Annotated in this window: 107 protein-coding genes, 1 other RNA gene, 2 pseudogenes, 1 riboswitch and 3 other annotated features; of the genes and pseudogenes, 22 read left to right on the plus strand and 88 right to left on the minus strand. The window is 37.0% G+C overall.

Translation table 11 applies throughout. The features are described from left to right. Positions 1-222: hypothetical protein (locus ACQKNC_RS02240; protein ID WP_427423260.1), on the minus strand; the 222-nt coding region annotated here is incomplete at its 3' end. Positions 223-250: 28 nt separating this feature from the next. Next, the gene (locus ACQKNC_RS02245) at positions 251-1,441 is read right to left on the minus strand and encodes a DHH family phosphoesterase (RefSeq protein ID WP_427423261.1); all 1,191 of its coding nucleotides are present in this window, start codon (positions 1,439-1,441) and stop codon (positions 251-253) included. Positions 1,442-2,015: 574 nt separating this feature from the next. Between ACQKNC_RS02245 and ACQKNC_RS02250 the strand changes: the two genes are divergently transcribed. Together ACQKNC_RS02250 and ACQKNC_RS02255 are read left to right on the plus strand one after the other, a co-directional pair. After that, on the plus strand, positions 2,016-3,665 hold the full coding sequence (locus ACQKNC_RS02250; protein WP_427423262.1) for a pyridoxal phosphate-dependent decarboxylase family protein: 1,650 nt from the start codon (positions 2,016-2,018) through the stop codon (positions 3,663-3,665). Beyond that, a complete protein-coding gene (locus tag ACQKNC_RS02255; protein ID WP_427423263.1) occupies positions 3,634-5,340 on the plus strand; it encodes a methyl-accepting chemotaxis protein in 1,707 nt (568 codons plus the stop codon). Before ACQKNC_RS02250 ends, ACQKNC_RS02255 begins: the two co-directional genes overlap by 32 nt. Positions 5,341-5,436: 96 nt before the next feature. Here ACQKNC_RS02255 and ACQKNC_RS02260 read toward each other — a convergent pair whose 3' ends face one another. The 6 genes from ACQKNC_RS02260 to ACQKNC_RS02285 form a co-directional block, all read right to left on the minus strand. Continuing rightward, positions 5,437-6,378 (minus strand): SDR family NAD(P)-dependent oxidoreductase, encoded by a 942-nt coding sequence (locus tag ACQKNC_RS02260; RefSeq protein WP_427423264.1) that lies wholly within the window; start codon positions 6,376-6,378, stop codon positions 5,437-5,439. Between the two features lie 81 nt (positions 6,379-6,459). Beyond that, the gene (locus ACQKNC_RS02265; RefSeq protein ID WP_427423265.1) at positions 6,460-7,032 is read right to left on the minus strand and encodes a TetR/AcrR family transcriptional regulator; all 573 of its coding nucleotides are present in this window, start codon (positions 7,030-7,032) and stop codon (positions 6,460-6,462) included. Positions 7,033-7,182: 150 nt separating this feature from the next. Continuing rightward, positions 7,183-7,608 (minus strand): GatB/YqeY domain-containing protein, encoded by a 426-nt coding sequence (locus ACQKNC_RS02270; RefSeq protein WP_427423266.1) that lies wholly within the window; start codon positions 7,606-7,608, stop codon positions 7,183-7,185. Positions 7,609-7,756: 148 nt separating this feature from the next. Next, positions 7,757-8,080: a hypothetical protein gene (locus ACQKNC_RS02275; RefSeq protein WP_427423267.1), complete on the minus strand. Its 324-nt coding sequence runs from the start codon at positions 8,078-8,080 to the stop codon at positions 7,757-7,759. 139 nt (positions 8,081-8,219) lie between these two features. After that, positions 8,220-8,546 carry a DUF3658 domain-containing protein gene (locus ACQKNC_RS02280; protein ID WP_427423268.1) on the minus strand — a complete coding sequence of 109 codons (327 nt, stop codon included), beginning with the start codon at positions 8,544-8,546 and terminating at the stop codon, positions 8,220-8,222. Between the two features lie 110 nt (positions 8,547-8,656). Further along, positions 8,657-9,415: a formate/nitrite transporter family protein gene (locus ACQKNC_RS02285; protein ID WP_427423269.1), complete on the minus strand. Its 759-nt coding sequence runs from the start codon at positions 9,413-9,415 to the stop codon at positions 8,657-8,659. 386 nt (positions 9,416-9,801) lie between these two features. On the opposite strand from ACQKNC_RS02285, the pseudogene ACQKNC_RS02290 reads away from it, so the two are divergent. Further along, positions 9,802-9,903 (plus strand): annotated as a pseudogene (locus tag ACQKNC_RS02290) (cysteine synthase A); the annotation flags it as partial. A gap of 228 nt (positions 9,904-10,131) precedes the next feature. Here the strand turns inward: ACQKNC_RS02290 and ACQKNC_RS02295 are convergent. Next, complete coding sequence (locus tag ACQKNC_RS02295) at positions 10,132-11,124, minus strand: zinc-dependent alcohol dehydrogenase family protein (RefSeq protein ID WP_427423270.1); 993 nt, start codon at positions 11,122-11,124, stop codon at positions 10,132-10,134. A 144-nt stretch (positions 11,125-11,268) separates the two neighbouring features. Further along, a complete protein-coding gene (locus tag ACQKNC_RS02300; RefSeq protein WP_427423271.1) occupies positions 11,269-11,607 on the minus strand; it encodes a cupin domain-containing protein in 339 nt (112 codons plus the stop codon). 260 nt (positions 11,608-11,867) lie between these two features. On the opposite strand from ACQKNC_RS02300, the gene ACQKNC_RS02305 reads away from it, so the two are divergent. Beyond that, the gene (locus ACQKNC_RS02305) at positions 11,868-12,029 is read left to right on the plus strand and encodes a hypothetical protein (RefSeq protein WP_427423272.1); all 162 of its coding nucleotides are present in this window, start codon (positions 11,868-11,870) and stop codon (positions 12,027-12,029) included. Here ACQKNC_RS02305 and ACQKNC_RS02310 read toward each other — a convergent pair. Then, positions 12,006-12,794, minus strand: a complete 789-nt coding sequence (locus ACQKNC_RS02310) for a GNAT family N-acetyltransferase (RefSeq protein WP_427423273.1) — start codon at positions 12,792-12,794, stop codon at positions 12,006-12,008. The two genes, ACQKNC_RS02305 and ACQKNC_RS02310, sit on opposite strands and share 24 nt — an antisense overlap. A gap of 642 nt (positions 12,795-13,436) precedes the next feature. Here ACQKNC_RS02310 and ACQKNC_RS02315 point away from each other — a divergent pair. The 3 genes from ACQKNC_RS02315 (at position 13,437) to ACQKNC_RS02325 (ending at position 15,183) form a co-directional block, all read left to right on the plus strand. Beyond that, positions 13,437-14,306: a cation diffusion facilitator family transporter gene (locus ACQKNC_RS02315; RefSeq protein ID WP_427423274.1), complete on the plus strand. Its 870-nt coding sequence runs from the start codon at positions 13,437-13,439 to the stop codon at positions 14,304-14,306. 227 nt (positions 14,307-14,533) lie between these two features. Beyond that, positions 14,534-14,644 carry a GNAT family N-acetyltransferase gene (locus ACQKNC_RS02320; RefSeq protein ID WP_427423504.1) on the plus strand — a complete coding sequence of 37 codons (111 nt, stop codon included), beginning with the start codon at positions 14,534-14,536 and terminating at the stop codon, positions 14,642-14,644. Between the two features lie 113 nt (positions 14,645-14,757). Then, positions 14,758-15,183 (plus strand): GNAT family N-acetyltransferase, encoded by a 426-nt coding sequence (locus ACQKNC_RS02325; protein WP_427423275.1) that lies wholly within the window; start codon positions 14,758-14,760, stop codon positions 15,181-15,183. 150 nt (positions 15,184-15,333) lie between these two features. Here ACQKNC_RS02325 and ACQKNC_RS02330 read toward each other — a convergent pair whose 3' ends face one another. Continuing rightward, positions 15,334-15,852: a GNAT family N-acetyltransferase gene (locus tag ACQKNC_RS02330; protein WP_427423276.1), complete on the minus strand. Its 519-nt coding sequence runs from the start codon at positions 15,850-15,852 to the stop codon at positions 15,334-15,336. A 505-nt stretch (positions 15,853-16,357) separates the two neighbouring features. Here ACQKNC_RS02330 and ACQKNC_RS02335 point away from each other — a divergent pair. Both ACQKNC_RS02335 and ACQKNC_RS02340 read left to right on the plus strand, forming a co-directional pair. Then, complete coding sequence (locus tag ACQKNC_RS02335; RefSeq protein WP_427423505.1) at positions 16,358-17,392, plus strand: YdcF family protein; 1,035 nt, start codon at positions 16,358-16,360, stop codon at positions 17,390-17,392. 524 nt (positions 17,393-17,916) lie between these two features. Further along, on the plus strand, positions 17,917-18,441 hold the full coding sequence (locus ACQKNC_RS02340; protein ID WP_427423277.1) for a SpoIIIAH-like family protein: 525 nt from the start codon (positions 17,917-17,919) through the stop codon (positions 18,439-18,441). A gap of 261 nt (positions 18,442-18,702) precedes the next feature. On the opposite strand, the gene ACQKNC_RS02345 is transcribed toward ACQKNC_RS02340, so the two are convergent. Together ACQKNC_RS02345 and ACQKNC_RS02350 are read right to left on the minus strand one after the other, a co-directional pair. After that, positions 18,703-18,885, minus strand: coding sequence for a hypothetical protein (locus ACQKNC_RS02345; protein ID WP_427423278.1), 183 nt, complete (start codon positions 18,883-18,885; stop codon positions 18,703-18,705). Positions 18,886-19,241: 356 nt separating this feature from the next. Beyond that, positions 19,242-19,787, minus strand: a complete 546-nt coding sequence (locus tag ACQKNC_RS02350) for a GNAT family N-acetyltransferase (RefSeq protein ID WP_427423279.1) — start codon at positions 19,785-19,787, stop codon at positions 19,242-19,244. Positions 19,788-19,955: 168 nt separating this feature from the next. On the opposite strand from ACQKNC_RS02350, the gene ACQKNC_RS02355 reads away from it, so the two are divergent. After that, positions 19,956-20,543 (plus strand): site-specific integrase, encoded by a 588-nt coding sequence (locus tag ACQKNC_RS02355; protein ID WP_427423280.1) that lies wholly within the window; start codon positions 19,956-19,958, stop codon positions 20,541-20,543. A 103-nt stretch (positions 20,544-20,646) separates the two neighbouring features. On the opposite strand, the gene lepA is transcribed toward ACQKNC_RS02355, so the two are convergent. The 4 genes from lepA to gpr all read right to left on the minus strand — a co-directional run bounded on the left by lepA (position 20,647) and on the right by gpr (position 27,323). Next, the gene (gene lepA, locus ACQKNC_RS02360; RefSeq protein ID WP_427423281.1) at positions 20,647-22,473 is read right to left on the minus strand and encodes a translation elongation factor 4; all 1,827 of its coding nucleotides are present in this window, start codon (positions 22,471-22,473) and stop codon (positions 20,647-20,649) included. Between the two features lie 407 nt (positions 22,474-22,880). Further along, on the minus strand, positions 22,881-24,776 hold the full coding sequence (locus ACQKNC_RS02365) for an acyltransferase family protein (RefSeq protein ID WP_427423282.1): 1,896 nt from the start codon (positions 24,774-24,776) through the stop codon (positions 22,881-22,883). A gap of 569 nt (positions 24,777-25,345) precedes the next feature. Beyond that, complete coding sequence (gene spoIIP / locus ACQKNC_RS02370; RefSeq protein ID WP_427423283.1) at positions 25,346-26,254, minus strand: stage II sporulation protein P; 909 nt, start codon at positions 26,252-26,254, stop codon at positions 25,346-25,348. Positions 26,255-26,306: 52 nt separating this feature from the next. Further along, positions 26,307-27,323 (minus strand): GPR endopeptidase, encoded by a 1,017-nt coding sequence (gene gpr / locus ACQKNC_RS02375; RefSeq protein ID WP_427423284.1) that lies wholly within the window; start codon positions 27,321-27,323, stop codon positions 26,307-26,309. 162 nt (positions 27,324-27,485) lie between these two features. Between gpr and rpsT the strand changes: the two genes are divergently transcribed. Next, entirely contained in the window at positions 27,486-27,734 is a 249-nt protein-coding gene (rpsT, locus tag ACQKNC_RS02380) for a 30S ribosomal protein S20 (protein ID WP_427423285.1), read from the plus strand. Positions 27,735-27,919: 185 nt separating this feature from the next. Here the strand turns inward: rpsT and holA are convergent, their stop codons facing one another. Beyond that, positions 27,920-28,930 (minus strand): DNA polymerase III subunit delta, encoded by a 1,011-nt coding sequence (holA, locus tag ACQKNC_RS02385; protein ID WP_427423506.1) that lies wholly within the window; start codon positions 28,928-28,930, stop codon positions 27,920-27,922. A 164-nt stretch (positions 28,931-29,094) separates the two neighbouring features. Between holA and ACQKNC_RS02390 the strand changes: the two genes are divergently transcribed. Further along, positions 29,095-29,232: a YqzM family protein gene (locus ACQKNC_RS02390; RefSeq protein WP_427423286.1), complete on the plus strand. Its 138-nt coding sequence runs from the start codon at positions 29,095-29,097 to the stop codon at positions 29,230-29,232. A gap of 25 nt (positions 29,233-29,257) precedes the next feature. Here ACQKNC_RS02390 and ACQKNC_RS02395 read toward each other — a convergent pair whose 3' ends face one another. The 3 genes from ACQKNC_RS02395 to ACQKNC_RS02405 all read right to left on the minus strand — a co-directional run bounded on the left by ACQKNC_RS02395 (position 29,258) and on the right by ACQKNC_RS02405 (position 32,869). Beyond that, positions 29,258-31,528, minus strand: coding sequence for a DNA internalization-related competence protein ComEC/Rec2 (locus ACQKNC_RS02395; RefSeq protein WP_427423287.1), 2,271 nt, complete (start codon positions 31,526-31,528; stop codon positions 29,258-29,260). Between the two features lie 17 nt (positions 31,529-31,545). Further along, complete coding sequence (locus ACQKNC_RS02400) at positions 31,546-32,115, minus strand: ComE operon protein 2 (RefSeq protein WP_427423288.1); 570 nt, start codon at positions 32,113-32,115, stop codon at positions 31,546-31,548. Positions 32,116-32,221: 106 nt separating this feature from the next. Continuing rightward, positions 32,222-32,869 carry a helix-hairpin-helix domain-containing protein gene (locus tag ACQKNC_RS02405; protein WP_427423289.1) on the minus strand — a complete coding sequence of 216 codons (648 nt, stop codon included), beginning with the start codon at positions 32,867-32,869 and terminating at the stop codon, positions 32,222-32,224. A gap of 380 nt (positions 32,870-33,249) precedes the next feature. Between ACQKNC_RS02405 and ACQKNC_RS02410 the strand changes: the two genes are divergently transcribed. Then, complete coding sequence (locus ACQKNC_RS02410) at positions 33,250-33,705, plus strand: DUF3997 domain-containing protein (RefSeq protein ID WP_427423290.1); 456 nt, start codon at positions 33,250-33,252, stop codon at positions 33,703-33,705. Positions 33,706-33,749: 44 nt separating this feature from the next. On the opposite strand, the gene ACQKNC_RS02415 is transcribed toward ACQKNC_RS02410, so the two are convergent. Genes ACQKNC_RS02415 through ACQKNC_RS02455 form a run of 9 tightly spaced genes read right to left on the minus strand, consistent with a single transcriptional unit; the run spans position 33,750 to position 39,584 of the window. Beyond that, the gene (locus ACQKNC_RS02415; protein WP_427423291.1) at positions 33,750-34,490 is read right to left on the minus strand and encodes a class I SAM-dependent DNA methyltransferase; all 741 of its coding nucleotides are present in this window, start codon (positions 34,488-34,490) and stop codon (positions 33,750-33,752) included. A 2-nt stretch (positions 34,491-34,492) separates the two neighbouring features. Beyond that, on the minus strand, positions 34,493-34,837 hold the full coding sequence (gene rsfS / locus ACQKNC_RS02420; RefSeq protein WP_427423292.1) for a ribosome silencing factor: 345 nt from the start codon (positions 34,835-34,837) through the stop codon (positions 34,493-34,495). Continuing rightward, positions 34,834-35,406, minus strand: coding sequence for a bis(5'-nucleosyl)-tetraphosphatase (symmetrical) YqeK (gene yqeK, locus ACQKNC_RS02425; protein ID WP_427423293.1), 573 nt, complete (start codon positions 35,404-35,406; stop codon positions 34,834-34,836). Before yqeK ends, rsfS begins: the two co-directional genes overlap by 4 nt. Further along, on the minus strand, positions 35,375-35,965 hold the full coding sequence (locus ACQKNC_RS02430; RefSeq protein WP_427423294.1) for a nicotinate-nucleotide adenylyltransferase: 591 nt from the start codon (positions 35,963-35,965) through the stop codon (positions 35,375-35,377). Before ACQKNC_RS02430 ends, yqeK begins: the two co-directional genes overlap by 32 nt. A gap of 9 nt (positions 35,966-35,974) precedes the next feature. Then, positions 35,975-36,277 carry a ribosome assembly RNA-binding protein YhbY gene (gene yhbY / locus ACQKNC_RS02435; RefSeq protein ID WP_155591690.1) on the minus strand — a complete coding sequence of 101 codons (303 nt, stop codon included), beginning with the start codon at positions 36,275-36,277 and terminating at the stop codon, positions 35,975-35,977. Positions 36,278-36,282: 5 nt separating this feature from the next. Beyond that, positions 36,283-37,113 carry a shikimate dehydrogenase gene (gene aroE, locus ACQKNC_RS02440; protein ID WP_427423295.1) on the minus strand — a complete coding sequence of 277 codons (831 nt, stop codon included), beginning with the start codon at positions 37,111-37,113 and terminating at the stop codon, positions 36,283-36,285. Between the two features lie 30 nt (positions 37,114-37,143). Then, positions 37,144-38,247, minus strand: coding sequence for a ribosome biogenesis GTPase YqeH (gene yqeH, locus ACQKNC_RS02445; protein ID WP_427423296.1), 1,104 nt, complete (start codon positions 38,245-38,247; stop codon positions 37,144-37,146). After that, positions 38,244-38,768, minus strand: coding sequence for a YqeG family HAD IIIA-type phosphatase (locus tag ACQKNC_RS02450; RefSeq protein ID WP_427423507.1), 525 nt, complete (start codon positions 38,766-38,768; stop codon positions 38,244-38,246). Before ACQKNC_RS02450 ends, yqeH begins: the two co-directional genes overlap by 4 nt. Before the next feature lie 33 nt (positions 38,769-38,801). Beyond that, on the minus strand, positions 38,802-39,584 hold the full coding sequence (locus tag ACQKNC_RS02455; RefSeq protein WP_427423297.1) for a phosphatidylserine decarboxylase: 783 nt from the start codon (positions 39,582-39,584) through the stop codon (positions 38,802-38,804). 136 nt (positions 39,585-39,720) lie between these two features. Here ACQKNC_RS02455 and pssA point away from each other — a divergent pair, with 136 nt between their 5' ends. Together pssA and sigK are read left to right on the plus strand one after the other, a co-directional pair. Further along, positions 39,721-40,221: a CDP-diacylglycerol--serine O-phosphatidyltransferase gene (gene pssA / locus ACQKNC_RS02460; protein WP_100546109.1), complete on the plus strand. Its 501-nt coding sequence runs from the start codon at positions 39,721-39,723 to the stop codon at positions 40,219-40,221. Positions 40,222-40,308: 87 nt separating this feature from the next. Beyond that, positions 40,309-41,016: an RNA polymerase sporulation sigma factor SigK gene (sigK, locus tag ACQKNC_RS02465; RefSeq protein WP_053484741.1), complete on the plus strand. Its 708-nt coding sequence runs from the start codon at positions 40,309-40,311 to the stop codon at positions 41,014-41,016. A gap of 154 nt (positions 41,017-41,170) precedes the next feature. Here the strand turns inward: sigK and ACQKNC_RS02470 are convergent, their stop codons facing one another. The 17 genes and pseudogenes from ACQKNC_RS02470 to hpaB all read right to left on the minus strand — a co-directional run bounded on the left by ACQKNC_RS02470 (position 41,171) and on the right by hpaB (position 59,139). Continuing rightward, the gene (locus ACQKNC_RS02470; RefSeq protein ID WP_427423298.1) at positions 41,171-41,437 is read right to left on the minus strand and encodes a hypothetical protein; all 267 of its coding nucleotides are present in this window, start codon (positions 41,435-41,437) and stop codon (positions 41,171-41,173) included. A 389-nt stretch (positions 41,438-41,826) separates the two neighbouring features. Next, complete coding sequence (mtnN, locus tag ACQKNC_RS02475) at positions 41,827-42,519, minus strand: 5'-methylthioadenosine/S-adenosylhomocysteine nucleosidase (RefSeq protein ID WP_427423299.1); 693 nt, start codon at positions 42,517-42,519, stop codon at positions 41,827-41,829. A 61-nt stretch (positions 42,520-42,580) separates the two neighbouring features. Continuing rightward, the gene (locus tag ACQKNC_RS02480) at positions 42,581-43,234 is read right to left on the minus strand and encodes a YrrS family protein (protein WP_427423300.1); all 654 of its coding nucleotides are present in this window, start codon (positions 43,232-43,234) and stop codon (positions 42,581-42,583) included. 183 nt (positions 43,235-43,417) lie between these two features. After that, positions 43,418-43,906: a transcription elongation factor GreA gene (gene greA, locus ACQKNC_RS02485; protein WP_400722700.1), complete on the minus strand. Its 489-nt coding sequence runs from the start codon at positions 43,904-43,906 to the stop codon at positions 43,418-43,420. A gap of 187 nt (positions 43,907-44,093) precedes the next feature. Then, positions 44,094-44,732, minus strand: a complete 639-nt coding sequence (gene udk, locus ACQKNC_RS02490) for a uridine kinase (protein ID WP_049667740.1) — start codon at positions 44,730-44,732, stop codon at positions 44,094-44,096. Continuing rightward, entirely contained in the window at positions 44,732-46,012 is a 1,281-nt protein-coding gene (locus tag ACQKNC_RS02495) for a peptidase U32 family protein (protein ID WP_427423301.1), read from the minus strand. Before ACQKNC_RS02495 ends, udk begins: the two co-directional genes overlap by 1 nt. A gap of 14 nt (positions 46,013-46,026) precedes the next feature. Next, a complete protein-coding gene (locus tag ACQKNC_RS02500) occupies positions 46,027-46,959 on the minus strand; it encodes a peptidase U32 family protein (RefSeq protein WP_427423302.1) in 933 nt (310 codons plus the stop codon). A 5-nt stretch (positions 46,960-46,964) separates the two neighbouring features. Beyond that, positions 46,965-47,597 (minus strand): O-methyltransferase, encoded by a 633-nt coding sequence (locus ACQKNC_RS02505; protein ID WP_427423303.1) that lies wholly within the window; start codon positions 47,595-47,597, stop codon positions 46,965-46,967. A gap of 707 nt (positions 47,598-48,304) precedes the next feature. Beyond that, positions 48,305-49,432 carry an endolytic transglycosylase MltG gene (mltG, locus tag ACQKNC_RS02510; RefSeq protein ID WP_427423304.1) on the minus strand — a complete coding sequence of 376 codons (1,128 nt, stop codon included), beginning with the start codon at positions 49,430-49,432 and terminating at the stop codon, positions 48,305-48,307. Between the two features lie 953 nt (positions 49,433-50,385). Beyond that, positions 50,386-50,700: a DUF1292 domain-containing protein gene (locus ACQKNC_RS02515; RefSeq protein WP_427423305.1), complete on the minus strand. Its 315-nt coding sequence runs from the start codon at positions 50,698-50,700 to the stop codon at positions 50,386-50,388. A gap of 615 nt (positions 50,701-51,315) precedes the next feature. Then, positions 51,316-51,570, minus strand: a complete 255-nt coding sequence (locus ACQKNC_RS02520) for a DUF1292 domain-containing protein (protein WP_427423306.1) — start codon at positions 51,568-51,570, stop codon at positions 51,316-51,318. 178 nt (positions 51,571-51,748) lie between these two features. Then, positions 51,749-52,057, minus strand: coding sequence for a DUF1292 domain-containing protein (locus ACQKNC_RS02525; protein ID WP_427423307.1), 309 nt, complete (start codon positions 52,055-52,057; stop codon positions 51,749-51,751). An 18-nt stretch (positions 52,058-52,075) separates the two neighbouring features. After that, the gene (gene ruvX, locus ACQKNC_RS02530) at positions 52,076-52,492 is read right to left on the minus strand and encodes a Holliday junction resolvase RuvX (RefSeq protein WP_197145001.1); all 417 of its coding nucleotides are present in this window, start codon (positions 52,490-52,492) and stop codon (positions 52,076-52,078) included. Between the two features lie 2 nt (positions 52,493-52,494). Beyond that, a complete protein-coding gene (locus ACQKNC_RS02535) occupies positions 52,495-52,761 on the minus strand; it encodes an IreB family regulatory phosphoprotein (protein WP_004226839.1) in 267 nt (88 codons plus the stop codon). A 323-nt stretch (positions 52,762-53,084) separates the two neighbouring features. Beyond that, positions 53,085-55,745, minus strand: a complete 2,661-nt coding sequence (gene alaS, locus ACQKNC_RS02540) for an alanine--tRNA ligase (RefSeq protein WP_427423308.1) — start codon at positions 55,743-55,745, stop codon at positions 53,085-53,087. A 270-nt stretch (positions 55,746-56,015) separates the two neighbouring features. Next, positions 56,016-56,230, minus strand: a binding site (T-box leader). A 70-nt stretch (positions 56,231-56,300) separates the two neighbouring features. Beyond that, a pseudogene (locus tag ACQKNC_RS02545) lies at positions 56,301-57,155 on the minus strand (magnesium transporter CorA family protein). A gap of 283 nt (positions 57,156-57,438) precedes the next feature. Continuing rightward, positions 57,439-57,604, minus strand: a riboswitch (M-box (ykoK) riboswitch). Positions 57,605-57,702: 98 nt separating this feature from the next. Next, a complete protein-coding gene (hpaB, locus tag ACQKNC_RS02550; RefSeq protein ID WP_427423309.1) occupies positions 57,703-59,139 on the minus strand; it encodes a 4-hydroxyphenylacetate 3-monooxygenase, oxygenase component in 1,437 nt (478 codons plus the stop codon). Between the two features lie 344 nt (positions 59,140-59,483). On the opposite strand from hpaB, the gene ACQKNC_RS02555 reads away from it, so the two are divergent. Continuing rightward, positions 59,484-59,672 (plus strand): hypothetical protein, encoded by a 189-nt coding sequence (locus ACQKNC_RS02555; protein ID WP_427423310.1) that lies wholly within the window; start codon positions 59,484-59,486, stop codon positions 59,670-59,672. Between the two features lie 231 nt (positions 59,673-59,903). Here the strand turns inward: ACQKNC_RS02555 and ACQKNC_RS02560 are convergent, their stop codons facing one another. Further along, positions 59,904-61,595: a polysaccharide deacetylase family protein gene (locus tag ACQKNC_RS02560; RefSeq protein ID WP_427423508.1), complete on the minus strand. Its 1,692-nt coding sequence runs from the start codon at positions 61,593-61,595 to the stop codon at positions 59,904-59,906. Between the two features lie 181 nt (positions 61,596-61,776). Then, the gene (gene recD2 / locus ACQKNC_RS02565; RefSeq protein ID WP_427423311.1) at positions 61,777-64,209 is read right to left on the minus strand and encodes an SF1B family DNA helicase RecD2; all 2,433 of its coding nucleotides are present in this window, start codon (positions 64,207-64,209) and stop codon (positions 61,777-61,779) included. A gap of 429 nt (positions 64,210-64,638) precedes the next feature. Between recD2 and hisA the strand changes: the two genes are divergently transcribed. Together hisA and ACQKNC_RS02575 are read left to right on the plus strand one after the other, a co-directional pair. Then, positions 64,639-65,406 (plus strand): phosphoribosylformimino-5-aminoimidazole carboxamide ribotide isomerase, encoded by a 768-nt coding sequence (gene hisA / locus ACQKNC_RS02570; RefSeq protein ID WP_427423312.1) that lies wholly within the window; start codon positions 64,639-64,641, stop codon positions 65,404-65,406. A 447-nt stretch (positions 65,407-65,853) separates the two neighbouring features. Next, the gene (locus tag ACQKNC_RS02575) at positions 65,854-66,594 is read left to right on the plus strand and encodes a GTP pyrophosphokinase (RefSeq protein WP_427423313.1); all 741 of its coding nucleotides are present in this window, start codon (positions 65,854-65,856) and stop codon (positions 66,592-66,594) included. 44 nt (positions 66,595-66,638) lie between these two features. On the opposite strand, the gene ACQKNC_RS02580 is transcribed toward ACQKNC_RS02575, so the two are convergent. The 4 genes from ACQKNC_RS02580 to cymR all read right to left on the minus strand — a co-directional run bounded on the left by ACQKNC_RS02580 (position 66,639) and on the right by cymR (position 70,432). Continuing rightward, positions 66,639-67,298, minus strand: coding sequence for a tetratricopeptide repeat protein (locus ACQKNC_RS02580; protein ID WP_427423314.1), 660 nt, complete (start codon positions 67,296-67,298; stop codon positions 66,639-66,641). 83 nt (positions 67,299-67,381) lie between these two features. Further along, positions 67,382-68,506: a tRNA 2-thiouridine(34) synthase MnmA gene (gene mnmA / locus ACQKNC_RS02585; RefSeq protein ID WP_427423315.1), complete on the minus strand. Its 1,125-nt coding sequence runs from the start codon at positions 68,504-68,506 to the stop codon at positions 67,382-67,384. A 262-nt stretch (positions 68,507-68,768) separates the two neighbouring features. After that, complete coding sequence (locus ACQKNC_RS02590; protein ID WP_427423316.1) at positions 68,769-69,917, minus strand: cysteine desulfurase family protein; 1,149 nt, start codon at positions 69,915-69,917, stop codon at positions 68,769-68,771. A 95-nt stretch (positions 69,918-70,012) separates the two neighbouring features. After that, on the minus strand, positions 70,013-70,432 hold the full coding sequence (cymR, locus tag ACQKNC_RS02595) for a cysteine metabolism transcriptional regulator CymR (protein ID WP_427423317.1): 420 nt from the start codon (positions 70,430-70,432) through the stop codon (positions 70,013-70,015). 211 nt (positions 70,433-70,643) lie between these two features. Between cymR and ACQKNC_RS02600 the strand changes: the two genes are divergently transcribed. Next, a complete protein-coding gene (locus ACQKNC_RS02600; RefSeq protein WP_427423318.1) occupies positions 70,644-71,933 on the plus strand; it encodes a replication-associated recombination protein A in 1,290 nt (429 codons plus the stop codon). A 188-nt stretch (positions 71,934-72,121) separates the two neighbouring features. On the opposite strand, the gene ACQKNC_RS02605 is transcribed toward ACQKNC_RS02600, so the two are convergent. From ACQKNC_RS02605 to hisS, 17 genes are all read right to left on the minus strand, one after another. Beyond that, a complete protein-coding gene (locus ACQKNC_RS02605; protein ID WP_427423319.1) occupies positions 72,122-72,829 on the minus strand; it encodes a hypothetical protein in 708 nt (235 codons plus the stop codon). A gap of 403 nt (positions 72,830-73,232) precedes the next feature. After that, entirely contained in the window at positions 73,233-73,793 is a 561-nt protein-coding gene (locus ACQKNC_RS02610; protein ID WP_427423320.1) for a hypothetical protein, read from the minus strand. A 171-nt stretch (positions 73,794-73,964) separates the two neighbouring features. Continuing rightward, positions 73,965-74,354: a hypothetical protein gene (locus ACQKNC_RS02615; RefSeq protein WP_427423321.1), complete on the minus strand. Its 390-nt coding sequence runs from the start codon at positions 74,352-74,354 to the stop codon at positions 73,965-73,967. 345 nt (positions 74,355-74,699) lie between these two features. Next, on the minus strand, positions 74,700-75,461 hold the full coding sequence (locus ACQKNC_RS02620; RefSeq protein ID WP_427423322.1) for a tRNA threonylcarbamoyladenosine dehydratase: 762 nt from the start codon (positions 75,459-75,461) through the stop codon (positions 74,700-74,702). 392 nt (positions 75,462-75,853) lie between these two features. Further along, positions 75,854-76,852 carry an N-acetylglucosamine kinase gene (locus ACQKNC_RS02625; RefSeq protein WP_427423323.1) on the minus strand — a complete coding sequence of 333 codons (999 nt, stop codon included), beginning with the start codon at positions 76,850-76,852 and terminating at the stop codon, positions 75,854-75,856. Positions 76,853-77,437: 585 nt separating this feature from the next. Then, positions 77,438-78,520: a DUF871 domain-containing protein gene (locus tag ACQKNC_RS02630; protein ID WP_427423324.1), complete on the minus strand. Its 1,083-nt coding sequence runs from the start codon at positions 78,518-78,520 to the stop codon at positions 77,438-77,440. A 25-nt stretch (positions 78,521-78,545) separates the two neighbouring features. After that, positions 78,546-79,874: a PTS sugar transporter subunit IIC gene (locus ACQKNC_RS02635; RefSeq protein ID WP_427423325.1), complete on the minus strand. Its 1,329-nt coding sequence runs from the start codon at positions 79,872-79,874 to the stop codon at positions 78,546-78,548. 46 nt (positions 79,875-79,920) lie between these two features. Continuing rightward, positions 79,921-80,241: a PTS lactose/cellobiose transporter subunit IIA gene (locus tag ACQKNC_RS02640; protein WP_427423326.1), complete on the minus strand. Its 321-nt coding sequence runs from the start codon at positions 80,239-80,241 to the stop codon at positions 79,921-79,923. Positions 80,242-80,254: 13 nt separating this feature from the next. Continuing rightward, positions 80,255-80,566: a PTS sugar transporter subunit IIB gene (locus ACQKNC_RS02645; RefSeq protein WP_427423327.1), complete on the minus strand. Its 312-nt coding sequence runs from the start codon at positions 80,564-80,566 to the stop codon at positions 80,255-80,257. A gap of 282 nt (positions 80,567-80,848) precedes the next feature. Further along, positions 80,849-82,024 carry a GNAT family N-acetyltransferase gene (locus tag ACQKNC_RS02650; protein ID WP_427423328.1) on the minus strand — a complete coding sequence of 392 codons (1,176 nt, stop codon included), beginning with the start codon at positions 82,022-82,024 and terminating at the stop codon, positions 80,849-80,851. 111 nt (positions 82,025-82,135) lie between these two features. Continuing rightward, positions 82,136-82,405 carry an HPr family phosphocarrier protein gene (locus tag ACQKNC_RS02655; RefSeq protein WP_427423329.1) on the minus strand — a complete coding sequence of 90 codons (270 nt, stop codon included), beginning with the start codon at positions 82,403-82,405 and terminating at the stop codon, positions 82,136-82,138. Positions 82,406-82,418: 13 nt separating this feature from the next. Then, entirely contained in the window at positions 82,419-83,138 is a 720-nt protein-coding gene (locus ACQKNC_RS02660; RefSeq protein ID WP_427423330.1) for a sugar isomerase domain-containing protein, read from the minus strand. Between the two features lie 4 nt (positions 83,139-83,142). Next, positions 83,143-83,865, minus strand: coding sequence for a GntR family transcriptional regulator (locus ACQKNC_RS02665; protein ID WP_427423509.1), 723 nt, complete (start codon positions 83,863-83,865; stop codon positions 83,143-83,145). 31 nt (positions 83,866-83,896) lie between these two features. Next, a complete protein-coding gene (nagA, locus tag ACQKNC_RS02670) occupies positions 83,897-85,054 on the minus strand; it encodes an N-acetylglucosamine-6-phosphate deacetylase (RefSeq protein WP_427423331.1) in 1,158 nt (385 codons plus the stop codon). Positions 85,055-85,382: 328 nt separating this feature from the next. Further along, positions 85,383-85,582, minus strand: a non-coding RNA gene (gene ssrS / locus ACQKNC_RS02675) — 6S RNA. A 139-nt stretch (positions 85,583-85,721) separates the two neighbouring features. Next, positions 85,722-87,491, minus strand: a complete 1,770-nt coding sequence (gene aspS / locus ACQKNC_RS02680) for an aspartate--tRNA ligase (protein ID WP_427423332.1) — start codon at positions 87,489-87,491, stop codon at positions 85,722-85,724. A 399-nt stretch (positions 87,492-87,890) separates the two neighbouring features. Continuing rightward, on the minus strand, positions 87,891-89,156 hold the full coding sequence (gene hisS / locus ACQKNC_RS02685; RefSeq protein WP_427423333.1) for a histidine--tRNA ligase: 1,266 nt from the start codon (positions 89,154-89,156) through the stop codon (positions 87,891-87,893). 94 nt (positions 89,157-89,250) lie between these two features. Beyond that, positions 89,251-89,492: a binding site (T-box leader), on the minus strand. Positions 89,493-89,654: 162 nt separating this feature from the next. Here hisS and ACQKNC_RS02690 point away from each other — a divergent pair. Then, complete coding sequence (locus ACQKNC_RS02690; protein ID WP_427423334.1) at positions 89,655-91,232, plus strand: N-acetylmuramoyl-L-alanine amidase; 1,578 nt, start codon at positions 89,655-89,657, stop codon at positions 91,230-91,232. Between the two features lie 321 nt (positions 91,233-91,553). Here the strand turns inward: ACQKNC_RS02690 and ACQKNC_RS02695 are convergent, their stop codons facing one another. From ACQKNC_RS02695 to ACQKNC_RS02720, 6 genes are all read right to left on the minus strand, one after another. Then, positions 91,554-91,769, minus strand: coding sequence for a DUF2642 domain-containing protein (locus tag ACQKNC_RS02695; protein WP_427423335.1), 216 nt, complete (start codon positions 91,767-91,769; stop codon positions 91,554-91,556). 73 nt (positions 91,770-91,842) lie between these two features. After that, positions 91,843-92,283, minus strand: a complete 441-nt coding sequence (gene dtd / locus ACQKNC_RS02700; protein WP_427423336.1) for a D-aminoacyl-tRNA deacylase — start codon at positions 92,281-92,283, stop codon at positions 91,843-91,845. Positions 92,284-92,382: 99 nt separating this feature from the next. Next, a complete protein-coding gene (locus tag ACQKNC_RS02705) occupies positions 92,383-94,578 on the minus strand; it encodes a RelA/SpoT family protein (RefSeq protein WP_427423337.1) in 2,196 nt (731 codons plus the stop codon). 313 nt (positions 94,579-94,891) lie between these two features. Continuing rightward, positions 94,892-95,806: a pseudouridine-5'-phosphate glycosidase gene (locus ACQKNC_RS02710; protein WP_427423338.1), complete on the minus strand. Its 915-nt coding sequence runs from the start codon at positions 95,804-95,806 to the stop codon at positions 94,892-94,894. A 4-nt stretch (positions 95,807-95,810) separates the two neighbouring features. Beyond that, positions 95,811-96,902 carry a carbohydrate kinase gene (locus ACQKNC_RS02715; protein ID WP_427423339.1) on the minus strand — a complete coding sequence of 364 codons (1,092 nt, stop codon included), beginning with the start codon at positions 96,900-96,902 and terminating at the stop codon, positions 95,811-95,813. 581 nt (positions 96,903-97,483) lie between these two features. Beyond that, entirely contained in the window at positions 97,484-98,740 is a 1,257-nt protein-coding gene (locus tag ACQKNC_RS02720; RefSeq protein WP_427423340.1) for an MFS transporter, read from the minus strand. Positions 98,741-98,946: 206 nt separating this feature from the next. On the opposite strand from ACQKNC_RS02720, the gene ACQKNC_RS02725 reads away from it, so the two are divergent. Then, positions 98,947-99,393: a MarR family winged helix-turn-helix transcriptional regulator gene (locus ACQKNC_RS02725; protein ID WP_427423341.1), complete on the plus strand. Its 447-nt coding sequence runs from the start codon at positions 98,947-98,949 to the stop codon at positions 99,391-99,393. A gap of 230 nt (positions 99,394-99,623) precedes the next feature. Here ACQKNC_RS02725 and ACQKNC_RS02730 read toward each other — a convergent pair whose 3' ends face one another. The 10 genes from ACQKNC_RS02730 to ACQKNC_RS02775 all read right to left on the minus strand — a co-directional run bounded on the left by ACQKNC_RS02730 (position 99,624) and on the right by ACQKNC_RS02775 (position 110,194). Beyond that, complete coding sequence (locus ACQKNC_RS02730) at positions 99,624-100,481, minus strand: PhzF family phenazine biosynthesis protein (protein ID WP_427423342.1); 858 nt, start codon at positions 100,479-100,481, stop codon at positions 99,624-99,626. A gap of 269 nt (positions 100,482-100,750) precedes the next feature. After that, positions 100,751-101,263, minus strand: coding sequence for an adenine phosphoribosyltransferase (locus ACQKNC_RS02735; RefSeq protein WP_100546089.1), 513 nt, complete (start codon positions 101,261-101,263; stop codon positions 100,751-100,753). A 33-nt stretch (positions 101,264-101,296) separates the two neighbouring features. Next, positions 101,297-103,615, minus strand: a complete 2,319-nt coding sequence (gene recJ, locus ACQKNC_RS02740; RefSeq protein ID WP_427423343.1) for a single-stranded-DNA-specific exonuclease RecJ — start codon at positions 103,613-103,615, stop codon at positions 101,297-101,299. A 454-nt stretch (positions 103,616-104,069) separates the two neighbouring features. Next, positions 104,070-104,864, minus strand: coding sequence for a tryptophan synthase subunit alpha (gene trpA / locus ACQKNC_RS02745; RefSeq protein WP_427423344.1), 795 nt, complete (start codon positions 104,862-104,864; stop codon positions 104,070-104,072). Further along, positions 104,864-106,072 (minus strand): tryptophan synthase subunit beta, encoded by a 1,209-nt coding sequence (trpB, locus tag ACQKNC_RS02750; protein WP_427423345.1) that lies wholly within the window; start codon positions 106,070-106,072, stop codon positions 104,864-104,866. The genes trpA and trpB overlap by 1 nt, the downstream gene beginning before the upstream one ends. Further along, a complete protein-coding gene (locus ACQKNC_RS02755) occupies positions 106,072-106,686 on the minus strand; it encodes a phosphoribosylanthranilate isomerase (RefSeq protein ID WP_427423346.1) in 615 nt (204 codons plus the stop codon). Before ACQKNC_RS02755 ends, trpB begins: the two co-directional genes overlap by 1 nt. Beyond that, positions 106,683-107,474 (minus strand): indole-3-glycerol phosphate synthase TrpC, encoded by a 792-nt coding sequence (gene trpC, locus ACQKNC_RS02760; protein ID WP_427423347.1) that lies wholly within the window; start codon positions 107,472-107,474, stop codon positions 106,683-106,685. The genes ACQKNC_RS02755 and trpC overlap by 4 nt, the downstream gene beginning before the upstream one ends. Beyond that, entirely contained in the window at positions 107,471-108,502 is a 1,032-nt protein-coding gene (gene trpD / locus ACQKNC_RS02765) for an anthranilate phosphoribosyltransferase (protein WP_427423348.1), read from the minus strand. The genes trpC and trpD overlap by 4 nt, the downstream gene beginning before the upstream one ends. Continuing rightward, complete coding sequence (locus ACQKNC_RS02770) at positions 108,502-109,875, minus strand: chorismate-binding protein (RefSeq protein ID WP_427423349.1); 1,374 nt, start codon at positions 109,873-109,875, stop codon at positions 108,502-108,504. Before ACQKNC_RS02770 ends, trpD begins: the two co-directional genes overlap by 1 nt. Before the next feature lie 52 nt (positions 109,876-109,927). Then, positions 109,928-110,194: a hypothetical protein gene (locus ACQKNC_RS02775; protein ID WP_427423350.1), complete on the minus strand. Its 267-nt coding sequence runs from the start codon at positions 110,192-110,194 to the stop codon at positions 109,928-109,930. Positions 110,195-110,250: 56 nt separating this feature from the next. Continuing rightward, positions 110,251-110,539: a binding site (T-box leader), on the minus strand. Positions 110,540-111,109: 570 nt separating this feature from the next. On the opposite strand from ACQKNC_RS02775, the gene ACQKNC_RS02780 reads away from it, so the two are divergent. Beyond that, positions 111,110-112,798 (plus strand): methyl-accepting chemotaxis protein, encoded by a 1,689-nt coding sequence (locus ACQKNC_RS02780; RefSeq protein WP_427423351.1) that lies wholly within the window; start codon positions 111,110-111,112, stop codon positions 112,796-112,798. Between the two features lie 196 nt (positions 112,799-112,994). Here ACQKNC_RS02780 and secDF read toward each other — a convergent pair whose 3' ends face one another. Further along, entirely contained in the window at positions 112,995-115,262 is a 2,268-nt protein-coding gene (gene secDF / locus ACQKNC_RS02785; RefSeq protein ID WP_427423352.1) for a protein translocase subunit SecDF, read from the minus strand. Between the last annotated feature and the right edge of the window lie 81 nt (positions 115,263-115,343).

A 115,343-nucleotide genomic window follows, 5' to 3' on the forward strand; every position in this document is an offset into this window, starting at 1 on the left:
ATTCGCACAGACAAAACCATGTTGTTGCTGTCGCTGCGCTTTCGCACAGACAAAACCATGTTGTTGCTGTCGCTGCGCTTTCGCACAGACAAAACCATGTTGTTGCTGTCGCTGCGCTTTCGCACAGACAAAACCGTGTTGATGCTGTCGCTGCGCTTTCGCACAGACAAAACCATGTTGTTGCTGTCGCTGCGCTTTCGACGCCCAGTCGGAAGAAATCAACCCCACGTTTTGCCGCAGAGCTATACTCTTACTCTTGATGACGAACCTTTTTGGCCTCTTCCATTAAATAATCTACAAATAACTCATCTTTCACTAACCATGCTTGATAATTTCTTTTTAAAAACCATTCCGCTTCATAAAAACTTGTGAAGATTTGATCTAAAGGAAGTTTATTTTTTTCAATTATCCAATCAAAATCACTTATTGAATATAGAAGAAAAATTTCTTCCTTTAGGTTTTTATACAATGTCCCAAAGGAAGAAAATCTTAAATTATAGCGATTTCGTTTCGCATCCTCTGGTATTGGTTCTATATGAAATGTTTGAGCCACATACTGCTCATAAGCTTCATCTGTTAAAGAGCAACCTGCTGCTTTTTGATGCCCTCCCCCTCCAAATTCTGCTGCAATTGCTGAAACATCTATGTGATCATGAATCGTACGAAAGGAAATTTTTTTGCCACTCATATTTAATATAGCTATATAATCAAGGTGTACATTTTCTTTTCCTAATTCATTACCAAGCTCAGAATGATAAGATTCTGCATAAACCACACCTGTAAAGTATTCTCCTATCGCTGTTTGCACTAGCTCCCTTTTTTTTCGACGGATGTACCGTGCTATTTTCTCTTCTTCCATATTTAAAATTTTCTTTTCAAATTCATCAAAATCAAAATGTTCGCTTGTCTTTAAACGTTGAAGCATTTTTTCTTCAAATTCCTCGATTGATACTAAAAAAAAGAGAGTATTTAACCGGCGTGCTTGCTGATTATCATTCTTTTCCCATTCCCATGTATCGTACTGTCTCACTAACTCTACAAATTCTGAGATGGAAATCGTTTGTTCTAAAAATCCATGGGCAACAAGATACTGATAAAATAAAGAAGTTGCTGATGTTAAATATCCATTTTCATCTTCTACTATTACTTTACCCCATTCATAATCGTTCAAATGATAAGCTGTTTTATGATGATCAACCAGTTGAACATTACCAGTCGCGGTATAATACTCATTTAATCTCTTTTCATTTTCCTCGTTTGGAGATAAATCGGTAATAAACAAAAATGTATCTTGTAGGGTATTGTCTAAAAAATACTCAATTTCACGATCCAACGATGAAATTGAATTGTACCTTACCTTCACTTGGTCTTGAAATGCAAGCTTGGCTAATATCCCGCAACCTACTCCATCTAGATCATTATGCGATAGCAATTTAAACATTTTTTCACCTCCAAATTAGTATGGTTTAATATTGAAAAAATTATCGGTATTGTTAACAGTATTTATGTTTCGAAAGGCAAATATCGATCAGAGATGTTCCGCAGAGTTGCCAAGACCATTAACAACGATATACATCAGTAATCAAAAAATTTGCATTTTTGCAGTTTCTTTTTTTGACTAAAAGTAGAATAATATTTATATATTCTCCTTTAATAGTCATTAAGCAATAGAATTTTTATCGTTTTAAATTAAATTAAAATTATTATTGGCATAGTATTTTTTATAAAAGATTTACCACCTTATAACACTTCCCCGTCATTAAATTTGCAATAATTCATGCAAAAAAAGCCATGAAAACAATTTAAATTCAACATTTATGAAAAAAATCTACTACCAAATTTTCTCGATATATTTTCCCGATAAACAGTTAGACTATTTAGAAATGTCGAAAATTATTTTCCTAGGAAAATATAAAATCATTTTCTGTTATTATATGTTATTATATTTTTAGCAAAACGACCTATTTTTATGAAATAAAAAATAGAGGAAAAATGAACTACAAAGGAAGATAAATATGAAAAAAATCCAACAATTATTCCAAAGCGAAGATGGAAATATCGAACACAGAGAGAATTTTTTATCCCTTTTGGAGAAAATTGTTTCATCTTTAGATGAGTTAAAAAACCCAAAAACAACAACTCTTGGACCAATGAAAGAGCGCTCTGATAATTTCTATAAAGAGTTAATGCAAGACAATCAAGTACCAACTTCAGGCGTCGGACTTGATCAAGTTGTGAATGAATTAACACAATTGATGCAAGGACATCCTTACCACACACGTAACTTTGTAACAAATGTTTTGCCTATGGCTAGCATCCCTGGCATATTAGGCCAATTTACTAATGCTCTGCTTAACGGTAACAATCTATGGGATGTATACGGTCCAGCTGCCGCAGAATGTGAGGTAAAGGTAGTCGCAATGATGTCGAAGTTAGTTGGCTACGACTATACACAAAGCTTTGGTTACACAACTTGGGGTGGACAAGGGGCTGTTTTCAGTGGGCTTCGTCTTGCGATCGCTAAACAATTCCCAAACGCAAAGGAAGATGGCGTACCAAATAATTTATATTGCTTCGCTTCAGAAAATGCTCATTATAGCTTATTAAAATCAATTGAAGCAGTCGGTATCGGTAGCAAGCATTTAATTCGTATTAAAGCTGGAAAAGACCATTCAATGGATATCGAAGACTTACGTATGCGTATGACTGAGGTTATTGAAAATGGTGGTATTCCAGTGTATGTAGTTGCTACAACAGGCGCTACAGATCAATTTGCCATTGATGATGTACAAGCAATCAAAAAAGTTACAACTGACCTTGAACAAAAACATTCCTTAAAACCTATACATATTCACGCTGATTCAGCTTTAGGTGGTTTTTACGCCTTTTTCAACGATTATGATTTTAAGGCAAACCCACTTCAATTAGAGACTGATGTTTTACAAGCACTAGAACAAATTAAAGAACGTCTGCAATATCTCCCTATTGCAGACAGCCTTTGCTTTGACTTCCAAAAGCTTGGTCAAACACCGTATTTAACAAGCCTATTCTTAATAAAAGAAGGAAAACACCTACAGTTATTAGATATTGAAGATTTCGACACACCTTATGTTGGCAATCGAGGCTATGGTTCTTATCATACAGGCTATACATTAGAGTGCTCTCGTATGGGTAGTTCTATTGCTATTTATGCTGCATTACAGGCGTTCGGTAAAGAAGGCTACCAACAAATATTAGCAAATTATGTGCGTGTAAATTTAGCGTTCCGTGCTCAGTTAGCTGTGAAGACTCCAATGTTACAAGTAGTCAATGAGTCTAATATTGGACCAGTCACAGCCTTTCGTTTGTATCCTGAAGGCTTTAATTGGAAATCTGAACAGTCAGGTAGCTATACACAAGATCAGATTGAATATATTAATGGCCTTAACGCTTCTTTATTTGAAATTATCGGAGAAGGTCGCGACGAAGTATTTTTCGGTGATACGACACGTGTTTGCACTGTTAGCACTAAAGATACAAAACAACAAATTCCAGTCGCAGCTGCAAAATTCTTTTCAATTTCTCCTTATACCGAAATAGAACATATTAGTGATATGATTCATTTCTTACAACAAAAGTTAAAAGTATTGGAGGATGCTAAAGTTGAGTATAGTCAAAAAGTTTAAAAGCTCTTTACTCTATAAGTATATTGCAAGTTTTACTATTCCAATTGCTATTATTTCATTATTATTTAGCGTCACATTATTTCTTGCGTGTAATCAAATTATCGATAATTTTGTAATTAAACAATTTGAGTCATCCTTAGATGTTATATCTAAAACAATTTTTGATAAAATAGATAAAAATGACGTCAAAGCTGCAGATGACGGCGATAAGGATAAATATCAAGAAATATTAAAGGAATTAAATGAAACACTTAAAGAGTATGATATTCAAAATGCTTACATTCTTTCACGTGCAAATGGGAAAGAACATATTGTGGCATTAAGCAATAAAGATAATTATCAAGAGGACTACACTTTTAGTAAGGACATGAATGAAGCATTAAAGACTAGAACCATGAAATCTAGTGAAATTTATGATGATGAATACGGAACCCATAAATCGATTTTTATACCATTTAAAGATTCTGAAATTCTTTTTGGATTAGACATGGACGCTTCTTTCATTTCTAAACTTCAAACACGGATTATTTTGAATGCTGTCATTATGACCGTAATTTTTGTGATATTCGGTATTATTGTGGCTTATTTCATTAGTAAAGGCATTATAAAACCAATTAACAATATGACTAGTTATGTTAGTAAGGTGGCAACAGGAAACTTAGCTGTTGAACCACTTCATATAAAGGGTTCTAATGAAATCGCACAGCTTTCTGAAGGCATCGAAAATATGACAGAAGACTTACGCTCACTTATTCAGCAAATTGCTGAAAATGCTGAGCAAGTAGCTGCTATGTCTGAAGAATTGACGGCAGGCTCTGAGCAAACAAGTGCATCTATTCAACAAATTACATCTTCAATGCAAGAAGTAGCTGCAGGATCAGAAAAACAGACTTCCTCTATTGAAGAAGTAGAAAATCATATTACGACAATCTCCACAAAGATGTCAGAAGTTGTATCGAGCGTGAATGATGTTACTTCTAAAGCATTTAGTGCATCCTCTATTTCAGAAAAAGGCAATACGACGATTCAAAGTGCTACAGAAAAGATGGTTGTCACATCTAATGCTATTCAAGAGACTTCAAAGGTTGTGGAACGTTTAAGCACATACTCAAATGAGATTGGTGACATTGTAACCTTAATTAATGAGATTACCGATCAAACAAATCTACTCGCTTTAAATGCATCTATTGAAGCTGCACGTGCTGGTGAGCATGGTAAAGGCTTTGCAGTTGTAGCTGAAGAAGTACGTAAACTTGCTGACCAATCATTAGCAGCGACGAACAGTATCCGAACACGTATTGAGACGATTAAGGAAGAGTCTACACAAGCTGTGAAATCGATGGCAATTAGTAGTAGTAATCTTGCAGAAAGCTCAACTGCCTTTAATGATTCAGGTCAAGCCTTTGAAGAAATATATTCGCATATTACTGAATTGACTCAAGAAATGGATTCTGTCAATAACATCATTTCAAATATTAATGATGGGGTTAACAGCATTGCAAATTCTGTAGAGGAAGTTGGTGTTGTAGCCGTTCAATCATCTGGAAACATTCAAAATGTGGCTGCCGCTTCCGAGGAGCAATCTGCTAGTATTGAAGAGATTACTGCCTCTTCAAATAATTTAGCTGAGATGGCACAGCAACTTCGAAATATTATACAAAAATTTCAACTATAAGAAAAACTAATAATAAAAATCCGCTTTGCTTTCTGTAGGTAGGTTTCTACCAACAGAAGTTTATGCGGATTTTTTTATTGGCTCTTAAATGCTCACCTATTTTAGTGTACTCTTGTTCATCCATGCAATCGTTTCTTCTAGCCCTACTCTATATGAAGTACGTGGTAAAGCGTCTATTTCTTTTTCGTATTTTCCCCCGCTTAAAATGACCGGTTCTTCAGTTAAATAGAACACTTCAACCACTTCCTGCATAGAAGGTGTAAATATTCCAATTAGACTTATCATCCCTTTAGTAACTGTACGAATACCTTTTTTGTAGCCTGTAATTTCACGTAAGATTTTTACTAGTTCAACCCCAGCAATCGGATGAACAGCTGGCACGTTCCAATTCTGATTATATGTGTCATCTCGTAAAGCAAGTTCTACCATAGCCTTTGCACCATCAACTGTATAAAGAAATTCCCTTTTCACCTGCATATTTCCTACAAAATTAGCTTTTTTACCTAGTGCAACATTTTTTAGTGTTTCATAGAGTATTGTATTATTTGCATTTGGTCCGTACAAGTCAGGGAAGTGTACAATTAACGAGGGTACATTACTGTCTTTTAGTTTATTTTCCATCGTTAAACGAATTTTACCTTTTTTCGTCAGTGGTTCCTTTCTAGCTTCCTCTACTACAGGATTTGTCGATTGTCTTCCATATGCATAAATATTATCTACAAGTGCAATCTTCGCTCCTTGCCTTTCGGCTATGTTAATCACCATATCTAAGCATCGAATGTGTAGCTGTTCCCAATCTTGATATGGGAAACTAATAGCATGAAAAATAATATCCACACCATTTGAAGCTCTCATCATTTCCTGTTCATTAAATGCATCTCCCGAAATGATTTCGACATTTTTATAATGCTGAAAAAGTGCAACTAACTTTTCTTTATTTCTAGCAAATGCCTTCACTTGTATATTTCGACTTACTAGTTCATTTACTAGAGCATAGCCCATACCACCAGAGGCCCCAATAACTAATACTGTTTGCAAAAATTATTCCCCCTTCACTAATTAACCACTGGTCAAATAACTTTTAAAAGAAAGCTCTAGATTTATTAACTAGAGCTACTCTCAATATGTTAAAGACTTGATAAGAAATTTAGCATGTACATCCACTGCTTCTTTTGCTTCCTCATAATTTTTTACATAATGACGATAATGTGCCACAAATCCATGAAGAGCAATGAATGTAGAATGTATATCTGAAATCAACAGTTCAGTCTTTAATAAGGACTGTACAGATTGTGCAAATTTCTCATAACTAAGATTCGCTGCCTCTTGCGAAAGCCCATCAATTTCGTTATTCCTCATTATAAACATTAATTCATACTGGCTTTGGTTATTTAAACCAAACGCCATATAGCCTACAAAAACTTTTAGCAGTTTAGTATTATGATCTTCAGGACCGTTCATATTTTCATCTAAAATATTATTTAGTTCAGAAAAATAATCACCTAATATTGCATAGAATATTTCTGCTTTATTTTTAAAATGATAGTAAATAGCCCCATGACTACAACCAAGCTCTTTAGCAATACTACGCATTGATACTTGGTGAAAATCCTTCGTGATAAATTGCTTATGTGCTTCATTTATAATCATTTCTTTCGTCAAATCTTTTGTTGACGGCTTACGTGGCGACATATTACCCTCCTTATTGACCAGTGGTTAACAATCAGTATAAAGGTGTTTTCATTTTTTGGCAATAAAAACCTAGTGTGAGACAAAAAATTGTATGAGCTCAAAAAAAACAATCTCCTACTACTGAAGTAAGAGATTTGTTCCTAACGACAATCAAATTAGACCCTTCACAACTTTTGAAATAACAGAGCCTTCAGCCTGACCAGTTAACAAAGGTTTTGCAATTTTCATCGCTTCCCCCATGTTCATCCCTTTCACGATGCCAGCTGTCACAAGTTTTTCTTCAATTTCTTCTTCGGTTAATTGCTTCGGTAAAAATGATTTTAATAGTGCTATTTTCGCTTCCTCTTTTTCAATTAAGTCAGCTCGCCCTGCATTTTGAGCACCCTCTAAAGCCTGATTTGTTTGCTTCACTTCACGATTTATAATAGCCATTTCCTCTTCAGACGATAAAGCCTCTCCCTTTTCTTTTTCAGCTAAATCTAGGGCAGATTTCAAAAGCGATAATACGCCTTTTGCTAATACATCCTTTTCCCTCATTGCCTGTTTTAATTGTTCAAATACCTCTGTTTTTAACAATGTTTTCACTCCTTCGTGACATTTATTATACCATCAATTTCACCTTAGCATAATTGTTGCTATCGCTTCGCTTTCGCAACAAAAAACAATTACTGAATGAAGTTAAAAAAATACCGTAACCTTAAGAGGTGCGGTATGTTAATTTAAATTATTTTACTTGTTTAAGCATAGATACTTCGGCTTTTGTCGTTATTACATCCAATGATATTATATCAAATTTTGCATCTACAAGATCTATTTTTCGACTTAAATTCTGTTCAACTTTGTCTAACCTCTTTTCTACTGCTTCAATTTTTTCTTCTAATCTCTTTTCTACTGCTTCGATTTTTTCTTTTAATCTCTTTTCTACTGCTTCGATTTTAACATCAACCGCTTCGATTTGTTGCTGAAGATCTGATTTCATGTCTTGCATCTGCTTCGAAAGCTCTAAAATTGCTTGAAGAATCGTATGTTGGTTTACTTCTTGTTCCATTTTCGACTTCCTCCTCTCTTATATATTCATTACATAATCTATTAATTTCACAGCATTATTCACATCTAATAAAATAAGTAGAGTTACATAAGCAACTCTACCTGTCATTCTATCTATGAATTATCTTAAAGTCAAAGTATTAAGAGATGGGATATGTCAAGTACTCATCCGTTAATTTTACTTCATATAGTCGCATCGCTTTTAAATCTCCTTTATATGTAAAGACACCTTGCTTAACTAAAATGCGTAGACGATATTCAATCCATTCATCGCCTCTATATTGTTCCATATGCCCAAGTACTTCTCCTATTAATCTTGCTGCTTTATAATATTTAACCTCATCATCTTTCTCATGCAAACGTTTGGAACAACTAATTATCAAAGCATCATCACGATCTTCTGTCCTATTGTTCCATAGTTCATGATGCTCCCACGAACGGATTATATTGTAATCATCATAAAGCATTCCTAACCCGCCTCACAACAATCACTTCTCAAATTGCCGTTGCAGCACGTAGTATTTTACTTCCAACCAAGGAAATGATACTGTCTGGGATAGCATTATCCAGTGATTTATTACTCTCTGCCATTTACCCAATAGACAAAACCAATAACTGCTCCCCCAATAATATTACCTAGCGTTACAGGTAATAAATTGGAAATTGCTCCAGCAAACGATACGAGTTCACCATGAGGTATTAAGAGAGCAAGAGAAAACAATGTCATATTTGCTATACTATGCTCAAATCCAATTGTGACAAAAGGGAAAATACAGCAAAAAATCATCACTAATTTTGCGGTATCTGTTTTTAATTTATAGGTACACCATACGGCCAAGCATACAAGCAAATTACATAAAATACCTCGACATAAAAGTTCAACGAAACTAGCATTCATCTTAGCTGTAGCCAGTTTTTCAATGTAAGCCGCTGTGTCTCCCACTGCTAGTCCTGAGTAAAAAAATAATGTGGCTGCAAAAAGCGAACCAAAGAAATTTCCTATGTAACTAAACATCCAAATACCTATCATCTCGAATGGTGATGATTTTTTTGATAGTGTACTAACCGTTAAGACTAGATTATCACCAGTAAATAAATTTGCACCAGCCATCATGACCATACTAAGTGCCACACCGAATGCTAATCCTTGTACGACCTTCATACTTGGTACCCCAGTTGGGCTAAATAAGCCGCCAATAGTAGCGATGAGCAAAATTCCAAATCCGATAAAAAGTCCGCCAAAAATAGCTAACAATAAATAATTAGCAGGCTTTTGCTTCATCATGTTAATTTTTGTTTCAGCTGTAATACAAACTGAAGAAATTGTCTCTTTCATACTTTCATCTCCCAAACAACATAGAGCTAATTTAATAACTCATTATTAATGCTGATCTTAAGTAGTCACCAGTTTCCACTCTAACTAACTTATATACAAGGCTTACATTTTAACAAATATTATTCCAAAATATCATTAATTAGCAAATTTAAAGTAAATTTCTCCAAATAAACATATATTAATGCACTTTAAAGATCACTTTAGAATCTTTTTTAGTTCATTTGGATTAAAAAGAGATAGTTAATCAAATATAGTGCAAGAATTTCTCTGAGAAGACAACAAGGCTTGTGTGCTTTAGAATGTTCATTTAAAAATAATTGTTGAAGTACTAGAGGTGGAAACTGCAAAAGCTTACAAGGCTGCAGGTACTGTTGCGAAATCATTTTTCCGCCACAGCTCTTGCAAAACGTCCATAGAACAAAGGAAAACGAATTGTCGTTATCCTACCTGATACTGGTTTAAGATATTTATCAACAGATTTATTTTAAAACAAGCGCTAGAGAGGTTGGATCGAAGAGTAGAACAGTAGCATCGACACACTATAAAAATGAAGCCGAGACAAAAGTGTTTCAGCCAACAAAAATACCGAACTATCCAATGAAACGCTCATGAAGTGTTTCGGAATAGTTCGGTTTTTCTATTTATCGTGTCTTGTTAATTTAGAGATTATTCGGCTTTATGAAGAAACCATTTAGTTATGTTCCAGCCTCTTCATTTTAATAACTTGTTAAAAAAATCTTTCCTTTAGTGGTTTTAGTCGATTCAACTGCCGTTATCGCATTTTTAATGTCTAACAAACCATAATGAGAATCCACTGCCATCATTTTTAATTTACCACTATTTACTAGATTGATTAAGTGATGAAATGTACCTTGCCATCTTTCTATCGAGACTTGTTTGTTCCAATGGCGTAAATGGAACATATTTGCCTTGGCATTTGCCTCTTTAACGATTCTTTGCCAATTTACCTGCACACCTGATAAAAGACCAATAGCTAAAAAATGCCCTCCAGATTTCAGGCAGAAAGCAAGATCATTTCCTGCTGTCCCCCCAATAGAATCAATAGCAGCATCAGCCCCCCTGCCATTTGTTAGTTCCATCACTGTCTCATAGAGTGGTGCTACTGAAGTATCAATTACATAGGAAGCACCAAGCTGAATTAAATCGTCAGTATGTCTATTATTTCTCGTGACTGCGATTAACTGAAAACCTAACAATTTTGCTAGCTGAGCAAATATGTGGCCAATTGCGGACCCGCAAGCATTCACTACTAAAACATTATTTGGCTGCAATTGTAATATGTCAGTACAAGTTACCCAAGCTGTCATTGGGTTGATATACATTTGAGCTGCGGTAAAATCATCAATGGAATCGGGAATAAGTACTGCGAATTCTGCGCTTGTTTTTACAATTTCCTGCCAAGTTCCTTCTCCTCGTAAAGGTAAAACACGCTTTCCGATAAGATTTTGAGAAACATACGGACCTACTTCCTCTACAATACCTACTCCTTCATAGCCAGGAATAGTTGGTAAAGAAATTCGATGAGCATACTTCCCCCATATTGGTATTAAATCAGAAGGATTAATAGGTCGAGCCAGCATTCGAACATGAATTTCTTGTTCTTGAGGAGGTTTAATCGTTTTATTTTCAAACTTCAAAACCTCCCGAGGGCTTCCATATTCATATAATTTAATGCTTTTTGCTTTCAAAAAATGTGACTCCTTTATGATTGATTAATAATATTTTGTGAATTGCTCATTTAATGAAACTTTACTCGGGGGGATGGTTCATCATCTCATCTACCACTGAGATTATTAGTCTCCACTTTATGATTTAATAAACTGGTGTTATATTTATAGTTGGATACGATCGCCTCTACTATTTGGTTGTGAAATAACTAAAAACTCTACCTCGTCTTCTGAATCATTACGCATCTGGTGCGGTTTAAGAGGTGGAACTTCAATGCCTTTATGCTTTTGTAACACAATTCGTTCTCCGTCGATATCAATTGTAGCTGTTCCAGATAGAACATAGAAAAATTGTTGCGCATGATGGTGATAATGATTTATCTCTACTGTTTTAGCAGGCATACGCTCATGAATAATACTGAGATCATTATTCTTCACTAAATGCCAACCATCACATTGATCTCCCCATATATAATGTTCTGCATACTGTTTGCTAATTTTCAAAACTGATGGCCACCTTCCTTTTATCCTGATTCCCGTGGATATTCACCTAATATTTCTATAAAATATAAATAAAGGGCTAACCACCATGACGTGTGGTTGATTTCCGTTCCAACTGGGTGCTTTCCTAGATACGTCCAGCCCCCAATCCAACCAACCTATATATGGCATACGTTTTTAACAAATGTATAGGCAACTTTTGGTAATGAGCCAAATAAAGAAGAATAACTTCTTAAGTTTCCACACAGAAAGGAGTGAGTACGTTGAATATACAAAAACAATTGTTGGGCACTACTCTTGGCTATATGCTAGCACTATTAATCGCATACATCTTTTTCGATTATTTTTCTTGGTCGTTTACTCTAGGTTCTTTACTAGGTATTTGTTTATTTGCTCTTATTTTAAAATTCATGAAAAGGAGATAAATTCTCTACTTGTAATGTATTTAATAATTTTTCGAACTTGTTTGCACCCATAATTTCATGTGTAATAAACTGACCATTGTAAAACAGTCCAAAGGTAGTCCATATGATAGGTGCATTCTGTGCTTCATCTTTCGTCATTAGTTGATATGTACGAAATGGGATGCCCCTTTTCTCTGCTATATTTTTTAAATCATCTATAACACCTACTGCAAATGGACATTGGGCAGTGAAGTATATCACAATACCTCTGTTATTAGATAACGGATTTTTCACCTGTAGTTTAAAGGAAGGATCACGATCGACAGACTCGTTAAATTTATAGACAGCTAGCTGAAAATAAGGTGCTGCTTGATCTACAACTTTAAATCCCAAATGTTCAAAAAAACGCTTATCACTTAGAAATGGAAGATTTTTCTTACTTACTATATGGACGATGCCATCCATACCTTGCGCTAGTGCATCTTCCTTACACTTTTCAAACAATTGCCTAGCATGATTTTGATTTTTGTATTTACCTGAAACCCATAAACAATTAATATACATATAATTCGGTGCATCGATAGGAACCCAAGCTTGATGTGCAGGTAAGTATTCTATAAACACCTTTGCCCGATCATTTAAACGATAAAAAACTAACCCCTCATCGATACGGTTCATTAGCCATTCTTTCTTTTGCTTTACCGCTTGCTCATATTGCTTCGCACCGAGTGCACAACATATATGCTCCTGTTCGATATTGGTCCTTGTAATTTGAAGATAATCCACTTTACCATCCACCTCTTTACTTACCAAATAAGATACCGTAATTTTATAGCTCATCACCAAAAAAATGTGGTTCATTTCCGTTACGACTGGGCGCTTTCCTGGGGCCGCTTCGTTGCACTCCAGGGTCTCATCTGTGACGCTAATCCCAGAGAAGTCGCCCAAACGGAACGAAGATCAGCCTATATACATGACATACGTTTTAACTAATATCATCCCTTACTTTTGGTGATGAGTCTATTTTATTATATCGAGGGTAGAAAATGGATAGCAATTCCTTTTCTTTTTTATTAACTATTAGCTAGATTTCACGGCAAAATATGTACAATTAGAAAACACTTCAAATCCTAGGTATTCTTTAGGAATAAATTCAACACTTTAATTTCTTAAGTAGAAATTAACCTTATCGCATCTACACATAATATTATCATTATTCTTCTCTTGCTTTATGAAGATTGTAGCGAGTGCTCTCAATGCTATTTTTGGGTTGTATAAAATTTCTATTAAAGATGGGTAAGTGTCTTTCCTTTATGCAACTTTTTTTCACACTAGTTATTTAATAGAAATTAGGAAAAAACGTTGCTATAGACCCACTCAAAGTTTACTTGGTATCATAAGTCTATATTTAACAGGAGGTGATTTAAGGTGCATTCATCAAAGATTGCATTTTTATCAGTTATAAGTAATTTTACTGTTGTCATATTAAAAATTATCGTTGGATTGTTCACTGGATCAGTTGCAATTTTATCGGAGGCAATCCATTCTTTGTTAGACTTACTTGCTTCTTTTATTGCCTTTCTCTCCGTACGAATCTCCGGTAAACCAGCTGATGAAGAGCATCCATACGGACACGGAAAAGTTGAAAATATTTCTGGAACGATTGAAACACTATTAATTTTTGTTGCTGGGATTTGGATTATTTATGAATGTATTCATAAAATTATTACTCCCACACCCATCAAACTTCCAATTCTAGGAATACTGGTCATGTTATTTGGCGCCTTGATTAATTTTGTTGTATCAAGGATTGTTTATAGAACTGCAAAGAATATCAACTCTGTTGCCATGAAATCAAATGCACTGCATTTACTTACGGATGTCTATACATCATTGGGTGTTGCCTTGAGTTTATTGATTGTTCATTTAACTGGCTGGTATATTTTAGACCCGATCATCGGTATTATATTAGCATGTTATATAATGACGGAAGCTTTCAAACTGATGAAAGAAGCATTTCCTCCATTATTGGATGCACGATTATCAAAGGAAGAGGAAGAACAAATTATTCAAATTATTGAATCATTTAAAGATGAATACATCGAGTATCACGATTTCCGAACTAGACGTTCTGGTGCGGAAGAATATATCGATTTCCATTTAGTCGTTACTTCAAATAAAAGCATTGAAACAGTTCATGATTTATGTGATCGTATTGAAGAAAAGATTAATAGCATCTTTCATAAAGCCAATATTCTTATTCATTTAGAACCGGAGAATGAAAAAATAAATGAATGATTTAAAATGACCAGGTCTTAAGTGCCTGGTTATTTATTTAATTGCTAAATAGTTGGAAACGAAAAAAATATTTTTAATGGGATTTGGAAAGCCAAGGAGAGTGGCGATTTTTCTGGTATGCAGTTGATGAGGAAACTAAGAAAAAATTATTGGTACAATCGAATATGGAGTAGCGAATGAATTAATTCAAAAAAACAGTATAAGAAGATATAACAAACTTCCCTGAGATTGGGAAAGTTTTTGTTCACCCCAACTTTCAAAATTGTGGAATAGGATCTTTGTTACTTCAAAAAATATTCATCACGCTTGAGAGTAGAAATGTGATAGGTTTTTTTTAGATAGTGGATACAATAAGGCACAAACTTTTCACTGGAACATTATTGGAATAACAACAGCCATCATATGATTTGGAAACGAAATTTCACATTATAAAATAGGAGGAAAAAAATTTATGCAATACAAAATCTCACAAGAGCAAAGTGAACGTAAAAAATCTTTAATTAATAATAAGCTTTACGAGTACAATTTAAAACATTTTCCAAAAGATTTAAGAGGCAGATATCAAGAAATTAACCTCTTCCTTTCAGATGAAAATGATCAAATCCGTGGTGGCATATTGGGGGAAATTTGCTGGAATTGGTTAGAGATACATACACTTATGATCGAAGAGGATATTCGTGGATTTGGCCATGGATCTAAATTGTTATTAGAAATCGAACAAATTGCTTTAAATAACAAATGCGATTTTATAAAAGTAGATACACTAAGTTTTCAAGCATTAGATTTTTATCAAAATCACGGATACCATATCTACGGTACATTAGACAATGTCGGAAGGGATTATGAACACTACTATTTAAAAAAGAATCTTTCATAGGATAACCAAATTTCCTTCTAACAATTTGAAAAGAAAAATAGTTAGAAACTTACTATCAATTTTAAATAAATCTTGATAAAAATGAAATTCGGCGTAAAAATTAACCAAAAATTCTTATGTACAATACCATAAAGTTGTAATTGTAATCGCTTAATCTTCATTATACTTATTCTTTTGTACTGAATATATATGATGCATTTTACTAAAAATAAACGACTCCTTGTCCTTCATAAAACTATTTTTTTCAGCCACACGAATTGATGCTTCATTTTTAGGATCAATAATACTTATTATTTTTTCTTGTCCTAGATGTGTAAATCCATATTCTACACAACCTTTAGCTGCTTCAGTTGCATATCCTTTCGACCAATATTTTTTATTGATATGGTAGCCCACTTCAACTTCAGCTTTTCCATCAACTATTTGTTTAACGAGGCCACAATCTCCAATTAATTCATTTGATTCCTTTAAATATACAGCCCATAAACCATAACCATCTTCTCGATATCGTTGTTTATTTTTTTTAATCCAATTTTTAGTTTGCAGTAAAGTAAATGGGGCTGGATAGTATTTCATTGTTTCAGCATCTGAAAAAATTGAGTATAGGGCAGTAATATCATCATCATTAAATTCTCGTAATTTCAACCTTTCTGTTTCCATAATTATCATTATAGTTCCCTCCTTACAACAATTCAGCTCATCACCATAACGTGTGGTTGATTTCGCCTCGGCATAATTTTTGCTGTCGCTGCGCTTTCGCACAGAAAAACATTTGTTGCTGTCGCACAGATAAATTACCACAAGATGTTGCGTTCTTAGACTGAGTTCCTCTATTTCAGTAGGTGTTTTGACACCCCCTGAAAGGGAATCACATCCGCATTCATCTCACTACCTTCAAATGTAGGAGTCTTCTACTGAATGAAAATAAATAGCATACGTTTTAACAAAATGTCATCCACACTTTTGATGGTGAGGCAAAAAATTTTCTTGTTTAATTAACAATATTTTTAAGGTTTAAGTAAGGATTAAGTAAAAAGGATGTAATTTCAAAAATCTATGCTTGTATATAGGAGCTTAATAGAAAAACAATGCTTTATACTTAGTATTTTCTTTAGTAGGTATTTTTTTGTAAAATAGAATAATCAATAATATATAGTCGAGGTGTAAGGTTTTGATGTATTTTGGAATTATTCCACTTATCCTATTTTTTATTTTTCTGTATTCTTATTTGAAAGATCCCAGAAAGATAATAAATGGCTTTTTATTTAATATTTTCTTCTGTTCATTTCTTTTATTTTGTACGATTGCTTCTTTAGCATCTGAAAACAATAATATAAAGCTTTTAGTTATTATTCCTTTAATAGCACTGTTTTTCATTATACCTTTTGGAATTGTAGCTTTAATGTTCGGCCTATTTCTTAATGCAAGAATTTTAATGAAAAGAGAAGGAAGACGCTTAGCAAACTCCTTAACTTTAATTGCAGCTATCATTATTTTATTATTAATAGTCATGCCTATTATTAGCCCATCCAGTTTGTTATCAAATATATTTCAACCTATTTTTGGTGGCGTATCGCTTATAATTTTTTATTTCTTAATTCATTTATCTAACTTTCTAACTGCATATTTCCTCTATCAGTTTAATAAACCAAAGTATAACCAAGATTTTATCATCGTGCTAGGCAGTGGTTTAATTAACGATAAAGTACCACCACTTCTTGCAAGTAGAATTAATAAAGCCATTGATTTTTATCACAAACAAGCAGCGGTTACCACACCACCAACAATTATTTTCTCAGGAGGACAAGGTTCCGATGAAAATCTGCCTGAAGCGGAAGCGATGCAAAAATACGCTGTTGAAAAAGGAATTCCTATTGAGCATACAGTGCAAGAAAATCGTTCTGTAAACACCTATCAAAATATGTTATTTTCGAAACGAATGATGGATACTTTAAAACCAGGTGATACACATAACAGCATCTTTACAACGAATAATTTCCATCTTTTCCGAGCTGGTCTATACGCTAGACAAGCTGGTCTGAATAGCCAAGGTATCGGCTCAAAAACAGCTTTTTATTATTGGCCCAATGCAATGGTTCGTGAATATGTTGCAATTGTTGTAATGGGGCGTAAAAGACATATGAAAGTTGCTGGGGTAATTCTCGGAATCTCTCTATTCCTTTCTTTAATTGGCTTTTTATTCTTTTAGTTATGTGTAAAAAAATATTTCAACAAAAGGGTACTGAATCTTAACTATTCTTGTATCCTTTTTTTAATCGTTGACAATAAGCTTTTCCCCCTGTAGCCACAAACTGGACATGAAACAATCCGTTCGTTCATGACACCTGTTTTAAATGCGAAGGCAAAACTTAATTTTGATAATTTAAAGCGGTTCTGCAAATCTGACAACAAAATGAGTTGTTTTCGTATAACTACCGACATACTTATAAATAAAAATCAAAGCTTAAGTCCAAAAATTACTTGATTCATTTTTTGATTCTCTCTTTCATAGGAATATATTTTATGTAAGCAAGACCATGCTCTACTAATTCTCTTTCAAGTCAGGGCTCATTAAATACGTACTTCTTGCCATTAAAATATTTTTTTTACATATAATTCGTAAACGATACTGCTATATATGTTCATATTTTTTTTATTCATTATAAATTTCTCATAAAACAGACATTGAAAAAATGTGGTGTTTAACCAAATTTATTGATGGAGGGATAGTGAATGCACCTACAAAAAAAATCATCATGGTTACTTGCATTATTAACTCTAGTAGCGGTTATTTCAGTGTATTATTTGATGGATTCAACAAAACAATCAAAAGAGGAGATTACCTTGACAGAAGATGCAGATCAAAAAGCAACAATACAGAATGTGACAAAGGAAGTATCTTCTCCGAGCCCTTTATTTGAAGAAACGCGCCTACAAGTTAGTAACGAAAGAAACCAACTTCGGCAAAAGTTAACACAAAAAATCACGTCAGATGAGTATTTTGCTGAAGAAAAAAATAAGGCCTCTATTGAAATTGATACTCTCCTTAAAGAAGAATCTACAGAAGCAATACTAGAAACGCAAATTAAATCATTAGGCTTTACCGATGCTTTAGTACGAATAGAAGGAGAAGACGTTTCCGTAACAGTGATAGCGAAGGAATTATCAAAATTTCAAGCAAATGAAATTATCTATCTGGTAAAAAAAGAATGCGAAGATGCAAATGTACAAGTTAAATTCGGTGCAAACAATTATTAAATTATAGAGATCATTTACGTTCAACTAAATTTCCAATGCAACCACGCCTTTGCTAAAATATATCCATTTAAAGACATAAATCTGAATCAAAATTACTTGAGTACCACCCTTTCTATTCGACAAATCTTTAGTTATCAATGGTTTGTCGGATTATTTTTACCATATTTTATTTTTCTTTATCTCCTAATATGTCATGATTATTCGCTGAACACGGTGGCATTTTTTTACAATTCTCTACGATATAATTTCCAATAAAACTATCTAAAAATCTTTAATAAATGTATTTAGTATAAACACTAAAACTCCTAATACAACACAAATATTTACAATAACTATACCAATTTTATTATCATCTTTATCTTCCTTATGCTGTTGTTTTGTCTTTCTATATAAACCTTGAACCTTTTTTTGCATTTGGATTTTATCTTTTTTATTTTGGCTCAATCATTTCTCCTCCATTTCCAATCACTAATTTTCCAAATCCAAACAAATGTATTCCTTATAAAGAAAAATAACTTGGTGTTCATGATTAATTGCGTTTCAGAAAATAACTTGTTTGTGGATAAATAAAACTGCTCGATTGTTATAATAATACATCATATAACATTTATTTGGATGACTTTTTCCAATTATCATTCCAGTTGCCCATTTCTTTATCTCCGAACAATGTATCCTCTTACACGCAACAGCTTTATTAACATCTATGGAAGGTTTATCTTAAACAAAAAAGCCAATCTTCCTTTTAAAGAAAATCAGCTATAACTAATTCTAATTGTATGGTTAATATATTGTTAATTTTTTTACAGGTACCCATGATTTTGTTCAAATTCTTCTCTTGTCATTCCATAGCAAACGCCATCATAATAAGCACCTTTTGTGAAAATGATTTTTCTTAGTTGCCCTTCTTTCATGAAACCTAATTTTTCATGTAGGCGCATGGATGGTTCATTGAATGAGTAAACTGTTGTATTTACTTTTTGATATGCGCGTTCTGAAAAGAAGAAGCGAAGAACCATTAGAATCATTTCTTTTGCATACCCTTTACCTCTATAAGGCTCAAATACAGCTAAATAGTAATCAAAGATACCATTTTTCAAATCACAATCAAATGTTTCAATCATCCCAACAATATTATTGTCTTTATCTACTGCAATAAAACGGAATTCATCATCTTCTTCAGATAATTGTTCTTCTACCCATTCTGTCATTTTATCAGCTGAGCGAGGAAAATGAATCGAATCCATATTTCGTAGAATTTCATCATCTAAAAATTCAAATATAACGATATCTTCTGGTTGTATCGCTCGTAGTGTAAGATTTTGTCCTGTCCAATAACTAACTGTCATTTTTCATCCTCCAGTGCATTCAAAATAGCAATAATAATAAAAATTGGTTATATGACCCAATATTATTTAAAACGTTTTAAGTATAGTAAAGTTTCTGTTAAATTTATCTTTTTTGCTATTTCTTAATAATTGGTTTCCTGATCTTTTACAGAAGATCATCCATTTTATTTGACATTTCATATTGGTTTTCATTGTGGAGTTCGAGTAGGAGAATTATGCGGACTTGAATGGAAGCATATTAATTTTGATGAAATGACAGAGGAAATTGAACAGCAATTAGTTAATAAAAGAATTACAGTTGAAAACGAAAAGGATTATTATAAATGGGGTGTAGGTTCGCCTAAATCTAAATCTGGATATCGAACTATTCCAGTCGGTAGATCCTTAATGGAAATATTAAAAAAAGCGAAAAAGAAACAACTTGAAAATCGATTAAAATATGGTGAATTTTATCTTCAAGATCCTGATCATGAATTTGTTTGCAAAAAAGAAAACGGTGAACATTACTCACCTGCTGTTATAAAGTATCAAACAATAGAGTTGATTACAAAAAAACTTGGTATCAAATTTAATTACCACTATCTAAGGCATACCTATGCAACTATGTTAATCGAAAGTGGACAACCAATAATAACAGTTCAAAAAAGATTAGGACACAGCAGATCAGCAATTACTGAAGACCGCTATGTCCATTTAATTCAAAAGATGGCAAGGGATGCTGCCGATATTTTTGATTCCATCGCAAGAGATTTATAAATTGCTGGCACAATTTAATAACGGTGGCAAATCGATGGCATCCTCCATCCAAAGTATATAAAATTTTTTATTTATAACCCATATAAACGTTGGTATATCAACGTTACTTCGAATCATCCATCTTCAGAACAGCCATGAACGCTTCTTGCGGAACCTCGACTGAACCTACTTGTTTCATACGTTTTTTACCTTCTTTTTGTTTATCAAGAAGTTTTCGTTTACGGGAAATATCCCCACCGTAACATTTCGCTAATACGTTTTTACGCATGGCTTTAATTGTTGAACGAGCCACAATTTTTTGACCAACTGCTGCTTGAATTGGCACTTCAAATTGTTGACGTGGGATTAATTCTTTCAATTTCTCTACGATGACTTTACCACGCTCGTACGCAAAGTCACGGTGTACGATAAAGCTTAGTGCATCGACTTGCTCACCATTTAATAAGATATCCATCTTCACTAGTTTTGAAGTCTGGTAACCAATGAGTTCGTAGTCAAATGATGCATAGCCCTTCGTATTTGACTTTAAATAATCAAAGAAATCATAAACGATTTCTGATAACGGCATTTCATAAACAATGCTGACACGTGTCGTATCAATATAATCCATCGTCATAAAATTACCGCGCTTTAATTGACAAAGCTCCATAACAGCTCCTACATAATCGTTTGGTACCATAATTGTAGCTTTTACATACGGTTCTTCCACTCGATCAATTTTTTGAGGATCCGGCATAAATGATGGGTTATCAACCTTAACTGTAGATCCATCCGTCATTTGAACATTGTAAATTACAGAAGGTGCTGTTGTGATTAAATCAATGTTAAATTCGCGCTCGATACGCTCTTGAATAATTTCCATATGTAGAAGCCCTAAGAAGCCACAACGGAAACCGAAACCAAGAGCTTGTGATGTCTCTGGTTCATATTGTAGTGCAGAGTCATTGAGCTCTAGCTTTTCTAACGCTTCACGTAAGTCATTATATTTTGCTGTATCGATTGGGTATAGTCCACAATAAACCATTGGATTTAAACGGCGATAACCTGCTAATGGCTCAGCCGCAGGGCGATTAGCAAATGTAACTGTATCCCCCACACGAGTATCACCTACATTTTTAATAGATGCTGTTAAATAGCCTACGTCACCTACTGTTAGTTCAGCCTGTGGTACAACTTTTGGTGTGTGTACCCCTACTTCGATAACTTCAAATTCTGCTCCAGTAGCCATCATACGAATTTTATCGCCCGGTTTTACTGTACCATTGACAACTCGAATGGAAATAATAACACCTTTATAAGCATCATAAATAGAATCAAAAATAAGGGCTTGTAGCGGTGCTTCTGGATCACCAGTTGGTGCAGGTACCTTCTCTACAATTTGCTCTAAAATATCTTCAATTCCGATGCCAGCCTTGGCAGAAGCTAGTACCGCTTCAGAAGCATCTAACCCGATTACATCTTCAACTTCTTGACGTACGCGTTCTGGGTCTGCAGCTGGTAGATCGATTTTATTGATAACTGGTAAAATTTCTAGGTCATTATCAAGGGCTAAATAAACATTTGCTAGTGTTTGTGCTTCAATACCTTGTGCTGCATCGACAACTAAAATTGCGCCCTCACAAGCAGCTAAACTACGTGATACTTCATATGTGAAATCGACGTGTCCTGGTGTGTCGATTAAATGGAATGTATACACTTCGCCATCTTTCGCTTCATACTTTAATTGAACTGCATTTAATTTAATCGTAATGCCTCGCTCACGCTCTAAATCCATTGAGTCGAGGAGCTGTGCTTTCATTTCACGGGAAGTTAATGATTTCGTTTGCTCTAAAATACGGTCAGCAAGCGTAGATTTCCCGTGGTCAATATGTGCAATAATTGAGAAATTTCGTATATTCTCTTGTCTTTTTAAACGTGCTTCTCGGTTCATCTTTTCCACTCCTAATTAAACTATAATGAATTATACTATGAACCTTATACAAACCACAACAATAGAACGGCATAAATGCTGTTAAATCAATGGTTATTCTAAATAGTGTGCCGTTCCTCTGCGAATCAGTGTGAAAAACGATAAAGAGTTGCTAAGAGATATTTCCTATACCTTTCATAAAAAAATAGTCAGCTACACCCAGGAATGGTGCACGCTGACTATTTTTTTACTAAAATCATTTATGCCTCAGCATAGTTGCGTCCAGAGGCTTTAGCCAAGCAAATGTTTTTGCGCGAAAGCGTAGCGTCAGCAACGTGTATTGTCTGTACTTGTCGCAACTAATTCGATACCAAAACACTTATATCTATCGTTTCACTTTCGTTACAAAAACACCCTACTGAAAGAAGTTAAATATTTATTGTTTGTTGAATAAGATTTGTTAACGTATTAACACCTTTTTGTTCTAAATGTACGCCGTCTGGAGCAAAAAATTCTGGATGGTTGATAGCAACCGAATGCCAGTCAATCAATGTAATATTATCATGCTCTTGAGCTTTTTGTTGTAATGAATAATTTACTTTACTTTCCCAAGAACGCGGTACCCGAGTATTCACTAAATAAATATTGGCATTGGAGAAAGCTTCAAGAAGTGCGTCAATCTGATCGTTCGAGAAGAAACCATTTGTGCCAAGTTGAATAATAACTGCTTTATCTGGTTGATTAAAACTAGCATAATTTGGTGCCAGCTTAACAGCTTGTGAAACTTGGCGACCAATTTTTGCATCAATTGTAATATTAGGATAGATATTATGTAAGCTTGTAGCAATATCTATCATTAAAGAATCTCCAATAGCTAATACATTATTGGATTCATCTTTAGAAATAGCAGTTGTATCATTTTCTCCCTGCTTAGGCTCTTCTTTGTCTGGTTGAGGGTTAGTTTCAGATTCTGCATTTTCAACATTCGATGAATCGGTTTCTGATGTTTCTTTTTTCGTTACGATATCATCTTGCTTAGCAGCTGATTCTGCACCATTAATTTTAACTTCTGTTACATGGGACTCTTTTGATTCCGTTTGTTCTTTTCCTACGACACCTGTCATTCCAGTCAAAAATACTAAAAGGAATAGAGGAATGAGCACCGTTGAAATTTTTCTAGTTACCGAAAAGCTTCCCCATTTATTTTTATTAAATTTAACATACTGTCGATAATAAGAGCGGAATCCTTCCTTGCGTATAGGCATTTCGATAAAACGATACGATAATTCAGCAATAATCAAAATAAGAACTAGCTGTAAAGCAACTCGCCAGTACGCAGGATTACCTATTTCGTGGACTGGCGTACCTAATACCATAATCGGATAATGCCATAGATAGATTCCATACGATCTTGAACCAATCCAACGTAGAGGCTTCAAAGAAAGGATTTTTCCTAAAATGCTAATTGGATGACATACACACGCTATTAATATAGCTGCATTTAAACAAAATAGGAACATGCCTCCTCTATATAAGAAAGTTTGATATTCATCTACAAAAATAATACTTAAAATAAAAATACTAAAAGCAACCAAACTTATAGCATTTAGTTTATTGACATTGTCAGTAGATAGTTTTTGTGAAGATAGTCTTTTCATCGGCCAAACGAGAGCCAGCCAACAACCTATAAGCAATTCAAAGGAACGCGTATCTGTCCCGTAATATACACGACTCGGATCAGCTCCTGGCTCATACATTATGCCCATTAACGTAGCTGAACATAATGCACCGATAAAAATGAAGATGGCTAATTTACTCTGTTTTTTAACAATAAAAAGCCCTAGCATTAATAGAATTGGCCAAATAAGATAAAATTGTTCCTCAATGGCTAAAGACCATAAATTTTTTAAAGGTGAAGGAGATCCAAAACTATCAAAATAAGAGAGTTTATGAAAAATGAACCACCAATTACTTGAATAAAAAATGGAGGCTATTGCATCTCCACGCAATGTATTAAGAAGTTCCTTATGAAATAAGGTAGCCCAAGCGAATGAAGTAATAATCATTACGTACGCAGCAGGTAGGAGGCGTCGAAATCTACCGACCCAAAATTTCCCTAAACTTACTGTTAACTGATTTCCTTTTAAAGGTAAAATAGTAGAGGTTATTAAGTAACCTGATAAAACAAAAAAGATATCAACTCCTAGGAACCCACCTTTGGCCCATCCGAAGTTAAAATGATAAGCTATAACAGCTAATACTGCTAAAGCTCGAATCCCATCTAATCCAGGGATATAACGATGATTGACTACCTTGCCTGACATAATATTCCTTCCTCTTCTTCTAATAATCCATCAAAATTTTCGATATTTTTTATAGTGTAAATAGTATAAAGCCAAAAATCGTCCCCTTTTAATTAATGATTCAGTGCATTCACTTATATAAATGACGGATGAGTATTTATAAAAGTTTAGAGAAAATGATATCTTAGAAAATTTTTTTATTTTTTCACATCATATGTATAGTTGTCCTTCATTCTTTAGAAATTAAGGTAATTCTTTATTTTAGCCATCAAAAAAGCATCTCCAAAATGGTAGATGCTTTAAAAGCGTTTCTCGCCTATTACATATGCCACTACAAAACTATTACAACTCATAGTCAAATCTTTATGTGCCGCCTCGAAAATTATAAGACAAGAAATGAATAAATAAAAGGGCTTAACAATTATTTTTTCTAAATATAATTCCTGGTATTTTCGCTAAAAAGCCATCCAATTTCCATAATTTCTTCTAAGTGCAATGTCTCAACAAATAATTAGCCAAAAAGGAGACTTTAAATAGAGTCCCGTTTTTTGCCAATTTCAATATTAAAAATATAGTAATCTAAAAATTATTTAATCTTGTTTTTCTGTAATGAAGGATTTTGCTATGGCTTTTCCTATTACAGCAATTGTACGATTCAATTCTGCTTCTGTATTGTCAATTCCACCCAGTTCAATTAGTATCATTTCTTTTGTTATATCTTGATTATAACGTCCATCTACATTGTCACCACTTTTTGAGATAACACCCCTAGAAATCTTCGGAACAATTTCATTCATAGCAGCAGATAGACTTTCTGCATAAGCAGTATTCCATCTATAATTCTTATGCTCTGCACCAATGACAATTGCAATCCGTGCATATGATTCGTTGTTATGTGTTAACGTTGTCGCATCTCTTTTGGCAGAATCACGATGCAAATCAATAACTAAATCATAGGATTGCTCTTGTAAACGTTTTGCTAAATAAGGACGTACAAAGTTGTAAGATTCCGGAAAACTTTTCCCTTTAAGTTTTAGTTCCTTGCTAACATCAACACCTAAAACGTCCGTTTGTATACCGTTCATGCTAAAATGCTTAGAAATAGTATCTTTTAAATTATAAATATTTGTTTTTTCATCATAATAGGCCGCTTTCCCGCTAACAGCTTTCACCATTGGTTGATATGATTCATATGAATGCGTAAATAATAACAATACTTTAAATGGATCTTTTGTTTGTTCTTTTGTTTGCTCTTTTGTTTGCTCTTTTGTTTGCTCTTTTGTTTGCTCTTTTGTTTGTTCTTTTGTTTGCTCTTTTGTCTGCTCAAGTGCACTTTGTCCATCTAAATTAGTAGCGGCAAACACGACTTGTTTATCCTCTGGTTCTTTAATCGGAGTCGATGCTTGCTTGTTGAACGGAAGTTGCCCAGCAATGACAGGTAATACGAAGAAGAACAATAATAAACCAAATGACCACTGTAGTTTTTTTAGCAAAGTCACACCCTCCTCCCCTTATCGTATGGAGGGGATGTGCCTTTTAGAACGAAAAAAATTATAGGTTATTTGCCCATTTCATAAGCATAGATGACACAAGTTTTGCATACTTATCTATCCAATAATCGGCTTCCTTGGGCGTGACCATCAGCTGTGTATGCGAGCCCGCGAAAGTCTCTGCAAACAATTGCTGACGCTCTTCTTTAGACCACGTAGCCCACTCACCAAAAATCGGCTTCACTAAAGACATATCTAGTTCTTTATTTGTATCTGGTTGCCAAGACGACAATGACAATTTTGATGAAGGTTTACTCCGCTCTGCCACTCGTGCAGCTATAGAACGTAGCATTAGCTCTACAGCGTCTGCAATTAATACAGGTGCGTCAACTACTGTTGGGATACCAATTGCGGTAACAGGAATGCCAAGCATCTCATATGAGATTTCCTTACGTTGATTTCCTACGCCAGAACCAGGGTGTATCCCTGTATCCGTTAATTGAATAGTTTTACATAAGCGATCACTAGCTCTTGTTGCAAGTGCGTCTACAACAATAATTAATTTGGGCTGTAGACGCTCTGCCAACGCCGCTACAAATTCACCAGTTTCATAACCTGTTTGCCCCGTTACACCAGGCGCATACATGACAAATTTTTCATTAATTACATCTAGACTATGCAAATGATCAATAAGATATGGTCCTATAGCATCTGGTGTAATTGTACGATTACCTAAACCAATAATTAAAATTTTGTCATCTTCTTTCCATGACATGGATTCATGCATTTTTTTAAAATTCACAAGCAATTCTTTCTCAAGCTGCTCAAATCCATCCTGATCATCAAGCGTCAAAGTAGGAACAGACAGTGTAATGTACTGCCCTTTCTTTTTCCCAATTTGCTTCTCACCCTCTGCATTAACGAGCACATCAGTGATTTTTACCCGACCAGCACTAATATCTTCAATTTGAATACCACTCGAATCTTCAAGCGTTTCTTTTTGCTCTTTCGTTTGATGTAAAACAACCTCTTCAGACTCATCAATTAAATCCGTACGTTGCCAATTTAAATTTTGCATACAGTTCACCTCAACTGTAGTTTGTTCAAACTGTCAAGTAAATATTCTTTGCATTTATCTATTGCAATTTGGCCTAGCGTTTGTTAAAATGATTTTTGTTGTATTGACACAAGAAATCAATGAGAAGATATCATCTCGTACCTAATTTAGGAGGTGAAAGATATGCCAAACATTAAATCTGCGATTAAACGCGTAAAAGTTAACGAAAAAGCTAACGCTGCTAACTCTCAAGCTAAATCTGCAATGCGTACTACAGTGAAAAAAGCTGAAAACGCTGTTGCTGCTAAAGCTGAAAACGCACAAGAACTTTTACAAGCAGCTTACAAATCTTTAGATAAAGCAGCTTCAAAAGGACTTATCCACAAAAACGCGGCGGCTCGTAAAAAGTCTCGCCTTTCTAAAAAAGCGTAATTGTTATAAAGGATCAGTATACTCTATTAAGAGTAGCTGATCTTTTTAATTTATTAGAAAATCAATTATCTCTGTTGCAATGCGCTATCACTTCGTTTTCCCATTGCATTTACTATAAAGAGCTGCCCCCTATTGCTTCGGACAGCTCATCAATAGATATTTCTTACTAAACAATCGCTATATCCTTAAAGTTGACGCAGCAAAAAGAGTTCTAAATAACGTTCACGATTGCCTCCAGTTGATTTCAGCTGTAAATCGACCTCTGCTAACTGATATAAAGCCTTCAATAAGCTTTCCTCTGATGGACGATTACGCTGCTCAACCATCAACTTGACACGATAAGGATGTATTTTTAAATTTTTTGCAATTTGCTGTGGATGATAGCCCTTTTTTAATAAATAAAATACATTGGACATCGTACGTACATTTGATGCAAGTAATCCAACAAGCATGATAGGCTCTTGCTTTTGACGTAGTAAATCGTGATAAATAGACAATGCCCCTACAGAATCGTTCGCAAAGTAAGCATTTAACATTTTAAAGGCATCCTGCTCTAACGTTTTTGCCACTAAATCCTCGACTAACGTAGTAGTAATTTCACCACCATCTCCTATATAAAGAGTTAGCTTCTCTATTTCCATTTGCAACTGTAGCATATTGGGTCCAACCATTGCGACAAGCTGCTCAATCGCATTTTGTGTTATGCTGTTACCCTCTGTTTTGACTTTACTTTGTATCCACACTGCCAAGTCCTGCTCCTTTGGTGTTTCAGCTTGGACTAATAACGCATGCTCCTTCATCATCTTTGTCACTTTTTTACGTTCATCCAATTTCTCATAAGGTGCGATAAAAACTGTTACTGAAAAATCGGAAGGGTTAGCAAGCCATGATTCTAAGCGCTTTATATCATGGTCAATTTTTTCTTTTCCCTTTTCGGTTGCCTTTAAAAAAGATGCATTCTTAGCAATGATAAGCTTTCGTTCAGAGAAAAAAGGAATTGTATCTGCTTCATCTATAACGACATCCACAGGCATTTCTTCCAAATCAAATGTTGACATCTCTATCTCTTCTTCTGGCCCTATCGCTTCTTTTAACCGTTTAACTGTTTCGTCTATAAAATAGCTTTCCTCACCAACTAGTAAATAAACCGGTGAGAGCTCTCCTTTTTTGATATTATTCCAAACCGTTGAAATCATAATTTTCCCTCCATGTAGCAATACTACTAGTATACATGATTTATATTCCTTTGTGACTTTGACCGAATTGTGTCGATTCTTTGCCATATGGCAAATTCTCCTTTTCGATATAGCTTTTATGAAATTGATGTCTTATAATAAATAACAGAATTGGAGGGATAACAATGAATCCATTTGAAGGAAAAAACATACAATGTCGCCGTAACGATGCAACTGATTCAGGAGTTGGCTTCGGTGTATCATTCGGAATGTTTTCACTTATGTTTATTATCGCAATTATAGTAGAAGTAGCATCTAGATAATTATGTACGAGGAAAAAGACCTTGCTCATTGGACAAGGTCTTTTTCCATTTGCACAGACCAACTATCTTCACGAATTCTTACTTCGATCGTCCCATCTACTCCTGTTGTTAAAGTAGCTAAATTTCGACTTGTAAAACGCTCCACAACCTCATCATGCGGATGACGATAGCGATTATTGAGCCCAGCGCTGAAAATGGTTAATTCAGGCCGTAACAGCTCCACAAACGGCTCAATACTTGATGTTTTACTGCCATGGTGCCCAGCCTTCAACAATGTCAAATCCGCTAATTGCTTGTTGTAAAGTTTTATAAGCTCCTGTTCACCATGCTCCTCTAAGTCACCTGTTAGCAACGCTCGAAATGAACCCTGATGCATATATAAAACAATTGAATCATCATTCCCCTCGTACAGGGTGTCACGGGGCCATAAATAATGAAAATTAGTTTTTCCTATGCGCCACGCATTTCCCTGCATTTTTTCTTTCACTGGGACTTTTTTCTTTTTGGCTTCCATCAGTAAATCTCGCATTACAGGCTTATCCATTGAACCCGGAGTGAGATGAATTTCATGCATATTAATCTCTTGCAAAATCTCTTCAGCTCCCTCCACGTGATCGGCATCCGCATGAGTGACGATAAAAATATCAATATCTCGTATCCCTTTTCCTTTCAAAAACGGTACAACAACCTGTCTCCCAACTTCATACTGGCTCTCTGAAGTCTTCCATATTTCCTGCTCAAAGCGTAGTAAGCCTCCTGAATCAATGACATATACAGCCCTTCTAAACGGTAATTCAATAACTGTACAATCTCCCTGACCAACGTTTAAAAATGTAAGCTTTGTTTCCTTAAACATCATCGGAGATAAATGAATACACAATGCAGGAATGAAAATCACAACTGCAAACCTACTATAATGCTTTATCTCGATAAAATAGAAGCCTGCTAATACACTTATCAAAGCCACGCCAATAAGCCATATAGCGGGCTTCCCTGGCGACCACAGCTGAAACGGTAATTCCTGAAAATATAAAATAAACTTTGTAAGCCACATACGGAGCGGCTCATACCCGACAAACAAAGCTTTAGCTACTGGCATTGAAATAATCGTTACAACAAACATGACAATATTCATAGGTAAAATAACAAAGGAAAACAGTGGTACGAAAATAATATTTGCTAAAAATGATGAGATAGAAATTTCATAAAAATGATGGAGTAATAATGGATAAACAAGAAGCTGGCACACAAATGTAATGAGAAATGAACGGATTAGCCAGTTGGTGGATAGTCTTAAAATGACGCCAGAATAGACAAGACTAACCGTTGCTAAATAGGATAATTGAAAACCAATCTGATAAATAACACCTGGCTCAAGTAGAACAAAGCAAATAAAGCTAGTTGCTAGAGCATCATCCATAGATATTTGCCACCTAGCGTAGCGCATCAACATGATTAATTCTACGACAGACACAGCGCGCCATACGGAAGGAGCACCACCTGCTATCACCCCGTATATAGGTAAGATGATGAGTAGAACTAAGGATGCCATTTCCTTCCGTACACCTATACGTAGAAGACCTTCAAAAAACAACCATGAGACTAGTGCCACATGTAGACCAGAGATAGCAAATAGATGGGTGATACCCAGCTTTTGATAGGCTCTTTGAAGCTCCTGATCGACTTGATCCTGTAGTCCTATTAGAAGTGCTTGCGCCTCTGCAACTAGTGACTCCGGAAATGTAGTTTCTATATGTTTTTTCATATAGTGTCTCTGCTTAGCAAGAAATGAACGAATAGTTTTTTTCTCTTCTTTAAAGGTCCAGCTTGAAACTTCAAATATTCCCCTAGCACCTTTACTTATCAAATATTTTTCCATAGAAAACGCATACGCATGTGCCGGTGGAAGAGGGGCTATAAGTTCTCCTTGAACTAGAAAGGTCCAGCCTGTCAATGAAGTAGTTTCATAAAAGCTTTTCTCTTGTTCTGACGAAAAAGTATAGACGACATACAGTTTCTCACCTGTTTCAGTTTTTACAAAGCCTCTGAGCTTTTGACCATTTATTTTATATTCACTTGACCAAGTTATTTGGAATGTTGACGGTAGAGGGGAAGATTCCGTCAGTTGAAATGTAACGATGAAGAAATAGGAAAGAAATCCAATGACTATAACAAGGGCTGAAATTAAACGGGTTTCACCTTTCAATTTAAGCCATAACGCGAAAAGCAGAAGAATAGCGAGTAGCCAAGCTGTCTTGTGTGCCGCTATTGACGCTACAAGTACAGCTAGTGCCACGTAAACCCATTTATGCTTTAAAGCTTTTTGCCAAATAATGCACTCACCTTCTGTTCATATGGGAGCAATTTTTCTGCAGGCATACCACTCTCACGAAGCTCGTTTAACATGTCTAAATACAAGGCTAATTTTTCGTCGCTTAAAAAGTCGATTTTACGTTCATCAAACGGAACGTGTACAACCTCTACACCTGCTTTTTCAAATAACTCTTGAGCATAAGGGTTATTTTTATAATCGGTAGCGTAATAGACGCGTTCAATACCTGCTTGAATAATAGATTTCGTACATGGTAGACATGGGAAATGTGTAACATATAAGTCTGCACCTTTCGTTGGCGTACCATATTTAGCACATTGTAACAGTGCATTCATCTCAGCATGGACTGTACGCACACAATGGTTATCAACAACGTAGCAACCTTTTTCAATACAATGTTCATCACCTGTAATTGAACCGTTATAGCCACCTGCAATAATTCTCTTATCTCTAACGACAGTTGCTCCTACTGCAAGTCTTGTGCATGTACTACGTAATGCGAGTAAATGGCTTTGCGCCATGAAAAATTGATCCCAAGTAATTCGCTCCATATGACTACCTCCATAAATTTACATTGTTCGTTCATTGCAATAGTTTTTTATTCTATAGTTTAGCCCTTTTTGAAAAGAATCGTCAATATCTCAAAACTCACTTCCATTATTTAACTGTAATGAAATCCTTCAGCTTCTCAAACGTTCTTTCGCCAATACCACTCACCTTTTTTAAATCCTCAATTGTTTTAAAGCCACCATTCTCCTCACGATACGAAATAATGCTTTGAGCCTTTGATGGACCAATACCCGATAATGTCGTTAGTGCTGCTTCATCTGCTTTATTTAAATTGACCTTTTGATCTTTCATACCATTGTTACTTTGTGATGTTCCGCTAGTAGGCATCGTCAAGATATTAGTGGTAATTTCGTCAGGCTTTTCACCCTTTATAGGAATGTAAATAACCATCTCATCCTCGACTTTTTGCGCATGATTAATGAGCTGCGTATCAGCATCCTGCGTATAGCCACCTGCAAGCTTTACCGCATCCATAATACGCTGGTCAGTCTGTAGCTCATAGACACCTGGATACATAACAGCACCCTTTATATCAACAAATACCTGCTGTATGACCGCTTCATCAACAGATTCTTTTATTTCATATTTTTCAATAGGTTGGATTGTTTCGATGAGCTCTTCTTGGGGAGGTGAAGAGTCAGAACTCGAAAAAAAGAAGTAACTAAGTCCACTGATTGCAAGTATGCCGGGGATCAACATACTTTTTTTGTACTTTTGCCAAAAAGATTGGATCATCTATAACATCCTTTCCATTGCAAAAGGTAATCATATGGAGTCTATTTCATCTTACAATATCATTCATGCGTTGAAAAGATAAATTATTTAAAGCAAGTGCTAAGACTAAAAAGATGGCCCATACCCTTTGCTAATTATGGAACCCATAAGCTTATGTAAGATTATATATTCTTTGAATAATAAAAGCCCATCAGCATAACGGAAATCAGCCTAGTCACTTCAATAATTCAATCCATCACTTTTATTTCTTCCGATCAATGTGAAAAGAACAACAGTGCTTATTAGTGCAGCGTGGCTCTTTGCCCCTTTCAATTTGGTAGTAAGAAACAGAAACACTTTTTTGGAAAAAATCGTCATTGATTTTAGTTAGGAGGATTCATTTGAAGAATAAAATATTTTTAGTCATAAATTCAATTATGCTATTGATATTAGTTGGTTGTGCAGGTTTAGCAGACTACACAATCCCACTACCAAATGGATATCGAATCGATCGTTTATCTGCACATCAAATCGGCATATATGGAGAAGAACCAGTAGTAGAGCAAGGAGAGGTACAGGATAATGTAATTAATTATAACTATGTGCCTCCGAAAGTAGCAGATATTTGGTGGAATGACAATTATATTATTGCCAAACAAGTGACTCTCCAAAGTATAAATGGTGGTGTAGCTGAGCCAAATGAAGAGCAGTTTGCATTTTGGATCGTTGATATGCATGCTCATACCGTTTATGGACCACTTAACGAAGAAGCTCTTATCCAACAAAAGAAACTTTTTAATCTGTCTGAAGAAGTGATATTAATTCCGATTGAAGATTTGAGTGATCTTCGACAATAAAAAGTAAAAACAGCTTACTGGTTAGTTACCAGCAAGCTGTTTTACTATTTCACCGCACGGATAAAAATACGTTCACTTTCATATTCAGGGCCTTCATCTGTAAAATCTGCTGTTACTTCTACATGTTTAAAGCCAATTTCCTGAAGCCATGTCATATATTGCTCAATCGAGAATGTGCGTTGGTTGTGCTCCTCGTCAAAGCGTTCATACAGATTACTCTCAGCATCACGCACATAAAACGTCATTTGGTGGACAACGGAATATTCAAAATCGCCAGGCTCCGTATGCCATACATAGCTAATATCACCATCATCATACGTAAACGGTCCGTCTAAAAATATATCATTCATTTTAAATAACGAATGTACGTCAAAAAACAGCTGGCCTCCATCTCGTAAAGCACCATAAATACGTTCTAATGTTGAATAAACTGCTTTTTCTTCCACTACATAATTCAGCGAATCAATAGCAATCGTTACAACATCAAGCGCCTCAAAGCCCTCTAATTCATCCATCGACATACAATAGAGAGGTACATGCAATCCTGCATCAGAAAAGCGCTCTGCGGCAATTGAGAGCATATTTTCAGATAAGTCAATTCCACTCACCTTGTAACCTGCCTGCGCAAACAGCATGCCAAGCACACCTGTCCCACAGCCTATATCTAAAAGATTTGGAAATTGACTGCTCGGTGCATGCTGCAAAACCCATTTCACATAAAGATTGTAAGGAATATCGGTTTGCAGTTCATCATACACGTGTGCAAATCGTTCGTAACTACTCACACTTAAGCCTCTGGCACGTCTAGTTGAGGAGCATCGCCCCATAGTCGCTCTAAGTTATAATAAGCGCGTTCATCTTTATGGAATACATGCGCTACAACATCTCCAAGATCGACAAGAACCCAGCGTGCTGCATCAAAGCCTTCTACACGGCGAATTTCATAGCCCTCTTTTTCTGCAATCTCTTGTAATTCACGTGCGATTGCTTGCACTTGGCGATCTGAATTACCATGAGCAATAATAAAGTAATCTGCTAAAAGTGAAATTCCTTGCATATTTAAAACGACAATATCCTCACCATGTTTGTCGTCAATCGCTTTGTAAGCTGCTTGTAATAAAGTTGAAGTCATCCTTCACTGTCCTCTCTTTTCATCATATCGTTGTAACATTCTATTGATAATGGATAAATTGGTTGTTTGGTATCAATTAAAAACGCCAATGTATGGCGCACACAAGCACTCATCGCTTTATCCAAATTTTTCTTTGCTTTTTTTCGCAGACGATCTACACCATCAAATTTACGATTGGGTTCAATCATATCTGCAACAAAAATAATTTTTTCTAAACGGCTCATTCCTACGCGTCCTGTTGTATGAAAACGAATAGCATTTAACATATTCTCATCTGTAATGCCAAATTCGCTTTCTGCAATATAAGCACCTACTGGGCCATGCAGCAATTCACTACCCCAGCCAATAAGGCGAACATCTAATGTTTTATCACGGACGATTTGCTCCATCCATTCAATATCAGCATATTTCGCAATATCGTGAAGTATAGCTGCTGTCTCAGCTTTTTTTTCATCCTCGCCATATAATTTCGCTAGCTCAATGGCCGTTTCCATTACACCTATGGTATGAATAAAGCGCTTTTCAGGCATGCGTGGCTTAATCGCCGCTAAGTACTGTTCGCGTTCCATAAAGACCTTCCTCTCGTATGAACGTCTCTACTGCTTCAGGCAGTAAAAAAGTAACCGTTCCTCCCGTAACAAGGCGTTCACGAATCAGTGTGGACGATAAATCGATTTGGGGAGCTTCCACCATTACTATAGGATAATCTGTTGTGGCCTCTGTTCCTGGACGCTTTACTCCTACAAATTGCACAAGCTTCACTAATTCATCAATACAGTACCATGTATGAAGCGAATCAATCATGTCGCCACCAATGATAAAGTAAAATTTTACATTAGGCTCTCTTATACACATCGCAGAAAGTGTCTTATATGAATAGGATACGCCACCCTCCTCCACCTCATACGACTCCACAGAAAAATACGAATATGGACTTATTGCACGTTTTACCATTTCAAGACGCTCCACATCGCTAGCATCATGACGTACGAACTTATGTGGTGGCAACGCATTTGGCATAAAGCGAACTTCATCTAGCTCTAAAGCATGCAGTACTTCATTAGCCATCATCAAATGCCCATTATGTGGTGGATTAAATGTACCTCCCAGTAAACCGACCTTTTTCATCGTCTCACCTTATTTCGTTGCTTTTGGTAATACAATCTTTTTATGATTGCGTGACTCTTTATATAAAACAACTGTCAGTCCAATTAATTGCACAAGTTCTGCATGAGCACCTTTAGCAAGTGCTTCTGCAACTTCATGCTTGTCCTCCTCACAGTTATCTAAAATACGTACCTTAATCAACTCTCGTACTTCTAATGCTTCACGAATTTGCTTTGTCATTTCGTCATTAACGCCGCCTTTTCCTACTTGGAAAATTGGTGTTAAATGATGTGCTTCTGCACGTAAAAAACGTTTCTGTTTACCTGTTAACATAAAAATTAATATCCTCCTAATTGCACCTTCAGTTGCGCAATCATTGAATTTGTATTTGGGTATTCACCAAGCCAATGCTCAAAAGCAATAGCTCCTTGGTGAACGAACATTCCAAGACCCGTAACGACGGTTGCTCCTTTTTCCTCAGCCGCTTTTAAAAAAGGCGTCATTAATGGATTATACACAATATCGGCAACAATTGCGCCTTCTGCAAGTCGTTCTAGTGAAAATGGCATTGAAAAATTGCCCGTAGCAAGTCCAGCCGATGTCATTTGCACTAAAATGCCGAAATCGGCTAATGTTTCCTCGGCTTCCATTAAAGAAATGGCTTTACCTATGCCCATTTCATCGACAATTGCTTGGGCATTTGCCACTGTGCGATTTGCTATAGTTAAATTCGTATAACCTTGCTGCTGCATAGCAAATGCTATACCTCGTGCAGCACCGCCCGCACCGATAAGAAGGACTGGCTTATTTTTATGTAACTTGCCAACCGCTTCTTCTAATGAGCGAACAAAACCAACACCGTCTGTATTGTAGCCTTTTAATTTTCCTTCTTTTGTTCGGACAACCGTATTGACAGCTCCCATTTTTTCTGCCAACTCATCTAGCTCATCTAAGTAAGGAATGATCGCTGTTTTATGTGGGATTGTAATATTCCAGCCACTAGCACCTAATGTTTTCAAGCCAACAACCGCTGACTCCAAATTTTCAGAAGATACATGCACTGGAATATACGTCGCATCTATCGACAATTCCTCGAACCAAGCATTATGCATCGCTGGGGATTTTGAATGCTCAATCGGATCACCAATAACTGCAAACCATTTCTTCATTTCTTAGTCCCTCTTCTCTACTTGTACTTCCTAAATTAGTGATGGGCGAATTGAAACTTGTACACCCTTTGGCGCATAAGCCGCTACAACTACATTGGCATGCTGCACAGTAATCCATCCAAGACCAGAGAATACAACATCTGTTTTTGCATCTTTAATAGAGAACTCATGACGCACTAATGGCGGTAGCTGTTCTATAAATTCAGCAGTTGGAGGTGCCAGTAATTCACCCTTATGCTCAGCATACAATGTATCTGCCTTTTCAAGCTTTGTACGGTGAATTGGTAAGTCATTTGCCACATGGACGGTAAATGCCGAACGATCTCCTTGAATAAAGTCAAAACGAGCAAGAGCACCAATAAATAATGTTTGTTCTGCATTTTGTTGATACACTTTTGGCTTTATTTCTTTTTTAGGCATAATATATTTTAATTCGCTAGAATCAATATGGTGTGCCATCTGATGGTGATTAATAATTCCTGGTGTATCATATAATGCACTACCATCATCTAATGGAATTTCAATCATATCTAAAGTGGTACCTGGGAAATGAGAAGTTGTAATAATCTCGCCTTCACCAGTAGCCTGCTTGATAATGCGATTAATGAACGTGGATTTCCCAACATTTGTACAACCTACAACGTACACATTTTGTCCATTACGGTACTCATCAATGGCTTCCATTGCTTCGGCCATCCCTTTACCTTTATGGGCACTCACTAAAAGTACATCGACAGGTTGTAGACCAAGAGCCTTTGCTTCACGTTTTAGCCAATTAATCACTTTTTTCGGTTTCACAGATTTCGGTAATAAATCGGCTTTATTCGCGATTAATAACACAGGATTTTTACCAACGAAGCGGTGTAGTCCTGGTAACCAGCTCCCATTGAAGTCAAATATATCAACAATTTTTACGATTAAGCCTTGCTGTGTTCCAAGACCGTTTAATATGCGTAAAAAATCGTCATCTGTTAATGAAACTGGTTGAATTTCATTATAATTTTTCAAACGGAAGCAACGTTGGCAAATGACCACGTCTTTTTCTAATGATGATGGGGGTGCATACCCAACTGCTGTTTTATCTTCTGTTTGAATTGTTGTACCACAGCCAATACAATTTGGCATTTCGTTCATTCTTTTTCCTCCCAAGTATTAATACCTTTTCGTTTTAAATCATTGAACACACGACGTTCAATAAATCGATTGAATTTTGTTACTAGCCCATCAGATTGGGCAACTGGTTTTACTAGTACCGTATGCAGGCCTAAGCGATTTGCGCCCATTACATCTGTTAGTAGTTGGTCTCCTAGCATTACTACTTCCTGTGGTCGTAGCCCTAATTGAATAATTGCACCATAAAAGGCATTACGAAGTGGCTTTCTCGCCTTATGAATATATGGAATACCTAATGGCTCAGCAAAATGCTTTACACGTGCTTCTTTGTTATTTGACGCAATAATAACACGAATGCCTGATTCTTTCATAATGCGAAGCCAAATAATAAGCTCTTCCGTTGCATCTGGACGGTCCCATTCTACAAGCGTATTATCTAAATCCGTAATGATTCCTTTAATGCCTAAGTCTTGAAGCTTTTCTGGTGTAATTTCAAAAATACTCGTGACAAATTCGTCTGGTAATAAAAAATTATACAAAATAGCGACCCCTAATCTAAACGTATTATTCGACCATTATAGCATATTTGCAAAGGCTTCACCCATTCGAATTGGGCTTCCTTGTACAACATTTTCCGTAAATTCTATTGCATCCTTTTCAAACAGCATAACTACTGTTGAACCGAATGAAAAATATCCAACTTCTTCACCCTTACGCCATTGTGTCGTTGTATTAGTAAGTACGATAGAGTTTACAAAGGTAGCACCAACTTTAATAAACGCTACCTGCTGATTATTAGCGACTTTTAGCTCTGTTACTGAACGGTAATTGTGTGAAATTGGTTTTTTACCGTATGTAAGACCGGCCTGATTAACAGGATAGGATTTTTGTCCAAGTGTATATTGCCTTAGTACTTGCCCATCAATTGGACTATGAATACGATGATAATCTGCAGGACTCAAGTAAAACACGATAAAATGTCCATCTGCATATTGTGAAGCACGTTCTGCATTGCCAAGTAAATCTTGTAATGCATAAGGCTTACCCTTTACTAGAAATGTCATATCCCATTCAATACGTCCAAATGATTCCACTTTTGCATCCACTGGACTTACATATGTAGTGGGATTTTGTTCAATTGGACGCGCATCTTCTAAAAGCTCTCTTGTAAAAAAGTCATGTAAACTTGAAAATTGTTGTTGTTTTTTTGAAACCTCTTCAAGATTAATGTCGTATACCTTCATATAACTGGGAATAATACGTTTGCTCCACTTTGCTTTTGCAATAGATTGCAAAAGATGGGAAGATTGCTTACCATTTGTTAATTCAATCAAGCGTTGATATAGTTTTTCTTTCATAAAACAAAACCCCTATCGATTAATTTAGACTGTCAATTTTTTCGCATTCGAAGTATAATGGTACAATATCTTAAGTGCAAAGGAGTGATCCCCCTTGTTTTTTTATCACAAGTTGGTGGATACCACGGTTAAGAAAATGAAATCGCAAGCAGCAAACTTTATCACAATCAGTAATATGTCCTTCGGCGGCGCGGCCATAATGGCTACACTACACGAATACTATAGCTACAGTGTCTTGTTTATCTTTATTGCAGCCCTTCTTGATCGTTATGATGGAAAGGTAGCTAGAGCACTCGGACAAGTGTCTGATCTAGGTAAACAATTAGATTCTATGAGTGATATTATATCATTTGGTGTAGCGCCTGCATTATTAATGTATAAAGTTGTCTTAGTCGACTTCGGTTTCGTCGGAATGACAATGACAGTACTATACATCATTTGCGGTGCGATGAGATTAGCTCGCTTCAATATTTCTGAAGCAAACGGTTATTTTACAGGGTTACCAATTACAGCGGCAGGTACGATCTTAACTTTAACGTATTTTGCATCTAATACGTTCCACCCGGCATTTTACCTTTTCCTATTCCCAATACTAGCATTACTCATGATTAGTACAATCACGTTAAAAAAAGTGTAACAGCGCATTTGCTGTTGCACTTTTTTTCATTTAACACAGTTTTATAACATATACTGTCGAAAAATGGGGAAAGGATGAAATCATTCAATGAGCGGAATTTTTACATCTATGTTGCAGTTATGGCTTGAGATCCCAGCGTTACTTGGCTATTTAAAGGGGCAAACATTCCATAAACCCTTTTCAAAAGAAGAGGAAGCTGCTTGTATTGAACGATTTTTAGGCGGTGATGAGCAAGCGCGTCTTGATCTAATTGAACGCAATATGAGACTCGTCGCACACGTTGTGAAAAAATTCCACCCAAAGCATGAACAACTTGATGATTATATTTCCATCGGTACTATTGGTCTTATGAAAGCCGTAGAAAGTTATACTCCTGACAAAAAAACACGCCTTGCCACTTATGCTGCCCGTTGTATCGAAAATGAAATTTTAATGCATCTTCGTACACAGAAAAAAGTGCAAAAAGATGTCAGCTTATTTGAGCCAATTGGTACAGATAAAGATGGTAATGCCCTACAAATCAGAGATCTCTTACAATGCGATGAAGAGAGTGCAACAGAAAAACTTGAACATAAAGAGCATGTTGCCCAACTATATCATTATTTGCATATGCTTGACGAACGTGAACTCGAAATCGTTACACTACGCTATGGCCTAAACCAACAGGACGCACTTACACAAAAGGAAATTGCTGCACGTTTAAATATTTCTCGTAGCTATGTATCTCGCATTGAAAAGCGAGCGCTTATTAAACTCTATCAATTATATAAACGAGATCAAAAGATTATTGAGTAATATATTGTAAATTGATAATTATAAAATTTCAATAAACCCATAACATAATTCTGCATTAAATCTTGTATTTTTTGTTACAAAAGTAATCCTTAGGCTCATCACCATAACGTGGGGTTGATATCCGTTCCGACTTGGTGCTTTGTTGTTGCTGTCGCTACGCTTTCGCACAGAGCAGAGCTTCCTGGGAGCGTCTGATGAGCCGCTTAGGGCAATAAATGTTTTTTGCGCGAAAGCGAAGCGGCAGCGGCACGTTGTTTTTTGCGCGAAAGCGAAGCGGCAGCGGCACGTTGTTTTTTGCGCGAAAGCGAAGCGGCAGCGGCAGGATGTTGGTTACGAAGGCATTATCACAGGACGTGATGCTCTTAGCTTTCTCTCCTATACGATCCAGGACTGTGACGCTGATCCCCCAAGGAGTCGCCAAGTCTCCACTCCAATCAACTTATATACAAAGCAGCATACATATTAACAAATGTCATCCCAATAAAAAAGCCCCCTTGCGTCATAAAATGTCGCAAGAGAGCTTTTTCTCTTAATGAGTTTCAACAGACTCTGAGAGTTCTACTGAAATAAGTGTACCGAGTAACATCGTTAAAATGACTACACCTGCTGTTAAAAATAGCATCATGAATGCCTCCCATCTATAAATGAAGAGATTTAATTAACAACAGTTTAGCATTAGTGAGACTTTTAAACTGTGATTTTTCTCACACTAAAAGATACTCATTTTGACTATTTTGTGTAGTTTATACCGCAGAATGGTGAAAAATAATAATCGGCGGAAACGATGAAAACCCCCACTATTTATTAATTTTATAACGATTCGATAGCTTTTAGTACTACTTGTGTTGAATGCTTTGCAGCTACTGGTAAAAACTCATCGAAGCTAATATTCGATTCTTTTCCAGCAATATCCGATAAAGCACGAATAACAACAAAGGGAGTACCAAATTGATGGCATACTTGTGCAACAGCTGCTGCTTCCATCTCTACTGCCTTCATTTGCGGGAAATGACGACGGACAGCTTCTACACGAACAGGGTCATTCATAAAAGTATCACCAGAGCAAATTAAACCAATACCGTATTGGTGCTCTCCAACAGCCTCTACTGCCTCTTCAGCCACTTTCATAAGTTTTTCATCTGATTTGTAAGCAGCTGGCATTCCTGCCATCTGACCAATTTCATAACCGAAAATTGTTACATCTACATCATGATGACGGACTTCATCTGAAATAACGACTGCACCTACTTCAAGATTTTCATCATAGCCTCCGGCAGAGCCCGTATTAATGACTACATCAGGCTTGAATTCATGTAATAGAATAGTAGTTGACATTGCAGCATTCACTTTACCTATACCACTTTTTAGTAAAACTACCTCTTTCCCATTATAAGTTCCTGTTGTATACTCACCGCCTGCAATTGTTGTGCTTTTTGCTTGATCTAATGATGCTCGTAGAAGCTCTACCTCTTCTTCCATTGCGCCGATTACAGCAATTTTCATGTCTATTTTACTTCCCTTCTTAATTTAACTCTATTAAAAATAAGCAATCAAGTTATTTTCGTCAATAGGCGCCATTTAAAGTATTTAGTTGTTCCACTTTCACTGGTTGCCAACCTTCATTGTCGACCCATTCCATGCTAACGCGATACATTTTTGTCTTATCCTTCGTTGAAACTGTTGCAATAGCTGAATTAGCACCACCATTATTCCCCATACGCCAGATAATCATATTATCCTTTTCGATGCTTGTAACGGCTGTAACAGTTGCTACCTTTTCAGCCCAGTCTATTGATTGATCATCATAAGAAGACACATGCTGACCTGATTGTGCTGTAGGTGTAGGCTGCCAATTTTTATTTGTTATGACCTTGTCAACAATTGGGTTGTCTGACGTAGTTTCAATAGTAGCGTCCTTTTCAGGTGTTTGAGTCTCTTCTGTAGAATCTTCCTTTGCAGATTTTTCCTCTTTACCTGTAACATCATTATTTTGCTCTTTAGAAGGCTTGTCCTTCACATTCTCGTTATCGTGTTTTTGCTCTTGTATTGGCTCGTCTTTCTCAGCTTTTCCTGCATCATCCTGCCATTTAAACACAATTGTTGCTGTTATAATAATTAATATCACGACAATACCAATTAAAACATTCAATAGTTTATCTAGCTTTTTATTACGAGATGGCTGCAAATGACGACTGCTTCGAGTTTGTCTTTCACTCATGAAGTCTCCCCCTCTCTAGCCATTATTCTATATCAAGTTCAACAGTACTTGCAAAATAATTGTGCTCTTATATTTTTTATGAAGAAAAATAAAGGCATCTCGACATATTTTCCATAGATGATAGCATGAAGATAAAAGCAGCTAGCTCTCCTTTAAAAAGATAAGCTAACTGCTTGTACAAAATTATTTTATTGAAATAATTTTAACTTTCATTTCACCACCTGGTGTTTGTACGACAACCTCTTCGCCTTCAGCACGACCTAGCAAGCCTTTAGCAATTGGTGATTCATTTGAAATACGGAATTCCATTGGATCTGCCTCAGCCGATCCAACAATTGTATATGATTCCTTGTCTGTGGAAGGTTTTCCGTTAATAATTTCTACAAATGTAACCGTTTTCCCTAACGATACTACACTGTTGTCTGTTTCGTCCTCAGAAATAATAACTGCATTACGAATCATTGATTTTAATGTAGAAATTCGACCTTCTAAAAAGGCTTGTTCTTCTTTTGCAGAATCATACTCAGCATTTTCAGAAAGATCCCCGAAATCACGAGCGATTTTAATACGTTCTACGATTTCCTTACGTGTTTCCGTTTCTAATTTCACTAATTCTTCTTCTAATTTTCTTTTACCTTCAGCTGTCATTGGGTACTGTTTTTCGTTTGCCAAAGTTCTTCACTCCTTGTTTTCGTCAATATAAAAACATAAAACTCGATTAAGTGCCTAGTAGGATTCACTTAATCGAATTTTATTATTTTTAAACGGTTTCAAATTACTCTTTGACCTAATAGTATGCATGCCTTTCTGAAATATGTACAGATTTGCATGTAAATATTGTCAATACCACTCTATCTTATTACAATACGTTGTCGGTTTCAAGGATAGTTTTAATCTTAGTTACCATTAAATCAATCGCAACCTCATTATCCCCGCCTTCAGGAATAATAATATCAGCATAACGTTTCGTCGGTTCAATAAATAAATTATGCATTGGACGTACTGCCGATAAATATTGGTCGATTACAGAGTCCGTTGTACGTCCACGCTCTTTTATATCACGCATTATACGACGAATAATACGTAAATCTGAGTCCGTATCTACAAATAATTTAATGTCCATTAAATCACGTAAGTCTGCATCTTCTAACACTAAAATACCTTCTAGTATAATAACATCTACAGGCTCTACATGAATAACTTCTTGAGCTCTTGTATGCTGCACATAATCATATACTGGCTTTTCGATTGGTTGACGAACCAATAATTTTTTTAGGTGTTCAATTAACAAATCATTATCAAACGCTAACGGATGGTCATAGTTTGTACCTAAACGCTCCTCAAAAGTTAAATGACTTTGATCTTTATAGTAAAAATCTTGTTCAATTACAACTACTGAATGATCGCGGAAAACATCATAAATAGCACGGGTCACACTCGTTTTTCCCGAGCATGAGCCACCAGCGATTCCGATGACGACTGGACGCTTTGCTGCCATTAATTATTCTCCTTTCGCATCATGTTATGTGGTTTTAATGGTGTATCGCATTTAAATTTAACAATTTGTAGTGGATGACGTGCAGCATCTAAGCTATTGCCATCCTCATCCCAAATTTCACCTATTGTAAAACGGAAATTTTCGATTTCTGGTCCAAAGAACTCTACCTCATCACCAGGTTTAAAATAGTTACGTTGTTGCATTGTAACAATTTTTGTTTCTGGGTCATGCTCTAAAATTAAACCAGCAAATTCATAAGTCGTTTTACGGCCATGTACACCAAACATTTGCTCCTCGTGGCCAGGGGCATCATGGAAGAATGCTTCTGCAGTATCACGGTTAGCACATTTATCTAGTTCCTCGAGCCATTCACGTTTAATTTTGAAATTGTCAGGGTCAGCACAATAAGCGTCAATCACTTTGCGGTACACTGAAACAACTGTAGCAACATAGTGAATGGATTTCATACGACCTTCTACTTTTAATGAATCAATACCAAGTTCAATCATATGTGGAATTGCTTCAATCAGCTTTAAATCTTTCGGACTCATCGCAAAAGGTGCGTGATTGTCATCGAAAAGTGCCTTTTCTTCGCCATCCTCTAGCTCATATAAATCATAGTCCCAGCGACAAGATTGACAGCAACCACCACGGTTAGAGTCACGAGCAGTCATATGATTTGAAAGTACACAGCGACCAGAATAGGCGATACACATTGCTCCATGAACGAAAGCTTCAATTTCAATATCGACTTTTTCTTTCATCAGCTTCATTTCTTCGCCGCCAACTTCTCGTGCTAATACTACACGATGTAAGCCTTCTTCTTTCCAATACTGTACTGCCTTCCAGTTCGATAAAGATTGCTGTGTAGAAAGGTGAATTTCAAGCTTTGGTGCAGCTGTACGGCATGTTTCAATGATTAATGGGTCCGCTACAATAATGCCTGTAACACCTGCAGATTCAATATCTTGTAAATATTGCTCTAAGCCGTCCATATTTTCATTGTGTGCGAAAATATTTGTCGTCACATATATTTTTGCACCGTATTTATTGGCGAATTCAACACCTTCGCGCATTTCTTCAATAGAGAAGTTATCTGCGTTTGAACGTAGACCGAACTCTCGTCCACCGATAAATACAGCATCCGCTCCATAATGGACTGCTACTTTTAATTTTTCTAAACTACCTGCAGGGGCAAGTAGCTCTGGTTTTTTTGTAATGACACGTTTACCGTCTACAATCTCACGGATTTTGTCATTTTGCTCTAATACTAATGCCATGTTCTTGCCACCTCCTAGTAAACTGTTTCCTTGAAGATAAAGCCAGTATCAAGAGGTCTGATGGTAGGCTGAATGTCTTCAATTTTTGCTAATAAATCATCTTTAATATCTTCGTACGCATCTTCTGATTCGTCAAAATATGTGTCAATTGCTTGACGATAAGCTTCTGTTACCGTGGCCACATATTCTGGTGTTTGAAGAACACCCTCAATTTTCAATGCATCAATGCCACCTTCGAATAATTCACCAAGCTCATCAATAATGCACATATCGTTTGGACTGAAAATATGAGTACCGTTAGCGTCCTCATAAATCGGATATTTATTATTACGTTCATCATCATGAAGGAACATATTACGGTTTTCCTTACGATTTTCAATTTCCATTACCTTATCTTGATATAAGAAATAATGGCCTAGTAATGGACGTTTTGATTGGAACATACATGTCATTCCATGTACTTGAACCTCAATCTCTACTTCTGTATTTTCTTTAATTTCTAGCACTTCATCTAAAGAAAGTTCACGTGAAAGTACTGCGCGAGTTGCTCCGCGTTTTCCCCAATAATTTGCCGTAAACCAGTTCGTTGCAGTCGTTTCTGGATTCCAGTGTAGCGGAATTGTTACACCTTGCTCACGACGAATGATTAATACTGCTGGATCACCGTAAATTAAACGGTCAACGCCAATACGTTGCATTTCTTTTAAATACTCGGCAAGCGCATCCAATTTTTCATTATGGAATAGCGCATTTACCGCAACATAAACCTTTTTACCCGCTGCATGAATCAGCTTTGTAGCTTCTTCCACTTCACTAACAGAAAATTCTCCTGCTAGACGAAGACCAAATTGTTGTTCACCAATGACAAAAGCATCTGCTCCAGCCTGTAAAAGTGCTTTTACATGGTCCACTGAATGCGGAGTAACAAGCAATTCAGGTTTTTTCATAATAGTCACCTCTTCAAACATAGTAATAAACCATCACCGACTGGTAAAAATGCACTTGTATAATCAGGGTGCTGCATAATCCACTCGGTAAAATTTTTTAAATTGCGAATCATTGTACGCTTACGACGCGGTACATCTTTTAAATCCAAATCTGATAAGCCATGCATATACATATTATCGATATACAGTACTCCGCCAGATTTTACAAGAGGAGCATACTTTTCAAAAAAACGTTGATATTGTCCCTTTGCAGCATCGATAAAAACTGCATCGAAGGTCGTATGAATTGCTTCATCATTCACCTCTAAGGCATCACCTTCTATGACCATAATACGATCTGATACTATAGAACGTTCAATATAAGCCTTTGCTCTAGAAACACGCTCTGTATCACGCTCAATTGTAACAATATGCACATCCGGTAAAGCCTCAGCCATTCTTATTGCAGAATAACCAATTGCTGTACCTATCTCTAAAATTTTCGACGGATTTTGAATACGTAGCAGTTGATTTAGTGCATCAATGCCTGCAAGCTGCATAATCGGTACATGATTCTCCTCAGCAAATGCTTCCATTTCTAAAAGCAATTCATTACGTGGTTGAATAAAAGATTGTATATATGCATCTGATAATTCCATTTTTAAGTTCACCCTCATATCAAATATGCCTCGACATAATTGCGTCCGGAATCGGCTTTATGCTTAGGCCTGCAGTTGTTTTTTGTGCGAAAGCGTAGTGCTAACGCAGCGACAGCAACAGTTGTTTTTTGTGCGAAAGCGTAGTGCTAACGCAGCGACAGCAACAGTTGTTTTTTGTGCGAAAGCGTAGTGCTAACGCAGCGACAGCAACAATACGATGCAGGTCAGTTAGCCGTTATCGCATGGATGCGATGATTTTAGGCTAACACCCTCTAAGAGCTCCTTACCGATTCCGTGACATCCGCCGGAGGCTTCATCATTTAGCAACAAAAAGAAAAAGACCAAACGTGATGTCTTGGTACTTCGTCATACAAAAATGAGCAATTGTTTTTATAAGCTCAAAACAATTGCCACCACGTATATTATTCCGCATTAACGGATTGATTGAATTTTTTCCATGCGGATTGAATAAAAATCACAATTTATAATAGCACGAAAATAGAAGGAAAGCTATTTTTCTTTCCTTCTATCCACATTATTGCTATTTATTTTTTAATTATATCAATTATACCTCGGCATAATTGCGTCCGGAATCAGCTTTAAATTATTTCAGCAGATGTTTACTACCCCCGCTGAAATTAACTTAAACTCCCATTCATGTCACCTATTAAGGAGCGGGGGCTTCTATTGAAAGAAGTTAAAAGAAATTACTCTGCCTTGCGCAAATATTTTTCTTCTTTCTGTAAATGTTCTTCATAAGTTTTCGAGAAGTGATTGACACCCTCTTTATCAGCTAAGAAGAAGAGATAATCTGTTTTACTTGGATTAAGCGCCGCTTCAATTGAAGTTTTTCCAGCACCTGCAATAGGACCTGGTGGTAAGCCTTTATTTTTGTAAGTATTATAGGCATTATCTACTTCTAAATCTTTATATAGTACACGATCTTTATGGGATCCAAGTGCATATAAAACAGTTGGATCTGTTTGTAGTGGCATCCCTTGATCGATACGATTATAGAATACGCTCGCAATAGTTTCTCGATCTGTTTGGGCAGTAGCTTCTCTTTCCAGTAAAGAAGCAAATGTTAATAATTGATGAACTGACATTTTCTTTTCAGCTAGAACATCGCTATAATTTTTCACAACCTTGTCCATTGCCCCTACCATTTCGTCTACAATCGATTCCAATGATGGTTTTTCTTCAAAATAAGAATAAGTTGCAGGGAATAAATAGCCCTCTAAATCATAACGAATATTATCAGCTAAAACCGCATCTGTCACAAGATCAGGATATTTAGCCTTCATTTGTTGAACAAATGCATCGCTTGTTACTAAAGCCATAAATTCTTTTTGAGTGTATGGTGTTTTCTTTTCCACAATATTCCCAATTTGTTCAAGTGTTAAACCTTCAGGTATTGTCATTGTAAAGACTGGTTTACGGTATACTTTTCCGGTTTTTAAACTTTCGATTAGCTCATCTAATGTCATTGACTGTGTTAAATCATATTTCCCTGCTTGGAACTGAGATTCATTTTTAAATTTAGCATAGTATTTAAAAACACGAGCATCTTTAATAATCCCTTTTTCCTCTAGGAGCGTCGAAATAGATCCTAAACTTGAGCCAATTGGTACTTCAACTGCAATTGTTTTAGTCGCATCAGGATCCACTGGTTTTAAGGCACTCTTCACATAATTATAGCCAAGTAAACCGACAATCCCTATTATTAGAACAACAGCAATTGCAACAATAGCAACGATTTTTCTCACAACTTTTACCTCGGATTTTCTTTCTTGCATTTTTGAAAACATTTCTTGTTTTTTTGAACCGTTATTCACGGGTTTCCCCCCTATCACTCCATTATCATACTAGAAATCAACTTTCACGACAAACAGAAATGGATAATTCAGTAGAAATATCACACATAGAAATAGCTTTCGACAAAAGAATGAATATAATAAATCAAAGTTGATTTTCACAGGTTTAGTCAACAAGGTGAAATCAAAACAGTTTTATGGATTTGATAAAATACTGGAGAAATCTAGATAGAGATAGATTACATTAGGATAAGATAGGTTCGAATAATACTTCCATAATGAAAAACAAAAATCTGCCAATTAAATTGTTAGCAGATTCAATAATATTTTCCCCGCATTAACGGTTGGAAACTTACTACGTCATATAAAAGTGATAACGTATTACTTATTTGAGGCTATAATTGAAAAGCTTCTTGTTTGACACATTTACTAGCTTTAGACACACTTCGTCCACCAACAACTTACATTGCTTTTGTCACGATATCAATAGTCGCAATAATTTTGACATAATGCGAACAGCTCCATCTATCATGATAGCATCCTCCATAGGATTATAGCCCCCATCTATGGCGTAGATCTTATTGACAGCCGCTGCTTCTGCTTCAGCTAATGAACAAGCTAATAACTGAGGATCAACACCGATTAATTGAATATTTTTTTCGTTTTTTTATAACATCCTCAACAGAAAAAAACATTCTCCTTTGTTTTATCCAACTCCAATTATTCATTATTCTGAAATAGTAGTAGAGTTCGAGAAAAATTGACGACATCATGGGGACAGAAACTTTTGCGTTTTGTGTTAAATCATTAATGTTTAACAATTAAATTCAGTCGAAATTACATAAATTTCATTTATAGAAGGAAACTTATGAGATAAAAATTTTCTATTAATATTCCACAAGCTATTCCTTAATGTTGTTTTGTTGCTTAATGATAAAAAACTCTGAGCAGCACTTTACCACTCAGAGTTTTTATTACAAATCATTTAATACATCTTCAACAAATGCCCATTCTTCATCTGTTTCAATCGGTAATAATTCTTCAATTGTTCCGTCATTCCCAGCTACATATTGTGCAGCAAAAATATCTGGCTCTTCCATTGGCTTGTCCGTTGCCAGAACATATAGTACATAGGATTTACCAAATTGTTCTGATGAAAATGTATGAATGACCTCACATACCTGATCTGTTCCATCTTCATCTGTTACTGTAATTAGCTGCGGCTCCTCTTCAAACTCATCTAGAAGTGTGAGGACTACCTCATTAATCATTTCCGATACGAAAAACATATACATTTCTTAAAAAATGTAAACATCTCTACTGTGACACAACTTATATCTTTTGACTTTCGTTTTGTGTCTTCCTTATTCACCGAGTACTTTACCCTATCTAGAGAGGTTATTTACATTTTTATATTTGTATATATTTTTCTTGTTCACACAAAGGCGCAACCCTTCATGCAGTCTTTCTCTCACGAGTAGACCTCTTATGCTTTCACATAAGCGCAGACTATATCTTCATCTTATCTTCTAATAAGAGCCACATTTTTCTTCCGCCATTCGCTTGCGGTTTTACTCTCCCTCAAGGAGATAGTCGTTGAACGTCTTCCTTGTCTCGTTAGAGATTTAGGAGTTCGCTGCTAAACATCCATTGTCAAAGCACTTAGCGCCACCGTTTTCCGTTGTCACGTTGATCCTTTACGGACACTGAGTAATTTTTTTCAGCTTATGCCATCCTTGTTGTTTTTTCTGCTTTCGCACCGTTACGTCTGCCGTTTCCAGCTCCGCGTTGGTCACAAGGCTTTAGGAGTTAAAAGCAATTAACGTGGAGTTCGCACCAATCGCTTGATACGAAGGGTATTCTGTTATAAATCTATGCTTCTATACGGGTTAGTATAGTTTTGTCTAAATTTGTTGTAACAGTTTAGTTACCCATTCAGCCTCTGTTTCAACAGGCTGTAAATTTGTCATTTCTCCATTGTTATCATCATAATCAAATGTCATAGCAGAAATGTCACCTGGGACTTCATTACCATCTTCGTCAATTAACGAAAACAATACATATGATTTTTCTTCTGCATCGAAGGTGAAGACAACACGACACTTTTGTTCCTTGCCATCCTCTCCAACTATAAGAAATTCTTGCGTTTCCTCGTTCATTCAATCTCCTCCTTTTAACTATACGAGTCTTTAAATATTCAGTATCTTCCGGTGATACTGAAACTATCTCAACACAGACTCATCTTACAACCTCATAGCTACTACGTTCTTCCAAAAGTAAAAAAGGAACAAGGAGTGCTTGTTGCCATCCTTGTTCCACACTTTTAAAGATTACGAATTAATCTTCGTCTTCATCCTCTAAAGCGTTTAATACGTCTTCTACCATATCCCACTCTGCTTCAGTTTCGATTGGTGTTAATTCACCATCTTCACCATTTTCAGATGGTACAAATGAAGATACGAAGATTTCTACAGATCCATCCTCATCTTCTTCTGCGCCTACCATAGAGTAAAATACGTATGATTTGCCAAATTCAGCTGATTCATGTACGTGAATTACTTCACAAAGCTGTTCGTTTCCGTTCTCGTCAATCACTGTAATGTGTTGTACATGTAATTCTTCTTCGTGGTTATGCTCGTGTGCCATGTGGTGTCACCTCATCAATTAATTTTTGCTATCCAAGTAGCCTTGCAAAATCATCACAGCAGCCATTTTATCAATGACTTGCTTACGCTTTTTGCGACTCACGTCTGCTTCGATTAGCATACGCTCAGCAGCCATCGTTGTTAAACGCTCATCCCAAAGCTTGACCGGTAGAGAAAAAGTCTCTTCTAAAAGCTTTTTATAGTTTTCAGAAGCCTCCCCACGCGGTCCTACCGTATTATTCATGTTTTTCGGGTATCCTACAACAAATTCTGTTATGGCATACTCCTTCACTAGTTCGGCTATACGTTCAATACCGAACTCGCCGTTAGCTTCATCAATTTTTACGGTTTCAATACCTTGGGCCGTCCACCCTAAAGCATCACTAACAGCAACGCCAACGGTTTTTGACCCAACGTCTAATCCCATAATTCTCATTTCTAGTCCTCGTTATTCTTTTTAATATAAAATTTAACAAGCTCTTCTAGAATTTCGTCACGCTCAAGCTTGCGGATTAAATTACGAGCATCCTGATGGCGAGGAATATACGCCGGATCACCAGAAAGTAAATAACCGACAATCTGATTGATAGGATTATATCCCTTTTCCTCTAGTGAAGAATGTACTTTCAACATTACCTGCTTGACTTCCTGTTCCATTGATTCTTCTGGAAAATTAAATTTCATCGTTTGATCAAATGAACTCATGACCAGCACCTCGCTTTCAGAAATAAGGAGATGTGCAAAAAAAGCTCATCTCCAATTTCTCTTTATTATAACATGTTTTGGCGTATTATCAATTATGCCTCGGCATAATTGCGTCCGGAATCGGCTTTGTGTTTAGGCCTGCACGAGGGCCGACACGATGTCGGTCATTTCGGTAATGCCACAGGACGTGGCGTTTTTACCGATGCAGGTCAGTTAGCCGTTATCGCATGGATGCGATGATCTTAGGCTAACATCCCCTAAGAACTCCTTTTCCGATTCCGTGACATCCGCCGGAGGCTTTAACTTCTTTTCGCTGAAAGAAGTTAAATGGATTTAACATAATCATACACAGAAAGTAGTGCTTCATCAAGTTTTGATGCATCTTTTGCACCTGCCATCGCCATATCTGGACGGCCGCCACCTTTACCACCACATGCTTCTGCTACCATTTTAACGATATTTCCGGCATGGTAATTGCCACCAACTAAATCTTTTGTTACACCAGCACATAGCATAACCTTTTCGCCATCGACAGCACCAAGAACGATAACAGCCTTAGGCATTTTTGCTTTCAAGTCATCCATCATTTGACGCAGTTGGTTATTGTCTTTCGCCTCAACTTTAGTAGAAAGAACAGTTATATCACCAAAAGTTTGCGCTGCGTCCACAATAGCGCCCGCTTGTGCATTCGCGATTTTTTGTGATAATGACTCATTTTCGCGTTGTAAATCTTTGTAGTCAGCTTGTAAGGCATGTACTTTTGTCACAATATCTTTTGGATTTGCTTTTAACAATGCTGCTGCTTCTATTAATAAAGCTTCTTCCTCTTTTACTGCTTCATAAGCAACTTTACCTGTCACAGCCTCGATACGACGTGTACCTGCACCGATACCACCTTCTGAAACAATTTTGAAGAAGCCGATTTCAGAAGAACGTTTTACGTGAATACCACCGCATAGCTCAATAGAGTAGTCACCAATTGAAACAACGCGAACGATATCGCCATATTTCTCACCGAATAGCGCCATTGCTCCCATAGCTTTCGCTTCATCGATGCCTTTTTCTTCAATAACGACCTCTATATCATCCCACACTTTTTCATTTACAATACGTTCAATTTGTTGTAATTCCTCTTTTGTCACTTGCCCGAAGTGAGAGAAGTCAAAGCGTAAGCGATCGGGTCCTACATATGATCCAGCTTGGCTAACATGGTCGCCCAGTATATCTTTTAATGCACGTTGCATAATATGTGTTGCTGTATGGTTTTTAATAATTAAATTACGTTCTTCACGGTTAACTACTGCTTTCACAGCATCTTCAACATGCATTTCGCCAGATTCTACAATTACAGTATGAAGCGGCTGACCATTTGGAGCTTTTTGTACATCTTTTACAATGGCAGTAAAGCTATCATTAGAAATAACACCGCTATCCGCAATTTGACCACCCATTTCAGCATAGAATGGTGTTTTAGCTAAAATAACTAGTGCTTCTTGCCCTTCAGATGCTACCTTTGATACTTGGCCATTGACAATTATCGCAGCAATTTCTGAGTCTGTCGTTAATGTATCATAGCCTACAAATTCACTTGCAACCGTCAAGTTTGCTAGCACTTCGTTTTGAACTTGCATAGAATCCACATCTTGACGAGCTGCACGTGCGCGTTCACGTTGTTCTTCCATTGCTACTTCAAAACCTTCATGATCTACCTTCATGCCTACTTCTTCCGCATATTCTTCTGTTAATTCGATTGGGAAACCGTAAGTATCATATAAACGGAATGCATCTGCACCTGGGATATAGTCATGGCCAGCTGCTTTTTGAGCTTCTACTACTTCGTTAAAGATAGCAAGACCACCGTCTAATGTTTCATGGAAGCGAATTTCTTCATTTTTAATAACACGTTGGATAAACTCGCATTTTTCTGTTACCTCTGGGTAGAAATCATTCATAATTTCACCAACAGTTGGTACTAATTCAAACATAAATGGCTTTTCAATGCCAATTTGTTTTGCATAGCGCACGGCACGACGTAGTAAACGACGTAATACATAACCACGACCTTCATTTGAAGGAAGAGCACCATCACCAATAGCAAACGCCACTGTACGAATATGGTCAGCGATAACTTTAAATGGTGTATTGATATCTTCTTCTGAACCAAAGATTTCACTTAACGCTACTTCACCTGGACGTTTGTACTTGCGATTTGCAAACTTTTCGATTTTTTCAATAATAGGCATGAATAAATCAGTATCAAAGTTAGTTGGAACATTTTGAACAACTGATACGATACGCTCTAGACCCATACCTGTATCAATGTTTTGCTTCGGAAGTGGTGTATATGTGCCATCAGGATTATGGTTAAATTGAGAGAACACTAAGTTCCAAATTTCAAGATAGCGTTCATTTTCACCACCAGGATACATTTCTGGATCATTTTCATCTGAACCGTATTCTTCCCCACGGTCATAAAAAATCTCTGAGTTAGGACCAGATGGACCTTCACCAATATCCCAGAAGTTCCCCTCTAGTCGGATTAAACGCTCTTCTGGAATACCAATTTCGTTATGCCAAACATCATATGCTTCCTGATCTTCAGGATGGATAGTAATAGATAAAAGCTCTGGATCAAAGCCCATCCATTTTTTATCTGTTAAGAACTCCCAAGCATAATGAATAGCTTCTTTTTTGAAGTAATCCCCAATTGAGAAGTTACCTAGCATTTCAAAGAACGTATGGTGGCGAGCTGTTTTACCTACGTTTTCAATATCATTTGTACGAATTGATTTTTGAGCATTTGTAATACGTGGATTTTCAGGAATGATACGACCATCGAAATATGGTTTAAGTGTTGCAACACCTGAGTTAATCCAAAGTAATGATGGGTCATTGATTGGCACAAGTGGTGCTGATGGCTCATGATGATGACCTTTTTCTTTAAAGAATTCTAAATACATGCGGCGAATTTCTACTGCTTTCATATGACAAGTTCCTCCCTATATGTTTTGTAAAATCACGATATGAACCCACAAATCAATTTCGCCTTGGCGTAATTGCGTCCGGATTTTGAATTGTGCACGCACAATTCATTCCTTCGAAAATCCGGGAAATCCGCCGGGGCATTATCTTCATTCAGTAGGTGTTTGGTACACCCATTGAAAAGGAACCACAACCGTATTGAATCTCCTCTCCTTCAGAAGTGAGAGTCATCTGCTAAATGAAGATAAACATAAAAAAGCCCTCATCCCCCAAAAAGGGACGAGGACTTGTGATTTGTCTCGCGGTACCACCCTAGTTGTAAGTAAAAATATACTTACCTCTTTAGCACTTGTAACGTAAGTGAACGGCAGAGATTAACTGCACTCTGGAGTAGCTTTCGGTATTTGATATTGTGAGGATTTTTTCAGCCAAGAAATCCCTTTCTTTTACACGCACAAATACGTACTTTTTCCATCATCGTTTTTTACAATTTTCTAACGAGAATTATAAAAAAAATATTTTCTTCTGTCAATTGGCACTATAATTGCTAATCATAACTAAGCAATCATTTTTTTAAAATATGCCCACATTCCCCAAGTAAAAACGACTAGGAAAACACTAATTATTATTGTCGCTATTGGAGAATCTTGATATGGCAACGGGACATTCATGCCGAAAAAACTTGTAATTACTAAGGTTACATAATAGTTGAAATGACTGTTAATAAATTGAGCTTTTCTATCGATTTACCACTTATAATAGAAAAATACGTATCTAAGATCTCTATAAGTTTCCGTAGATTCTACAATCCGTTCTAGATGATCATTTAAATCTTTATAGAAAGGTATATTTTCCTCACGAATCTCAAATTTCCACTGACCATTACTATTTGAAAAAATTCTTTTTTGAGGCATAGTTGTTTGTCGAATCAAAATAATAGTTCGTTTTAGTGCAAGGAATTCTTCCGTAACTTCTTTTGGTTCATAATCATATATTTCTTCTTCAAGCTCATCAATTCGTGCTCTAATTCGCTCTAAAACCGGGAAGTATTCATCCGTTATTCCATCGATAATAGTATGCAATAGAAAATCGGTACCCTTATCTAAATACTTTGTACTGTTTAAGCAAACCTTCTCGATGTGACCTAGCCATTTAAGTTTTTGTTTATGAACCGTTACAACATAGTTAGGACCCATAAAAATGTTTAATTCTAAAGTTGTTATTTCATTGCTACTTTTTTCGTTATATATCGGTGCATGGAAAACGAAAAATTTGTACTCGCCGTAATTATCCATTTTAGGACGTGAGCCTTCATGAAGACAATCCTCAACTGCTAATGGATGGAAACCAAATATTTCAGCTATATCATTCAATTCATTGTAGTTGTAAGCATATAAATCAACCCATAACAAATCCTCATTTTGAGGTCATGATTATATTTTTTAATATCGAAATCATGTTGTACTGCACTATTTCCTTTTTTAAAATAATGGATTTTAATCATTATTCCTCACCTCATGTTTTATTATTTAAGGAAAACAAATAGGTGACGTTATTAATTGTAATTTAGCTTGTTTTAGAAGCATTTCTCATCACCTTCCTTAAATAACAAAAACACGCCTCCGACGAATGAAGGCGTGTTGAATACACAAAGAAAAGCATAAAGAAAAGCATAGTTTCAAATACTACTCTGCTTTCTTCCTTCAAACGTTGAGTTTTAGCACTATACGGCATAGGATTTATACCAGCTACGTTAAAAAACACCATATTTCGATGATTTCTGTTGACCCATTGGCGTCTCTCGACATTTTTGGGCAGTAGCGTATCTCCAGCATAGGAGCCTCACCTAACGAAGGGATTGTTATTTTGTTAATTTCATTGTTCCTGTAAATCATAAGTAAAGTAAAATAACTGTCAAACAAAAATTAAAATATAGAAAATTAGATATTCTCTAAGAAATTAATTGTTATTTTTCAAAAAGTTTTCTACCCGATTAACTAATTCTTCCCTATTATAAGAATTATAAAGTGCGCTGGCTAAACGGACTGAGTCCCCAAAGAAAAAGCGTTCATATAGTGTTTGTCTTGTACCAAAGCTGCTCATCGTTAAATCCCAAGCTAAGCGAAATTTTTTGACGCGGTCCTTTCCACCATCCTGAAAAGACTGTAAAAAATGCTCAAGGTCGCCATTATCCGCAGTAAATGCTTTTTCACTTGGAATGGACATTAATCCGCTTGCGCCAAGTAATTGGATAATTTCTGTAAAAGTCGGATATACTTTAGGAAAAATCTGAATAGCAACTTGTACTGTTGGAAGGTCAGGTCTTATAAAACCAAAATCGTCTCTCTTTGCTTCGATTTCAGACTTTACCAGTAAGCCCTTCATCGTTTCTAATGCAACAATGATATCAACAACCTTTTGATGCACATGTTGATATTCGCCTATATTTATCGTATTTACAATTGACTGTACAACACCTAAGACAAATTCTGTTTTAGCAATTTGACGTGTAAGAACTTGATGTAAACCATATGTTTGAAAACCACTTACGTTCAAAAAGTTATTGGCAACTTCCATATTCTCATAATAAAAGACGCGTTCCCATGGTACTACAACACTATCAAATACAACGATTGCATCCATTTCCTCGTAACGACTACTTAACGGATAATCAAAAACCGATTCGCCTCCGACAAATGATTGTCTACATAAAAATTTTAAACCTTTTGTATTACTTGGTATTGAGAAAGCAAAGCCTTTTCCTTCATCATAACCATTTGTTGATATAACAAGGAGTTCATCTGTAATTCCTCCCTGTGTCGCTAGTAATCTTGCACCTTTAATTACTAACCCTTCGCTCGTTTTATCTACAATTTTAGCAGCAATTGTAACATCTTCATCTTCAAAATAAAATTTTTGACGGTTTACTTGTGGCTCGATAAATGTATGTGTCATAGTCAAATCATTCTCACGAGCATGCTCATAAAATTTTAACAAATGCTGAGGGAAACAATTCGGTTTATCTTTCAAATATTCTGCTACCGATGCTAGAGCCATTAATGTTGTATTCATGTAATCCGGACTTCTCCCCATAAGGCCATGAGTTGATAATGCCCACTCTCGTATTGCATTACGTCTTTTCACGAGATCTTCGACTGTCACTGCTTGAAGGAAAGACATGCCTACACGGTTATTACTCTTTGGTGAAACATATGTCATCTTCTCAAGCAATGCCTTTTCATTTTGTAAATCAAAAAGCCTTGCCTGACTCTGCATTACTCCCTTAAATGCTGGATGCTCCGACACTTTCCCTGTGACAACTTCCCCATCAATCGAAATATATGTTTGTAAAGCGTCAATACGGTCAATATATTGCTGTCCTGTAATTACTGGCATGCAGTCACCCCTAAACGTTACAAATGTTTTATACTTTTTCAGTATATGAAATTCCCTAATATTAGGTTCCACCCCATCCAACTGTACTATATCAAAACCTTAAATATCATAATCTGTATTACTTTATAAATACAGTAAAAACCTCCCTTCATTGCACGATTTTTCAGTTATTTTAGATAAAAACGGTTTCAATCAGCACTTTTTTACCGAGTTCAAATTTGCGACACATTCACCAAAAAGTCCACTTCGACTAGTACAGAATTGCTAGATTTTTTATTTATGTAGGTGTACGATAGCTTCGTAACCAAAACAAATACATCTTTTTATTAAAGGAGAATATATATATGAATAAACAAATCATCTCGTACGTAGCGAAAATGGAAGCTACTTTAATGAATAAAATGGAGGATCATAATGAGGAAAATCTTTTATTTTCTATTGCTTCAGATATGATTGCCAAAGAAAAAGATCAATTTAAAAATGTTTGCCAAGCATATGAAGTAGTTAAACATAACATAGTTGGTATCCACTAAATTCAAATATTGATAATTGTAAAAAAGTCGCATTTACAGATGTGGCTTTTTTTAATGGCTCATCATTTCCGTTCCGACCGGGAGCTTTCCTTGGGACGTCAGATGAGCCGCTTGGGCAACAAGTGTTTTATGCGCGATAGCGAAGCATATATACAAGGCATACGTTTTAACAAATGTCATTAAACACATAAAAAAACCCCGATCATCAATTCAAATTGATCGGGATTTTTTTTAGTGTGCATAAGGTAGAACCATTTTTTGGAATTGCTCGAATGTTGTTTGTTGATTACTGGACAAGCGTTTAATTTGATATACATCATCGTACGGATTGTTATAGCCAACTTTCGTTGTAAATGCCATTGTGAATCCTACTTCCTTTACTGCGTTAACGATGTTTGCATTATATTGCCCAAACGGATAAGCAAAAGCCTTAGCCTTTGGAATAATTGCTATACTACGCTGTAAATCCTGAACAACCTCATGGTATGGGATTAGAAGCATTTTGCCTTTGTTCCCTATCAAGTCATGTAAATTGTATGTGTGTGATCCGTAGGTAAAAACATCTTGCATATTTGTCATATCCTGACGTGAAAGTGCCTGTAGATCATTATAATTAAAAATCTGCCCATCATTTGAATTTTCATTACGGTACGTAATTAAAAATTGTGTAGCTTTAAAGCCATTGTTTTTAAGCACTGGATATGCATATTCACGTGTCGACAATAGGCCATCATCAAAAGTCAAAGCAATTGAATAAGCAGGTAGTGTAATTTCATTGCGCATGAAACGCAATAATTCGTCTGCACTAATGGTTTCGTAGTTCTTACTTTTTAAATACGACATTTCTTTTGCAAATTGAACATCTGTCATCGTAGTACTTACATTTTTGAAACGTCCAAGCTCATGCTCTTTTAGAAGATGATGATACATCATAACAGGGACGCCACGATCCATAGCTATTTTAGAGCGATGGATATATCCTTCACGTCCGCCAATTACTGTTACGTACCAATCCCCTTCTTTTCGCAATATCGGATAACGGCGATTTGTATCTAGTTTAGCAAATGGCTGTAACGCTTTTGTTGCTTTGTCATAAATCTCACTGTTTGCAGAAATAGGTATGAAATACTCATTTTTCATGGCATTGTCCTTACCAACATTTTTATATGAAGGAGTATTTATAAATTTCACCTTTGATTTTTCTGCATAAATATATGATTTCCCCCACCGAACTTGAACATATGTTGGATCCATCGAATCTACAATCTCCAACTGCTGCCCTTTCATTAATGTAGCAATAGCCATTGCTTTTTCACGGCGGAAATCATAAAGAATTACGTTTTCTACCGCCTCTATATAGCCATTTTGTTTACTTGGAGGATGAGGAGTTGTAGTTGGTTTTTCAACAGGCGGCTTTGTGGTATTAGTATTTGTTGTATCCTGACCTTTTTCTTCTACAACAAAATTACTATGTACATATCCTAAGCGTCCGTTCACAGCAATTCCATACCAATTACCCATTCTGTTATATATAGGGAAGCGAACTCCCTCCGACAATGTGGCAAATTGAACAAGTTTATTGCCAGTATTATCGTAAATCGGTGCAACGCTCGTTGGGACAATATAGTCCTTTATTTTAGCAACAGCAGGGACTGTATTTTTATAGGTTTTTGCTGAAACAATCGTTGTATAACGTTTTTCAACATAACCATAATAACCACCCCAACGAATTTGCCACCAATTGGCTCCATAATCTTTTGCTACTTCAAAAGTTTGCCCTGCTGATAATGTTCCCACCTGAACTAGTGAGCCTGAACGATTATCAAAGACAGTTGCTTCTTCATTCACTTGGATGAAGGTATTAGATGCAGATGCTTTTTCTGCAAAAGGTAATACCATCATGAACAGAAGCAATACTAGCATGCGTTTCACTATATTCACCTCATAAAAATTTATTATCTTTTACTTCAATCATTAGACGATTTTCCAACCAATAAAAGTTTATTGGTTGAATTAATTTCATCAATCAAATTTTTCAAAAGCTTATTTGGAAGGTGCCCGTTTTTATTGTTTCAGAACCCATGATACTATTTATGAAATTAACTCACTTATCTAAATAATCATACGGCGAGACACCATCCATTCCAATCAATGGATGAATATATGGTTCTGTTTCTACCGTTAGCTTTAAATCAATGGATGGTTTTTCTTTTTGTAAATCTTCTTTCAATGGAATCGTTTCTACTTCTATAACTTCCTCCAGCACATTCATTGGATTGAGCCTTGCACGTAAAGACGTAAAGCGCTGTAAATCATCCGTACGCTGTAAGCCATCTGCTAGCACATCAGGTTCACCACATAAAATCAAGAAATTTTTTGCACGCGTAATACCTGTATATAATAAATTACGACGCAGCATTTTAGAATAACCTCGTACAACTGGCATAATAACTGTTTGGAACTCAGAGCCTTGCGATTTATGAATAGAGCAACAGTAGGCAAGTGTCAATTGATTGAGGTCACTACGTTGATAAGTTACTTCAATACCGTCGAATGACACAACAAGCAAATCCTGTTTCTCAATTGTTTCCTTTGCCTTGATAATACTGATTACCTCGCCCATATCACCATTAAAAACATTGCTTTCTGGTTGATTGACAAGCTGTAAGACTTTATCTTTAATGCGATATGTGACATCACCAAAGACTAGCTCTTTTCTAGTACCAGTATCGTTTGGATTAATAAGCTCCTGAATCATTTTATTTAAACTATCTATTCCTGCTGGACCTTTGTACATTGGTGCTAACACTTGGATATTGCGAATTTCTTGACCTTTCGCAACCGCACTTTTCACAACCTGTGTGACAACGCTAGCTACCTGATCTGAGGAGGCTTTAATAAATGAACGGTCAGACGTTTTTAACGTTAGGTCATTTGTGATATTTCCACGTTTAATTTGATGAGCAAGTTCAATAATCGTTGAGCCCTCTGCTTGTCGATATACATCTGTTAATTCGACAGTAGGTAATTGCCCGGAAGCCAACAAATCCTTTAACACCTGCCCTGGTCCTACTGGTGGAAGTTGATCTTGATCGCCAACAAATACAACTTGAACATCCTCATGCAAGGATTTTAATAATTGATGCGCGAGCCAAGTATCGACCATCGACATTTCATCTACAATAATGAGTTTCCCTGTAACTTCACGTTCAGTTTCTTCCTCTTTCTCCTGACCAGTAAAGCCTAGCAATCGATGAATTGTCATTGCCGGAAGTTCTGTTGATTCCGATAAACGTTTGGCAGCGCGTCCTGTTGGAGCACATAAAATAATCGGAAATGGCTCTTCTTTTTGTGCGTATTCCTTAGGGTTTAATGATAGTCCGTGTAACTTTGCATACACTTCTACTACACCCCGAACAACAGTTGTTTTACCAGTACCAGGGCCACCAGTTAAAATCATAACAGCTGAGTTTAAAGCTTGCTCAATAGCGTTCGCTTGTGTTTCAGCATATGTGACGTTGAGCATCTCTTCTGTTTCACCAATCGCTTTGCGTATTTCGTCCTTGCTAAAATGTTCAGCCTTATTGTTACGTTCGATTAAAGCCAATATTTTTGATGCAATTCCGACTTCTGAGAAATATAGAGATGGTAAATATAATCTCGTTTCTTCCCCACAAATTTTACTTTCCTCCCGCAATTCGATGCAAGCTTTAGAAATGGTCTCAAAGGGGATTTCCTCTCGTTGGCTTTGCTCAAGCATATCTTTAACTAATGGTAAAACATTTTCTGCATCTAAATACACATGCCCATCCGATAAAGCTGCTGTATTTAGAATATGTAAAATCGCGGCCTTAATACGGTCTGGATGATTGCCAGTAATACCTAATTTCGCACCTAACTCATCGGCACGAAAGAAACCAACACCCTCTACATCTTCAATAAGACGGTATGGATTTTCAGTTAATAATTCAATTGCCTCTGTTCGATATGTTTGGTAAATTTTCATACCGAGCTGTGGTCCGAAACCCCATTCATTAAGTTGAATCATCACTCGTTCTAAGCCTAGATTTTGTTCTATCGTACGATGGATAACCTCTTTTTTTTCAGCTGATAGACGAGGTACAGCATCAAGCGAATTTGGGTTCTCTAAAATAAGACGTAACGCATTTGCCCCTAGTTTCTCTACGATTGTTTCAGCAGTTTTTTTTCCAATTCCAACAAACAAATCACTCGATAAGTAGTGAATAATTCCTTGCTCTGTTGCTGGCACTTCTTTTGTAAACATCTCAATTTGAAATTGTACACCATATTTTGGATGTTGTCTCAATAAACCTGTAAAACGATATTGTTCATCCATCTGTAACGGTGGAAAATATCCAACAACAATTATTTCCTTATCCTCATACTGTAAGTTGGTCTCTTGAATTTTCACACGAACTATCGAATACATATTTTGTGCATTGTGGAAGATAGAGACAATCGGACGTCCGAGTATGAAATATTTATTTAATTCAAATAAATCAGGATTCTCTGCCATTTTCGGTTCGTCCTTTCGTGTTCATTTCAATCATTATATTTTACCACAGCATATCAGGAAAAATCGTTTAAAAAGACAATTCACTATATTTTAATCAATTATGTCTCGGCATAATTGCTGAATCGGCTTTGTGCTTAGGCCTGCACGACGTTGCACTCAGGCGGTTTCACAGGATATGAAGCTTTTAGCCTGAGTTCCTCTATTTCAGCAGATGTTGTTTTTTGTACCGAAAGCGTAGCGACAGGTAGAAATGTTTAGTTATCCGATGAAGAGGCGGCAGAATTCTGTTAGCTGACCTTTTGTATTAGCTATCAGAATATTCGCTGAATGAAGTTAACATAATTTTGACAAATGACATTTCACCGCTATTAACAACCTTTCCATGCTATGATATAGATGAACTTGTTGCACGGAAGGATTGTGAAGCTATTGGAATTTAGACCTTGTATCGATTTACACGATGGCAAAGTAAAACAAATTGTTGGCAGTACACTTGGTCATACAGATCAAGAAGTCATCGAAAACTTTATTTCAAATCATGACTCTAGTTATTATGCAAAAATGTTTGCCAAGGATCATTTAACAGGTGGTCACGTCATTATGCTAGGTGATGGAAACGAAGAAGCTGCATTTGCAGCACTAGCAGCTTACCCTCAAGGTTTGCAGGTTGGTGGGGGCATTACTACTGAAAATGCAAAAAAATATATTGATGCGGGTGCTTCCCATGTTATTGTCACATCATTTATTTTCTATGATGGTAAGCTTAATTTAGATCGACTAAAGCAATTAGTACAGATTATCGGTAAACAGCATCTTGTCATCGATTTAAGCTGTCGTATGCGCGATGGAAAATGGTTTGTTGTTACTGATAAATGGACAAAGTTTAGTGATTTTGAAGTAAATGCTGAGTCTATTGCGTATATCGAAAATTTCTGTGATGAACTACTTATTCACGCTGTTGATGTAGAAGGAAAAAAAGGCGGTATGCAGGAAAGCTTAGTACATGATTTAGCCACTTGGACAACCATCCCAACAACGTATGCTGGAGGAGTTCGTTCTATAGACGACTTAAAGAAATTTAAAAATATCGCAAATGGTAGACTTCATGTTACAATTGGGAGCGCTCTTTCAATATTTGGTGGAGATTTACCTTATTCAGACGCGGTGAATTTTTGCAAAAAGAGCGAAGTATTATGAAGTTAGGATTATGTTTTTCCTTTTGAGGAAACAAACAAATTTAAAACTCATTATATATGGTAAATATTTCAAATGCAATACAAAAGATAATTCACTTTCGTTGCACATACGGCTAGACGATGAACACTGCTACTTGAGTTTTCAAAATCTTTAAAGTCAACATGTGGCATCATACGTGATCAAGAAACAGAACCTTATATTGGTACGTATATCGATTTACAAATATTCGTGATGAATTTAATAAACGATGCAACTTAAATGCGAAAATTATCGTTTGATGACTAAGGGGGACTGAACATCCCCTTTTTTAATTGAAACAAGAATACTACATAATTTAAAGCACATATTTCTGTTTAGTAGCTATTTTTGTTAAGCTATTATTAAATGAGATCAATAATACAAAAATTTCATTAATGTTATTTGCAAAAAGAAAGGATTTTATGAAGAATGAAAAATGAACTCGAAGCAATCACTTTAAAAAACCTACAATCAGAAATAACACGATTCTTTTTAGCCTATAGATTTGCCTTGCAAGAAATTGAAACGAAAATAAATATTTTACAAGAAGAGTTTAAGTTAATTCATGAATATAACCCGATAGAGCATATATCAACTCGAGTAAAAACACCAAAAAGTATATTATCGAAGATCCAGAAAAAGAAACTTGAGACATCTGTCGAAGTGATTCGTGAAAACATTCGTGATATTGCGGGAGTGCGAATTACATGCTCCTTTGTAGAGGATATTTATAAAGTAAGTGCCATGCTACAGTCGCAAAATGATATTGAAGTTGTGGATGTAAAAGATTATATTAAATCCCCAAAGGAGAATGGCTATCAAAGCTTGCATCTTATTATAAAAATCCCAATTTTTATGTCCGATCGTGTGGAAAGTGTTTATACAGAAATTCAAATTCGTACAATTGCAATGGACTTTTGGGCTAGCCTTGAACATAAAATCTATTACAAATACAACAAGGAAGTACCTGAACATATACGTTTCGAATTGAAGGAAGCTGCCATTCAAGCAGCTGAACTGGATCGAAAAATGGAACGACTTAATGAAGAAATAAATATTTTAAAAGCGGATGAAGAAGAGACGTCATTAGATGCAATGCCTATTGCTTATTTAGCACAATATCTAACTCAACTACCACTTGATTATTCTTCTGAGCATGATCAAGACTAAACTCACGATATAAAAGGATGCCGAAGTAATTCCGGCATCCTCTTTTAGTTAAATCGCTGTGCAATCATATCATAAATATATCGTGCTTGGTCGTAATCAGGCTGTAATGTAAAGGCTTGTTTTAGGTGGTACATGGCATCTTCTGTTTGCTCAGTAGATACCGCATATAGTACACCTAAATTATAATGTGCATCTGCATTATTCCAATCTTGTTCGATTAAATAGTCTAACTCCTTTTTACCCTCATCAAACATTTCTAGTGCACAGAGCACGATTGCATATGCCAGACGAATTTGCGTATCTTCTGGTGCTAGCTCTGAAGCTCGTTGTAAATATGGCAGTGCAAGCTTAGGATTTTCCATTCGCTCAAAGCATTTACCCATCATATAATACACATCTGCGCCTTCAATATTATGTTTTAGTGCTTGCTCATAAAGCTTTACTGCTTCCGCATAACGCTCCGCATTATAATATAAATTTGCTAAACCATAGTAGGCAGTTGCTGCCGTTTCATCCACAGTGATTGCTTTTTGAAAAAAACGCTCTGCACGTTCAGTATCCTCTAAAACCGCTAAGAGATTTCCGAAATTCACATATCCAATTGGATTTTCAGGCTCTGCTTCAATTGCTTGTGTAAAAAGTTGTGCCGCATCCTCGTAGCGCTTTTCTTGAAATGCTTGAATGCCTTGCTCGTTAAAATTCATTGTTTTGTTCACCTCTATGTAGCGAAAGACTGCCTAACTCCATACACTTTCAGGGAAGGTAGTATAAGCAGTCTATTCGCAAATTAACCTACATATGTTAGTTTTTCATTATTTTTAAAAACTTCGTCGATTGTACCGCCACCTAAACATTCTTCACCATCATATAATACAACAGCTTGTCCAGGTGTGATTGCACGTACTGGTTCAGCAAACGTAATATGTGTACGTCCATCTTCTAATATTTCTACTTCCACTGGTGTATCCGTTTGACGATAGCGGAATTTTGCTGTGCATGAAAATTTCCCGGGCAATTTTTTTGTCGAAGTATAGTTCATTTTCACAGCAGTCAGTGAAGTAGAATAAAGTGAATCATTATGGAAACCTTGTCCAACTAGTAACACATTGCGCTCCAAATCTTTCCCTAACACGAACCAAGGCTCACCGTCACCACCAATTCCAAGACCATGACGTTGACCAAGTGTATAATACATTAATCCGTCATGTTGGCCCATTACGACACCTTCCATCGTCTCCATCTTACCAGGTTGCGCCGGTAAATATTGGCCTAAAAATTCTTTGAAATTACGCTCTCCAATAAAGCAAATTCCAGTTGAATCCTTTTTCTTAGCTGTAGCTAACCCAGCTTCCTCCGCAATTTTACGGACTTCTTTTTTCTCAATATCTCCAATTGGGAACATTACATGCGACAATTGTTCCTGCGATAATTGGTTTAAGAAATACGTTTGATCTTTATTATCGTCTATGCCACGAAGCATTTTAACTTCGCCATCACCACTACGATCAACACGAGCATAGTGACCTGTCGCTAAATAATCGGCTCCAAGATCCATCGCATGCTCTAAAAATGCTTTAAATTTAATTTCCTTATTACACATAACATCAGGATTTGGTGTGCGCCCTGCTTTATATTCTTCTAAAAAGTATGTGAAAACCTTATCCCAATATTGCTTTTCAAAATTCACTGCATAGTAAGGAATCCCGATTTGATTACATACTTTAATTACATCATCATAGTCTTCTGTAGCTGTACAAACGCCATTTTCGTCTGTATCATCCCAGTTTTTCATAAATATCCCGATTACTTCATATCCTTGTTGTTTTAGTAAATATGCAGCAACCGAAGAATCTACCCCACCCGACATGCCGACAACAACACGAATTTGTGAGGGGTCACGTGTTTCTTTCATTATGGTCACCTTTTCTTTTATATAAATTCCATTAAATGTACAATTTTTAACAGGTGTGTTGATTAACCCTTTTTATACATTCAAACTAATTCGAATAGGCTGATTTGCACTACAGGCTACTCGCTTTCTTACAGGAGTCAAGTAGCCCTACGCTACAATCAGTTAAAATGTAAATATATTAGCGAGATAACAACAAAAAATCCTTTTATCTCTCAATAATAAACCTATTTTCCTCTAATCAACACGCCTGAATTTTACCAAACTATTTTTTCGCTAGTCTTTTCACAATGGCAGCAGTTTTTTCAGCCGCAAGTTGTATGTCAACTTCTGTTAAACCCTGACCGAAGCTAAAACGAATCGAGTTACGTAATTCTTCTGTCCCTTGTCCAAACATCGCAACTAAAACGTGTGATGGATCGATGGAACCAGCAGTGCACGCAGAACCACTCGATACGCAGATACCAGCCATATCAAGATTTACTAGGAATGACTCTACTTCCATACCAGAAAAACTTACATTTAAAACGTGTGGGAGCGTATTTTCTAAATCTCCATTCACATGAAATGCTAGATTTTCTTTCGTGAAAACATCCAACACTATTTGCTTAAAGCGATTGTATAGCGCGCGCTTCTCTTCCCGCAACTCATTTGCAATTTCCACTGCTGTCGCAAAGCCGATCACTGCGGGCACATTTTCAGTTCCTGCACGACGTTTTTTCTCGTGTGCTCCCCCTAATGCATAACTAGCAAATGGTGTTCCTGCTTTTTGATAAAGGAAACCAATACCCTTAGGACCATTAATTTTATGTGCGGAAACACTTAGTAAATCAACATGTAAATCAGCAACATTAATTGACTCTAAACCATAAGCCTGAACAGCATCTGTATGGAAAACAGCCTTATGTTCACGTAACAAGTTACCAATTTCAGCAATCGGTTGAATCATACCAATTTCATTATTACCATACATAATCGTTACTAAAATTGTATCCTCACGTAATGCATTTCGCACGTCTTCTACAGAGACGCGTCCCTTTTCATCGACCGGTAAATATGTCACTTCAAAGCCATCTCGCTCAAGCTTTTCACAAGTATGTAACACAGCGTGATGTTCAATTTGTGTGGTAATAATGTGCTTCCCTTCAGCAGCGCGTGCATAAACTGTGCCAAAAATAGCCGTATTATCCGCCTCTGTTCCGCCACTTGTTATAATAATTTCCCCAGGTTGAGCACCAATTGATTGGGCTAGTATTTCACGTGCATCATCTAAATATTTGCGCGCCTCTCTACCTATCCCATGAATACTTGATGCATTTCCATAAACCTGTTTCATTGCTGTAGTCATAGCGTCTATTACTTTGTCATTCATTGGTGAAGACGCTGCATGATCGAGATAAATATATGAATTCATGTTGAAAACTCCTTTGTTCGAAAAGCGCTAAAGGTCTGTCTCCCTGTCACACGACATTACGTCGACTTAGGGAGCGATGCTTTAGCCTAAACATTTTAAATGTAGAACATATAGCCGTCCGCTACATTTTCCTCAGTATACTGTGCTAAATCCTCAATTGTCGTAGTATCTAATACATTTTTCACAGCATCACGAATACGGAGCCATAACTCTCGCTGAGGCGCCTCTTCATTTTCAATACCTTCTACTGGCTGTATTGGCCCCTCTAATACACTGATAACATTAGCCGCTGAAATTTCACTTGGTGGATTTGCTAGCATATACCCACCATATGCACCGCGCACACTTTTCACTAAGCCTGAATTACGTAATGGTGAAACCAACTGCTCTAAGTATGCCTCAGAAAGCTCTTTTTCAGCAGCAATTTTGCGTAGTGGAATAGGTCCTTCTCCATAATGCTTTGCTAATTCAATCATAATCGTTAGCCCATAACGGCCCTTTGTAGAAATTTTCATTTTATCACCCTCAAATAGTCTAGTCAAAAATACTACCAACAGTATATCATAATCTCCTCTCGAAGAACTCGGAAATACTCTCGGGAGGTTATGATATACTATTAATTATGCCTTAGTATAGTTAAGCAAAATACAATAACGCTTCATTATAAACACAAAAAACATTTAGAAATCAAAAACCATTGAAAATTGTTGAAAGGGGAATTTTTTAATGCATAATGAACCACTTGCTTATCGTATGCGTCCTTTAACCCTTGATGAGATTGTAGGGCACCAAGATTTTATCGGTCCTAATACAGCTCTTTATAAAATGATTCAAAATGAGCATATTCCATCCATGTTGCTGTATGGTGAGCCAGGTATCGGCAAAACGTCAATAGCGAATGCCATAGCAGGAAGTACAAAGCTCCCCTTTTTCGCGCTCAATGCTACTCGTGCTGGTAAAAAGGACGTCGAGGATATTGTACAGGAAGCTAGAATCTCAGGAAAAGTTCTTCTTTTTTTGGATGAAATTCATCGCTTTAACAAATTACAACAGGATGCTTTGTTGCCACATGTTGAAAACGGCTCAATCGTGTTAATTGGAGCTACGACGGAAAATCCGTACCATGATGTAAATCCCGCTATCCGTTCACGTTGCGGAGAAATATATCAACTAAAACGTTTAACGAGAGAAAATATAAACGAGCTTATAAAAAAAGCACTTTCTAATGAAAAACGCGGGCTTGGTAAATTTCATTTTGTATTAACAGATAATCAAATAGAGCAAATTGCTGGAGCAGCTAATGGAGACGCACGGAAGGCATTGACTTTGCTTGAATCGATTTATTATGCAAGTGATGAAGTGGACGGTCAAACAATTGCTGCTGATCATATCATTGAACATCTTATCGGTAGAATTGGCGTTTATGGTGATAAAAAAGGATCCCATTTTTATAATTTACTATCTGCGTTGCAAAAATCTGTTCGTGGAAGTGATACGAATGCAGCATTGTATTATTTAGCTCATTTATTGGAAACAGGTGATTTGGTAGCTGTTAGTCGACGCTTACTTGTTATGGCTTATGAGGATATAGGCCTTGCCAATCCTGATGTAGGACCTCATATGCTTGCGGCTGTACAAGCGGCAGAGCGTTTAGGGTTACCAGAGGCGCGTATTCCGCTTGCAAGTGTTGTTATTGAAATGTGTCTAGCATCCAAATCCAATTCTGCAATTGTAGCCATTGATGCAGCAATTGCTAGCATTCATGAAGGGAAAACAGGCGATATACCACATCATCTACGCGATGCTCATTATGAAGGGGCTAAAGATTTAGGTCATGTAGGCTATCAATATCCCCACAACAGTCCTGTAGGAACATTTGGTGGATGGGTCGACCAGCAGTATTTACCCGATGAGCTTGTGGGAACTGAATTTTACAAACCTGTCATTGCTGGTGAAGAAAAAAGAATGGCCGGAATCTACGAAAAGCTAAAATCATTTCATAAGAATGAAAAGTAATATCTTTATTTGACTAGGTTACTGAAAAACATTTTAGAATGACTTTCATGAAAATAGGGCACTTCAATTTTAACAAGAAGCGCCTTATTTTTTTACTTTTATTTTTTCTTAATGTTCAATGATGAATTATTAGCCTTTTTATTTCATTGATTTAATTACTATAAAAAAACAGACAAACTGCTAAGCAATCAGCCTGTAACGGTTACCTCATTTGTTGTATAACACTTATCGTAAAATAGGTTCAATGTATCTTCCACATTTCTCATTGATGGTAATCTAGTCGTTTCTTTTTCTTCTTCCCCACTTTCTATATCATGAAGAAAATTATAGGTTTGATAGAGTAGACTAGCAAATTCCTGTGAGTTCTCCCTTACTTCAAAACGAATTGCTTTTACAGCAATTGCTTGACCAATCGATTGCTCCCTTGACGGGGAGGATTGATCATCTACACTATCATCTGTAGTTCTATATAATAATTTTAATCCCTCATAAACTTCCTCGTTATCACTAAACCGTTCCTTTATCCACCGCAAGACAAATTGTAATAGGACAATGGCATAAATAAGTGACAGACATTCATCTCCAAAAGATTTTTTCGATAAACGTTTAAAGTATTCCGCTTGTGTCACAACTTCAAATATGATTAAACGAATTGGATACAGGAGGGCATGTCCACTGTTGATATATAATTTTTCTCGATCTTTATACATAGCCAACCAAATATCCCTAACTAATGAGATAGATTTTCTTGTCGAGAGAGCTAATTGACATTGGATATGCTCATGTTCAAGTATTGGTTGTAAAAGCTGCAAAAATAATAGTTCCTCATCCTCACTTACTAATAGGAGTGGTTTTTCTAATTTCGTCAAATCGATTTCGATACCGTTTATTAACATTGCCTAGCCCCCTTCCAATAAATTCTTACAGCATGAAATAAACCTTGATCATCACAGTAAGGTAGGGTTGAATTCCGTTGTGATTGGCACCCCAATCAACTTATATACAGCGTTTTTAATAAATCTCGCATATATTTTCAATTTTTTAACTATATTTCGACAAAAATTTATAAATACCTTTTTAAAAAAAAGTCCTTTTTTTATTTCCTTACAACAAAATTTTAATACTACTACAATAGTCTACTCTCAATAATCTACTAACATTAAAAAAATCTGCAAAACTTTAAGAACTGACCCCCCTCACAAAACAGAGTGTTGTAAGGATTGGTGGATCAACCGCAAAAAGTAGCAGATTCTAGATTGCTATTTTATTCTATTATATGAAAGTGATAATAAAAAGAAATTATCGAGTAATTTCATTTTCAACAAATACTTTAAATTGTTGCAAGCATTGTTTGACTGCACCTTTTTGTTCAAGTACTGCATTTCGTAGTGATGTTGTTTTCTCTTCATCCTTAACGATTTCACTATAAAGTGCAAAAATTGCCGATAATAATTGTTCATTCTCTTCCTGGTCAATGCTAGGTAAAGAATATGCAGAAATCGTTAGCAATTGTTCAACTTTTTCAGGTGTTTTTTGTAACTCATTAGTTGAATAATAAGTTGATGCCGCTAAAAAATAGCAAAGCTTTGCACAACAATCTATAAACAAATGCCAATATGTATTGGCACTTGGTAATTCACCCGCCTTATTGTCAATATACTCTTTGTAGAAGGTTGTAACTTGTATATATAAAGGCTTTAGCTCTCTCATAGCTTTTGGATAATTATTAGATGTATCCAAATAGTCAAATACAATATCATTCATTTTCTCTTGAAGTTTTACAATATCTAAATGATCACGAATTACTTGAATTTCCATTTTACCACTCTCCCATGTTGTCATTTGTTTTCTAAACGTCATTCCTACCCCTCAAAGCAGTCCTGTACATTCCAAACAAACTGATTTATTATCTATTGGAATTATTTAAATTATAGCAATAAACCAAATAAAGAAGTGGTCACATGAAAAAAATAAGACAATTTCGTGAATTATTAGCATTTTGAGCACGTAAGAAGAACAATTTTGGTAAAATTATATTCTTTGTACATAATAATCAAATAAAGATTGCTCTTTCGTTCGATCAACAATTTCTATAATACTTCCTTGTGCATATTTTTTTATTCTTTTTTGTGGTATATAAAAATAGGCAGTGTTTGTAATTAACCACTCACTAAGCGTTAGTTCACTACCTGGCTGTTGATTTGTCAAAATACATTTATGCCGAAGTATATCCGCCATTTTATAAAAACCATCCGATAGCTCGTAAGCCGAAACATCAAAATTAAAAATAGGACTAACAACCTGTCCAACATCAAAGATGTGTATTGTTTGTCCTTCTTCATCTATAGCTAATTCTACAGTGCTAATTTCATCGAATAGATTTAAGCCCCTATATTCCATTTGGTAGATGTGCTCCATCATTAAACGTCTCCTTTAATAGGTTCTACAGCAAATGTTGAAGGAGCCATAATGTGAAGCTGCCCAAACACTCAGGCGACTATCTCTCCATCTTAAATTGTATAGATACCCTAACAAAAATCGTAGACTCCTCTTTACAACGATCCTATTGTAACATAGAAAAAGTAGCTGTCTTAAATTGAGACAGCCACTTCCATAAAATAGCTCATCACCATAACTGAATGTGATTTTCGTGCCGCCTGGGCGCTTTTTATTTTTATCGATAAATTATTTGAGTTTATCGATGAAAATTTTAAATTTATCGCTCAACTTTTTAAATTTATCGATATAACAGATTTTAAAAGTTGTTTAGCCTTGTACACGTGTAATTTTTATATCTTTCAAGATGGTATTCACTACCCAGCTTGCAGCAATTAAACCCGCCACTGAAGGAACAAAGGCGTTGGAAGATGGAGGCATTTTTGCCTTACGGATAGCTGCATCTGGTTTTCCGACATGCTCCACGACATCTGGACGAACTACAATAGGACTCTCATCTGAGAACACAACCGTTACTCCTTTATGAATACCATCCTTGCGTAATTTCGTACGAATTATTTTAGCCAATGGATCCGTATGCGTTTTAGAAATATCCGCAATTTTGAAACGAGTTGGATCCATTTTATTAGCTGCACCCATACTAGATATAATTGGTATATTGCGCTTTAGACATTCCTTCATAATATGAATTTTATACATCACTGTGTCACTTGCATCAATGACATAATCTATGCCTTGTGCGAAAAATTCCTCATATGTTTCCTCCGTGTAAAACATATGCATATCAATTACTTCACATTCCGGATTAATATCAGCAATACGCTCTTTCATGACACCCGACTTAGATTTACCGACTGTTGAAATATAAGCAACTAATTGACGATTCACATTTGTAATATCTACATTATCCTTATCTACCAAAATAATGCGGCCAATACCACTTCGTGCACATGCCTCAGCAGCAAATGAACCTACACCACCTACACCAAGAATCGCTACCGTTGTATTTTTTAATTTTTCGAGTCCCTCTGTTCCTATTGCGAGCTCGTTACGTGAAAATTGATGTAACATCCTTACACTCTCCATCTATTGAATTTTTATCACGCTTTAACGGGCAGTAATTTATCTATACCGAAAGCGATACGTCAGGTACAAGACTCCCACCTCAAAAGAAGTTAGGTAGGAGATAAACTGCCTGTAAAAGCCCGATTGGTGATCAGCGGTGGATAAAGCCTCCCACTGATTACTTTATTAGTAAACCTAGTTAAATACTAAGATAAAATCAAACCTATCTTACATTTTATCACGATATTCATCAAGTAAAAATTATAACTAAAAAAATTAAGTATTCCTAATCAAATACTTTTTTAGTATGTAAAGTTTGAATTGAGCCCATAAAAATCTATATGTTTGTTTAGGCAATTGAATAAAGCGTAATCCAATTGCCTATAGTCTTATCACTTTCATTCCTGTTCATAATTTTTGGAGAAACATTCCGCAAAATTTGGACCGAGCTGGACGTTTTTTTGCTTGAAGGCTGCAATTACTGCCCCGCCAATCGGTTGTAAGACTGGTGCCATAAATTGCAATGGTATCTCGTCAGCTCGTGCAAATTGCTGTAATTTCGCCATAAAATAGGCTTCGTTTGTAAAGACGCCGCCTGCTAACACGACAGGTACATCCGCTTGTTCCCACTTCATATGAGAGTAGCATGCTTTAATTGCCACATAATATTTTTCACAAGCATCTTCAATGATTCGACTGGCAACGTCATCTCCTTTTTCAGCAACATCAAATACATGTTTACTTAACGGTGCAATCACTGTCCGAGGATGCTCCTCTCCATATATAAACTCTATTAATTGTGGTACATTTTCCACAGAGAAATAACGCAATACAACATCTGTCAAAGCTGTTGAGTTGCCTCTCCCATCATAACTTTGAAAAATAGCCTTCAGCACTTGAACTCCTAAATCATAGCCACTGCCCTCATCATCAAAAAGATAACCCCAGCCCCCTACTCTATGAAAATGTTGCTCACGATCGTAGCCCATTGTGATAGCGCCTGTCCCTGCAATTTGCACAATACCTGCCTGCCCAAGTGTGCCTGCATAAAGTGCAATTAGAGCATCATTATCAACAATCACATGTGCTGTTTTAGGAACGTATTGACGTACTATCGATTCTACAACTTCTTCTGCCTGTAGCTCCTTAACTCCAGCCATGCCAGCAAAACAACTATCTATGGCTGCAAATACTTGCGGATTTTTATGTTGCAAATTTAGTAATATATCATGAATTGTTGACTTAAAATATTGAATACCCATAGCTGTTGGGTTACTCCGAGTCGTTACTACTTTAGCATAAACATTGCCAAGTTCATCACAAATCACTGCTGACGTTTTCGTTCCACCACCGTCAATCGCTAATACATACATATCTCTTTGCTCCTTTCTTTTCAATCCATTTCACCCTGTCTTATTTGTAGTTGTTACTACAGAAAATATTGGTAAATCAAGATTAAAAAGGTTCATCATCAAAAGTTGTGGATGACTTTTGTTAAAACGTCTACTTTGCAAATAAGTTGATTGGAGTGGAGGCTGGGCGACTCCTTGGGGATCAGCGAATAGAGGAACGAAGGCTAAAATCATCACGTCCTGTGATAACGCCTTCGTGACCAACATCGGTGCTGTTGCTGTCGCTTCGTTGCACTACGCTTTCGCACAGAATGAACCCCTTTTGCTGCCGCTACGTTAACACTACGCTTTCGCGCAAAAAACATCTGTTGGCCCGAGACCCTGCAGCGAAGCGAAGCGGCTCATCGGACGCCCCCAGGAAGCTCTGCTCTGCGCGAAAGCGAAGCGTCAGCGGCAAATGTTTTATCTGTGCGAAAGCGAAGCGACAGCAACAAATGTTTTCTGCGCGAAAGCGAAGCGGCAGCGATAAAAGCGCCCAGCTGGAACGGAAATCAACCACACGTTTTGTGATGAACCATAAAACAAGGGATTAAGCACTTTCAACTAATGGCTTAATCCCTTCTTCTGTAATCATTTCGTAAAGCCAAATGATGCCCATGGCCGAATATGCGCTAATAAGAATTTCTCTTCTTCTACAACTCTTGCAACAACATTGGTTGATCCGGCATTCGGCATTTCCTTTAAAACAATTTGGAGCTCACCCTTATAACGCACATCTAAATTATTATCGATTGTCACATCTCCCAATTTTAACGGATGGCTATCGTGTGCAGGGAAGTCACCATTTTTATATTTAACACGAGATTGCGTACTACGGATCACATAATCTGAAACATCACCACGATTAAAATGTGGCTCCTTAAAAAGGATGGCTTCTTCTAAAATAGACGTTTCAACAGACTGCTCAACTTTCAGCTCTAGCTTATGGCGATTTAATTGGCCTAATGCACGTATTTCTTCCTCAGAAGCATACATATTACCGATTATACAATCATCGATTAAACCAGTGTGCCATAAATCCTTCGCTTGCACAGTAATTGGCAGATGACGATGCTCTTCTAATGTTGGCAAGCCATGCTCGGTTTCTTCCCAAGGTCCAAACATCGCATGCTGTGATGAAATCATTGCTGCTGTTCGAATATGATTAGCTTTAAATTGTTGAGATGCCTGTAAAAAATGTTGACGTGATAGACCTGTGAATCGTCTCGGATAAAAATTATGACAGCCAATAATATTATCTATATTCGGTTGGTAGGATAATATGTTTTCTACATATTTAGTACCGTTACTAATATTCAACTCTATTTTTAGATTACTAGCATCGAGGGACATAAACGCTTCTTCTTGGCCTGAAAAGCCCATATCTAAGCGCAATGTCGCTAAATGATAATGTTCCTTAAAGTAAGCAATATCTTTATACGTTAAGCCTAAATCTTCGAAAACCGCTGGTGCAATATCAGCTGAAATTTCAAAGCCAAGCTGCTGCGCAAATTTGTTTATTTGCTGTAATTTTTGTCGTTCTTGATCGTTATTCAATGACATAAGACATGTAAATATTCGATCAAAACCATTGTCATGAGCGAGCTGAACATACCGCTTCATATCTTCTAGTGTACTATGCTGAGGATAAAGTGAAATCCCTAATCTTCTCAATTCAAATACCTCCGTTAGTTCACAATTACACTTCTACTTTTTGATTTTCTAATTCTGTAACATGCTGTTCGTTTTGAGACTCTGCTTCAATAGCTCGCTGTTCATTCTGCTTTGCCATACGGTTTGCCATTGATAAGAATGGTAGGTAAATACATATCGCAACTAAAATTAAGACGATACTGAGTACAGCACCACGCCATGATTGTGTTACTAAGAAACCATTAAGAATTGGAGGCGTAGTCCATGGAACTGCAATCGTTGCTGCCGGTACAAATCCCCATTTTGTTGCAAAAAAGGCGATTGTGACATTAATCATTGGCGTTAAGATAAATGGCATAAATAAAATCGGATTAAGGACAATTGGTAAACCGAATAGCAACGGTTCATTAATATTAAACAATCCTGGCGCTGCTGATAGTTTACCGACTGTATTATACTGTTTATTCTTTCTTGCAATGATGAATATAGCAATAATTAAGGCAATTGTTGTACCTGAACCACCCATATTAATAAAAGCATCAAAGAATGGTTTATTAATGATATAAGGCGCAGTTTTTCCAGCTGAAATAGCTGCAACGTTAGCATCTATTGCTTGTAAGTTAATAGATTGCATAAATGGCTCAATAATATTTGCCCCATGAATACCGAAAGACCATAAGAATGTTGGAATAAACGCTAAAATAAGGCCTGCTACCCATGTATTTGTTAATCCCATAAACGGCTCTTGAATTGATGAATAAAACGTTCCAATAATATCTGGAATATTAAATCCGGCAGAAATGATTGTACGTACTAATGCTAGTAAGCCAATCGTAATAATAGCGGGCAATAATGCAGCAAATGACTTTGAAACTGCAGCCGGCACACCTGCTGGCATTTTAATTAAAAGCTTAGGACTCCCAGATAAACGTGAGAAAATTTCTGCAGAAATCAAAGCTGCAATGAGAGCAACAAATATTCCTCCAGTACCCGTTGTTAATCCTGTTAAACCGCCTTCTCCAAACGTGCCAAATGTCATATAACTCGCAAGACCAATTACACCACCAGATAGCGCATCCTTGTCATAGCTTTTTGTCAAATGATAGGCTACGGAAAAGGCTAATAACAGAGAGATGATTCCAAATGTTGCTCCCCAAACATTGCCGCCCCACTGTGTCCAAGTTTCATGTTTCCAGATGGCATCGAGTGCATTTTGATAAAATTTGATAGGCAAATTATTAACAAGAATCGCAAGAGATCCAACAATTGTTAACGGCATGATCGTAATAAAACCGTCTCGAATGGCAACTAAATGACGCTGATTCCCTACTCTAGCAGCAACCGGAACAAATTTTTCTTCTAAAAAACGGAACATTTCACACACTCCCTTTGCTTTTTTATTGTGACATCAAGGCTTGATGCTACTCCCCATTGATTCGCTCATACAATTCAATCATTTCCGTTGCCAAATCGCGAAAGGTAATGGCATTCATTAAATGATCCTGCGCGTGAATTAACAGCATTGACACTTCTACTTTTTCTCCCCTTGCTTCTTGTGACAGTAGAGCCGTCTGAGAATGATGCGCTTCAATCAATGCATCGTTAGCTAACTGTATTTTTTCCTTTGCTTCTTGAATCTGTCCTTTTTTTGCTAGCTGGATAGCCTCCATACACTCACTTCTCGTATTACCACTATGCACAATCAATCCCATAATGGATTCCATCAAAACTGTTTCTTCCATTGCCGTATCCCCCTTAACCTATCAACGTTAACGCCTGCTTTAAAACATTTTCGCCATTCATCATGCCATAATCCATCATGTTAATAACATCAATTGGAAATCCCATGTCCGTGTATTTTTTTTCAAATGTCCCTTTTAAGTAGCGGACTTGTGGACCCAGTAGCAGCACATCTGCCATTTTAGTAGCTAATATTTTGTCAACCTCACTTTCAGCGATCGCATAAATATCTGCCTCAATGTTTTGTTCTTGTGCAGCTTTTTGCATCTTTGACACTAGCAAACTAGTACTCATTCCAGCCACGCACACTAGCATAATGTTTTTCATCAAAACACTCCTTTTCATGATTAAGTTCGTCTTTCTAACTATCTTTATTTTTATGATTTTTTAACTATGAAATCGTTTTCTTATGATGAGAATAGCATTAATTGGTATATACCACAATATACTTTATACACCATTTCCTACCTTGTAAAAAGACCTTTAAAAATTGGGCTATAACTCTGTTACAGACTACTGAATGGATTCACCTAACTGGTATAGTCCAGAAAAAAGATCAAAAAAAATTCTACATTCATATCTACTTTTCAACAAATGACACTCCAATACTTAAAAGTATTCATAGAAGGTCGGTTTATTAGAGGGTACCGCTAACTGCCAACGATTAATTATCTCTTCAGCTACTTTTTTATTTGCATACAAGACCGAGTCCTTTACAGAAAGATAGCCAACCATCATAGCTGAAAAAAGATTTATTGGTAATGTTAACATATGCATTTCTGAGATAGAATTTGTCTCAATTATCGAGACATCTCCACTTTTATTTATTATATATATGTGCTCATTCCAACTACAAAATTCATCTTCAATTTGAATATATAACGGTTCCTGAATATAGCCCCAAGGATAATGTTGCATAAACCTCAAAACGTCTACTATTCTTACCATCACATCCTGAACGACTTCCTTTTTAAACTGTGTTTCTTTAAAATAGAAGCCAAATTGATGATCGTTAGAAGTGACTCCTTTAATGCTACTTACACTCGCTGCATGCGACGTTACAAAACGCCAAATTGCTTGTTCTGCAAGTAAATCCTCAGCTATAAAATCATGAATCTCAAACGTCTCATCCTGAATAGTATAACGAATATAGCCTGCAATTTTATCAGACTTAAAATATGCCGCAAAATGACTATCAGGCATCCTTCTCTCTATTCTTTTCCACCAAGCATCATCTCGTAGCATACTTCCATTATTGAAGAGTGCCTGTGCATTATAGAAATCCTTAATCGTCTGAAATAGATCACGATCTGGCCATTCAAAGCTCATACGTTTTACTACGTCTAGCCCCTTTCCGAAAAAAGGAAACATCAATTGTGGAATGGTGTAATAAAGCTTCTCAAAAAATAATTCCCAGCCAAAGTAACGATAAAAGGCTACAGAAAATGGTGCTAACACAGAAATACTTTGCCCATTTTCTCGCATTTTCTTAAGTGCCTCTGTCATCAGCTTTTTGATAATCCCTTGCTGCCGATACTCAGGATAGGTTGCAACAAAGCCAATTCCACCCATATCATAATTTTCTTCATGAATTGTCATATTAAGTGGCAATATTAATAACTGACCGACTACTTTATGTTCATCGTAAGCACCTAATGTTGTGCTATGTTCAACCCAATAGTGAAAATCATCGCGGCGTGCACCAGTATACTTATTAGGGAAACAATAATCTCTTAATTGATGTACCTGCTTATAATCTTCGGGTGGAATTATTTTTATTTCCATATGCAAAATCACCTCCGTTTAAAACAGAATATTCAAACAATTTAAAATAAACTTAATAACTACCTTGAATCATTATAGTTCTCCCCTGAGATACAACAATGCCTTTTATTTCTAGCATTCCTCTCCAATTCCTTTAGAAACAATTACTTCTGTTACTGTTTGAAAAAGCTGTTCAGCATCTGGCCCATCTGCTGAAATTTCTACAATGCTTCCGGGTGCTACTCCTTGTGCCATAACACCCATAATTGATTTTAAATTGACCGATTTCTCTTTATAGGTTAACTGAACGTCACACTCAAATGGTGTGACTGCAGTTACAAGTAAAGCTGCGGGTCTAGCATGTAGTCCCTCCGGCGCTGTTATTTTATATATTTTCTTCATAGATATCCCCCCTTTATTTAAAGTTAATTCGATGTTGATAATAGGCGATCATAGCCTCATTATGAGACGAATCCGAGTCAACATTATTACTTTTAAAAACTGGTAATACTTCTTCAGATATGGCCATGATCTCAATAACTTCACTGAATAATACATTTAAAATAATTGAACCAACAACTGTAGAGGCTGGTGCATATTGCATTTCATTGAGATGCAGCAAACCATCTCCTATTGGTGTATGCGTATCGATAACTATATCTACTACATCCTCTAAGCGCTGTCCACTTTGATGACGTGACGGCTGTTCACAATAAGCAAGAGATTGCAGAGACATAACAAGAACCCCTGCTTCTTTCGCTAAAAGTGCTACATCTATAGGTGCTTGATTTCTCCCAGATGTTGAAATGACAATGCAAACATCATTTTCATGAAAATCAAAATGATCTTTATACTTGTCAATTATAGTCGGGTCCTTCTCGTTATTTGATGATGTCATTGCTCCTGCATGTAATGTTAAAGGTTCAATAATTATAGGACGTACAGGTACAAGCCCTCCCGCACGATAGAATGCGTCCTGTGCTAAAAGGTGCGAATGGCCACAACCAAATAATTGGACAATTCCTCCGCGTTGAAGCCTTTGCACAATTATTTGTGCGGCTTCTTTTATTTGGGCATATTCTTGTTCCTTTACGACCTGCATCAGCTTTTGTATTTCTAGAAAATATACATCCATAGGATCACCTTTTAATTTCACTAATGAATTTGTATCGATCAGCTCGATAAGTACTTCTCACAAGCTCAAACGGAACTCCATCAGATAAATAACTTGTACGTTTAATAATTAGCACAGGTGCAGTATGATTAATTTGTAGGAATTTACCATCTTCTTTTGAAACAATAGCTGCCTCCATTTGCTGAACAGCATTTCCAATTTTTTGATGAAATTTTGCTTCAATTAACGCATATAATGACCCCATTATTTTCTTTTCATCTAATTCTGGGTATACTTTTACCGGAATATACGTTCTTTCGATTGCCATCGGCTTGGAATCTGCACTACGAATTCGTACTACATAGAATACTTCTTCTTCCGGCACTAACATTAAATCTCCAGCAACATCGACTGGTGGCACGATTTTCTCAAAGCGTAAAACTTTACTGCTTGGTTCCATCCCCCTAGCCCGCATATCCTCTGTGAAACTTGTTAATCCTTTTAGTGGTTGTTCTAATTTTGGATTAGCGACATATGTACCTCTGCCTTTTTCACGATACAACAATCCACTATTGACTAAATTTGTGATTGATTGACGAACAGTCATTCTACTAACATCAAACTGCGTAGAAAGCTCTCGCTCAGAAGGTATATTTTCACCGATTTTGTATTCTTCTAAATAAATACGTTGTTTTATTATCTCTTCTATTTGTATATAGATAGGTATATGAGAATTTTTATCTAACAAGTCTTGCACCATCCTTATCTCCTCTTTACTTTCATTTCTCAAATACAACTTTACCTCGACAAATAGTTTTTTGTACATCTAAATTTTCATCCAGTAAAACAAAATCTGCATCATAGCCTTCTGCAATACGACCTTTAGTTGCAAGATGTAATTGCTTAGCAGCATTCGTAGAGGACATTGCGACAACTTCCTGCAATGAGCAATTGGTGATTGCTTTCATATTTTTTACTGCTTGCTCCATCGTTAATACACTACCAGCTAAAGCGCCATTAGATAAATGAGCTCCATCCTTAGAAACATGAACGGTTTGACCACCTAAATCATAATCACCGTAATGCAAGCCTTTTGCCCGCATCGCATCGGTAACTAAGATAATACCCTCTGCCCCTTTAAAACGATACGCTAGCTTTACAGCTTGAGGATGACTATGCACAAAATCTGTGATAATTTCAGCTTTCACTTGATTCTCTAAAAGTACTGCACCAACGACACCCGGATTGCGATGATGAAAAGGGCTCATTTGGTTATATAAATGTGTAGCCTGCCTTACTCCCAATTCAACAGCCTTACCCACCTCTTCAATTGATGCGTCAGAATGTCCAATGGAAGCAATAACATGTAAATTCTTTAACGATTCAATAAATGTAAAACCTCCATCTACCTCAGGTGCAATTGTGACTTGTTTAATGCGTTGCTTACTTATTTTTTGCCAGGATGCAAATTGCTCAATAGACGGTAAAATAATGTGCTCTATTGGCTGTGCGCCTGCCCGTTTTTTCGATACGTATGGCCCCTCTATGTGTATACCTAATAAGCTTGCTTCATCATCATTATTTTCAAATAGAGCAACATTAGCTAAAGCGCTTTCAATTGCTTCTATAGATTGCGTCATTGTAGTAGCAAGGAAGCCCGTAACGCCTTCCTGTACTAAAGAGCGTGCCATTTGATGTAATGCAAATTGCGTAGCATCCATCACATCATGCCCTGCAGAGCCATGTATGTGCATATCAATATAGCCAGGTAGCAATAACCAACTTTTATCTTTGCCATCTATATAATGCTCAGCCTCATCAGTTAAGTTATGACTTATTTTAATAATCCTTCCATTATTAATGAATATGTCGCCCTTAAATGGTGCTTCATCATGATTGACTATCATAACATTGGAAATTAATAGCGTATTTTTCAATAGATCACCCCCTAACCGTTTTTTAAGGAGCTTGACTGAAGCTAATAAGCAACCTTTAAATTCGGTATAGTTGTCTATACCAATTATATAATACTTTCCTGAAAATAAAAAGTGATTTTTTAGTATTTTCTAATTTTTTTCACAACACTTGATTTACAAACTATTAAACTATTCTAACTTCGCGTCTCTTAGAAATGGACGATTTCTAAGAACACCTTATTGGTTAGGTTAAATCCTCTTCAACAGTTGTCTTTTTGAATAAACCAATTGCTTGCACTAAAAAAAGGAGCTACTTCAATGCTCCTTTTGTGCTTATTAATTATGTATGACGAATCCCAGTTGTGCCGTTATGCCAAGAAACATTCGTTTTGAACCCGCAATTTGCAGGGGGGTGCCCGCTTTGCAGCTTTAAACGTCCCGCTCCGCTTGGGGCTTGTTTGCGACTACAAAATGAAGGCTCCCGATTCTAAAATGTTCGGTCAAAACTGTTAAGTAAAGCTGGCAATTAGACAAACACATCAGGATTCGTATTACAGTTATAATAACACTATTTTTCTGATAATTCAAACTCTTTTCTTTTAAAAAATCTAATTTCTTGCGAAAACGCAAAAAATACCTAGATTCCCAACAGTTTTTGCTAGAGAATCCAGGTATTTAGAAATACTAATTATTTTCTGAATGGTTTGATTGCTAAACTTAACTCACTCAATTGATCTGGAGACACTTCACTCGGTGCGTTTGTCATTAAGCAGCTAGCACTAGCAGTTTTCGGGAATGCAATTGTATCACGTAAATTGTTGCGACCTGCAAGTAGCATTACGAAGCGGTCAAGACCAAATGCTAGTCCTCCGTGTGGCGGTACACCGTATTCAAATGCTTCTAATAAGAAACCAAATTGTGCCTTAGCTTCTTCATCTGTGAAGCCAAGTAATTTAAACATTTTTTCTTGTAAGTCGCGCTCATAAATACGTAATGAACCACCGCCAAGCTCATAACCGTTTAATACGATATCATACGCCTGTGCCCGAACTGCTGAAGGATCCGTATCCATTAACGGGATATCTTCATCGAATGGACGTGTGAATGGGTGATGAGCTGCATAGTAACGACCATCTTCCTCAGAGTACTCAAACAATGGCCAATCTGTAATCCATAGGAATGCAAATTCTGATTCGTCGATTAAACCTAAATCTTGACCTAATTTCGTACGAAGTGCACCTAGAGATGCTGCTACAACAGACGCTTTATCAGCTACAAATACTAAAATATCGCCCACTTCAGCTTTCATACTTTCGATTAATGAGGCTGCTAATGCCTCGTCAAAGAATTTTGCAATCGGTCCGTTTAAGCCTTCTTCTGTTACTTTTAACCAAGCAAGACCTTTTGCTCCATAAATACCAACAAATTTTGTTAGTTCATCCATGTCTTTACGAGAGTATTTATCTGCTGCACCTTTAATGTTGATACTCTTTACTTGCTTACCTTGTGCTACTGTATCAGCAAATACTTTGAAATCACAGCCGTCAAAAATATCGTTTAATGCGACTAGCTCTAAACCAAAACGTACGTCAGGTTTATCTGAGCCGTAACGATCCATTGCTTCTTGATATTTCATACGTTGGAACGGAGCTGGAATATCAATACCTTTTACTTCTTTCATAACTGCCTGGATTAAGCGTTCATTCATTTCTAAAACTTCTTCTTGTGTAAAGAAGCTAGTTTCAATATCTACTTGAGTAAACTCTGGCTGACGGTCAGCTCGTAAGTCTTCATCACGGAAGCAACGTGCAATTTGGAAGTACTTCTCGAAACCAGACACCATTAATAATTGTTTAAATAGCTGAGGTGATTGTGGTAATGCATAAAATTCACCTTCATGGACACGTGATGGTACTAAATAGTCACGAGCACCTTCAGGAGTTGATTTTGTTAAAATTGGTGTCTCTACTTCTAAGAAACCTTCATTTTGTAAGAAGTTTCGAATTGTACGAGTAACGTCTGAACGCATTTTGAATGTATCAAACATAACAGGACGACGTAGGTCAAGATAACGATATTTTAAACGTAAATCTTCGGATACGTCCGTGCGATCTTCGATTTGGAATGGTGTTGTTTTAGCTGTATTAATAACGATTAATTTTGTTGCTTCTACCTCAATTTTGCCGTTTGGAACATTTGGGTTGATTTGATCTTCTGCACGAAGAATAACTGTCCCTTCCACTTCAATTACGTACTCACTACGCACTTTATCGGCTAAAGCATGTGCCTCTGCTACATCAGGGCTAAACACTACTTGTGTGATTCCAGTGCGGTCACGTAAATCAATGAAAATTAAACCACCTAGGTCGCGACGACGTTGTACCCAACCTTTTAATACGACTTTTTCGCCTTTTAATGCTTCTGAAAGTTCATTACTAGCATGTGTTCTTGTTGCCATTTATTTAATTCCTCCAAAATTTATTTGGCTAATCATCATGTCTTAGGGTTGATTTCCGTTCCGACTGGGCGCTTTTATCGCTGCCGCTTTGCTTTCTCGCAGAGCTACCTGGGGGCGCCGATGAGCCGCTAATCCCCAAGGAGTCGCCCAACCTCCACTCCAATCAACTTATCCGCATGACATACGTTTTACAAAATGTCATTCCAAACTTTTGATGATAGACCATTTATTTTACTTATGTAGCATACATTTCCTACTAAGTAGCAAATTGATGCTAAGGAAAATTAGATTTCATTTCATTGTAAATAATAAGTTATCTGTCCAAAATGCAGCGTAGATTTATGAATCATTTGGACAGATAATCCTGTATTGATATAAACGATTGATGCTTGTGTTCGTTTATTGTTTTAATAGGTAGTTCACTAATTCTGAGAACGCTACTTTTTGTTGTTCACCAGATTCCATATGTTTAACAGTAGCTACTTGCTCTTCAAGCTCTGTTTCTCCTAAAACAATAGTATATTTTGCACCTAAACGGTCTGCGGATTTCATTTGAGCTTTCATTTTGCGATCTAAATAATCCATCTCCGTAGAAATGCCCTTTGCACGGAAGGTACTTGTTAATTCAACCGTTTTTAGCTTCGCTTCTTCGCCCATAGCAATCATATAGACATCAAGTCCTGATGCTGTGTCCAATTCAACACCCTCAGCTTCAAGTGCAAGCAATAAACGCTCAATACTCAATGCGAAACCGATACCTGGTACTTCCGGTCCACCGATTTCTTGCACAAGGCCATTATAGCGACCCCCACCACAAAGTGTAGTAATTGCTCCAAAGCCAGAAGCCGTTGACATAATTTCAAATGTCGTATGATTGTAATAATCAAGACCCCTTACAAGATTTGGATCAACCTCATACGAAATTCCCAGTGTATCTAAATACGTTTTAACTTGAGCGAAATATGCCGCTGACTCCTCTGTTAGGAAATCAGTTAATGCAGGTGCAGATTTCATTAATGGGTGCTCACGGTCTACTTTACAGTCCAAAATGCGTAGTGGGTTTTTTTGCAAACGATTTTGGCAATCCGAACAAAACTCATGAATATGTGGTTCGAAGTGTTGTAGCAATGCTGCACGGTGTGTATCACGTGTTTCTTTGTCGCCAAGTGAATTAATGACTAATTTTAAATCCTTTAAACCTGCTGATTCATAGACATCCATTGCTAGTGCAATAACTTCCGCATCAATAGCTGGATCAGCTGAACCAATTGCTTCTACTCCAAATTGAACAAATTGACGGTAGCGCCCTGCTTGTTGACGTTCATAACGGAACATTGGCCCTAAATATGAAAGTTTTACTGGTTGATCAGGTGCACCAAACATTTTGTGCTCAACATAAGCGCGAACTACTCCAGCTGTATTCTCCGGACGTAATGTTAACGAACGGCCACCGCGATCTTCAAATGTATACATTTCCTTTTGAACAACATCTGTTGTTTCACCAACACCACGTGCAAATAAATCTGTTTGCTCAAAAATTGGTGTGCGAATTTCATTGTAGCGATAGACACGACAGATATCACGGATAACAGCTTCTATCTTTTGCCATTTTTCTGATTGACCCGGCAAAATATCTTGTGTCCCTCGTGGCACTTTAAAACTCATATAAAAACCTCCTTTATAAATTGCTTATGAGCAAGCTCTTCTGGACTTCTCTCATTCTTTTGTCCATAAAAAAAGCCCTCGCCCCCTGCATAATGCAAGGGACGAGAGCTGTATAAGCTTCCGCGGTTCCACCCTAGTTGACGCATCAAATACATGCGTCCTCCTCCTGATCGGATAACGGCCGATTCCGTTTTTTCCTACTAAGCATTACTTTTCAGAAAAAAGCCTCTCAAGTGTTTTTCACGAAATACATTTTTGTAGGAAAGATTTCAGCCTAGGTCTTTCCCTCTCTTCTCCAATAGAGGTATACGCTACTTGCTTGGTCATAAGCGATTAATCATTTTTTGATTACCCTTTATGTTAGTCACAACAAAAGGCAATGTCAACTGTTTTTATTTTTTTTACAATACATTCGTTATAATAACAATTTCCATTACCTTTTTCCCACGAATTTTATTACAAAAGCATGGTAAAATAGCACAAGATAGGAGGAATCTGATGAGGACAAAACTTTTAAATATTATAATCATCTTCGTACTAGTGCTAATGATTGCGATTCCAAGTATGAATAATATTCAAAGAGCACTAGCCGACACCAGTGATTTAAAAGTAACTGGAATGATTCTTCATTTACGTGAGGGACCTGGACTGTCTTATCCAATCATTACGACATTAAATGAGGGTGATCCGTTAACCTCTATTAGCCGTGAAGGAGATTGGATTAAAGTAAAAGCAGGTGATTACGAAGGTTGGGTAGCATCCTGGCTAACAGCTTCAATAAACGATAAACAAACGATTGATAAAACCTTGATTTCACAGGTCGATCGTCTAAATATCCGTACTGAGCCTGACGTATCTTCAGCAGTTCTTGGACAATTATCAATAGGCAACCAAGCAAAACTTATTGAAAAAAATGGCGAATGGGCGAAAATAGATTGGAACGGACTAGTAGGTTGGGTATCTACTGACTATGTTACAATCAATGACCTACCTGAAAAAAAGGCTAAAGCTGATGAACCTAAAATTGAAGTATCTACAAAAAATGTAAATAAAGATACAACGTTTACAGTTTTAGTGGATGGACTTAATGTTCGCCAAAAATCAGACTTAAATGCTAAAAAAATAGGAACTGTTTCAAAAGGACAAGCCTTTAAAGTGTTGGCTCAAGAGCATAACTGGGTACAAATTCAATATAACGATAAAAAAGCAGGCTGGATTTATAGCTTTTATGGTACTTTTTCAAATATAGAAAAATCGACATCAAAATCTTCTTCTGCCTCAGAGCTTGAATCTGTCACAATCATTTACAACGGGACAAACCTACGGACAGATGCAACAACAGCTGCTGATGTTGTCAAACGTGTAGATGCTGGTGAAACATACCCTATTGTAGGAGCTAAAGATAATTTTTATGAAATACAAGTAGATGACAAAACTGCATTTGTGGCGAATTGGGTCGTTACTACTACTTCGTCGAGTAAAGCTACTACTACTACTATAAAAAAGGAAAAATCCGAACCACGCAAGAAAGGCACTTTAAATGGGTTAACTATTGTTGTAGATGCTGGACATGGTGGAAATGATCACGGCACTACAGGACAACGTGGAACAGATGAGAAGGAAATTACCTTGAAAACGGCATCTCTTCTTGCTTCAAAGTTGAGTGCAGCTGGAGCAAATGTTGTCATGACAAGAGAATCAGATGAATATGTTGCACTCCGTAAACGCGTATCAATTGCGCACCAGTACGAGGCAGATGCTTTTATCAGTATTCATTATGATGCAACAGACGATAGCTCCATTAATGGCTTCACCTCATATTATATGAATAGTAATCAACAGGGTCTTGCAGAGGCAATAAATCAGGGACTCACAAATAAAATAGATTTAAAGAATCGTGGTACCCAACAAGGAAATTATTTGGTTCTACGAGAAAATCGTCAAAAAGCTGTCCTCATTGAGCTAGGCTACTTAAGTAATGGTAGTGAGGAACGTGTTATTACAACCGCTAAATACCGAGAACAAGCTACTCTCGGTATCTATCAAGGCATCTTAAATTACTTTAACGAAAATTAATAAGGTGAAACTTGAATCCGTGGGGGTTTTCTTCACCCACGAATTCTTGGTCTCACCAACCGGGCATTTACGGGCAGTTAATGCTAGGTAAATTTCCACTAAAATAAGCTGCGAAGGAAAGTAGAATTGTACTTCCCTTGCAGCTTATTTATTATTATCAGTCAACTATGAGATTGAGGAATGTATGTAAGTTGATTCGTGGAGTCTGGCCGCCCTCTAGTTGCATTTCTTATTTACAGTGCTCACCGTCAAATATTTTACACACGCAAAAGAAAAAGACCCCTACTCACATTACATGAGTTTAGAAGTCCTTATGCACACTTATTTTTTTCTCGTTGCCAATGTAACCCATACAATATCCTCCATACGAATGAAGAAAGGGCTGCGGCTAACTTCTACTACGATATCCTCAGGTAATACAGAGATTAACTTTCCTTGCTGGATACTTTTTTCAGTTTGTACTACAATGGGCTGATCAATCATCATGTTAAGAGTTTCGTATAAATATGGATTTGATATGCTTCCTAGTTGCGTCATCTTCGAGACACTTCCTTCCTACAAAACTAACCATACTATTTAATGTATGAAGGAATTAAAGGAAATGTACCATTTATTTAGACTCAAGAAGTATTGTAATCGGGCCATCATTTATAAGTGCAACATCCATCATTGCACCAAATATCCCCGTCTCCACATGTAAGCCATGTGCTCGTAAGGCATTATTGAAAGCCTCCCATAACGGTTCCGCAACTTCTGGTCTTGCTGCACTTGTAAAACTTGGACGATTCCCCTTTTTTGCATCCCCATACAGAGTAAATTGTGAGACGGATAGAATAGCCCCTCCATGCTCTAAAATGGAATGATTCATTTTTCCATCAGCATCTTCCCAAAGGCGGAGATTAGCTACTTTTTTTGCTAAATATTCAACATCCTCTTGCGTGTCCTCATGTGTAATGCCAACTAGAAGAACATAACCGCTATCAATAGCTCCCGTTACTTTTCCGTCAACCGTAACAGAGGCTGCTTTACTGCGTTGTAAAACTACTTTCATTCTTTAAAACCTCAATTCTCTCGTTGAATGCACCAGAAGATTTCTCTGTACATAATAAAGTTGCTATTGTCCAACCATCTATTTTAATAAAGTCGACAATTAGTTAATAACACGCTGTACTGAATATATATCAGGCGTTTGCTTAATACGTTCCACTACTTTATGCAAATGCGAAATATTTGAAATCGAAATCGTTAAATGAATCGTTGCCATTTTATCGCGGTCTGCACGACCACTCACTGCTAAAATATTCGTTTTCGTTTCGCTAACAATTTGCATGATTTCATTTAAAATTCCAGGTCTATCGAAGGCTGAAACTTCAATATCGACAGGGTATTCTTTTTTCTCTGGAGTAAGTCCGTGTTCCCATTCAACTTCTATTAAGCGTTCTTGCTCATCATCAATTTGAATATTTGGACAGTCTGCACGGTGCACTGAAACACCTCTACCTTTCGTAATGAAACCTACAATTTCATCCCCAGGAACTGGCGTACAGCAGCGTGAAAGTCGAATAAGCATATTGTCGATATCTTTTACGATAACACCCGATTCCGTACGTTTTTGAGGAATAGGGTTTTTCATTTTTTGTTCAATTTTCTCAAGCGCTTCTTCCTGTTCACGCTCTTTACGACGTTTTTCCGCTAGACGATTAACAACTTGCTGAGCTGTAATTCCATTCACACCAACAGCAGCATATATATCTTCTTCATTTGTATAATTAAATTTTTCGCATACACGCTTCAAATTTTCCGCTGACATTGTTTCTTTTACGTCAAAATCTTGTGCACGGATTTCTTTTTCTATCATCTCTTTACCTTTGATGATATTTTCCTCACGAAGATGACGTTTGAAAAACTGCTTTATTTTATTTTTCGCCTGTGAGGATTGGGCTATTTTTAGCCAATCACGGCTCGGACCGAATGATTGCTTAGAAGTTAAAATTTCAATAATATCTCCCGTTTTTAACGGTGTATCAAGGGGTACCATTTTACCATTGATTTTCGCGCCAATTGTACGATTTCCAACTTCTGAATGCACACGGTATGCGAAGTCGATAGGTACAGAGCCTGCTGGTAATTCAATGACATCTCCTTCAGGCGTGAATACATAGACCATATCAGAGAATAAATCAAATTTTAAAGATTCCATAAATTCTTCAGCATTCGAAGATTCGTTTTGGAACTCTAAAATTTCTCGGAACCACGTTAATTTTTGGTCGACATTTTGTTTTTCATTATCAACTTTTTTACCTTCCTTATACGCCCAATGCGCTGCAATCCCGTACTCGGCAATTTTATGCATTTCCTTCGTACGAATTTGTACTTCTAATGGGTCACCATAAGGACCAATTACTGTTGTATGCAGTGATTGATATAGGTTTTGTTTTGGCATCGCAATATAGTCTTTAAAACGCCCAGGCATCGGCTTCCATAATGTATGCACAATCCCAAGTACGGCATAGCAATCTTTAATACTATCGACAAGTACACGAATGGCTAATAAATCATAAATCTCGTTGAATTGTTTCTTTTGTAACACCATCTTACGATAAATACTGTAAATATGTTTTGGGCGACCATAAACATCCGCTTCAATTTCAACTTCTGTAAGCTGTGACTTCATCTCAGCCATTACATTGTCTAAATATGCTTCACGCTCATCACGTTTTTTCTTCATAAGACTGACAATGCGATAATATTGCTGTGGATTTAAATAACGAAGTGCTGTATCCTCAAGCTCCCATTTAACAGTCGAAATCCCTAGACGATGCGCAAGCGGTGCAAAAATTTCAAGCGTTTCTTTAGAAATACGGCGTTGTTTTTCTGCTGGTAAATGCTTTAACGTGCGCATATTATGTAGACGGTCTGCTAGTTTAATCAAAATGACACGTATATCCTGCGCCATAGCTACAAACATTTTTCGATGATTTTCTGCTTGTTGCGCTTCTTTAGATAAATATTTAATTTTCCCAAGCTTTGTTACACCGTCTACAAGCATTGCGACCTCTTCGCCGAACTCACGAACTAAATCGTCGCGCGTAAAATCCGTATCCTCGACAACATCATGTAAAAAACCTGCCGCAACTGTTTCAGGATCCATTTGTAATTCAGCTAAAATACCAGCTACTTGTACCGGGTGAATAATATACGGTTCACCTGAGCTTCGGAATTGCTCAATATGGGCATCCCTTGCTAATTCATATGCTTTTTTCACGAATGCGACATTTGCATCATTCATGTAGGATTTGACTAACTCAAAAACGTCCTCGGGAGTCAAAATTTGCTCTTTCGCCATAACATGTCCACCTTGCTCGTCAAATTTTTCAGATTAGATATAATCTTAATTGTATAAAATTTTGTGGGCTATTGTAAAGTAACTGTGTCATTTTGTTTAGTTATTCTCGTGAACAATGTGAAAAATGGAAAAAATATTCTCCGTAATGAATAAAAAGACCCTTTGCGAATTTAATATTTCGCAAAGAGCCTATCTCTCCATATAATGGTTACTCCACTAAAAATATAGCTTTTCACTATAACGTGTGGTTGATTTCCGTTCCGACTGGGCGCTTTTATAATCAAGAACAGATTTTAGTATTATCCATAATTGATTAGCTTAATTTATTATATGCTACAGCAATTTTTGACCCAACTACTGCATTATTTTTTACTAATGCAATATTGGCATCAAGGCTTTTACCTTCTGTTAATTCTTTAACTTTTCCTAGTAAGAATGGTGTCACATTTTTACCTTGAATACCGTTTTCTTCTGCTTCTACTAGAGCTTTTTCAATGATTCCCGTAATGAATGAATGCTCAAGCGCGTCAGACTCTGGGATTGGGTTAGCAATGACAGCTCCGCCTTTTAAGCCTAATTGCCATTTTGCACTTAGCATTTCTGCCACTTCTTCTGGAGTATCAAGCTTGAAGTTTACATCAAAACCACTTTGACGTGTATAGAATGCTGGTACTTCATCTGTACCAAATCCAACGACTGGTACACCTTTTGTTTCAAGATATTCTAAAGTTAAACCAATATCTAAAATAGACTTCGCACCTGCACAAATTACAGCTACATTTGTTTGTGCTAATTCTTCTAAATCTGCTGAAATGTCCATTGTTGTTTCAGCACCACGGTGAACGCCACCGATTCCGCCTGTTACGAAAATTTCAATACCAGCTAACTCAGCACAAATCATTGTTGCAGCTACTGTTGTTGCACCTAATTTTTTTGATGCTAATAGATAGCCTAGGTCACGACGAGATGTTTTAGCTACACCTTGTGCATTTCCGAACATTTCAAGTTCTTCATCTGATAAACCAATTTTAATTTTGCCATCGATTAATGCAATAGTTGCTGGTACTGCACCATTATCACGAACAATTTGTTCTACTTCACGTGCAGTTTGTACATTTTGTGGATATGGCATTCCGTGAGAAATGATTGTTGATTCTAATGCTACGATTGGTAAACCTTTTGCTTGTCCTGCTTTTACTTCTTCTGATAATACGATGAATTCTTTCATGTTGTTATTCCTCCATTTCACTTTTTAACAAATCAACTGATAGCTCAGGTCTTACTGTATATGGGGATGCAAGCGTATTTTTGGCATTCGTTAAGCCTGCATCAATACATGTTGCAAAGGATTGCCCAGTTAGCCAACTATGAATTACAGCACTTACAAATGCGTCTCCGGCACCTGTTACATCTTCAATTTTTTCTATAGCTTTAGCTGCGAAATGACTTGGCTTCGTTGTTGTGGAAGCTGCATACACACCCTTGCTACCCGCTGTAATAATTACATGCTCAGCACCTAATTTAAGAATTTCCTGCAAAGCCTTTTCGTAGTGTGCTGAGTTTTCGATTTTATGACCTACAATTGTCTCAGCTTCATCTGTGTTACAAATAAACCATGTTACACCTTGTAACGTATCCGGTAATCGATTCATTTTTGGCGAAGATACCGGTACGATGACAAATGGAATATCACGTGCAATTGCAACCTGCTGTATGTAAGCAACAGTTTCCTTTGGACAGTTTAAGTCCATAATAAAGCATCCTGCATTCATCAGCATTGCCTCATGTTTTTTTAGCAAACTTGGCAATAAAAGATCATATACTTCCATATTTGCTACCGCTAGTGCTAACTCACCTTGCTCATCCATAATTGCAGTATAGGAACCAGTCGAAGCGTCAGGTAGCTGCTCCACATAACGTAAATTCATAAATGGCTCTGAAGCTTCTTGGATCACTTGCCAATCAGCATCTTTACCTGCAGTAGTCAGCAATGTTACCTGATGATTTAATCTACCTAAATTTTCAGCAATGTTTCGGCCAACACCACCTACACTAAATGAAGAGCTAGCAGGATTGGATGTACCAAACTGTACATTCCCCTTTACATGAAATTTTCGATCAAGATTTGCTCCACCGATACAAATGATTTCATTTTCCTCGGGCAAAATATAAGCACGACCGACAATTTTCCCCTGCTTCGTTAAGCTCGACACTAAATTAGCAAGGACTGGTCGAGACAAATTCATCTTATCCGCCATCTCTTGCTGAGACATAAACGGATTCTGGCGAATTAATGCAAGGACCGCCTGTTCTCTTTCATTCATAGCATCACCTTTTGTTATATTTGTTTATATTATAAACTTTTGTTTGGTTGATGTCAAAAAATTTTTAAAGAAAAAGTTGAAGCCGATATAATATTTGCTTCAACTACATGTTGTTATAACTATTGATTCAATGAAATTTGATGCTTTACTAAATAAAGTATGGCTTTTCAGCATAACGTGGGGTTGATTTCCGTTCCGGCTGGGCGCTTTCCTGTGGGCGTCCGATGAGCCGCTTCGCTCCGCTGCAGGGTCTCGGGCCAACACGATGTTGGTCACGAAGGCGTTATCACAGGATGTGATGGTTTTAGCCTTCGTTCCTTTTTTTCACTGATCCCCGAGGAGTCGCCCAGCCTCCACTCCAATCAACCATTTCACTTAGTATGCATTTTCTGGCATGTCACTCTAATTTATCATGATAAAATGAAACTCCAGCAACAAATGTTTTTTGTCGAAAGCGAAACGACAACGGAAACAAATCGGAGGAACGGTGGCTCGATGCTGCTAAATACCGATCGCTAATAAAATTTCGAGAACCGACGAAAGCTAGAATTGCGCCCAAAGGAAAATCGAGTAGCCAATTATCAAGTATTAGCTTGATGAGGTGTTTGTTTTTTTACGATGATGACAAATAAACTTGCCAACGCACAAAAAATTCCTGCAAGGAAGAAAGCCCAAGTATATGAATTGAAAAACTGATAGATGAGGCCACCACCATAAGCAGCAACTGCAGCTCCTGCCTGATGAGATGCGAAAATCCACCCATAAATAATACTGCTTTTATTTGTACCAAAAATTTGTCTAGAAATACTAATCGTTGGAGGCACTGTGGCAATCCAATCTAATCCATAAAATATTGTAAAGATTGTCAATAGAGTGAGCGAGCCTTGCATTAATGCATATGGGAGTATAAGTAGTGACGTACCTCTTAAAAGGTAATACCAAAACAATAACCATCGATTATCAAAACGATCAGACAACCATCCTGATAAAGTCGTACCAAGGAGATTAAATACTCCCATAAATGAAAGGAAGGATGCAGCGGTTACTAAAGGAACGCCAAGGCTAATACAGTAAGAAACAAAATGAGTACCAACTAACCCACTAGTTGAAAGTCCACAAATAAAAAAACTCCCCGCTAATAACCAAAACTCTTTCACCTTTATAGCTTCAAATAAGCCGTTAAAGGCAATACTAATCGGATTTTTCTTATATTTCTCTTGATGTATTTCCAGATTTTCTTCCATTCCATAAGGAAGCATCCCAATATCCTGTGGCTTATTTTTGATAAACATAAAAATAGTGATGAACATAATAGCACTTAAGATGAGAATCAACCCAATCGCCCATCTCCAAGAATAATGCTCAATAATAATGGCCAATAATGGCAGGAGAATTAACTGCCCTGTTGCTGTACTCGCCGTTAAAATCCCTACGGCCAATCCTCTGCTTTTCACAAACCAATGATTAGCGACATAAGGACTTAACACAGTTAAAAAGAGACTCGCTCCTAAGCCAATAATGCCTCCCCATATAATGATTAAATGCCATGCTTGAGTCATGAAAAGCGTTAGCGTCATGCCAATGAATAATGTAGCCATCGCACCTAGCATCATTTTCTTTAAACCGGCTATTTCTAGTAATGCTGCCATAAATGGACCTGAAAACCCATATAAAAATAGACTAACTGCAAAAGCTAAAGCAATTAAAGATCGATCCCAATTAAATTCTTTTTCAAAGGAGCCTATAAATACCCCTGATGATGACATTGTAATCCCTGCAACAATAATTGAAAAAAATGTTATGACTAAAATAAACCAACTGTAATGAATACGCTTCATCGTAACACCTTCATTTCTCGGAAAATTTTTTAAGAACTCTTTAATGAGAAAGATTACAGAACAACATACATGTATATGCATATATTAATAGAGTGAATACCTTTTAAAATACATGTATATACATATATAATATTAGTAATCGCTTTTATCACTGTCAAGAAACATTTTCCAGCTTAATATAATAAATAGAAAAGGAGTACGGAGCAATGAAGAATATAGACTACACACAAATATGTGTATGTGCAAACCTTCGAAAAAAAACTAGAGTCGTGACACAATTGTACGATAAATTACTTCAGCCCACTGGCTTAAAAGTTACACAATATTCAATGCTAGCAAATATCGATCATCAACAAACAGTTTCCATAAGTCGACTAGGAGAAATTTTGCTGCTCGATCAAACAACCATTACACGCAATATTAATTTGTTAAAGCAAAATGGCTATGTGGATTTAAATAGAGATCCGCAAGACGCTCGAACAAAGGTCATTACACTAACTGATAAAGGGGCTGAAAAATTAAAGGAGGCTGCTCCAATTTGGCAAGATATTCAAGAAAGAATTATCAACGATATCGGCTTAGAAAAATACAACGATTTTTATGAAACATTGAAAACTATGCAAAAAATAATTCAATCTTATGATGAAGAATAAATAAACGGACCTAAACAAAAGAATCCATTTTGAAAATGATTGATCAAAATGGATTCTTAAAGTCGTTCAAGAGCTTTTATGCCAATGAAATTAAGTAAGTATGGCTCTTCGGCAAAACGAGAGTTGATTTCCGTTCCGACTGAGCGCTTTCCTGGGGGCGTCCGATGAGCCGCTTCACTCGCGTTGCTATTATATATCCATTCTGTTTGGTTATATGGTAAGAAGTCACCCTAGCATAGTTCCCCTTTTGACAAGATAATTGCTTTCCCGCCTACCATAACTCTCGGATTATTTTTATTTATTAATTTTGTCATGATGTTAGAAGGTCTCCCCATACTATACCCTTGTAGAAATGAGAACTCTTTATTAAATTCATTTAGTATATGGTTATGAAAAAGATAATAGGTTAACGCCCCATTTGAAGTACCTGTTGCGGCTTCCTCATCAATACCGTAGAGTGGGCAAAAGTTTCTACTCTCCGCTATCCCTGCTTTTGTGTCGAGTGTAAATGCATGAACGCCCCCCACTTTATTAATTTTTGTATATTCAGCTAGTGCTTTAAAATCAGGATTTAAGGCATATAAATCATCCTTTGTTTTTATTGGAAGCATTATATCCCAAAGACCAGTACTTGCAGCTTGAGGCACTAAATTGAAATTTATATCTCCTATTTGACTTTTATCAATTTTGAAAAGGTCAGACAAAATATCATAATCATCAAATATTTTCCCTAACTGAGGTTCAGCTTGCTCCATTATTATAAATGATTGGTTCACTTCAACAGCAAGTGTGCCGGCGAGTGTTTTCATAAAATATGTATTATTATCTTCAATAGCACAACTGTCTAATAATGCCTTGAAGGATGCAATAGTAGCATGTCCGCAAAGTTCAACCTGTGCAGTAGGTGTAAAAAACTTTATGTCAAAATTTTCATTGTCTATTTTTTTAATAAATGCTGTTTCTGAAAAACGAACTTCTGTAGCAAATTTCTGCATAAACTCTTCGTCTAAATTTTCATGGATCACTACACCTGCTGGATTACCGCCAAATTTTGTTTCTGTAAAAGCATCAATTACATAATATGACAAAGCTAACTCTCCCTTACTTTAGAATTTAAATTGTTACTAATACCTTACTATATCGATTAATCTCTATATAAATAAAAAAACGCCACCAAAATGTGACGCTTTCATATTATTGAAGTACTTTATGCCGATGACTTTAAGGTGCCAGATTAAATAAATTATGGCTCTCCTGAAAACGAAGGGTATATTTCTGTTCCATCTGAGCACTTTCCTGAGAGGTGTTCAATCTCCACAACAATCAACTAATTCGTTTAGCAAGTATCCAATAGTTATTAATATTCAATAAGTGTTTTTATGTTAATGTCGCCAAGTTTTGCACGTCCGTTTAGCTCTGTTAACTCGATAAGGAATGCACAGCCAACAACTTGACCACCTAATTCTTCAATTAAACGTACAGTTGCTTCAACTGTACCACCTGTCGCAAGTAAATCATCACAGATTAATACTTTTTGACCTGGTTTAATCGCATCTTTGTGCATTGTTAGCGTATCTTTACCGTATTCAAGACCGTAGTCAGCACTTATCACTTCACGTGGTAATTTTCCTGGTTTACGAACAGGCGCAAAACCAATTTCAAGTGCATAAGCAACTGGACATCCGATAATGAAGCCTCGAGCCTCAGGACCTACCACAATTTCTGCACCTAATTCTTTTGCGTAACTTACGATTTGATCTGTTGCATATTTGTATGCAGGACCGTTATCCATAATTGTTGTAATATCTTTGAAGCTAATGCCCTCTTTCGGCCAGTTTTCAACCGTTGTTACGTATTGCTTTAAATCCATGTTATTGTTCCTCCTACGAAACTTTTTCGTATATTAATTTAATCGTTCATCAAACCATTGTTTTAATTCTATATAAGGGGCATATACAAGCTTTTGCTCCATTTCAATCTGTTCTGAACGTTGTTTGTAAGACGGTGCCTCTGCAAGTGCCTGTTTTGGTGCATTCACGTTGACAGTCGTCAGTCCATTCTCCATTTTAACAAAATCAAGTTCAAAAAACACCTGTGTCATAAATTTTAATGCATCTAAAGGCCACCCTGTATGCTTAGCTAATTCAGCCAGATGCATATTTAATGGGAAAGCAGGGCGATTTTTTAAAAACTTATAATACCAGGAGAATTGCTCACGTGTAGGCAATCCATTGAAATACTGAGAATCAGGCATGTAAAAATGTGCATATATACGGGAAGGCGCTGTTTTCCGTAAGACATTTTCTAACATTTGAACATTTTGTGGCAAATCCAGTAGCACGATATAATTGCTTTGTTCTACATTCGAAAGCGTAGGATCCACTGCTAGAATTGGTACACCAATTAGCGACTGGTAATAGGTAATCGTCTCTGAACGGAAGGCTATAAATGTTGCCTCCTCTTTTGGAACCGTATTTAACCAGCGGGATGTTTGGCGAATACCACGAATATCAAATAATTGCCATTCAGTCGTTTGGACATCCTCTATCATAAATTGTGCTTTTTTACGTCCTTGCCATTCGTTAATTTGTAAATCCCCTGTAAATGATACTTTTATTCCATAGGTTAGTTCGTCGTGTAAATGTCCTTTATTGAATCCGACACTATCCAATTTTTCATAGCCATCCGTCAATTCCATTTTTATATGATTTTCTGCTGCTCCAATTTTCCGCATGGAGGCTATCTCCACATCTTCGAGCACATAAACAGGCTTCGGAAAATCCGTACCATATGGACCAAGCGTTGAAATCTCTTCAATGGCATCTGCTGAAATTTCATCCATTTTTAGTGGTATATCAATATTGAGTACAGGTGTCAATTGTTCTTCTGATAAACATGCTTTTGCTTGAGCATCTAAGCGTGATCTTAATTCATCAACATGCTCAATAGATAATGTCATCCCCGCTGCCATAGGGTGCCCACCAAAATGGGGTAATATATCTCGATTCTTCGCTAATTCATTATATAAATGGAAGCCTTCAATACTACGAGCTGAGCCTTTAGCTGTTCCTTTTTCATAGTCTAGTGACAGTACAATTGTTGGACGATAATAAAGCTCTACAAGACGAGATGCGACAATTCCTACTACTCCAGCATTCCAGCCTTCTCCAGCAATAACTAAAACGAGTGACTCCCCGACCTTTTTATCTGATTCAATGAGAGCAATCGCCTCATCTGTAATACTTTTTACAATATCTTTGCGTTCGCTATTACACGTATTAAGCTGTTTCGCTAATGCTATTGCCTTAGTATTATCTTCAGCCATTAATAGCTCAACACCTGGCGCCGCTTCTCCTAAACGACCAACTGCATTTAAGCGCGGACCAAAGTAAAAACCGATTGTTTCTTCGTTAATTTTAGCTTGCTCTGCACTGGCTACTTCACACAATGCTTGTACCCAAGGGCTGAGTGAACGGCGCATTTCTTCTATTCCTCTTTTTACTAGGTAGCGGTTTTCATCAACTAAAGGTACTAAATCCGCTACTGTTCCAACAGCGACATATTCAATTAAATGCGTTGGTAGTTCTCCATATAGAGCATGTGCTAACTTAAAGGCTACACCCACACCTGCAAGCTCGCCAAATGGATAATGCCCTTCTGGTATACGAGGATGTAAAATAATATCTGCAGGTGGTAATTCATCGCCTGGTTCATGGTGATCTGTAACGATAACATCCATACCTAGTTCCTTTGCGACACGAATCGGTTCCATGCCTGAAATACCATTATCAACTGTTATAATTAGCTGAACACCCTCTTCATGTGCTTCACGAAATAGCGCCTCATTCGGTCCATAGCCGTGAATAAAACGATTCGGTATTTTAAACGATACATCGGCACCGAGATCAAGCAACACATTCAGCATTACTGTCGTGCTTGAGACACCATCCGCGTCGTAATCGCCAAATACAAGGATTTTCTCTCCGTTTTCAAGCGATTGCTCAATACGCGCTACAGCTTCTGCCATTCCATGCATTAAAAACGGGTCATGAATACTTGCTTCTGTCATATTTAATAAGCTCTCTGCGTCAGCTGTTGTTTCGCAGCCTCGTGCTGCTAAAATTTTCGCTGCAATCGCAGAAAGTTGTAGTTCATTTTGTAATGTTTGGACAAGCTTAGCGTCTGGGCGCTCTACCTGCCATCTCTTTTTCGATAGGATCATCTTTTCACTTCCTCACGAAAGCTATTATACCGAAAATCTAGCCTATCCGCACTATTCACCAGAATGATAGTTTTTTGTCAACTCAATCCGTCGGTTTTGCTAAACTGAAGGATAGAAGTCAGAGCGACGGATAGAGGAGCCGGATTCGTGGATAGAAACTTCAAAGCCTTGGATACCATTCTCAAAAGAAAAAAGCCTACTCCGTTAAAGAGTAGACTTCTGAAACACACCTTATCAATTATACCTCGGCATAATTGCGTCCAGAATCGACTTTGTGCTTAGGCCTGCGTGAGGGCCGACACGATGTCGGTCATTTCGGTAATGCCACAGGACGTGGCGCTTTTACCGATGCAGGTCAGTTAGCCGTTATCGCATGGATGCGATGATTTTAGGCTAACATCCTTTATTAATTCCATTCCGATTCCGTGACATCCGCCGGAGGCTTATATTTCTTTCAGCGGATGTTTGGACACCCGCTGAAAGAAGTTGAAGCAGACACTAATGCCTCAATCTTCTCCAAATTACCTTCATTCAATGCTGTCACGATCGCACTGCCAACGATTACACCATCACTAAGTGCCCCCATGCTTACCACCTGCTCGGGAGTTGAAATTCCAAAGCCAGCTAGTACCGGTATATTGCTTGCTTCGCGTAAGCGAGCAAAATGACCATGTAAATCATTAGCAAAGCTTGCTCGAGCCCCTGTGATTCCATTGACTGTTACAGCATAGACAAAGCCTTGACTGGCAGCCGCGATACGTGCAATTCGCGCAGGAGGACTTGTTAACGATACTAGCTGGACGATGTCGATACCATGAGGATTTAATGTGTCACGTAAGATTTCACTTTCCTCAAGTGGCACATCAGGAACGATTAATCCTTTAACGCCCCCTGCCACACAAGCCTTCGCAAAAGCCTCTAACCCAAAAGCTAACACAGGATTAAAATAGGTCATAACAACTAACGGAATTTGAATTTCTTCTTTAAATGAAGCTAATGTTTCTAGCACTTTACGTAATGTCACACCTTCTGCTAAAGCCCGTTCACCTGCTTGTTCTATCGTCGGCCCATCCGCTACAGGATCCGTGAAAGGTATACCAACTTCAATTGCCGTTACACCAATTTGCTGTAACATCAAAATCGTTGGCTTCAACGTTTCCAGACCCCCATCGCCCGCCATTATATATGGTACAAATGCTTTATTCCCAGCGATTTTCGTTTCTTCAATTGCCTGCTGTAGTGTTGTCATTACGCGTCTCCTCCTAATGCTTTACGAACAGTATGGACATCCTTATCTCCTCGGCCTGATAAGCACACAACAATGATGTCATCTATAGACATTGTCTTCGCGAGTTTTGCTGTATAAGCAATGGCATGAGAGCTTTCTAGTGCAGGAAGTATACCTTCTGTTCTACTTAGTAACTGCATGCCTCCAAGTGCTTCACTATCAGTAATCGCATCAAATTTAACACGCCCAATATCATGTAAATAACAATGCTCCGGACCCTTCCCTGGATAATCTAGACCGGCTGAAATAGAATGCGCCTCTTGTACAAAACCATTTTCATCTTGTAATAAATACATGTATGCACCGTGTAAAACTCCTAGCTGTCCACCGGCAATTGCTGCTGCATGCTTTCCTGTCTCAATGCCACTTCCTGCTGCTTCTACTCCGTATAGCGCTACTGTTTCATCGTCGACAAAAGGATGGAACATACCGATTGCATTACTACCACCACCTATACAAGCAACGACTGCATCTGGTAAACATCCTTCCTTAGCTAAAATCTGCTCTCTAGTTTCAACACCAATTACACGCTGGAAATCTCTTACGATTTTCGGGAATGGATGTGGCCCTAAAGCTGAGCCTAAAATATAATGAGTATCTTCAACATTTGTCACCCAGTAGCGCAGTGCTGCATTGACAGCATCCTTCAAAGTTTTTGAACCAGTTTCTACAGACTCCACTTTTGTACCGAGTAACTCCATGCGAAACACATTCAACTGTTGGCGTTTTATATCCTCTGCACCCATAAATACAACACATTCAAGATTCAATAATGCGCATGCAGTTGCCGTGGCCACTCCATGCTGTCCTGCACCTGTTTCGGCCACTATTTTCTTTTTACCCATTCGTTTTGCAAGGAGTGCTTGACCAATTGCATTATTAATTTTATGGGCCCCAGTGTGATTTAAATCTTCACGTTTTAAATAAATTTTCGCACCGCCTAGCTTTTTTGTTAAATTTTCTGCGTAGTACAGCGGCGTCTCACGGCCAACGTATTGTTGTAAATAATAGGCCAGTTCCTCAGTAAATGTTTGATCATTCATTGCCTCATCATAGGCCGTCTCTAATTCCAACAAAGCTGTCATTAATGTTTCCGGAACAAATTGTCCACCAAATTTTCCATAACGTCCTTCCTTTGTCGGTACGCTATTTGCAATTGAATTCGCCATTATGCTCTCCCCTTCTTCACTGCCTGTATAAATGCATTTATTTTTGCTATATCTTTTACACCGTCTGTCTCCACACCACTCGATACATCTACCATAAGTGGCGACACAAGTAATACTGCTTCTTCAATATTTTCAGCTTGCAATCCGCCTGCTAAAATTAACTTTTCTCTAGGAATCCCTACCATTTCTAGTAGGGTCCAATCAAACTTGTGACCACTACCACCTTTAAAATCTGTGCCTGGTGCATCAAATAAGTAGTATTCTACATCATAGTTAGTAGCCATCTGAACATCTCCTGCACCTCTTACGGACAAAGCTTTAATGGCCGGATAACCTTGCTGACGAATAAACTCCGGAGATTCTCCCCCGTGGTATTGCACATAATCTAATGGCACTTCTTCTACTGCTGTGCGTAATTCCTCTGCGCTTGGATTAACAAAAACACCGATTTTTAAAACGCCATCTGGCACGTGTTTGGCTAATTGCTGTGCCTGTTCAACCGTCACTCGTCGTTTACTTGGTGCAAAGACAAAACCAATTGCATCCGCTCCTGCCTCTACTGCTGCCTGCACATGCTGTTGTTCCTTCAGTCCACAAATTTTCACCTTCGTCATACAGATGCCTCCACCTTATTGACCTGTAAACTTTTTAGAGCAGAACCTGCATCACCACTGCGCATTAATGACTCACCTACAAGAACGCCACTAGCTCCCATGGAAGTCACTGTTTTAGCGTCTTCTTGTGTCCAAATCCCACTTTCACTTATTAATACTTTCTCTTCATCAAACGGAAAAGCTTCTGCAATTTCACGTGTACGTTCTAAGCTCACCTCAAAGGTACGTAAGTCGCGGTTATTAACGCCAATCAGCTTGGCACCAACCGTAATAGCACGCTCAAGCTCCTCAAGATCATGCACCTCAACTAATACCTCTAAATTTAAGCCAGTTGCATAACTAAACAGATCACGCAATGCCTCATCTGTTAATGCGGCCACAATTAGTAAAATAATTGATGCACCTGATGCCTTTGCAAATCGAATTTGTACGCGATCAATCATAAAATCCTTACAAAGAAGTGGCGTCTGAACAGCATTTGCAACTGCTGCTAAATCATCAAAGGAGCCTTTAAAAAACTTTTTATCTGTTAAAACGGAAATGGCTGCTGCTCCAGCATCTGCATAAGTTATTGCTTGTGCCACTGGATCTGCCCCTTCTGCAATTAGTCCCTTTGAAGGGGAAGCACGCTTCATTTCAGAAATAACCTGTAATGTTTCAGCTTTTTGCAATCGCTCAAATAATGATGGACGCAACTTTTCTGTAAAATTTGCTAATGGGTCGGGCTGTTCAAGTAAAGCCCTAACTTCAATCTTTTTTTGTTCGAGAATTTTGTTTAAGATATTCATTGTCGGACCTCCACTTCTTTAATATGCTCACTATAAGCAACGACTGCCTCTAATTTTTGAAGGGCACGCCCGCTAAAAATACTATCCTTCGCCATTTCAACACCTTCTTTAACGGTTTCAGCAATTCCATAACTGAACAATCCAATACCAGCATTCAATAAAACTGTGTCAAAGTAAGCACTTTGTTTACCAGCTAATAATTTACGCATAATAGCGGCATTTTCATCTGCATTGCCTCCACGAATAGCCTCTATTGGTGCATAGCTAAGACCTGCATCCTCTGGAGTTAAAGAAAAAGGAATTAAGTCTCCTTTATCTACTAAGACAAAAGTATTTTGACCAGCTAATGACGCCTCATCTAAACCTAATGGCCCAGAAACGACCATTGCACGTTCACGTCCGAGCATTTGTAATACGGATGCATACTCCATGACAAAATTAGGACGACTAATGCCTGTAAATTGCGTCAATAAAGGCACTGGGTTCGTAAGTGGACCGACAAGATTAAAAATAGTTGGCTTTCCTAGTGCCCGACGCACCTCGCCAATTCTCTTTAATTTCGGATGCACATTCGGAGCATATAAAAAGGCTATTCCTTCTTTCTCTAGCAGTTCAACAGTTTGCTCAATGGATATATTCGTATGAATACCGAGTGCTTCTAAAACATCAGAGCTTCCTGATGCTGAAGAAATTTTGCGATTGCCATGCTTCGCCATTTTGACACCTGCTCCTGCTAATACAAAGGCGCAAGTTGTACTTATATTAAATGTATTAAGACCATCGCCACCAGTTCCGCAAGTATCCATATAGACACCTTCTTTTGCCGGTACGTCTAGTGCAAACGAACGCATAATGGTAGCTAACGCTGCAACTTCATGTGCTGTTTCACCTTTGATAGATAATGCCGTTAAAAAGCTTGCGATTTCTCCCTTCGGTGTATCATCTTGGAACATCCATTTTGCTGCCTGTAGCATTTCCTCATACATTAAATGCTCTCGTTGTTGTACTTTTTGACGAATATCTTCCACTAATGTTGACCTCCTTCTTTTTCGAGTAACTGTAAAAATCCCAGTTCGTCCTCTTCTACTTGTTTTAAAACTTCTTTAACATTTGTATATTTAGTCACTGTTAAAGTTGATTGCATATGCATCGTTTCATTTTCTATCACAATGGATTTTCCTGTTAATGCAAAATCAAGATGACCGTTAAAACCAATAAATCCAAGAGCTCCTCCAAATATCCTAGAAGTTTGACTAGATTTTTCTAAATAGTCCTTCGCCTGATCCTTTGGAATACTTGTTGATGCAAAGGGTGGTAACATCGCAGCTAATACATCCAGTGCATGAAGCATCGGCAATATTCGACCCTCGACTCTCGATGTCATGTGTAATGCATGCTTTGAACGCTCAATTCTCATGGCCTCAATGACTTGAATGGAATCTCGGAAACATACAGACTGTAGCTCTTGTTGCACGGCAGAAACGAGTACAGCATGTGACTTCCTTATATTTGTGTTTTCATAGAGCTTTCGTTCATGTTCTAAATCTTCACCTTTTGTGGAACCCCTAGGCAATGTCCCCTCTGTTGGTGTCGCAATCACACGTTCACCTTTCACTCTAATTAGGCTTTCTGGAGATGTTCCTAATACAACATGATCCTCAAGCTCTACATAATACATATAAGGAGCAGGATGTTTTTTACGCAATTGACGATATAAAGCGAAAGCATCTCCTTGTAAATTTGCTAAAAAACACTTTGATAAAACGACTCTTGTATTATCATCATCTAAAGTAGCTTTGATAGATGTAAGAGAATCTGCAAATTGTTCATTCGTAGTCGATTCAAAAAGTTCATAATTACAAGTTGTATCCTCATCCTCTCTGCCTTTTAGAAGTTGCTCTGCTAACTCTTCTAAATTTGGTTCTTTTTTTTCTGCATCAATATTTGTATGAATCAAAGTAACCTCATCTGTTACATGATCAAACACAATGACTGTCTCATACACATGGAAATGCACATCTGGTAGTTGCACTTTATCCTGAGCAGTCGATAATATCGTTTTGGCACCTTGACCAACATAACCAACAGCACCACCTGAAAACGGGAATTGTGTCGTATTGGAAATGCGTGGCATTAATTTTTTTAATAAAACAAACATGTCACCCTTATGTGTATATGTGTTACCGGTCTTATATGAATATTCCTGAATCTCATCGCCAAAGCCTTTATACGTTTTTCTAGGATTAGCACCGATAAAAGAAAAACGTCCTGCTCCCTCATGCTGTGCTGAACTCTCAAGCAAAAATTTATGATTTCCTTGTAAGCGTCTAAAAATTAAAATCGGTGTTAAAGAATCAGCATTAATGGTTTTCATTTTTGTTCTTGAACTCATCGATAGCATACTTACCAAACTCCTTTTCCTAAAAATTCACTACCGTTTAACTTATAAATATTTAGCTGCTGAATCGGTTCTTGTTGAAAAAAGGATCATTATCATAGCGTAGGGTTGATTTCCGTTCCGACTGGAAACTTTCCTGGAGACGTCGGGCGACAAATGTTTTCTGTGCGAAAGCGTAGTGCAACGTAGCGGCAGCAACAAATGTTTTCTGTGCGAAAGCGTAGTGCAACGTAGCGGCAGCGACAAATGTTTTCTGTGCGAAAGCGTAGTGCAACGTAGCGGTAGCGACAAATGTTTTCTGTGCGAAAGCGAAAGCATTCATTCCCCTCCAGAAAAAAACAACAAAAAAATCCCCTGCAAAAAGGATTATTCCTAATTGCAGAGGACGATCATGACCGCGTTGCCACCTCATATTAGAGCGTATTTGCTCTCCCTTATGTGCTCAGCCTTAGTTCGTCAGCTAAATTGACGCACCTTTTGAATTAATAACAAAAGATTTATCTAAGTCAAAGCACCCCCTTTAACGTGGGGGAATCCGTTCGCTATTATAACTATTATAATTAACGACTCTCATAAGTCCATTCACATAAGCTACAAATCAGTTTGCACCATCCACTGACTCTCTAAATTGCATACTTATGTTACTACTCTTATTCAACAATTTCTCAGCTATTCTCATCTAAACTCAGCTCATCTGTTCTAAGGCTGACCTCGCTCCCGAGACCAACTACCTTGTATCGAACAAAAAAAGTTAGACTTATTCTATGCCAAACTTCAGAAATTGTCAATCTATTCAGAGAAAAAGAGTAAATGTTAAAAGCAGTTTTGAAATTTTATAAAAAAGAAATTCCTCCTCTATTTATACTACAAAAAGGAAACTAAACTACCTACATTTGGGTATTTATCAAGTATTGACCTTATAAAAATATAAAGTTATAGTAAATTTAGAACATTAATCTTCATTCAGCAATATTTTCTGTAGCTAAAGTAAAGCGTCAGCTACAAATTTTTTTGTAACGTTAGTTACAGAAAACTCCCATCTCTAAAGGTGGTAAGATGAATGCAGAAATGGTTCCTTTTAAGTGGATGTCCAAACACCTACTGAATGAAGATAAAGCCTCCGGCAGATGTCACGGATTTTCAAAGGAATGAATTTCCGGGCACAATTCAAAATCCGGACGCAATTACGCCAAGGCGAAATTGATTCTCTAATACATAAAAGAAGGTAGGCACGAATATGTCCGTTCGAAAAAAACTAAATATTGGTTTTATATCACTCACTTGTTTACTCTTAATATCAAGTATTATTTCATTTATTCAGTTTAAATCGGTTGAAGGAGATCTAGTAGAGGTCCTTGATCACAGAATCTTGCAAATTCAACTAACAGAGAAAATACAGCAGGAGCTTGCCTCACAAGGGCTCTTTTTACGTTCCTATATTCTAAATAGTAAGGATGAGACTACAAAAGCAAATTTAGAACGTTATGAAAAAATTCTACCAGAGACGATTCAAGAACTTTCAGGTATCGTTCGTTCCGATTACACAAAAAATATTATGAAGCAAGTAACTGAATTACAGCAAGATTTACTAAAAAGTTCTGATAAAGCAGTGCAAGCATTTAATAGTGGAAATACAGATTTAGCTTTGTCATACATAAACGGAGAAGTTACAAAAAGCAACAAAGAAATTTACTCACTGACAAATGATTTATTAAATTATCATGATGAACAGCTGCAAAAAGTTAAAAGCAGTGTTGTCCCAACAGTTGCACGAGCTATTATTATTTCCGTTGTCTTACTTGTTTTAAGTGCAATTGTTGGTTTATATTTTATGTATTTTGTAAAACGCTCAATCACTCAACCGCTTGGTAAAGTGATTGACGCAGCCGATACATTAGCACACGGTGACTTAACGATTGCTCAACTTGAACATAACTCAAAAGATGAGATAGGTACACTTGCCACAGCAGTGAATGCGTTAAAACAAAACTTATCTGTACTTATTAAAAATGTTCAGGACAACGCTACACATTTAACTGCTGCGTCTGAAGAGCTTTCCGCTAGCACAGAAGAAGTGACAGCAACTTCTAATGACATTGCATATCGTGTACAAGATACGACAAATCATTTATCCTCAGCTGCTAGTGTCTCTAAGCAAAGTGCGATAGCGATGGATGAAACAGCTACTGGTGTACAACGAATTGCTGAAGCTACACAAACTTTGCATCACAATGCCAAGAATATGACACAACTTGCCCATACAGGAAGCAAAACGATTACAACGGCTAAAGAACAAATGGATACCATTTCTGAGACTACTACTCGAATTGCCGATTTAACGCAGAAGCTAAGTAAGCAATCTGAAGAAATTGGACAAATTACAAAAGTGATTACTACGATTACTGAACAAACAAATTTACTAGCACTGAATGCTGCCATCGAAGCAGCACGAGCTGGTGAGCACGGCAAAGGCTTCGCGGTAGTAGCAGATGAGGTACGAAAGCTTGCAGAGGAATCACATCAATCTGCCGGTCAAATTGTCGCTCTCACAAATGAAATTCAAACGGATACACGCAATGTAGCAGCTGCAGTTGACGCAGGATTAGCATCCGTACAGGATGGTGTAGCGAAAATTCATGAAGCTGGGGATGCATTCTATTCTATTACAGAATCTGTTCAAACATTTACTGATCAAATTGAAGATATATCAGCCACTTCCGAACAGATTTCAGCAAGTGCTGTAGAAGTAGCTACCTCTGTAACAGAAATTGCAAATGGCTCGAGCGTTTCAGCGAGTAATGCACAATTCATCGCTGAAGCAGTAGATGAGCAAGCAGCAGCCATGCAACAAGTTAATGAGGTAGCAGAGGAATTAAGCAACAACGCCCAGGAACTGCAGTCTTTACTACAACAATTTAAACTTTAATAGATCATAACAAAAGAAACTACTGTTTTCGAAGAAAGCAAGCAGTTTCTTTTGTTTTTTTATTTAAAAGGTTTTGCATTAAATGTTGGAGATCAAACAATCCGTCTATTCGACTTTTCATTCCGTCGCATTTATTTTCCATTAAAAAAGCAGGGAAAGAAATATTTCTTTCCCTGCCTCGCATTAAACACCAATATTAAACAGTAGGCTCATCAGTTCCCCATTGTTTTTTCTCTTTTTTGTGAATCTGACCATCTGACTTTTTCATTTCACGAACTTTTAATGAATACCAGATTTGTGCTGCAATACAAATCGAAGAATACATACCTGTTATTAAACCAACTAATAACGCGATTGAGAAGTTTTGAATCGATGGTGCACCTAAAAGAAGAAGTGCCACTGTAACGATAATAACCGTTAACACTGTGTTGACAGATCGACCCATTGTTTGACGTAGTGATTTGTTAACGATATCCGCTAACACTTCACGGTCCTTAATCGTATCATATCGATTTAAGTTTTCACGCATTCGGTCAAATGTAACAATCGTATCATTAATAGAGTAACCGACAATCGTCAGTACAGCAGCAATGAACGTAATATCGACTTCTAAGCGCATAAAGCTAAATACAGCAACAATTAAGAATATGTCATGTATTAACGAAACAATTGCCCCAACACCCATGCGCCATTCGAAACGAATCGCTACATAGATAATGATACCGATAGCTGCAATAGATAATCCTTTTATTGCATTTTTCACTAGCTCTTTACCGACAGTTGGTGATACTGTACTTACTCCAGGCTCATGACCATATTTTTTGCCCGCTTCTTTTTTGAATTTTAAAATTTCCGCTTGCGATAAGTCATGGTTATAACGAATAACTGCAGAGTTACTCTTTTCACCTGTAAGAACGATATCATCAGATGAGAAGTTGATACTATCAAGATATTTAGATACTTCTTCTTTAGTCAACGAATGGTCTGCTTCAATTTGTACACGAGTACCACTTGAGAAATCAATACCAAGGTTTAAGCGGAAAATACCAAGAACCACTAAACCAGCCACTAGAATAGCTAATGAGAATGTATAGAATTTCTTACGGTTGTGTACAAAGTCAAAGCGATCAAATTTCGTTGATAAATCTAATGTTTCGATATTTTCATCCAAGCTATGCTGTTTAGATTTTGCAATACCGAACCACGCTGGATTATTGAAATATCCGCTGTTGACTAGTAAACCTAATAGTACACGAGATCCCCAAACAGCTGTTAGGAAGCTTAGTAAAATACTGATAATTAAAGTTGTTGCAAATCCTTTAACTGAACTTGTCCCGAATTGGAATAGTACAGCTGCTGCTAATAATGTAGTTAGCTGTGCATCGATAATCGCTGATAGGGACTGCTTTGAACCAATCTGGAATGCTTGTTTAACCGAATAACCGACACGTAGTTCCTCACGAATACGTTCTGCGGCTAGAATATTCGCATCTACCGCCATCCCTATACCAAGCACGATTGCCGCAATACCTGGCAGTGTTAACACTGCATTAATCCAACCAAATACAACTAGTACTAGGAAAGTGAAGATAGCAAGTGTAATGATGGAAATAAAGCCAGGTAAACGATAATAGAATAGCATAAATAAGAAAATAATTATTACGCCCACAACGCCTGCAAAAATTGTACTTTTCAGTGCTTGGTCACCAAATTGTGCACCAACTGAAGTAGAATAAATTTCATCAAGTTTTACAGGAAGTGCCCCAGCATCTAAAATACCCGCAAGATTTTTTGTTTCATCAACTGTAAAGTTCCCGCTAATCATAACATCTGTTGTATTTAATGTTTGGGTAACTCTAGCAGCAGATGCATAGCGAGGCTTCGCTTTTTGTGATTCAGCTTTATATGAATCAACACCTTCTTCAAAGTCTAACCATATAACGAGTAAATTTTGACCTGCTGGTTTAGCGGCAATTTTACTTGTTATATCAGCAAATTTTTTCGCATCCTTTAACGTTAGCGAAACTATCGGACGATTTTGCTGATCAAAGGAACCTTTAGCACCACCTGGCTTTAAGTCATTACCATCCAGCAATACATTGTCATCGACATCACGGATTGTTAAATTTGCAGAAGTAGACAATAATTTACGTGCTGATTCTTGGTCTTCGACACCCGCTAATTGCACACGAATGCGGTTTTTGTCCTCAACCTGAATGCTCGGTTCACTTACCCCAATAGCATTTACACGTTCACCAAGAGCAGTTGCTGTTGCCGACAAAACATCCGGTGTAATTTTGTCTCCCTTGTGTAATTCTTTCACCTCATAAAGAACCTCAAACCCGCCCTGTAAATCAAGGCCTAGCTTAATGTCCTTTAAGACGCCGCCTACAGTCGTACTAATGGTTGCTGTAAAGATCACCAAAAGCAGTACGAATGCAACTATACGACTTTTTAGTTTCATTTATAAATCCTCCTCGAATAGGTGTAAGGCAATTCCTTACACTACAAACAAGTATAATAGCAAATCCTTTTGAAACGTTTA

It is taken from the genome of Lysinibacillus sp. NPDC094177 (assembly GCF_050279145.1).
In the GTDB taxonomy this organism is placed as follows: domain Bacteria; phylum Bacillota; class Bacilli; order Bacillales_A; family Planococcaceae; genus Lysinibacillus.

Excerpts from the sequence above, each read along its gene's own strand:
- ACQKNC_RS02250 (WP_427423262.1), top strand. The coding sequence starts at position 2,016 with ATGAAAAAAATCCAACAATTATTCCAAAGCGAAGATGGAAATATCGAA.
- ACQKNC_RS02705 (WP_427423337.1), bottom strand. The coding sequence starts at position 94,578 with ATGGCGAAAGAGCAAATTTTGACTCCCGAGGACGTTTTTGAGTTAGTC.
- ACQKNC_RS02340 (WP_427423277.1), top strand. The coding sequence starts at position 17,917 with ATGCACCTACAAAAAAAATCATCATGGTTACTTGCATTATTAACTCTA.
- ACQKNC_RS02330 (WP_427423276.1), bottom strand. The coding sequence starts at position 15,852 with ATGATAATTATGGAAACAGAAAGGTTGAAATTACGAGAATTTAATGAT.
- mnmA (WP_427423315.1), bottom strand. The coding sequence starts at position 68,506 with ATGAAAGAAACACGTGACCCCTCACAAATTCGTGTTGTTGTCGGCATG.
- recJ (WP_427423343.1), bottom strand. The coding sequence starts at position 103,615 with ATGATCCTATCGAAAAAGAGATGGCAGGTAGAGCGCCCAGACGCTAAG.
- ACQKNC_RS02535 (WP_004226839.1), bottom strand. The coding sequence starts at position 52,761 with ATGAGTTCATTTGATCAAACGATGAAATTTAATTTTCCAGAAGAATCA.
- secDF (WP_427423352.1), bottom strand. The coding sequence starts at position 115,262 with ATGAAACTAAAAAGTCGTATAGTTGCATTCGTACTGCTTTTGGTGATC.
- ACQKNC_RS02280 (WP_427423268.1), bottom strand. The coding sequence starts at position 8,546 with ATGCTTTATGATGATTACAATATAATCCGTTCGTGGGAGCATCATGAA.
- gpr (WP_427423284.1), bottom strand. The coding sequence starts at position 27,323 with ATGCAAAATTTAAATTGGCAACGTACGGATTTAATTGATGAGTCTGAA.
- yhbY (WP_155591690.1), bottom strand. The coding sequence starts at position 36,277 with ATGTTAACAGGTAAACAGAAACGTTTTTTACGTGCAGAAGCACATCAT.
- yqeK (WP_427423293.1), bottom strand. The coding sequence starts at position 35,406 with ATGGAACGCGAACAGTACTTAGCGGCGATTAAGCCACGCATGCCTGAA.
- recD2 (WP_427423311.1), bottom strand. The coding sequence starts at position 64,209 with ATGGCAGAGAATCCTGATTTATTTGAATTAAATAAATATTTCATACTC.
- cymR (WP_427423317.1), bottom strand. The coding sequence starts at position 70,432 with ATGAAAATTTCTACAAAGGGCCGTTATGGGCTAACGATTATGATTGAA.
- ACQKNC_RS02755 (WP_427423346.1), bottom strand. The coding sequence starts at position 106,686 with ATGACGAAGGTGAAAATTTGTGGACTGAAGGAACAACAGCATGTGCAG.
- ACQKNC_RS02600 (WP_427423318.1), top strand. The coding sequence starts at position 70,644 with ATGCATAATGAACCACTTGCTTATCGTATGCGTCCTTTAACCCTTGAT.
- ACQKNC_RS02575 (WP_427423313.1), top strand. The coding sequence starts at position 65,854 with ATGAAAAATGAACTCGAAGCAATCACTTTAAAAAACCTACAATCAGAA.
- ACQKNC_RS02645 (WP_427423327.1), bottom strand. The coding sequence starts at position 80,566 with ATGAAAAACATTATGCTAGTGTGCGTGGCTGGAATGAGTACTAGTTTG.
- ACQKNC_RS02720 (WP_427423340.1), bottom strand. The coding sequence starts at position 98,740 with ATGAAGCGTATTCATTACAGTTGGTTTATTTTAGTCATAACATTTTTT.
- ACQKNC_RS02725 (WP_427423341.1), top strand. The coding sequence starts at position 98,947 with ATGAAGAATATAGACTACACACAAATATGTGTATGTGCAAACCTTCGA.
- ACQKNC_RS02275 (WP_427423267.1), bottom strand. The coding sequence starts at position 8,080 with ATGGAACAAGAAGTAAACCAACATACGATTCTTCAAGCAATTTTAGAG.
- trpC (WP_427423347.1), bottom strand. The coding sequence starts at position 107,474 with ATGAATATCTTAAACAAAATTCTCGAACAAAAAAAGATTGAAGTTAGG.
- rpsT (WP_427423285.1), top strand. The coding sequence starts at position 27,486 with ATGCCAAACATTAAATCTGCGATTAAACGCGTAAAAGTTAACGAAAAA.
- ACQKNC_RS02610 (WP_427423320.1), bottom strand. The coding sequence starts at position 73,793 with ATGACGTTTAGAAAACAAATGACAACATGGGAGAGTGGTAAAATGGAA.
- ACQKNC_RS02390 (WP_427423286.1), top strand. The coding sequence starts at position 29,095 with ATGAATCCATTTGAAGGAAAAAACATACAATGTCGCCGTAACGATGCA.
- ACQKNC_RS02455 (WP_427423297.1), bottom strand. The coding sequence starts at position 39,584 with ATGAAAGAAAAACTATATCAACGCTTGATTGAATTAACAAATGGTAAG.
- rsfS (WP_427423292.1), bottom strand. The coding sequence starts at position 34,837 with ATGACTTCAACTTTATTACAAGCAGCTTACAAAGCGATTGACGACAAA.
- ACQKNC_RS02590 (WP_427423316.1), bottom strand. The coding sequence starts at position 69,917 with ATGAATTCATATATTTATCTCGATCATGCAGCGTCTTCACCAATGAAT.
- ACQKNC_RS02365 (WP_427423282.1), bottom strand. The coding sequence starts at position 24,776 with ATGTCAGGCAAGGTAGTCAATCATCGTTATATCCCTGGATTAGATGGG.
- ACQKNC_RS02650 (WP_427423328.1), bottom strand. The coding sequence starts at position 82,024 with ATGGAAATAAAAATAATTCCACCCGAAGATTATAAGCAGGTACATCAA.
- trpA (WP_427423344.1), bottom strand. The coding sequence starts at position 104,864 with ATGACAACACTACAGCAGGCAATTGAAGAAACGAAAATCGCTGGGAAT.
- mtnN (WP_427423299.1), bottom strand. The coding sequence starts at position 42,519 with ATGAAAATTGCTGTAATCGGCGCAATGGAAGAAGAGGTAGAGCTTCTA.
- ACQKNC_RS02525 (WP_427423307.1), bottom strand. The coding sequence starts at position 52,057 with ATGGCACACGAGCATAACCACGAAGAAGAATTACATGTACAACACATT.
- ACQKNC_RS02515 (WP_427423305.1), bottom strand. The coding sequence starts at position 50,700 with ATGTTTTTCGTATCGGAAATGATTAATGAGGTAGTCCTCACACTTCTA.
- ACQKNC_RS02580 (WP_427423314.1), bottom strand. The coding sequence starts at position 67,298 with ATGAATTTTAACGAGCAAGGCATTCAAGCATTTCAAGAAAAGCGCTAC.
- ruvX (WP_197145001.1), bottom strand. The coding sequence starts at position 52,492 with ATGAGAATTATGGGATTAGACGTTGGGTCAAAAACCGTTGGCGTTGCT.
- hisS (WP_427423333.1), bottom strand. The coding sequence starts at position 89,156 with ATGAGTTTTAAAGTGCCACGAGGGACACAAGATATTTTGCCGGGTCAA.
- ACQKNC_RS02505 (WP_427423303.1), bottom strand. The coding sequence starts at position 47,597 with ATGGAATTATCAGATGCATATATACAATCTTTTATTCAACCACGTAAT.
- ACQKNC_RS02325 (WP_427423275.1), top strand. The coding sequence starts at position 14,758 with ATGCAATACAAAATCTCACAAGAGCAAAGTGAACGTAAAAAATCTTTA.
- ACQKNC_RS02245 (WP_427423261.1), bottom strand. The coding sequence starts at position 1,441 with ATGTTTAAATTGCTATCGCATAATGATCTAGATGGAGTAGGTTGCGGG.
- ACQKNC_RS02255 (WP_427423263.1), top strand. The coding sequence starts at position 3,634 with ATGCTAAAGTTGAGTATAGTCAAAAAGTTTAAAAGCTCTTTACTCTAT.
- ACQKNC_RS02560 (WP_427423508.1), bottom strand. The coding sequence starts at position 61,595 with ATGCTAGTATTGCTTCTGTTCATGATGGTATTACCTTTTGCAGAAAAA.
- trpB (WP_427423345.1), bottom strand. The coding sequence starts at position 106,072 with ATGGCGAATTCAATTGCAAATAGCGTACCGACAAAGGAAGGACGTTAT.
- alaS (WP_427423308.1), bottom strand. The coding sequence starts at position 55,745 with ATGAAAGCAGTAGAAATTCGCCGCATGTATTTAGAATTCTTTAAAGAA.
- ACQKNC_RS02780 (WP_427423351.1), top strand. The coding sequence starts at position 111,110 with ATGTCCGTTCGAAAAAAACTAAATATTGGTTTTATATCACTCACTTGT.
- ACQKNC_RS02430 (WP_427423294.1), bottom strand. The coding sequence starts at position 35,965 with ATGAAAAAGGTCGGTTTACTGGGAGGTACATTTAATCCACCACATAAT.
- ACQKNC_RS02480 (WP_427423300.1), bottom strand. The coding sequence starts at position 43,234 with ATGAGTGAAAGACAAACTCGAAGCAGTCGTCATTTGCAGCCATCTCGT.
- ACQKNC_RS02555 (WP_427423310.1), top strand. The coding sequence starts at position 59,484 with ATGAATAAACAAATCATCTCGTACGTAGCGAAAATGGAAGCTACTTTA.
- lepA (WP_427423281.1), bottom strand. The coding sequence starts at position 22,473 with ATGAACCGAGAAGCACGTTTAAAAAGACAAGAGAATATACGAAATTTC.
- ACQKNC_RS02495 (WP_427423301.1), bottom strand. The coding sequence starts at position 46,012 with ATGGCATTAGTATTAGAGCAAAATGACAAAATCCGTGAGATTGTAGAC.
- ACQKNC_RS02775 (WP_427423350.1), bottom strand. The coding sequence starts at position 110,194 with ATGAATGCTTTCGCTTTCGCACAGAAAACATTTGTCGCTACCGCTACG.
- ACQKNC_RS02655 (WP_427423329.1), bottom strand. The coding sequence starts at position 82,405 with ATGAAGAAAATATATAAAATAACAGCGCCGGAGGGACTACATGCTAGA.
- hpaB (WP_427423309.1), bottom strand. The coding sequence starts at position 59,139 with ATGCCAGTAATTACAGGACAGCAATATATTGACCGTATTGACGCTTTA.
- ACQKNC_RS02735 (WP_100546089.1), bottom strand. The coding sequence starts at position 101,263 with ATGGATTTAAAGCAATACGTAACAACGGTTGAAAACTGGCCGAAAGAG.
- sigK (WP_053484741.1), top strand. The coding sequence starts at position 40,309 with ATGAGCGGAATTTTTACATCTATGTTGCAGTTATGGCTTGAGATCCCA.
- holA (WP_427423506.1), bottom strand. The coding sequence starts at position 28,930 with ATGATTTCAACGGTTTGGAATAATATCAAAAAAGGAGAGCTCTCACCG.
- aroE (WP_427423295.1), bottom strand. The coding sequence starts at position 37,113 with ATGAAGAAATGGTTTGCAGTTATTGGTGATCCGATTGAGCATTCAAAA.
- ACQKNC_RS02520 (WP_427423306.1), bottom strand. The coding sequence starts at position 51,570 with ATGAACGAGGAAACGCAAGAATTTCTTATAGTTGGAGAGGATGGCAAG.
- ACQKNC_RS02405 (WP_427423289.1), bottom strand. The coding sequence starts at position 32,869 with ATGATCCAATCTTTTTGGCAAAAGTACAAAAAAAGTATGTTGATCCCC.
- pssA (WP_100546109.1), top strand. The coding sequence starts at position 39,721 with ATGAAATCGCAAGCAGCAAACTTTATCACAATCAGTAATATGTCCTTC.
- ACQKNC_RS02350 (WP_427423279.1), bottom strand. The coding sequence starts at position 19,787 with ATGACAGTTAGTTATTGGACAGGACAAAATCTTACACTACGAGCGATA.
- ACQKNC_RS02640 (WP_427423326.1), bottom strand. The coding sequence starts at position 80,241 with ATGGAAGAAACAGTTTTGATGGAATCCATTATGGGATTGATTGTGCAT.
- ACQKNC_RS02715 (WP_427423339.1), bottom strand. The coding sequence starts at position 96,902 with ATGAATGAAAGAGAACAGGCGGTCCTTGCATTAATTCGCCAGAATCCG.
- ACQKNC_RS02500 (WP_427423302.1), bottom strand. The coding sequence starts at position 46,959 with ATGAAAAAACCTGAATTGCTTGTTACTCCGCATTCAGTGGACCATGTA.
- ACQKNC_RS02285 (WP_427423269.1), bottom strand. The coding sequence starts at position 9,415 with ATGAAAGAGACAATTTCTTCAGTTTGTATTACAGCTGAAACAAAAATT.
- udk (WP_049667740.1), bottom strand. The coding sequence starts at position 44,732 with ATGGCAGCAAAGCGTCCAGTCGTCATCGGAATCGCTGGTGGCTCATGC.
- ACQKNC_RS02615 (WP_427423321.1), bottom strand. The coding sequence starts at position 74,354 with ATGATGGAGCACATCTACCAAATGGAATATAGGGGCTTAAATCTATTC.
- ACQKNC_RS02710 (WP_427423338.1), bottom strand. The coding sequence starts at position 95,806 with ATGAAAGAATTCATCGTATTATCAGAAGAAGTAAAAGCAGGACAAGCA.
- dtd (WP_427423336.1), bottom strand. The coding sequence starts at position 92,283 with ATGAAAGTAGTTTTACAACGCAGTAAAGCAGCCTCTGTTACGGTTGAC.
- ACQKNC_RS02635 (WP_427423325.1), bottom strand. The coding sequence starts at position 79,874 with ATGTTCCGTTTTTTAGAAGAAAAATTTGTTCCGGTTGCTGCTAGAGTA.
- yqeH (WP_427423296.1), bottom strand. The coding sequence starts at position 38,247 with ATGAACGAAATGCCAAATTGTATTGGCTGTGGTACAACAATTCAAACA.
- ACQKNC_RS02605 (WP_427423319.1), bottom strand. The coding sequence starts at position 72,829 with ATGTTAATAAACGGTATCGAAATCGATTTGACGAAATTAGAAAAACCA.
- ACQKNC_RS02400 (WP_427423288.1), bottom strand. The coding sequence starts at position 32,115 with ATGGAGCGAATTACTTGGGATCAATTTTTCATGGCGCAAAGCCATTTA.
- ACQKNC_RS02265 (WP_427423265.1), bottom strand. The coding sequence starts at position 7,032 with ATGTCGCCACGTAAGCCGTCAACAAAAGATTTGACGAAAGAAATGATT.
- ACQKNC_RS02660 (WP_427423330.1), bottom strand. The coding sequence starts at position 83,138 with ATGGATGTATATTTTCTAGAAATACAAAAGCTGATGCAGGTCGTAAAG.
- ACQKNC_RS02695 (WP_427423335.1), bottom strand. The coding sequence starts at position 91,769 with ATGACGCAACTAGGAAGCATATCAAATCCATATTTATACGAAACTCTT.
- ACQKNC_RS02770 (WP_427423349.1), bottom strand. The coding sequence starts at position 109,875 with ATGCTATCGATGAGTTCAAGAACAAAAATGAAAACCATTAATGCTGAT.
- aspS (WP_427423332.1), bottom strand. The coding sequence starts at position 87,491 with ATGGCAACAAGAACACATGCTAGTAATGAACTTTCAGAAGCATTAAAA.
- ACQKNC_RS02620 (WP_427423322.1), bottom strand. The coding sequence starts at position 75,461 with ATGTTACATCAATTTTCACGTAACGAGCTCGCAATAGGAACAGAGGGA.
- ACQKNC_RS02690 (WP_427423334.1), top strand. The coding sequence starts at position 89,655 with ATGAGGACAAAACTTTTAAATATTATAATCATCTTCGTACTAGTGCTA.
- ACQKNC_RS02335 (WP_427423505.1), top strand. The coding sequence starts at position 16,358 with ATGTATTTTGGAATTATTCCACTTATCCTATTTTTTATTTTTCTGTAT.